We start from the raw sequence: 111,081 nt of genomic DNA on the forward strand, positions 1-111,081 counted from the left end.
CGCCACGTCCACGCGGCTGGACGCGACCAGCACGGCGCGCCCAATGGCGACGCCGCGAGAAACAGGAATGCCAAAGACCTGAAAGCTCATGCGTTGAATGTAGCAGCGTGCCGTCGCACCCGACCCCAGGAACACCCGCGCGCGTGGGCGTGCGGGCGGGTCACGATTTCGTCACCGCTTGGTCACGCCCGCGTCACCGCCGCAGCCGAGCATCACGTTCGTCCAACAACGACAAGGCCGATCATGAGGGATCTCCCTTTGCCGACATTGCCCTTCTCCGAACTGCATGCGCCCCAGGCGCCTCGGAGGTCACTTCCAGCGGGCTCCGCGATGGAATCCCAGGGGCTGGCCCGCACTCGCCTGGACGTGGTCTGGGCGCGCACTGAAGAGGAAGTTCGCCAAGCCCAGCGTCTGAGATACCGGGTCTTCGTGAAGGAGATGGGCGCGCGCCTGAGCGTCCCGCAGGGTGCGCCCGCGGGCCACGACATCGACAGCTTCGACCCCTTCTGCGAGCACCTGCTGGTGCGCACCCTGGACGAGCATGGCCGCCCCGACGAAGTGATTGGCACCTACCGCGTGCTGACCCCGGCCGCCGCACTGCGCGCCGGCGGGCTCTACAGCGAAACCGAGTTCGATCTCACGCGACTGCGCAGCCTGCGTCCGCAGATGGTGGAACTGGGGCGCTCCTGCGTGCACCCCGAGCACCGCTCGGGCGGGGCCATCATGGCCCTGTGGGGCGCGCTGGCCGAATTCATGCTGCGCAACGGGCTCGACACCATGATCGGTTGCGCCAGCGTCAGCATGCGCGACGGCGGCCACTACGCCGCCAGCCTCTGGAAGCAGTTGGAGAAGACCCATCTGGCCGGCATCGAATGGCAGGTGCGCCCGCGCCTGCCCTTGCCGGTGGATGAGTTGCGCCACGACATGAGCGTCGAGGCCCCGCCGCTGATCAAGGGCTATCTGCGCTGCGGCGCGCGCATCCTCGGCCGCCCAGCCTGGGACCCCGACTTCAACACCGCCGACCTGCCCATGATGATGCGCATCGCCGACCTGCCGGCACGCTATCGCCGGCACTTCCTCAACGAGGCCTGAGCCTACTGACCCTCACCGAACTTGTCGTTGACAAGCGCGGTGATGGCGTCCTGGGCCGCCTGCTCGTCCGGGCCCTCGGTCTCCAACTCCACCTGGGCGCCCATGCCGGCGGCCAGCATCATCACGCCCATGATGCTCTTGGCATTCACGCGGCGGCCGTTGCGGCTCATGAAGATCTCGCACTGGAAGGAGCCGGCGAGCTTGGTGAGCTTGGCCGAGGCACGGGCATGCAAGCCCAGCTTGTTGCTGATGGTCAGATTGGACTTGATCATGGACAGGTCAGGAGGACACGTTGGAGACGGTTTGGGCTGACTCGCCCTGCAAGATCCCCTGCTTGCCGCCGTCGGCGGCGCGCTGCAGCAGGGCATCCAGGGGTTCGTGGGCATAGCACAGCGAACGCCACAACATCGGCACGTTCACCCCGCTGAGCACCCGCACATGCCCGCTGGCGTCGAGCAGGCGCTGGGCGCCATTGCAGGGCGTGGCGCCAAACACGTCGGTGAGCACCAGGGCCTCGGCATGACCGCCCGCGGCCAGCAGCGCGCGCGCGCGCGACTCCACCAGCTCGGCCGTCATATCGGGCGTGACGTCGAGCACCGACAGCTGCGGCGCGCAGTTCGGGAAGGTGTGCTCGGCCACCGCCTTGAGGGCGGAGGCCAGCGGGGCATGGGCAATCACGAGCAGACCGGGCATGGCAGGATTATCGGTCCTGCAACTTCACCGAGTTCAGAAAGCTCTCCCAGGCCGGCCCGCCGGCCTGCGGCCCCAGGCGCACCAGCTGGTACACGCGCAGGCCGCGCGCGAACACCGCCACCTCGGCCTGCACGTTCCGCCCCTCAGCCTGGCCGCCACGCAAGGCCTGCGTCAATGCCTCGGAGTTGGGCGTCATGCCCGCCAGAGCGAGCGGCTGCGCCGGCTCCGCCCGCGCATGCAGCTTGGCCGCCAGCGATGCACGCATCTGCGCCAACGCCGGCGTCAACTTTGCGGGCTCGTCCACGTCGGCCCAGGCGAGCGAAAAGCGCGCGCCCTCGGCCATGCAGACGGCCAGCCCCATCTCCAGCGCCGGCTGCCCGGCCGATGCGGCGCGCAAGGGGCGGCTCTCCACCTCGGGCTTGCAGGGAAACAGCAGGCTCAGGCCGGCATGCTCGGGGCGCACCTCGCGCCAGTTGAGTCCGGGGGAGCAGGCCAGCAACGCGCCGGCCAGTGCGAGCAGGGCACAACGGCCCGGCGTCTGGGTAGAGAACGACATGACCGCATTATCCCGGGGCAGGCCGCCAGCGGCCGTACCGCAAAATGCCCCCCATGCAGACACCCGCATCCAATACCGCACTGGCCGGCATACGCGTCCTCGATCTCTCCCGCGTCCTGGCCGGCCCCTGGTGCACCCAGACGCTGGCCGACCTGGGCGCAGACGTTCTCAAGGTCGAACGCCCCGGCACAGGCGACGATACGCGCGCCTGGGGCCCACCCTATCTGAAAACCCGCGAGGGGCAGGACAGCAGCGAGGCCGCCTATTTCCTGGGCGTGAACCGCAACAAGCGCTCGATCGCGATCGACATTGCAAGCCCGCGCGGCCAGGCCCTGATACGCGAAATGGCCGGCAAGGCCGACGTGCTGGTGGAAAACTTCAAGGTCGGCGACCTGGCCCGCTACGGCCTGGATGCCCAGAGCCTGCTGGCCGAGTTTCCCGGCCTGGTGATCTGCTCGGTGACCGGCTTCGGCCAGACCGGCCCCTACAAGGACCGCGCCGGCTACGACTATGCGGTGCAGGGCCTGGGCGGCCTGATGAGCGTGACCGGCGAGCGCGACGGCCTGCCCGGCGGCGGGCCGCAGAAGGTGGGCGTGGCGGTGGCCGATCTGTTCACCGGCATGTATGCCACCGTGGCGGTGCTGGCGGCCTTGCGCCACCGCGATGCCACGGGGCAGGGCCAGATCGTCGACATGGCCCTGCTGGACACCCAGGTGGCGATGCTGGCCAATCTGGGCGCCAACTACCTCTGCACCGGCGTGCCGCCGCGGCGCATGGGCAACGCGCACCAGAACATCGTGCCCTACCAGGTGTTCGAGGCCAGCGATGGCCATGTGATCGTGGCGGTGGGCAACGACAAGCAGTTCGCCAAGTTCGCCGAACTGGCAGGCCACCCCGCATGGGCGGCCGACGCACGCTTTGCCAGCAACGCCGACCGGGTGCGCCACCGCGAGCTGCTGGTGCCCATGATTGCCGACGCGCTCAAGACACGCCCGCGGCAGCATTGGCTGGATGCCATGGAAGCCGCCAAGGTGCCCTGCGGTGCCATCAACGACCTGGGTGAGGTGTTCGCCGATCCCCAGGTCCAGGCCCGCGAGATGACGGTGCCCATGCCCCACCCGCTCAGCGACGGGCTGACGCTGGTGGCCAGCCCGATGAAGCTCTCGGCCACGCCGGTCAGCTACCGGCTGGCCCCGCCGCTGCTGGGCCAGCACACCGAGGAGGTGCTGGCCGAATTCGGCTACGCGCCCGCCGAGATCGCGACCCTGCGCGAACAGGGGGTGATCGCATGAGCAGCAGCATCGTGCTGGTGCATGGCGCCTGGCACGGTGCCTGGTGCTGGCGGCGCGTGCTGGCGCCGCTCTGGGCGGCCGGGCATCGCGTCTTCCCGGTCACGCTGACGGGCGTTGGCGAACGCGCCCATCAGCTCAGCCGGGAGATCACGCTGCATACCCATATCGAGGACGTGGCGCGCGTGATCGAGGCCGAGGAGCTCGACCAGGTGCTGCTGGTGGGCCACAGCTACGCCGGCATGGTGATCACCGGCGTAGCCGACCGCATGGCCGCGCGCATCCGGCGCCTGGTCTATCTGGATGCGGTGGTGCCGCTACCGGGCGAAAGCTGGTCCAGCCGCCACAGCGAGACCACCCAGGCCGAGCGCCGCGCGGCGATTGCCGCCCATGGCCATATCCCCGCGGCAGCCCCCTCGGCCTTCGGCCTGCAGGCCGAGGATGCCGACTGGGTGGCGCGCCGCCAGACCCCGCAGCCCGGCGGCGTGTACGACAGCCCGCTGCACTTCGACGCCCAGCGCCTGGCCGCCCTGCCGCGCAGCTTCATCGACTGCACGGCGCCGGCGCTGGCCACCATCGCCATCGCGCGCCAGCGCGTGCGCGAGCAGCCCGGCTGGGACCTGCACGAGATCGCCACCGGCCACGACGCGATGATTTCCGCGCCGGACGCGCTGCTGGCCATCCTGCTGAAGTTGGCCTGCGCGTGAGGGAGTTCACGAAACCGGGGCCGCATCCCCTGCCCTGAGGAAGTTTCCCCCGAGACGGGGGATGGACGCCCCCAGGCCCCGCCCGGACCATGGCGACCGACCCCGCCGCTCGCCATCGCGGGCGGTCGCTCAACAAGAACAATCCATGCCCACCCCGCCCGCCACCCCGCTTGCTCCGCCCGCTGCCGCCGCCAATGACGTGGCGCAGGGGCCGAGCCAATCTCAATGGGCGGAGATCGTGCAGCAGCTGGGCGCCGAGATCGCCGGGCCGCTGAGCGCAGCGCTGGAGCGGGTGCACAACCTCGTCGTGACCGGCCAGATCGACCGGCAGAGCCTGCGCGCCCTGCGCGACAACGTGGCGCTGGCGCGCGAGACCGGCATGATGGGCCAGCAACTGGCACGGCTGGCCTCGGGCCGGCTGCGGCTCTCGCGCGAACGCGTGCACCTGACCCAGGTGTTGCGCGGCGTGCTGGCGCATCGCAGCCGCGAGACCCAGGCACGCGGCATCCAGGTGCGCCAGGTGCTCAAGCCGGTGGAGATCGTGGCGGATGGCTCGCTGCTGTTCTCGCTGCTGAATGCCCTGCTGGACTGGGCCCTCGCCAGCACGCACTCGTCGATCGACCTGCGCCTGGACCTGACGCCCTGGCCCGCCAAGGCGCGCCTGATGTGCCGCTTCGCGCATCGCTCGCTGGACCTGATCGACGACCCGCGCAAGCAGGAGCTGCCGCCGGCCTTGAATTCGCTGGCCTGGCGCCTGGTGGAGCAGACCGCGCTGACCATGGGCGTGCTGCCGCTGCGCGAGGATGAGGCCGGCATCACGGTGCTGACGCTGGAGTTTCCGCACACCATCAGCGACGAACCTGGCGCCACCCCGCCGGTGCTGGAGAAGGAGCCCGAGCACCAGCCCTCCACCAATTCCAAGCCGCTGGCCGGCAGCCATCTGCTGATCGTCACGCCGCGGCGCGAGCTGCGCGCGCAGATCCAGGACTCGGTGCGACACATGGGCCTGATCATCGACGTGGTCAACAACATGGACGAGGCCACCCAGTTCTGCCTGGAAGGCCTACCGCATGGCATCGTGTTCGAGTCGGCCCAACGCGGCGCAGCCTTCGAGCTGCTGCGCGCCGACGTGCTGCGCGAGGTGCCGGAGTTCAGCTTCGTCGAGGTGCTGGACGAGGACCATGTGACCCAGCTCTCCACCGCCACCAGCGACGGCATGGCACGCATCGCCCGCAAGCACCTCACCGACGCGCTGCCGTCCATCCTGCTGTTCGAACTCTCAAAGTCCCTCTGACGCAGCGGGCCGGCGGCGCTGGCCTACACTGGCGGGGCTATGAAAACCTCTCGCATGCTTGCTTCCGTGGTGATGGTGGCCGCCCTCGGCGGCGCTGCCTGGCTGGGCTACCAGAGTCTGGCCAAGAAGGAGCAGGCCCCCGCGGTGCACTATGTGCTGCTGGACGGCAGCAAGGTCGACTCCAGCGCCTGGGCCGGCAAGGTCGTGCTGGTGAACTTCTGGGCCACCAGTTGCACCACCTGCGTGCACGAGATGCCGCAAATCATCGCCACGCACGAGAAGTTCAAGGCCCGTGGCTTTGACACCGTGGCGGTGGCGATGAGCTACGACCCGCCCGCCTTTGTCGCCAACTTTGCCGAGAGCCGCAAGCTCCCCTTCGGCGTGGCGATCGACAACACCGGCGAGATTGCCAAGCAGTTCGGCCGCGTGCAGCTGACGCCCACCACCGTGCTCATCAACAAGCGCGGCGAGATCGTCAAACGCTATGTGGGCGAGCCCGACTTCGCCGCCCTGCACGGGCTGGTGGAGCAGCTGCTGGCCGAGACCTGATAGCTCAGGCGCCGCTGGCGCCCTGCAGGGCCTGTGCGGCCTGCTTGTCGGCGTGGTAGCTGCTGCGCACCATGGCACCCACGGCGGCGTGGGTGAAGCCCATCTTGTAAGCCTCGGCCTCGAACATCTTGAAGGTGTCCGGGTGCACATAGCGGCGCACCGGCAGGTGGTGCCCGGAGGGCGCCAGGTACTGGCCGATGGTGAGCATGTCGATGTTGTGGGCGCGCATGTCGCGCATCACCTGCAGGATCTCTTCGTCGGTCTCGCCCAGGCCCACCATGATGCCGCTCTTGGTCGGCACGCCCGGCACTTCCTCCTTGAAGCGCTTGAGCAGGTTCAGGCTGAACTCGTAGTCCGAACCCGGGCGCGCTTCCTTGTACAGGCGCGGCGCGGTCTCGAGGTTGTGGTTCATGACGTCGGGCGGCGCGGCCTTGAGGATCTCCAGCGCGCGGTCCATGCGGCCGCGGAAATCGGGCACCAGCACCTCGATCTGCGTGCTGGGGCTTTGCGCGCGCACCTGGCGGATGCACTCGGCGAAATGGCCGGCACCGCCATCGCGCAGGTCGTCGCGGTCCACGCTGGTGATCACCACGTACTTGAGCTTGAGCGCGGCAATCGTCTTGGCCAGGTTCTCGGGCTCGCTGGCATCCAGCGGGTCGGGGCGGCCATGGCCGACGTCGCAGAAGGGGCAGCGGCGCGTGCACTTGTCGCCCATGATCATGAAGGTGGCCGTGCCATGGCCGAAGCATTCACCGATATTTGGGCAGGAGGCTTCCTCGCAGACGGTGTGCAGCTTGTGCTCGCGCAGGATCTGCTTGATCTCGTAGAAGCGCGTGCTGGGCGAACCGGCCTTGACGCGGATCCAGTCGGGCTTCTTCAGCGTCTCCGCCGGCACGATCTTGATCGGGATGCGCGCCGTCTTGGCCTGGGCCTTTTGTTTGGCGCTGGCGTCATAGGCCTCGCCGCTCTTCGCTTCGTGGGTGATGTTCTCGGTCGCCATGACGCCTTGTACTCGTTCCTTCAGCGCACCAGCTGGGCGGCAAGCCGCTCGCCAAAACGCTGGGCCACAGTGGGCCAATCGGTGAAAACGCCAAGTGTAGCGAGGTCCACCGTCCGCAAGCCGGCATAGCCACATGGGTTGATGCCGGTAAAGGGCTGCAGATCCATGGCGACGTTCAGCGCCACGCCGTGGTAGGTGCATTGCCGGCTGACCTTGATGCCCAGCGCCGCCACCTTGCCCAGGCCGCGGAAGGGATCGTCCGGATGGGCCGGCCCGGTGAGCGCGGCATGGGCGCCGGGATCGTCCAGTCGCACATAGATGCCGGGGGCGCCGCTGACGCGATGACCGGTGATGCCAAAGCCCTCCAGGGTCTGGATCACGGCGGCCTCGAGCCGGAACACATACTCGCGCACGAAATAGCCCTGGCGCTGCAGATTGATGAGCGGATAGGCCACCACCTGGCCGGGGCCGTGATAGGTCACCTGGCCGCCACGGTTGGTCTGCACCACCGGAATCTGGCCGGGGTTGAGCAGGTGGGCAGCCTGGCCGGCCAGGCCCTGGGTGTAGACCGGGTCGAATTCGCACAGCCAGATCTCGTCGGGCGTGTCGGGGCCGCGCGTCTCGGTAAAGGCGCGCATCGCCTCCAGAGTGGCCACATAGTCCACGCGGCCCAGGGTTTTCACAATCATGCCGCCATCCTAGCTGGTGCGCTGTAAGGCCCCGGGCCCACCAGGCGACCGAGTTTGAGTTAGCGTTCACCCAGCCACAAAGGATGCCCGATGCGTTTTGCTTTCGCCCTGCTCGCCCTGCTGCTCAACTCCAGCTTGAGCTGGGCCGCACCCGACATCGACGCCGTCATTGCCGCCTACGCGCAGGGCGATCTGAAAGCGGCCGCGCGCGGTTTCGGCGAGCTCTCCAGGCGCGCCGTGCCGCTGGCCGACTACAACCTGGCGATGATGCACATCCGCGGTGAGTTGCCGGCGCCGAGCCTGCGCGAGGCGCGCCGGCTGCTGGAACGCGCCGCCGCCGGCGGCCTGATCCGCGCCGAACTGAGCCTGGGCCAGTTCCACGAGCAGGGCCTGCTGGGCAAGCCGGACCTGCGGCAGGCCAATAGCTGGTACGCGCGCGCCGCCGAGCATGGCAGCGTGGATGGTCAGGTCGCCATCGCCACCGCGCTCTATCTGGGCCGGGGCATTGCCCAGGACCTGGCGGGCGCCGCGCATTGGTATCGCGAGGCGGCCAAGGGCGGCGATGTGGGCGCGCAATACCTGCTCGCCTCGATGTATGAGGCCGGACTGGGCGTGGATCAGGACCTGCGCCTGGCGCGCTACTGGTACGACATCGCCGCGCGCAATGGCGACGATGCGGCACCCTACAAGCTCAAGGAAATCGACGCCAAGCTGGCGCCCGCAAACGAGGCCTGACTTGGGCGCGCGTGGCGCTCAGAGCACCACCTTCACCATCGGATGGGTGGTGAGGGTGCGGTAGAGCTCGTCGAGCTGCTCACGGCTGGTGGCCGTGACGGTGATGGTCAGCCCCAGGTACTTGCCACCCGAGCTGGGGCGGCGCTCCACGGTGGTGCCATCGAACTCGGGGTCGAACTGCTGCGCCACCATCACGATGGCCTCGACAAAACCCTCCACATGCGCGCCCATCACCTTGATGGGAAAGCGCGAGGGATATTCGATCAGCGATTCTTCGGGGGGAATGGGTCGGTTGAAATCCATATTGACCTCAGATGGATTGCATCAGCTTGGCACGCTGATAGGCCTCGTACAGGCGGCCATACACGGGCCCGGGCTTGCCATGCAGGGCGCCATGGCCCACCGGCTCGCGATCCAGCGTGGTGACGGCCAGCACCTCCTTGGTGGCCGAGCTGAGCAGGATCTCGTCGGCGGCAAACACCTCGGCCTCGGAGATCGGGCGCAGGTTGTAGGCGATGCCCACCTCCTCGCACAGCTCGCGCAACAGGTCCACGCGAATGCCTTCCAGCACATGCTCGCTCTTGGGCGGGCCCAGCAGGGCGCCTTCCTTGACGATCCAGACATTGGACGCCGAGGCCTCGGTGAGGAAGCCGTCGCGGAACATGATGGTCTCCAGCGCGCCCTGGTCGGCCGAAATCTGCCGCGCCAGCACATTGCCCAGCAGCGACACGCTCTTGATATCGCCGCGCTCCCAGCGGAAATCGCGCGCCGATACGCAGGCCACGCCATGGTGGCGCTGCTCGGCCGACACTGGCTTCTGCGGGCTGCTGTACGAGAACACGGTGGGCGCAATGTCCTTGGGCATCACATGGTCGCGCGGCGCCACGCCGCGCGTCACCTGGATGTACCACCACTGATCGGGCACGCCCACCTCGGCCACCAGCCGGCGCCCGAGCGCCAGCCATTGCTCGCGGCTGAGCGGGTTGGCGATGCGCAGCTTGGCCAGGCTGCGCTCCAGGCGCGCCAGGTGCTCGTCGAAACGGAACAGCAGGCCGCCATAGACCGGCACCATCTCGTAGGCGCCATCGCCGAAGATGAAGCCGCGATCCATCACCGAGATCTTGGCCTCGGCCAGCGGCGAGTACGCGCCATTCAGGTAGCAGGGGACGTCGGGCAATGCACTCATGAACCACTCCTCTTCGATGCGCCTAGCTTACGCCCGGCACCCGCGGCCAGGCATGCCAAATGCGGCATTACTTGATCCACAGCCTGATCGCATCCCAGGCACGGCCGAAGATGCCGGCCAGCGGCACGGCTTCCTGCACCACCAGGGGCACCTCGGCCACCGCCACGCCGGCGGTGGTGCTGACCTTCAGGGTGCCGACGCGCTGGCCCTTGACCAGCGGCGCCACCAGCGGGTCGGTGCGCTCGACCTGGGTCTGCAGCTTGCCACCCTCGCCGCGCGGCACCGCCACGAACACCGGGCCTTCGGCGCCCAGCTTGGCCTCGGGCACGGCGCCCTTCCAGACCTTGGCGGTGGAGACGGCCTGATCCTTGTCGAACAGGCGCACCGCGTCAAAGGCGGAGTAGCCCCAGTTCAACAGCTTCTGGCTCTCGTTGGCGCGCGCCTCCTTGGAGGCCGTGCCCATCACCACGCTGAGCAGGCGGCGCTTGCCGTTCGGGAAGTCGCGCTGTGCGCTGGAGACCAGGCAGTAGCCGGCGGCCTCGGTATAGCCGGTCTTCATGCCGTCGACGCTGGGGTCGCGCGTCAGCAGCAGATTGCGGTTGTGCTGGCGGATCTTGTTGAAGCTGTATTCGCGCTGCGAGTAATAGGGGTAGTACTCGGGGAAGTCCTTGATGATGTGGCCGGCAATCACCGCCAGGTCACGCGCACTGCTCTTGTGGCCGGGCTCGGTCAGGCCGGTCACATTGGTGAAGCTGGTGTTCTTCAGGCCCCAGGCCTGGGCCTGGCGATTCATCATCGCGACGAACTGCTCCACCGTGCCACCCACGCCCTCGGCCAGCGCCACCGAGGCGTCGTTGCCCGACAGGATGATCATGCCGCGCAGCAGCTCATCGACCTTGGGGCGCATGGTGGTGTCGATGAACATCAGCGAAGGGTCGCCCTTGCGCTCGTCCCAAGCGCGCTTGGAGATGCTCAGCTCCTGCTCCAGCGTGAGGCGCTTCTCCTTCAGCGCATTGAAGACGATGTAGGCCGTCATCAACTTGGTCAGCGAGGCCGGGTCATTGGGCGTGTCGGCATCGCGCTCGGCCAGCACCTTGTGGTTGGCGCTCAGGTCCACCAGCACATAGTTGCGTGCGGCGATCTCGGGCGGCTGCGGTGCTTGTGCATGAACAGCCAGGCTGCCGGCCGCGGCCAGCACAAAGGCGATCAGGGATTTCACTCGGTATCGGAACTACGGGAAAAGCAGGGATGGACGCGGCGCTCAGGCGGGATGCCAGCTGCGCAGCACGATGTTCTTGAGCAGCGGCAGCTGCCCGTGGAAAAAATGCCCCACGCCAGGCACCACGGTGACGGGCAGGCTTTGCGGCCGCGCCCAGTCCAGCACCGCCTGCAACGGCACCACATCATCCACCTCGCCGTGGATCACCAGGGTATCGGCGGGCACGGCAGCGGTATCAAAACGTGAAGTCGCGGGGCCGACCAGGGCGAGGCGCTCGGCGGGCGCGTCAGCGGGCAGGCGCAGGGCCGCCTGCGAGGCCACATAGCCACCGAAGGAGAAACCGGCCAGCGCCAGCGGCAAGCCGGGCTCGCGCAGCGCTGCGATCACCGCCAGCGCATCGTCGACCTCGCCGCGCCCTTCATCCCAGGCGCCTTGCGAGCGGCCGATGCCGCGGAAATTGAAGCGCACCGCGCGATAGCCCAGCTGCACAAAGGCGCGCGCCAGCGTCTGCACCACCTTGTTGTCCAGCGTGCCGCCCTGGGTGGGGTTGGGGTGACAGATCACCACCGTGCCCCGCAAGACCTGCCCCTCGGCCGGCGCGTCGATGGCGCACTCCAGCTCGCCCGCGGGGCCGGCGATCTGCCGGCGTTGAGTGTGCAGATTCACGGCGGCCTCAGCGTCCGACGTGCTCGGGCAGCAGCAGGCGTTCCACCACCTTGCCGTCCTTCAGATGGCTGTCGACGATCTCGTCGATGTCGCTCTGGTCCACATAGGTGTACCAGACCGCCTCGGGATAGACCACCGCCACCGGGCCGCCGGCGCAGCGGTCCATGCAGCCCGCCTTGTTGACGCGCACCCCGCCTGGGCCCGCCAGCCCGGCCGCCTTAACGCGCGCCTTGCAATGGTCGAAACCGGCCTGCGCGCCATGCTGGGCGCAGGCGTTCTCGCCGTTGTCGCGCTGGTTGAGGCAGAAGAAGATGTGGCGCTGGAAATAGCTCATGCGCCGATTGTAGGCAGTGCCTGGGGTCAACCCTGGTTGGCGGGGCTTCCGGGCTCGCGCTGCACCACGCACCACAGCAGCCAGGCCAGCGCCGCGAAGGGCCAGACCCAGCCTATCCACTGCGCCAAGCCGTAGAGGTTGATGAAGCGGCCCTGCTCCCAGGTCTGCAGGCTTTGCAGCAGATAGGGGTCGGAGGGCGCCTCGCTGATGAGGGCGATCAGCGCCGTCAGCACCACCAGGGCAAAGGCCGCATTGGCGCGGCGCGGCGCCAGGCAGGCCAGCAGGCTCAGCAGCACGCCGGTGGCAAGACCTGGCATGGTGGGCGCGGTCAGCCAGGCCCAGGCATGCTGCGGGCCGAAGTTCAGCGCGGTGGACCAGGCCGTCACCAGCACCCCCAGCGCCAGCGCCCCCAGGATCAGCAGGGCGCGGCGCTTGCCCGGTCGCGCCACCGAGAGCGCCAGCAGGCAGGGGCCCAGCAGGCCCAGCGCGATGGCGATCGCCTCGAGCCCCGGCGGCAGGGGCAGCGGCTGCGCGGCCTGCTCCACCGTGATGGCCCAGGGCGTGCCGTCCAGCGCGCTCTCGCTCAATTCGCGCAGGCGCGGCAGCCATTGCCCCAGGCCCAGCGGCACCGGGGCGGGAAACAGCAGGCCCACGGGCCACAGCGCCAGCAAGGCGAGCGCGCCGGCGCTGTGCGGCACGAACCAGCGCTCGCGCCAGCCATGCCAGCGCTGCAGGCCGCCGTGCCGGTGCAACAACCAGCCGCCCAGGCCGCCGATGGCGCCGCCCAGGCTGTTGAGCAGCCAGTCCGCCCGCGAGGGCGCACGGCCCGGCAGGAAGAACTGCAGGCTCTCCATCAGGTAGGACAGCGCCGACAGGCCCAGCACCGCCAGCATGAAGCCCGCGCGCTGCCGCCCGCCACTGCGCACCACCGCCGCAAAGCCGAGCAGGCCCAGCGGCAGGTAGCCCATCACGTTGACCCAGTTGTCGAAGCTGCTCCAGTAGCGCGGCCAGGGCAGGCCGTTCAGCAGGCTCGGCGACCAGCGCCAGGGCCAGAAGGGGTAGAGGCTGGCATAGACGACCAGCAGGGCATAGATCAGCGCCAGCCAGCTGGCCGAGCTGCGTCTGCCCATCTCAGAACGGCTTCACGACCACCAGGATCACCATGGCCATGAACATCAGCACGGTGATTTCGTTGAAGACGCGGAACCAGCGATGGCTGCGGCGATTCGCCATCTGCTCGAACTGCCGCAGGATGCTCCGGCACCAATGGTGATAGCCCACCGCGGCGATCACGCAGGCGAGCTTGGCATGCATCCAGTAGGCATCGGCGCCGCGGCCGATGCCGTAGTACAGCCACAGCACCAGACCCAGCACCAGCGCCGGCACCATCAACAAGGTCATGAAGCTGTAGAGCTTGCGCCCCATCAGCAGCAGGCGTTCGCGCTCGGCATGGCTGTCGGCGGGCACCATGGCCAGATTCACAAAAATGCGCGGCATGTAGAACAGGCCGGCAAACCAGGACGCCACGAAGACGATGTGGAAGGCTTTGATCCAGAGCATGGGCCCATTATGGGCTGCCGCCGCGCCCATCGCCTTGATCCGTACGGACGAAAAAAAGCCCCGGCTATGAAGCCGGGGCGGCAAAGCCTTATCGCTGTCATCACGCTAAGGCTCCTGCTCAGGGAGGAAAAGCAGGGAACGACGCCTTGCGGCTATCATTCGCTGCCAAGTTTAACAGAGCTGTCGCAATCCAGTCTCTACGGGATGTCGCGTAGATCAGCGCAGGATTGCACGCTTGCCCTTCTCAGCCCCCGCTTTTGAGGGGTCAGCCCGCTGGCCCCGTCTGGAGACTCGCTTGTCCCGCCGCCTGCCTAGCCAACTCCCTGCCCCTTATCCCGCCAGCCGCCCGCGCCGCCTGCGCCGCGACGCCTACACGCGCGCCCTGGTGCGTGAACACGCCTTGACGGCCAGCGACCTGATCCTGCCGGTGTTTGTCCATGAGGGCGAGAACCACGCCGAGCCGGTGGCCTCGATGCCGGGCGTGTCGCGCTTGACATTGGACAAGCTGCTGCTCGTGGCCGAGGAATGCGTGCAGCTGGGCATCCCGGTGCTGGCGCTGTTTCCTGTGATCGATGCCAAGCTGAAGGATCCGGAAGGTCTGGAGGCCACCAACCCCGATGGCTTGATACCGCGCGTGGTGCGTGCCCTCAAGGACAAGGTGCCGGGCCTGGGCATCCTCACCGATGTGGCGCTGGACCCCTTCACCAGCCACGGCCAGGACGGCGTGCTGGACGAGCATGGCTACATCATCAACGACCGTACCGTCGAGATCCTGACCCGGCAGGCGCTGGTGCAGGCCGCCGCCGGCGTGGACATCGTGGCGCCCAGCGACATGATGGACGGCCGCATTGGCGCGATCCGCCAGGCGCTGGAAGCGCAGGGCCACATCCACACGCGCATCATGGCCTACAGCGCCAAGTACGCGAGCGCCTTCTACGGCCCCTTCCGCGACGCCGTGGGCTCGAAGGGCAATCTGGGCAAGGCCGACAAGAAGACCTACCAGATGGACCCGGGCAACAGCAACGAGGCGCTGCGCGAGGTCGCGCTGGACCTGGCCGAAGGCGCCGACATGGTGATGGTGAAGCCCGGCATGCCCTATCTGGACATCGTGCGCCGCGTCAAGGATGAGTTCGCGGTGCCCACCTTCGCCTATCAGGTGAGCGGCGAGTACGCCATGATCAAGGCCGCGGCGGCGAATGGCTGGCTGGACCACGATGCGGTGATGATGGAAGCGCTGCTGGCCTTCAAGCGCGCCGGCGCCGACGGCATCCTGAGCTACTTCGCCCTCGAGGCCGCGCGCCTGCTGAAGGCCGGAGCCTGAAGGCCTTGCGGCGCTTCCACCTCAGCGGCGAGCATTTCACCGAGCTCGCCGAGCTGCCCGCCGATCTGCCCGCCGAGGGCTTTGTATGGATAGGCATGGCGCGCGCCGAGTTCGAACGCGAGGTCGGCCGCCTGCAACAGCAGCTGCAGCACTGGACCGGCGCGCAGCTGGTGGACCTGCATGTCTCCGACCTGCTGAACGACCAGCTGCCCTCGCATTTCGACTACACCTCCTGGTACGACCTGATGGTGTTCCGGCGCCTCGCGGCGGTGGCGGGCAGCGAGGAGGCGTTGCAGGCCATCGACACCAGCCCGGTCGGCTTCGCGGTGTTCGACCGCGTGCTGCTGACCGTGCATCCGGACGATTGCCAGGTGCGCGACTTCTTCGCCGAGCGCCTGGGCAAGCTGCAGGAGGGGCGCGACTTCCGCGGCAGCGCCCGCCTGCCCACCAGCCCGGCCGAGTTGATGCTGCGCATGGTCAACCACATGGTGGACAGCTATCTGGAGCTGCGCCGCCTGCTGACGCGCCAGCTCGGCGCGCTGCAGCGGTCGCTGATGGACACGCACGGCCACTTTGACGACTGGCCGACCCTGCTGGCCTCGCGCGATGCCCTGCATCTGCTGGAGGACACCTGCGAGGATCAACGCAGCGCGGTCCAGGAGTGGATCGACTCGCTGGCCGACTGGCCGGTCAACGGCAGCCTGCTGGCCGAGCGCGAACGCGAGCTTCTGCGCGTGCGCTCACGCGATGTGCTGGAGCATGTGGAACGCGTGCTCAGCCATGTGCGGCGCTTGGAGAGTTCGGCGGAGAGCGCGGTGCAGATGCACTTCTCGGCGCTGGGCCACCGCACCAACAGCATCATGCGCACGCTCACCGTGCTGACCGCGATCTTCCTGCCGCTGAACCTGATCACCGGCATCTTCGGCATGAACTTCGACACCCTGCCGCTGATCCACAAGGCCACCGGCTTCTGGATTGCGTTCGGCCTGATGGCGGCGCTGGGCCTGGGCCTGGGCGCCTTCTTCTGGCGCAAGCGCTACCTGGGCACGCAGCGCTGATCAGCGCTTCTGGTAGGGGTCGGCAAAGCCCAGCGCCAGCATGATCTCGGTCTCGCGCGCCTCCATGGCCTCGGCCTCGTCGTCCTCTTCATGGTCGTAACCCTGCGCATGCAGGGTGCCGTGCACCAGCATATGGGCGTAGTGGGCCAGCAGTTCTATGCCCAGCTCGCGCGCCTCGCGTTCCACCACCTCGGCGCAGACCACCAGGTCGGCACCCACCACCGGCTCATGGCTGTAGTCGAAGGTCAGCACATTGGTGGCGTAGTCCTTGGCGCGGTAGTCATGGTTGAGGGCGCGGCCCTCCTCGGCGTCGACGATGCGCACGGCGATCTCGCCGGGCAGTTCCAGCGCCGCGCGTATCCAGCGCATCACCTTGTGGCGCGGCAGCTGCGCGCGATGGCGCGCATCGGCGAACTGCAGCGACAGGCTCAACTCCGGCCGGCTCATCGCTGCCCTCCTGCTTGTACGGCCTCATAGGCTTCGACGATGCGCGCCACCAGCGGATGGCGCACCACATCGGCCGAGGTGAAGCGCGTCATCGCAATGCCCTGCACGCGCGCCAGCACGCGCTCGGCATCGATCAACCCGCTCTGCATGCCCTTGGGCAGGTCGACCTGGCTGGTATCGCCGGTGACCACGCATTTGCTGCCGAAGCCGATGCGGGTGAGGAACATCTTCATCTGCTCGGGCGTGGTGTTCTGTGCCTCGTCCAGGATCACGAAGGCATGGTTGAGCGTGCGGCCGCGCATGAAGGCCAGCGGCGCGATCTCCAGCTGACCCTTCTCGAAGGCCTTGGTAACGCGGTCGAACCCCATCAGGTCGTAGAGGGCGTCGTACAGCGGACGCAGATAGGGATCGACCTTCTGCGTCAGGTCGCCGGGCAGGAAGCCCAGGCGCTCGCCCGCCTCCACCGCCGGGCGCGTCAGGATGATGCGCTGCACCGAGGAGCGCTCCAGCGCATCGACGGCGCAGGCCACCGCCAGAAAGGTTTTGCCGGTGCCGGCCGGGCCGATGCCGAAGCTGATGTCGTGCGCCATGATGTGGCGCAGGTACTGGTGCTGGTTGGGCGTGCGGCCCGCCAGGTCGGCGCGGCGCGTACGCAGCACGATGGCGTCGCCGGCCGGCTTGGCTTCCAGCACGCGCTTGCCGCGCAGCTTCTCACCCAGCTCGCCGGCCGCCTCGACGATGGCGAGCTGCAGGTGCTCGGCCGGGATGGCCTTGCGGGCGCGCTCGTAAAGCGACTCCAGCAAGACCAGGCTGCGCTCGGCCGCGGCCTTGGGGCCTTCGATGCGGAAGGCCTCGCCGCGCCGGCTGATGCGCACATCCATGGCCTGTTCGATCTGGCGCAGATGCTCGTCGAGCATGCCGCATAGATGGGACAGACGGCGGTTGTCTATCGGAGTAAAAACGTGACGGAGAATCAAGGCGGCACTTTCTGGGTGGGTCTGCTCGGTGCAAGCGCTTATTGTCGCCCGAGCCCGCCCGCTCCTCCCGACGCGCTCCGTCCTGCACAATCGCCGCCCATGCACAGTCAGAGAATTCGACGATTTGCCGCCAGCCAGGGCGGCTGGCGCCTGCTCATCAGCGCGCTGCTGCTGCCGCTGCTCCTGCTGGGCCTGCGGCCGGCCCATGCGCAGGAACTGGTGCTGAGGCAGGCCCTGGCCGTGGCCAGCGATGCCGCTGAATTCCCCGCCCATGCTGATGCCGCCGCGGTGCAACTGCCCGACCACTGGGCCAGCAGCCGGCCCGGCTTCAGCGGCGCGGTCTGGTATCGATTCAAGCTGGAAGGCGGGAGCAGCCAGCTGTTGCGCCAGGCGCTCTATATCGAGCAGGTCTGCAGCAACTACCAGCTCTGGGTCAATGGCGTCAGCCTGGTGGCGCGCGGGCGCATGCTCGACCCGATTTCCGAGCGCTGCTTCGAACCGCAGCTGATCGAGCTGCCGCCGGGTCTGCTGCGCGCTGCCGGCAACGTCATCGACATCAAGGTCGCCGGCTATGCCAAGCAGGTGCTGGGCAGCAGCAATCGGGCCGCCAGCCTCTCGGCCGTCGAACTCGGCGAGCTGGAAACGCTGGCCAAGCGGCAGGCGCGGGCCTGGTTCTGGCAACAGACCCTGCCGCTGCAGCTGTCGGCCATGCTGGTGCTGATGGCGCTGACGCTGACCCTGCTGGCGCTGCGCCATGCGCGCGACCAGCACCTGCTGTTCCTGGCCGGGCTGATGGCCTGCTGGGTGCTGTTCTCCAACCGCCTGTGGATCGGCGACATCCCCTGGCCGCGCGCCCTGGTCGAGGTGCTGATCGCCTCGCTGCTGCCGCTGCTGACCCTGTGCGCCGTGCAATACCTGCTGCGCGCCCTGGGCCGCCAGGACAAGCGCATCGACCAGGTCCTGCTGCTGCAGGCCCTCATCGCGCCGACCAGCCTGGCGCTCACGCCGCTGAAGTTCCAGTTCGTCGCGGTGAGCCTCTGGAGCCTGCTGCTGGCGGCGCAGATCCTGGGCGCGCTGGGCTGGCATCTGCGCCAGCAATGGCAGCGCGCGCAGGGGCCGCACAGCCTGCCCAGGCAGGGCAAGCAGCAGCGCCGGCAATGGTGGATCACCACGACCCTGCTCGGGCTGGCGGCGCTCAGCGTGCTGCTGGAGCTGGCCGCCCAGCAATTCCGCGCCCCCGCCGGCGCCAGCCTGACGGCCGTGGTGGTGCCGCTGGTGATGCTGGGCATGGGTCTGCAGGCCGTGCTGGCGCTGGCGCGCGCGCGCCAGGAGGCCGAGGCCATGCAGCACCAGCTGGAGCAGCATGTGCAGGAGCGCGTGGCCGATATCGAGCGGCACTACAACCAGATGGCCGAGCTCAAGCTGGAGCAGGTCACCGAGCGCGAGCGCAAGCGCATCGCCGCCGACCTGCACGACGACCTTGGCGCCAAGCTGCTGACCATCGTGCACACCAGCGAGTCGGACCGCATCTCCACGCTGGCGCGCGAGGCGCTGGAAGAGATGCGGCTGTCGGTGCGCGGCCTCACCGGCAAGCCCGTGCAGCTGCTGGATGCGCTGGGCGACTGGCGTGCCGAGGTGGTGTCGCGGCTGGCGCAGGCCAACATCCTGGCGGAATGGAAGGCCCCGGCCGAGGACATCGTCCACACCCTGCCGGCGCGCGCCTATGTGCAGACCACGCGCATCTTCCGCGAGGCGGTCAGCAATATCATCAAGCACAGCGGCGGCACGCATTGCGTGGTGAGCTGCAGCGTCGAGGACGGCTATTTCATCGTCGTCATCCAGGACAACGGCCAGGGCATCCCGATGGAGCTTGACGGCCGCCTGGACCGCGGCCACGGCATGGCCAGCATGAAGGCGCGCGCCAAGCAGATGCATGGGCAATGCCTGGTGGAATCCGGCCCGGGCTGGGGAACCGTGATCCGCCTCACGATTCCCCTCTGATCAGCGCAGGCGTAAGCTTCATTGCCTAGGCGAAGCTCCGATAAACGACTACCGTAGGCCTCCAGCGTGCTGATCGCGCGGCCTAACCATTGCCAGAGAAGAACGCCATGAACCACATCCTCCTGCTCGAAGACATCCCGGAAATCCGCGCCTGGCTGAAGGCCCTGGTCAAACAGGTGTTCGCCAATGCCGTGATCACCGAATGCTCGCGCGTGCAGGATGCGCTGGCCCAGGTCAACAGCCAACGCTTCACCCTGGCGCTGCTCGATCTGGGCCTGCCCGACGGCTCGGGCGTGGACGTGATCGCGGCGCTGCGCGAGAAGCAGCCCGAGGTGCAGTCGGTGATCGTGACCATCCACGACGACGACGAGCATCTGTTCCCGGCCCTGCAGGCGGGCGCCTTCGGCTATCTGCTGAAGGAACAATCACGCGAGTTGCTGGTCGAGCAGCTGCAGCGCATCAGCCAGGGCGAGCCACCGCTGTCGCCCTCGATCGCGCGCAAGGTGATCGCTTATTTCGCGGCGCAGCGACGGCCGCAGGCGGCGGCGCAATTGCACGAGGTCTCGCTCACCGATCGCGAGACCGAGGTGCTGCTGCGCGTGGCCAAGGGTTACACACTGCCGGAGATCGGCGTGCAGCTGGGCCTGTCGCGCCACACCATTGCCGACTACGTGAAGCAGATCTACCGCAAGCTGAACGTCTCTTCGCGCGCCGAGGCCGCCCTGGAGGCGCAGCGCCTGGGCTTGTTCGGCAGAAACTAGCCGCGGCCCTGCCGCCCCTGATAATGGGGCGATGATTGGCAGACTCAGCGGCGTCATCGCGGAAAAATCGCCCCCGCTCGTACTCGTGGATGTGCAAGGCGTCGGCTACGAGGTCGACGTGCCCATGAGCACCTATTACAACCTGCCAGGCATCGGTGAGCGCACCACCTTGCTGACGCATTTCGTGGTGCGCGAGGACGCGCAGGTGCTGTTCGGCTTTGCCAGCAGCGAGGAGCGCGCCACCTTCCGCCAGCTCATCAAGATCAGCGGCATCGGGCCGCGCATGGCGCTCTCGCTGCTGTCGGGCCTGAGCGTGGCCGAACTGGCCCAGGCGGTCGCGCAGCAGGAGGCCGGCCGGCTGGTGAAGGTGCCCGGCATCGGCAAGAAGACGGCCGAACGCCTGCTGCTGGAGCTCAAGGGCAAGCTGGCGCCGGACCTGAGTGGCGGCAGCGCCATGCGCGCCGAGAACGACAACCAGGCCGACATCCTGCAAGCCCTGGTGGCCCTCGGTTACAGCGAGAAGGAAGCCGGCAGCGCCCTCAAGGCCCTGCCCAAGGAGGTGGGCGTGAGCGAGGGCATCAAGCTCGCATTGAAATCACTGTCGCGCTAAGCCATGAGTATCCAGACCGACGATTTCGGCAGCATCCCGGCGCAGCGCGTGGTGAGCGCTGCCCCGACCTCCCCCAACGAGGAGGCCATCGAACGCGCCCTGCGTCCCAAGTGGCTGGACGAGTATGTGGGCCAGAGCAAGGCGCGCGAACAGCTGGAGATCTTCATCAGCGCGGCCAAGAAGCGCAGCGAGGCGCTCGACCATGTGCTGCTGTTCGGGCCGCCCGGCCTGGGCAAGACCACACTGAGCCACATCATCGCCGCCGAGCTGGGCGTGAACCTGCGCCAGACCTCGGGTCCGGTGCTCGAAAAGCCCAAGGACCTGGCCGCCATCCTCACCAATCTTGAGAAGAACGATGTGCTCTTCATCGACGAGATCCACCGGCTTTCACCGGTGGTGGAGGAGATCCTGTACCCCGCGTTGGAGGACTACCAGATCGACATCATGATCGGCGAAGGCCCGGCGGCACGCTCGATCAAGCTGGATCTGCAGCCCTTCACCCTGGTGGGCGCCACCACGCGCGCCGGCATGCTCACCAACCCGCTGCGCGATCGCTTCGGCATCGTGGCGCGGCTGGAGTTCTACACCCCTGCCGAGTTGCAACGCATCGTGACGCGCTCGGCCAGCCTGTTGAACGCGCCCATGGATCCGGACGGCGCGCTGGAAATCGCGCGCCGCTCGCGCGGCACCCCGCGTATCGCGAACCGGCTGCTGCGCCGCGTGCGCGACTATGCCGATGTGAAGGGCAACGGCCAGATCAGCAAGGGCATTGCCGACAAGGCGCTGGCCATGCTGGACGTGGACCCGCAAGGTTTCGATCTGATGGACCGCAAGCTGTTGGAGGCGGTGGTGCACCGCTTCGATGGCGGGCCGGTCGGTCTGGACAATGTGGCCGCGGCCATCGGCGAAGAGCGCGACACCATCGAGGACGTCATCGAGCCCTACCTGATACAGCAGGGCTTCCTGCAGCGCACGCCGCGCGGCCGCATCGCCACGCTGGCGGCCTTTCGCCACCTGGGCGTGGCGCCGCCCAAGTCCATGGGAGATCTGTTCGAGTAGCCCGCCGCTGCCGCCTCGGCAATAAAAAAAGGCGCCCCGAGGGGCGCCTTTCTCACATCCGATCCGGAGATCAGAAGTTGTGGCGGATACCAGCAGCGAACGACGAGAAGTCGCCAGCGTTGTTCAGCGTGTTCTTGGTGTCGATGGCCGTGTAGTAGCCATACACCTTGGTGCGCTTGCTCAGGTTGTAGTTGTAGCCCAGGGTCCACTGGTTGGCCTTGTTGGCTTGGTTGGCACCGGCTTGCGTGCCGCCGAAGTTCGCGTGGAACTCCGAAGCACCCAGGGTGTACATACCGGCCAGACGCCAGATGTTGCGCGACTTCTTGACAGCAGCGTCGTTGGTTTCACGTTGGACGTAGCCGCCCAGGGTGATGGCGCCCAGCTCATACAGAGCGCGAGCAGCGTACTGGCTCTGCTTGTCTTGCTTGGTGTAGCCAGCGCCCAGGTGCAGAGGGCCTTGGTCGTAGTTGACCGAACCGTCGAATGCACGCTTCACGCCAGGAGCGCCTTCGCCAGCAGCCACAGCCAACTCGGTCGAGAAGCCGCCGGCGCTGTAGAAGTAGCCCACCTTGTTGGCGGTCGGGAAGGGGCCGCCGTACAGCGCGTCGCTGGACGAACCGGTGTCGTGGTTGTGCATGCTGACGTAGTCAGCAGTGGCGTAGTACGAACCCGGGGTCCAACGGCCCAGACGCACGGCGCCGAAGGCACCAGCGATCTGCACCGAAGCCTCACGGCCCCAGAAAGCAGCAGTGCCACCGGTGGCAGCGCCGTTGTCGGAGTTGAAGCCGTGCTCCAGATCGAACGAAGCCTTCAGGCCGCCGCCCAGATCTTCCACGCCCTTGAAGCCGATGCGCGAGGAGTTGTTGGCAACCACAACCTTGCGGCCTTGGTTGTCGACCTTCTGGCTTTCAACGGTGGTGTTGACGCGGCCATACAGGGTGACCGAGCTTTGTGCGAATGCGGGTGCGGCGATGGCTGCGAGTGCAGCGACGAGAGCAATCTTCTTCATCATTTGCCTTTAAGAGTTGAGGGTGGGCCGGGTTTGAAGTACCCGGTCTTTGCGCGAAATGTGGCCGCAGTATAGGAGGGCCAGGGTTTCACCGGGTTCGTTCCGACGCGAAATTGCAACACTCCCCCGCTATAGCTAGGGATGTGCCAAATGACACTTGAAGACCCTCCGGGCGACACCATCTGGCCCGCCCCCTCGGGCTAGGCCTGCGCCAGATCGTCCAGGCCAAGGTCCTGAAGATGCTGATCGTCGTTCCAGCCCACCAGGCCAAAGCCCTCGGGAGAGTAGATCAGCCGGTTGATGCTGGCGTTGCCCAGCGTCCAGCTGCGCGCGGCATGGAGCTCCAGGCGCGCCGCCAGGCGGTACAGACAGTCCATCACGCCACCATGGGCGACGATAGCAATGGTCTGGCCGGGGTGGGCCTGGGCCAGCTCCCGCACCGCGTCGGTACAGCGCGCATAGAAGCGGCTCAGGCTTTCGCCCCCTTCGGCGGCGAAGTCGGGGTCGCGGCGCCGCCAGCGCAGGCTCTGTTCGGGCCAGCGCCTGGCAATCTCGTCCCAGGTCTGGCCCTCGAAATGTCCGAATGAGCGCTCGCGCAGCCGCGCGTCGGCGTGGATCGGCGCGCCCAGCCCCTGCAGCGCGGCGGCGGTCTCCCAGGCGCGCGCCAGATCGCTCGCATACACGGCGGCCAGCGGCTCGCCCGCCAGCGCGGCGGCCAGCCGGCGCGCCTGGGCGCGACCGCGCTGATTCAGCGGGATGTCCAGCTGACCCTGGATGCGCGTGTCGCGATTCCAGTCGGTCTCGCCATGGCGGATCGCCAGGACCTGGGTCGCGTTTTCCAAACTCATACGCCCCAGACGATATCGACGGCAGCGCGCTGGCTGTGCCGCATCAGCTCCAGCAGCGGCCAGACGCGCTGCCGCAGGCTCACCCCTTCGCGGCGCGGCGCCTCCTGCCCGGCCGCCTCGGCCTCGGCCTGCAGGCGTGCGAACTCGGCCTCGTCGTCGGCCACCGCGGCCTCCAATGCGGCCATTGCAGGGCCCAGCTCGGCCTGCGCCAGCAGGCCCTGCCTGGCGGGTTCGCGGCCCAGCAGCCGCAGCACGCGCTCGCCCTGCGGGCCCAGCATCAGCACATCGGCCCCGGCCTTGGATTTGAATTTGTAGATCACCTGAAACTCCGCGTTGCTGCGGAGGATTGTCACCGCTCAGGCGGCGCCACGGATCAGATGCACGGGCGCGCGCGGCGCCGACGGGCCGGGGCGCCACACCCGCTCCTCGAAGGCGCGCGGGTCGAGCGCCGGGGCATAGAGGAAGCCCTGGAACTCATGGCAGCCGGCGCGGCTCAGGAACTCGCGCTGGGCGTCGTTCTCCACGCCCTCGGCGATCACATGCAGTTGCAGCGCTCGCCCCATCTGCACGATGGCATTGACGATGCCGGCGTCACTGGCGTCGCCCGGCAGTCCGTTCACGAAACTCTTGTCGATCTTGAGGCGCTGGATCGGGAAGCGCTTCAGATAGCCCAGCGATGAATAGCCGGTGCCGAAGTCGTCGATCGACATGCACACACCCAGCTCGGCCAGTGCCTCCAGGCGCAGCAAGGCCTCCTGCGCATCGCGCAGCAGGATCGATTCGGTCAGCTCCAGCTCCAGCAGCGAGGGCGGCAGATCGGCCGCCTTGAGCGCCTGCGCCACCGAATCGACGAACTGGGTCTGCTGGAACTGCAGCGCCGACACGTTCACCGCCACCGGCATGCGCCAGCCCTGCTTGAGCCATTGCGCCGCCTGGTTGACGGCCTGCTGCAACACCCAGTCACCGATCGCGACGATGAAGCCGCTCTCCTCGGCCACCGGAATGAATTCGGCGGGCGAGACCTCGCCACGCAAGGGGTCGCGCCAGCGTATCAAGGCCTCGGCACCGATCACCTGGCCGGTGCTGAGCGAGATCTGCGGCTGGTAGTGCAGCCGGAATTCGCGCTCCTGCAACGCCTGGCGCATCGCGTGGTCCAGCCGCATGCGCGAAAGCAGGTCCACGTCCTTGCGCGGCTGGTGGAAGCGGAAGGTGGCGCGGCCACTCTCCTTCACCCAGTGCATGGCGCGCTCGGCGCTGGCCATCAGCTCTTCGGCGTTCGCGCCATCGCCGGGGAACAGCGCGATACCGATGCTGGCGGTCACCGTGAAGCTGAGGGTGTCGAAGCAGAAGGGGCGCGACATCGCCTCCTGCACGCGCCGGGCCGCATGCTCGGCACCGCGCGCATCGGCCTGATGAATCAGCAGGGCGAACTCGTCGCCGCCCAGGCGCGCCACGGTATCCACCTCGCGCAGGCTTTCCTTCAGGCGCAGCGCCACTTCCTTGAGCACGCGATCGCCATAGGAATGGCCCAGGGTGTCGTTGATCTGCTTGAAGCGGTCCAGGTCGACGTTCAGCAGGCCGAAGGGCGTGGCCTCGCGACGCGCCATCGCCTGCGCGTAATCCACGCGCTCGCACAGGGCGCGCCGATTCGGCAGGCCGGTCAGCATGTCGGTATGCGAGAGCTCCTCGATGCGCTGACTGGCGGCCAGCTTCTCGCTCAGGTCGCGGAAGGAGTAGACCCGGCCGATCGGACGGCCGCGGCTCCACTGCGGCAGCGAGACGCGCTCCAGCACCCGGCCGTCGATGAGCTTGATGTTGTCGCTGGTCTGCAGCAGCGGCGTGTCCTGGATCGAGGCCAGTCGCATCGCATAGGCCGGGCCGTCGACCACGCTGCGCCGCATCCAGGCTTGCACGGCCTCGTCGTTGCGCTCGTTCAGCAGGTCCTCGGGAATGCCCCACAGCGAAGCAAAGCGCTGATTGAAGCTGCGCATGCGGCCGGCCAAGTCGGCCACCAGGATGCCGTCGGCGGTGGACTCCAGCGTGGCGCGCAACTCGGCCAGCAGGGCCTCGCGCTCGTCGTCGTGCTGGCGCTGCGAGGTCTGGTCGCGCATCGAGATGAGCCAGAGCCCGCCGCCCTCCAACTGTTCCACATAGCTGATGCGGCGCGCCACCCAGAGCATGCGCCCATCGGCATGGCGCATCATGGTGTCGGTGTGCAGCGGATCAAAGCTGCCGGCCGCCACGTCCATCCAGAACATCGCGTCCTCGGGCGTGGTCGCCAGCGACTCCATCGCGCAACCAAGCAATTGTTCGGCCTCCATGCCCAGCAGCTGGGTCGAGGCCTGGTTCACTGCGACGATACAGCGCGTTTCGGCCTCCACCAGCCACACCGCTTCCTGCAGCCCGTCGATCAGGGCCGTGTAGCGTTCGCAGAGCTGGAGGGCCGAAGGCGATGTCTTCGGTCGCAGGAGTCTCACGCGGCCATCTCCCCGACCGGTGCCGTGGGCACGGCCTCGAAGAAATAAGCCACCCGGGTGCGCGGGCTCAGGTACTCGAGCGAGGCGCGCGGCAGTTGCTGGGGCTTGAGGCTGCGCCGGATACCCAGGTCGGGCAGCTCTTCCAGATTCATCACCAGGGCCTCGTCCTTGGGCACCTTGGGGTCGTGCACCATCACGCGCGGCTTGAGCGGGCGCGAGGAGTTGACAGCCACCACCAACGCATAGCGGTCATCGGTGAGTTGCACCGTGGAGCCGGGCGGGTAGACGCCCATCATGCGGATGAAGGCGTTCAGCATGGTGGCGTCGAAGCGGTTGCGCCCCTGGGCGAACATCAGCGAGAGCGCCTCGTGCGGCGTCATCGCCTTGGATGCCAGCAGCGGATTGCACAGGCCGTCGAAGCGATTCACCAGCGCGACGATGCGCGCGCCGGCGCTCATGCGGTCCACATTGATGCGCTGCGGGAAGCCGGAACCGTCGGCATTCTCATGGTGCTGGGCCACGATCAGCAGCGGCCCGGGCTGCAGCCCCATCTGCTGGGCCAGGGCCACGCCCTTCACCACATGCTGCTGATACAGATGCGTCTCGGCAGCGGTGAAGCTGTCGTCGCGGTTGCGCACGCGCGGCGGCAATTCGATCTTGCCGACATCGTGCAGCAGGGCGCCGACGCCCAGATCCAGCATTTCGTCGCGTCCCAGGCCGAAGGCACGGCCCAGCAACAGCGAGACGATGGAGACGTTGAGCGCATGGGCGGTGCCGCGATCACCGGCGCCTTCGTTCAGCAGGCGGATATTCAGGTCACCCTCGACCAGCATCTTGTCCAGCAGGGCGGTGGTCAGGGCCACCGACTGGTCGCGCGCATTGCGCGGCTCGCGCGGCACCAGATCAATCACCTGGCGATAGGCGGCGGCCGCCTCACCGTATTGCTTCTCGCAAAGATGCAGGGCCTCGCGCTGGGCGGCCAGCGCCTGGCGGTGGCGCTCGCGGGCCAACTCCTCCGCGGAGATCGTCTGCACGGCCTCGACGACCGCCTCGGGTTGAGGCGCCGGCGTGGCATCGGTCTGCAGATCGCTCTTGCCCGGGCTCCAGCGCACCTGCTTGAGACCCAGGCGGCGCAAGATCAGCAGCTGTTCTTCCGAGCTCAGCTTGAAGCTCGAAAGCGGAAAGGGATGGGACATCCAGCCCAGGTCCAGGTGGATGAACATCCCCACCCGAAGCTGAGTCACATCTATCAAAGGATCTGCTGATCTGTCCTTCATTCGATTCTCTACGCCCATTTTTTGAGGCGCCCTCGTCAGGGGCATCGGCAATAGGGCGAGACTACTTAAGTGATTTGCGACCTCAAATGTAAACGGCCTGCAGCCGCAGCCGAACGCGTGCAAATTCTCACAACTTGTGACGATGCCGCCGTATCATCGCCGGCGCGAACGTTCTTTAATTGAACGTGAGTTCTAATTACGAACCATTGCCGCTGAAAGCCTTGCCGTGATCGACAAATTGCAGCCCTCGCCGGCCGCCGCCTTGGCCGACGTGCCGGACGGCGCCACCGTGATGATTGGCGGCTTTGGCGAAGCCGGCCTGCCACAGGAACTGGTGAGCGCCCTGCTGGACCAGGGCGCGCGCGAGTTGACGGTGGTGAACAACAACGCCGGCAATGGCGACCGCGGGCTGGCGGCCATGATCGCCGCCGGGCGGGTGCGCAAGATCATCTGCTCCTTCCCGCGCCAGGCCGACTCGCATCACTTCGATCGCGCCTATCGCGCCGGGCAGATCGAGCTCGAACTGGTGCCGCAGGGCAATCTGGCCGAGCGCATCCGTGCCGCCGGCGCCGGCATCGGCGCCTTCTACACGCCCACCAGCTTTGGCACCGAACTCGCGCATGGCAAGGAGCAGCGCCAGATCGGCGGGCGCGGTCACGTCCTTGAATATGCGCTGCATGCCGACTACGCCCTCATCCAGGCCGAGCGCGGCGACCGCTGGGGCAATCTGGTCTATCGCAAGACCGCACGCAACTTCGGCCCGGTAATGGCGACGGCGGCGCGCATCACCGTGGCCGCGGTGCGCGAGGTGGTAGCGCTGGGCGCGCTGGACCCCGAGGCCGTGGTGACGCCCGGCATCTTTGTGCAGAGGCTGGTGTGCTGCCCACGCCCGGCAGCCACCACGGAGGCCCGCTCATGAGCTGGCAGGCCTGGACGCGTACGCAGATGGCCGCCCTGGTAGCCCAGGACATTCCCGAGGGCGCGGTGGTGAACCTGGGCATCGGCCTGCCCACCCTGGTGGCCAGCCAGCTGCCGCCGGGGCGGGAGATCATCCTGCACAGCGAGAACGGGGTGCTGGGCATGGGGCCACCGCCCAGCCCCGAGGCCGCCGACCCCGACCTGATCAATGCCGGCAAGCAGGCCGTCACCCTGCTGCCCGGCGGCTGCTTCTTTCATCATGCCGACAGCTTCGCGATGATGCGCGGCGGGCATCTGGACATCTGCGTGCTGGGCGCCTTCCAGGTCTCGGCCCGGGGCGATCTGGCCAACTGGCATACCGGCGCCACCGACGCCATCCCGGCCGTGGGCGGGGCCATGGATCTGGCGATCGGAGCCAAGCAGACCTTTGTGATGATGGAGCACCTCAGCAAGAGCGGGGACAGCAAGATCGTCGCCGCATGCAGCTATCCGCTCACGGCGGCGGCCTGCGTCAGCCGCATCTACACCGATCTCGCCGTGCTGGCCGTCGAAGCCGCGGGCTTGCGCGTGCTGGCGCGCTGCCCGGGCCTGGAGCACCGCCAACTCGAATCCCTCACCGGCCTGCCATTGCGGGCCTGATGCATCCCTTCCTCAGCTTTGGAGATCCCATGACTCAAGCCTTTATTTGCGACGCGCAACGCACGCCCTTCGGCCGCTATGGCGGTGCCCTCTCCTCGGTGCGCGCCGATGACCTGGGCGCCATCCCCATCAAGGCGCTGATGGCGCGCAACCCGCAGGTCGATTGGGCCGCGCTCACCGACGTGCTCTACGGCTGCGCCAACCAGGCCGGCGAAGACAACCGCAATGTGGCGCGCATGTCCGCATTGCTGGCCGGCCTGCCGCTGGAGGTGCCGGGCGCCACGCTGAACCGGCTGTGCGGCTCGGGCATGGACGCGGTGGGCTCTGCCGCTCGCGCCATCCGCGCCGGTGAGGCCGAGCTGATGCTGGCCGGCGGGGTCGAGAGCATGAGCCGCGCGCCCTTCGTGATGCCCAAGGCCGAAAGCGCCTTTTCACGCAGCAACGCGGTGTACGACACCACCATCGGCTGGCGCTTCGTCAACAAGCTGATGAAGGAACGCTACGGCGTCGACTCCATGCCCGAAACGGCCGAGAACGTCGCCACCGACTTCGGCATCGAGCGCGAGGCGCAGGACCGCATGGCGCTGGCCAGCCAGCTCAAGGCCGTGGCGGCCCAGCAGGCGGGCTTTTTCGACGCCGAGATCACCCCGGTCAGCATTGCCCAGAAAAAGGGCGATCCCATCGTCGTCAGCAAGGACGAGCATCCGCGCGAAACCAGCCTGGAGGCGCTCGCCAAGCTCAAGGGCGTGGTGCGGCCGGACGGCAGCGTCACCGCCGGCAATGCTTCGGGCGTGAACGACGGCGCCTGCGCCCTGCTGCTGGCCAGCGAGGCGGGCGCGGCCCGCCATGGCCTGACGCCGCGCGCCCGCGTGGTGGGCATGGCCACCGCCGGCGTGGCGCCGCGCATCATGGGCATCGGCCCGGCGCCGGCCAGCCAGCGCGTGCTGGCGCTCACCGGCCTGAGCCTGGCGCAAATGGACGTGATCGAACTCAACGAGGCCTTTGCGGCCCAGGGCCTGGCGGTGCTGCGCGCACTCAGCCTGCGCGACGACGACCCGCGCGTCAATCCGAATGGCGGTGCGATCGCCCTGGGTCACCCACTGGGCGCCAGCGGTGCCCGCCTGGTCACCACGGCGGTGAACCAGCTGCATCGCAGCGGCGGCCGCTACGCCCTGTGCACCATGTGCATCGGCGTGGGCCAGGGCATTGCCCTGATCGTCGAGCGCGTCTGAGCGCCGGACCGCGGGCAAGACCTGGGTCTTGCCTGGCTGCGCCGAGGCTGAGCCAAGCCATGAGAAAAGCGCAGGGGTGCTTGAACTTTTGTCATGACCTGACAAGCCATGACCGGCGGTTTGCGACGAGGCCCCATGGGATACTCGCCGCGGATTGAGGCGCATACCGCACATATACCAATGCAGTAGCGCCGCTTCGCCCTGGCACACCCGCCCTTTCAGGCCGTGGGATAGCGCTCACCCAGACTTCACCAATTTGGTGCGCACGGGTGCGCAGATCGCCCAATATGCCGCCTGAAATAGGGACAAGCTCGGGTCCAATCCCTATAGTCGGCTCATCGCATGCTCGCGCCCAGCGGATTTGGGCGCTTTACGCTCAAAACTGGCACCCATGTCCGCTGAACGTGATTTCGAAGATTTGCCCTCGACCAACCAGGTGGTCTACACCGAGGCGCCCGCCGCCGAGGCCAGCGGCCCCCTCAAGCGCGACCTCGTTGCCGGCCTGGAAAAGGGCCTGGCGGTGATCGAGGCCTTCGACCAGGAGCGCCCGCGACTGACCATCAGCGAGGTGGCCGCGCGCACGGGTCTGACCCGCGCCGCCGCCCGCCGCTATCTGCTGACCCTCACCCATCTCGGTTTCGTGTCGCAGGACCGCAAGATGTTCGCGCTGACCCCCAAGGTGCTGCGCCTGGGGCAGAGCTATATGCATTCGGCCCGGTTGCCGCGCATCGTCGAGCCGGAACTGCACAAGCTGGCCTATGCCCTCAAGGAAGCCAGCTCCGCCGGCGTGCTGGATGGCAGCGACGTGATCTGCATTGCCGCCACCAGCGCCGGCCGCGTGGTCTCGCCGACGCTGCAGCCCGGCACCCGCGTGCCCGCCTACTGCGCCGGCAACGGCCGCGTGCTGCTTGCCGCCCTGCCCCAGCCCGAGGTGGACGCCTGGATCGCCCGGCAGGAGCTCGCGGCCCTGACGCCGCACACCATCACCCATCCCGAGCGCCTGCGCATCGAGATCGCACGCGCGCGCTCGCTGGGCTATGCCTGCATCGACCAGGAGTTGGAGCTGGGCCTGCGCACCGTGGCCGTGCCTTTGAAGAATTACCGCGGCGATACCGTGGCGGCGATGAACATCAGCGTGCATGCCTCGCGCATGAGCATGGATCAGCTGGTTGAACATTGCTTGCCGCCCCTATTGCAAGCCCAGGCACATTTGCGCATGCTGCTGTAACCCAGCGCCAGCGCGCCTTGCGGCTGGGGCCTTCACAGGAGACCTCAGCATGCAGCGTACCCAGGTGGCCATCATCGGGGCGGGCCCGTCCGGACTGCTGCTCGGTGTCTTGCTGCATCAGGCCGGCATCGCCAATGTGATTCTGGAGCAACGCAGCGGCGACTATGTGCTCTCGCGCATCCGCGCCGGCATCCTGGAACAGACCCTGACCGAGCTGCTGGACGAAGCCGGCGTGGGCGCTCGCATGCGCCGCGAGGGCCTGGTGCACCATGGCATCTATCTCAGCACCCAGGGCCAGCGCCACCGCATCGACCTGAGCGCGCTCACCGGCGACAAGTCGGTGCTGGTCTATGGCCAGACCGAGGTCACGCGCGATCTGATGGAGGCGCGCATGGCCGCCGGCCTGCAGACGCTTTACGAGGTGGACCATGTGAGCGTGCACGGCATCGAGTCCAGCCCCAGCGTGCGCTACCAGCGCGGTGGCCAGAGCCATGAGCTGCACTGCGACTTCATCGCCGGTTGCGATGGCTTCCACGGCATCTCGCGCACCAGCGTGCCGCGCGACGCGATCCGCACCTACGAGCGCATCTACCCCTTTGGTTGGCTGGGCGTGCTGGCTGATGCGCCGCCGCCGGCCGAAGAGCTGGTCTATGCCCAGCACCAGCGCGGCTTTGCGCTTTGCAGCATGCGCAGCCGCACGCGCGTGCGCTGCTACGTGCAATGCAATCTGAGCGACAAGGTCGAGCAGTGGAGCGATGAGCGTTTCTGGGCCGAGCTGCGCTGCCGCCTGGATGGCGAGACCGCGGCCGCCCTGCAGCCAGCGCCCGCGCTGGAGAAAAGCATTGCCCCCCTGCGCAGCTTCGTGGCCGAGCCGCTGCGCTTCGGCCGGCTCTTCCTGGCGGGCGACGCGGGCCACATCGTGCCGCCCACCGGCGCCAAGGGGCTCAACCTGGCCGCCTCCGATGTGCGCTACCTCTCGCGCGGCCTGATCGAGCATTACCGCGATCACAGCGACGCCGGCCTCGACAGCTATTCCGAGAAGGCCTTGCGCCGCATCTGGCGCGCCGAGCGTTTCTCCTGGTCCATGACCAAGCTGATGCACTGCTTCCCCGACATCGCCGGTTTCGACCACAAGCTGCAGCAGGCCGAGCTCGAATACCTGCTCAGCTCGCGCGCGGCGCAGGCGGTGCTGGCCGAGAACTATGTGGGCCTGCCCTTCGAGGACTGATTAAGTTTCACCTCACTCAGCAGCCGCATCATGGGCACTCCCAACGAGAGGAGATGCATATGCGCGGCTGGTTCAAGAACAACAAGGGCTTTCTGGTCTTCCTGATCTGCTTTGGCTTTTTCCGCACCGCCATCGCCGACTGGAACCCCATCCCCTCGGGTTCGATGCGCCCCAATCTGCTGGAAGGCGATGTGGTGTTCGTGAACCGCCTGGCCTACGACCTCAAGCTGCCGCTCAGCAACCATGTGCTCGTGCACCTTGGCGAGCCGCAGCGCGGCGACGTGGTCACCTTCTCCTCGCCCAAGGACGGCACGCGGCTGATCAAGCGCCTGATCGCCCTGCCCGGCGACCGGGTGGAAATGCGGCAGGGCCGGCTGCGCATCAATGGCGAAGAGGCGGCCTATGAGGAGATCGAGTCGCTGCCCGAGCCGGTCGAGCCCTGGGGCCTGGTGCCGGCCCTGCGCATGACCGAGAAGGTCGCCGATGGCCAGCGCCGCGTCCAGCATCTGCAGGGCGTGCTGGCGCGCGACCTGCCCGCCACCGTGATCCCGCCCGGCCAGTACCTGATGCTGGGCGACAACCGCGACAACAGCGCCGACTCGCGCTTCATCGGCACCGTGCCGCGCGAGCTGCTGATCGGCCGCGCGGTGCGCATCCTCGCCTCGGCCGATATCAAGGGCAGCTGGCTGCCGCGCTTCGAGCGCTTCGGCCAGCGGCTGTAAATGAGCGTTGCAGGGCTCAGAGGTACAAGCGCTGGCGCAGCAAGGGGCTGACGCGGTAACGCTCGCTGCGGTAGTCATGGAAGAGCTGGTCGAGCAGATCGGCCACCGCGGCGGCGCCCACCAGCGCGAGCCACTCGAACGGCCCGGTCGGGTAGTTGACGCCCAGCTTCATCGCCAGATCGGCGGCCTGCTCCTCGCAGACGCCCTGCCACACCGCGTCGGCGCCCTCGTTGACCAGCATGGCCACGGTGCGCGCCACCGCCAGGCCCGGCACGTCGCGCAGCACCAGCGGCTCCCAGCCGAGCGCGCGCAGGAAGTTCTGCGCCTGCAGCTGCTGCAGCGCGCCGGCATGCGGCGCAAAGGCCAGCGCCAGGGCATCGGCCTTGTCGGGCGCCACCGGCCAGTCCATCACCGCCAGGCTGGCATGGCCGCGCTCATGCGCCAGCTGCGCGGCGCTGCGGCCGCTGCTGAGGTGCAGCTGCATATCGCCCAGCTGCACGCCGCACCAGTCGGCCGATTCGCCGCGCGTGTAGTCCAGCCCCTTGTGCGTGAGCCAGTCGGCCAGGCGCTCCACCAGCGCGCCACGCCCCACCACGCTGATCGCGGGCAGCGCGCCCTCGGGCGCCGCCACCGCCGGCACGGTCGCCGGCAGGCCCTCGTAAAAGCCCTTGCCGACCTTGCGCCCCAGCCGCCCGCCATCGACCAGCGCCTTCTGCACCAGCGAGGGCACATAGCGCTTGTCGCCGAAGTTGGCGTCATAGACCGACTGCGTCACCAGATAGTTGGTGTCATGCCCGATCAGGTCCATCAGCTCGCAAGGCCCCATGCGGAAGCCGGCACCGCGCAGCGCGCGATCCAGCTGCGCCGGCGTGCCCGCCTGCTCCTGCAGCAGCGCCAGGGTCTCGGCGTAATAGGGCCGGGCGATGCGGTTGACAATGAAGCCGGGCGTGCTCTTGGCATGCACCGGCGTCTTGCCCCATTGCCTGGCCAGCGCCTCGATCACCCGCGCCACGCCGGCATCGGTCTCGGCGCCCGACACCACCTCCACCAGCTTCATCAGCGGCACCGGGTTGAAGAAATGCATGCCCACCAGACGGGCGGGATGCTGCATGCCGTTGGCCAGCGCGGTGACGCTGATCGACGAGGTGTTGGAGGCGATGATGGCCCCGGCCGGCAGCAGCGCGTCCAGCTCGCGCAGCAGCGCCTGCTTGGGCTCCAGCTTCTCGATGATGACCTCCACCACCAGGGCGCAATCGGCCAGCTCGGCGATTTGCGCCGCCGGGCTGATGCGCGCCATCACCGCGTCGCGCTCGCCCTGCACCATGCGGCCCTTGGCCACCAGGCCGTCGAGCGCCTTGGCGGTCTGCGCGATCGCATGCGCGCTGGCGCCCTCGCGCACATCCAGCAGGCGCACCGCATGGCCGGCCTGCGCGGCCACCTGGGCAATGCCGGCGCCCATCACGCCGGCGCCCACCACGCCGATCACCGCGCTCGCGGCCGGCTCGCTGGCGACGCGCCAGCCCTGCATTTGCATCTCGTCGCTCATGTCTCAGTCTTCCTTGTCGTTCGTCGCCGGCGGCACCCAGGCCGCCGGACGCTTGGCCAGAAAGGCCGCAAAGCCCTCGCGCGCCTCGGCGCCCATGCGCACGCGCGCGATGGTCTGTGCCGTCAGCTCGCGCACCTCGGCCGTCACCGGCCCCACTTCCAGCTGCGCGAACAGCTGCTTGATCTCGCCCTGCGCTTGCGGGCCGTTGGCCAGCAGCTCGGCGATCCAGCGCGCCAGCGCGGCATCCAGCTCGGCGGCCTCCACCACCTCGTGCACCATGCCCATCGCCAGCGCCTCGGCGGCCGCGATGCGGCTGGCGGTGAGGGCCAGGCGCCGGGCCTGGCGCGGCCCCACGGCATTCATCACATAGGGGCCGATCACCGAGGGCAGGATGCCGAAGCGCGCTTCGCTGACGGCGAACTTGGCATCGCTGCTGGCCACCGCGATATCGCAGGCCACGGTCAGGCCCACGCCACCGCCCAGCGCCAGCCCCTGCACGCGCGCGATGGTGGGCTTGGGGCAGGCGGCGATCTTGTGCAGCATCGCGGCGAAGCGCCTGGCATCCACCAGATTGACCTCCTGCGTGGCCTCCGAGGCGCGCTTCATCCACTGGATGTCGGCGCCGGCACTGAAGGCCTTGCCGGCGCCGGCCAGCACGATCAGGCGCACCCGCGGGTCGGCCGTCAGCTGGTCCATGGCCTGGCCCAGCTCGGCAATCATGGCCTCGTTGAAGGCGTTGAACACCTCGGGCCGGTTCATGGTCAGATGCGCCACGCCGCGCGCATCCACCTCGATATGCAGTGTCTCCACGTCTTGTCACTCCTGCGTCAAGGCCAGCAGTATCGCCGCCAACGCACAATGCAGCCTTCCCGCACCGAGCCTCACGATGAATCTGTTTGTCTCGCTGAAATACCTGGTGGCCCTGGACGACCACAAGCACTTCGGCCGCGCCGCGCTGGCCTGCCATGTGACCCAGCCCGCGCTGTCCAACGCGCTGCGCGCGCTCGAGGAGCATTACGCCTGCTCCATCGTCAAGCGGGGCCGCGCCTTCGCCGGCTTCACCGAGGAGGGCGAGCGCGTGCTGGCCACCGCGCGCCAGCTGCTGCACGAGCAGGAGCTGCTGCAGCAGGAGCTGCAGAGCCGCGTCGAGGCGCCGCGCGGCCATCTGCTGATCGGCGCGGTGCCCACCGCCATGCCGGTGGCGGCGCGCTTTGTCGCGATGCTGCAGGACCGCCATCCCGGCATCGTGCCAACGCTGCGCTCGATGAGCTCGATCGAGCTGGAGACCGGTCTGGAAAGCCTGGCCCTGGACCTGGGCCTGGGCTACAACGAGCGCATGCACGAGGGCCGCACCCAGCTGCGCGTGCTGCCGCAATACACCGAGCACTACTTCCTGCTGCAGCGCGCCGCTGCTGCGGGCCCTGCAGGCAGTACCGGCCGCCTGCACATGGGCGCACCGATAGGCTGGGCCGAGGCCGCCGCGCTGCCGCTGTGCCTGCTGAGTGCCGAGATGCACAACCGCAGCATCGTCGACCGCGCCTTCGCTGCGGCCGGGGCGCGCGTGCAGCCGGCGATCGAATCCAACTCCACCGTGACCCTGGTGACCAGCGTGCTGGCCGGGCGCGTCTGCTCCATCCTGCCCGGCGCCCTGCTCGACACCGTGCAGGGCCATCCCGGCCTCGAGGCCCGGCCGCTGATCGCGCCGCAGATACGCGTGCCGATTGCGCTGATGGTGCACAACACCAACCGGCCCTCGCGCACGCTGGCGGCCGCGCTGGACTTTGCCCAGCAGGCCGACTGGCTCGCCAGCGCGGCCCGGCATGCCGGCCTGCTAGGTGGCTAGGGCAATCCCTGATTTTTCGTAGCTATCGCCCCATCACCCGAAAGAATTGGACGTCTCCGGCGCGCTTGCCAACACTCGCGTCCGCAAGCCCATCGCTTGCCCAGGCACCGCATGAGTGCCCTGACCCTATAAGGAGACGAGACGATGTCCACTGTTCTTGCAGGCGGCGCGCGGCCGTTGGGTGATAGCAGCGAGCAAGCGCCAGGCTTTCTCGCCAAGGAACGCATCATTGCGGCGCCGGGTTTCAATCGCTGGCTGGTACCGCCGGCCGCCCTGGCCATCCATCTGTGCATCGGCATGGCCTATGGTTTCTCGGTGTTCTGGCTGCCGCTGTCCAAGGCGCTGGGTATCAAGGAGGCCATCAAGTGCGGCCCCGAGATCGGCTTCCTGCAGGAGCTCTTCGTCAGCAGCTGCGACTGGAAGATCTCCACCCTGGGCTGGATGTACACCCTGTTCTTCGTGCTGCTGGGCAGCTCGGCCGCCATCTGGGGCGGCTGGCTGGAGCGCGCCGGCCCGCGCAAGGCCGGCGTGGTGAGCGCGCTGTGCTGGTGCGGCGGCATGCTGATCTCGGCACTGGGCGTGCACCTGCACCAGTTCTGGATGATGCTGCTGGGCTCGGGCGTGATCGGCGGCGTCGGCCTGGGGCTGGGCTATATCTCGCCGGTCTCCACCCTCATCAAATGGTTCCCGGACCGCCGCGGCATGGCCACCGGCATGGCCATCATGGGCTTTGGCGGTGGCGCCATGATCGGCTCGCCGCTGGCGGCCGAGCTGATGAAGCAGTTCGCCACCCCCACCGATGTGGGCGTGATGCAGACCTTTGTGGTGATGGCGCTGATCTACTTCGTCTTCATGATGGGCGGGGCGCTGGCCTACCGCGTGCCCGCCTCGGGCTGGAAGCCCGAGGGCTGGACGCCGCCGGCCGCGCAGACCAGCAACGCCATGATCACGCAGCGCCATGTGCACGTGAAAAAGGTCTGGGGCATCCCGCAGTTCTGGCTGATCTGGATGGTGCTGTGCATGAACGTCTCGGCCGGCATCGGCGTGATCGGCATGGCCAGCCCGATGCTGCAGGAAGTGTTCGGCGGCAGCCTGATCGGCGTGGCCAAGAAATTCGGCGAGCTCGACAAGGCCCAGCTCACCGCCATCGCCGGCGTGGCCGCGGGCTTTGCAGCCCTCATCAGCCTGTTCAATATCGGTGGCCGCTTCTTCTGGGCCAGCCTGTCGGACAAGCTCGGCCGCAAGCTCACCTATGTGGTGTTCTTCGTGCTGGGCGGCCTGATGTATGCCAGCATCCCGGGCAGCGCCATGGCCGGCAGCAAGCTGCTGTTCGTGGGCGCGGTGTGCATCATCCTGAGCATGTATGGCGGCGGCTTTGCCACCGTGCCGGCCTATCTGGCCGATCTGTTCGGCACCCAGATGGTGGGCGCCATCCACGGCCGCCTGCTCACCGCCTGGGCCACCGCCGGCATCCTCGGCCCGGTGGTGGTGAACTACATGCGCGACTACCAGCTGGGCCTGGGCCTGCCGCGCGAGCAGGTCTACAACCAGACCATGTACATCCTGGTGGGCATGCTGGTGATCGGCCTGATCTGCAATCTGCTGGTGCGCCCGCTGGATGCCAAGCATTTCATGAGCGACGCCGAGCTGGCCGAGGAGAAGCGCCTGGCGCATGACCGCGCCGTCGCCACCGAGGTGGGCCAGGGCACCATGACCTACCACGGCAGCAGCCCGCTGCTGGTGGTGCTGGCCTGGGCCGCGGTGGGCATCCCGCTGGCCTGGGGCATCTACCGCACCGCGCTGAGCGTGGCCAAGTTCTTCAACTGAAAGACCGTGCGTAGCGCGTAACGATAGGCCGTCCGCGCGCGGACGGCCTATCCTCTCGATTGGCAACCGCTTATTTCCCCATGGACGATCTCATCCGCGAACTGCTCGCCGCGCATCCCGCGCAAGACGGCGCCCTGCTGCCCATCCTGCATGCCGTGCAGGAGCGGCTCGGCCATGTGCCACCCGCCGCCGTGCCCCTGATCGCCGAGCATCTGAACCTCTCGCGCGCCGAGGTCCATGGCGTGTTGAGCTACTACCATTTCTTCCGCAGCACGCCGCCCGGGCGGCAGGTGCTGCAGGTCTGCCGTGCCGAGGCCTGCCAGTCGCGCGGCGCCGAGGCCCTGCTGGCCCATGCCGAGCAGCGCCTCTCCTGCGCCTCGCACAGCACGCGCGCGGATGGCGCGGTGACGCTGGAGCCGGTCTACTGCCTGGGCCTGTGCGCGCTGTCGCCGGCCCTGCAGCTGAACGACCGGCTGCATGCGCGCATGACGCCGGCCAAGCTCGATGCCCTGCTCGCCAAGGAGGGCTTGTGATGAGTGCCGCCGTGACCAAGATCTTCGTGCCGCGCGACTCCGCCGCGCTGGCGGTGGGTGCCGACGACGTGGCCGCCGCCCTGCAGCGCGAGGCCGCGCAGCGCGGTCTGGCCATCGAGCTGGTGCGCAATGGTTCGCGCGGCCTGTTCTGGCTGGAGCCGCTGGTGGAAGTGGCCACGCCCGCCGGCCGCATCGCCTATGGCCCGGTGGCGCCCGAGGACGTGCCGGCCCTGCTGGACGCCGGCCTGCTGGCCGGTGGCGCGCATGCGCTCAGGCAGGGCGCGACCGACGACATCCCCTATCTCGCCAGGCAGGAGCGCCTGACCTTCGCCCGCATGGGCATCACCGACCCGCTCTCGCTGGCCGACTATGAGGCCCATCAGGGCTGGGCCGGGCTGAGGCGCGCGCTGGCGCTGGACGGCGCCGCCATCGTGCAGGAAGTGACGCAGTCGGGCCTGCGCGGCCGTGGCGGCGCGGCCTTCCCGGCCGGCATCAAGTGGCGGACGGTGCAGCAGACCGCGGCGGAGCAGAAATACATCGTCTGCAATGCCGACGAGGGCGACTCCGGCACCTACTCCGACCGCATGACGCTGGAAGGCGACCCCTTCATGCTGATCGAGGGCATGGCCATCGCCGCGCTGGCGGTGGGCGCCACGCGCGGCTATATCTACATCCGCTCCGAATACCCGCATGCCATCGCCACCATGCAGGAGGCGATCCGGCGCGCCAGTGCGGCCGGCTTCCTGGGCGCCAGCATCTGCGGCTCCGGCCATGCCTTCGAGCTGGAAGTGCGCAAGGGCGCGGGCTCCTATGTCTGCGGCGAGGAGACCGCGATGCTGGAAAGCATCGAGGGCAAGCGTGGCGTGGTGCGCGCCAAGCCGCCGCTGCCGGCCATCGAGGGCCTGTTCGGCCAGCCCACCGTCATCAACAACGTCATCACCTTCGCCACGGCGCCCCTCATCCTGGCGCGCGGGGCCCAGTTCTATCGAGACTACGGCATGGGCCGCTCGCATGGAACCTTGCCCTTCCAGCTGGCCGGCAATATCAAGCATGGCGGCCTGGTGGAGAAGGCCTTCGGCCTCACGCTGCGCGAGCTGCTGATCGATTTCGGCGGCGGCAGCGCCAGCGGTCGGCCCATCAAGGCGGTGCAGGTGGGTGGCCCGCTGGGCGCCTACATCCCGGCGTCGCAATGGGATGTGCCGCTGGACTACGAGGCCTATGCCGCGATGGGCGCGGTGCTGGGCCACGGCGGCATCGTCGTACACGACGACACGGCCGACATGGCCCAGCTGGCCCGCTACGCGATGGAGTTCTGCGCCATCGAGTCCTGCGGCAAATGCACGCCCTGCCGCATCGGCTCGACGCGCGGCGTCGAGGTGATAGACCGCATCAAGGCGGATCAGCAGCGCGAGCAGCAGGTCGTGCTGCTGCGCGATCTCTGCGACACCATGCTGCACGGTTCGCTGTGTGCCATGGGCGGCATGACGCCCTACCCGGTGCTCTCGGCACTGAACCATTACCCGCAGGACTTCGGCCTGGCCGCCGTGCAGGAGGCATCAGCATCATGAAAAACCAAGAAATGGACTACGGCACACCCCGGCGCGAATCCAAGCAGGAAGTCACGCTGGAGATCGACGGTTTTGCCGTCACCGTACCGGCCGGCACCTCGCTGATGCGCGCCGCGGCGGACGCCGGCATCCAGGTGCCCAAGCTCTGCGCCACCGACAGCCTCGAACCCTTCGGCTCCTGCCGGCTCTGCCTGGTCGAGATCGAGGGCCGCAAGGGTTATCCGGCCAGCTGCACCACGCCGGCCGAGGCCGGCATGAAGGTCAGGACCCAGAGCCCCAAGCTGCAGGACCTGCGCAAGGGCGTGATGGAACTCTACATCTCCGACCATCCGCTGGACTGCCTGACCTGCGCCGCCAACGGCGATTGCGAGCTGCAGGACATGGCCGGCGTGACCGGACTGCGCAATGTGCGCTACGGCGTCGGTGCGGCAGCAGGGGCGCATCATTGCGACGCCCAGAAGGACGAGTCCAACCCCTACTTCACCTACGACCCCGCCAAGTGCATCGTCTGCAACCGCTGCGTGCGCGCCTGCGAGGAGACCCAGGGCACGTTTGCGCTCACCATCTCGGCCCGCGGCTTCGAGTCGCGCGTGGCCGCCGGGCAGGACCAGCCCTTCATGGCCTCCGACTGCGTCAGCTGCGGCGCCTGCGTGCAGGCCTGCCCCACCGCCACGCTGCAGGAGAAGAGCGTCATTCAGCTGGGCCAGCCCGAGCACAGCGTCATCACCACCTGCGCCTATTGCGGCGTGGGCTGCGGCTTCAAGGCCGAGATGAAGGGCACGCAGGTGGTGCGCATGGTGCCCTGGAAGGACGGCAAGGCCAACGAGGGCCACAGCTGCGTGAAGGGCCGCTTCGCCTGGGGCTATGCCACCCATGCCGACCGCATCACCAAGCCGATGATCCGCGCTTCCATCCAGGACCCCTGGCAGGAGGTCAGCTGGGAGGTGGCGCTGGCCCATGCGGCGAGCGAGTTCCGCCGCATCCAGGCCAAGCATGGCAAGGATTCGATCGGCGGCATCACCTCCTCGCGCTGCACCAACGAGGAAACCTATCTGGTGCAGAAGCTGGTGCGCGCCGCCTTTGGCAACAACAACGTCGACACCTGCGCGCGCGTCTGCCACTCGCCCACCGGCTATGGCCTGGGCCAGACCCTGGGCACCTCGGCCGGCACCCAGACCTTCAAGTCGGTGGAGCATGCCGATGTGGTGATGGTGATCGGCGCCAACCCCAGCGATGCCCACCCGGTGTTCGCCTCGCGCCTGAAGAAGCGCCTGCGGGGTGATGGAAAAAGACCGGGTGCCCGGCTGATCGTGGTCGATCCGCGCCGCATCGACCTGGTGAAGACTCCCCATGTCCAGGCCGCCCACCATCTGCAGCTCAAGCCCGGCACCAATGTGGCGGTGATCAGCGCGCTGGCCCATGTGATCGTCACCGAGGGCCTGGTGAACGAGGCCTATGTGGCCGAACGCTGCGACACCAAGAGCTTCAACGAGTGGCGCGCGTTCGTGGCCCGGCCCGAGAACTCGCCCGAGGCGCTGGAGGCCGCCAGCGGCGTGCCGGCGGCCGAGGTGCGCGCGGCCGCGCGCCTGTACGCCACGGGTGGCAATGCCGCGATCTATTACGGCCTGGGCGTGACCGAGCACAGCCAGGGCTCCACCATGGTGATGGGCATTGCCAACCTGGCCATGGCCACCGGCAATGTCGGCCGCGAGGGCGTGGGCGTGAATCCGCTGCGTGGCCAGAACAATGTGCAGGGTTCCTGCGATATGGGCAGCTTCCCGCATGAGCTGCCGGGCTACCGCCATGTCTCCGACAGCACGGTGCGCGCGCAGTTCGAGGCCGCCTGGGGTGTAGCGATCGACCCCGAGCCGGGCCTGCGCATCCCGAACATGTTCGACGCCGCGCTCACCGGCAGCTTCAAGGGCCTGTACTGCGAGGGCGAGGACATCGTGCAGTCCGACCCCAACACCCAGCATGTGGCCGCCGCGCTGATGGCGATGGAATGCGTGGTGGTGCAGGACATCTTCCTCAACGAGACCGCCAAGTACGCCCATGTGTTCCTGCCGGGCTCCAGCTTCCTGGAAAAGGACGGCACCTTCACGAATGCGGAGCGCCGCATCTCGCGCGTACGCAAGGTGATGCCGCCGCTGGCCGGCTATGCCGACTGGGAGGTCACCGTCAAGCTCTCCGAGGCGCTCGGCTATCCCATGCCCTACAGCATGCCCGAGGAGATCATGGCCGAGATCGCGGCGCTCACGCCCACCTTCGCGGGCGTCAGCTACGCCAAGATCGAACGCCTGGGCAGCGTGCAATGGCCTTGCAACGAAACCACCGACGAGGCCGGCACCGCCATCATGCACGTCGACAAGTTCGTGCGCGGCAAGGGGCGCTTCATCATCACCCAGTACCTGCCCACCGACGAGAAGGTGACGCGCCGCTTCCCGCTGCTGCTCACCACCGGCCGCATCCTCAGCCAGTACAACGTCGGCGCGCAGACGCGCCGCACGCCCAACAACGAGTGGCACAGCGAGGACCGGCTGGAGATCCACCCGCACGACGCCGAGGAGCGCGGCATCCGGCAGAACGATTGGGTCGGCATCCAGAGCCGCGCCGGCGAGACCGTGCTGCGCGCCACGCTCACCGAGCGGGTGCAGCCGGGCGTGGTCTACACCACCTTCCACTTCCCCGAGTCGGGCGCCAACGTCATCACCACCGACAACTCCGACTGGGCCACCAACTGCCCCGAGTACAAGGTCACGGCGGTGCAGGTGATGCCGGTGCAGCAGCCCTCGCACCAGTCGAGTTGGCAGCAGGAGTACAACCGCTTCAACCAGGTGCAGCAGCAGCTGCTGCAGCAGGCGCATGAGGTGGTGCATGGCAAGTAACAGCAGCAAGCCGGGCTTTTGCGAGGGCGCGCGCACCCTGCCGGTGAAACGCGTGCGCGCCGGCCAGGGCCTGGAGCTCATGCAGGACTGGGTGGCCGACGAGGTGCCGGTGGCGCTGGAATACAACGGCATCTCGCATGCGGTGATGCTGGCCACGCCGCTGGACCTGGAAGACTTCGCGCTCGGCTTCTCGCTCAGCGAGGGCATCCTGAGCGCCGCGCACGAGCTCTACGGCGTCGAGGAGGAAGCCTCCGAGCTGGGCATCACCCTGCACCTGCGCGTCGCCGGCGAGGCCTTTGCGCGCCTCAAGGAACGGCGCCGCTCGATGGCCGGCCGCACCGGTTGCGGCCTCTGCGGCACCGAAAGCCTGGGCCAGGTGGCCCGCAACCTGCCCGTGCTGCCCGGGGGTCAGGTCTTGCAGCGCGAGGCCATCAGCCATGCGATGGCGCAGTTCGTCGATCTGCAGACCCTGCAGCAGGCCACCGGCGCGGTGCATGCCGCCGCCTGGTGCTCGGCCGATGGCGAGGTGCAATGGCTGCGCGAGGACGTGGGCCGCCACAACGCGCTGGACAAGCTGATCGGCGCACTGGCCCGCCACACGGTGGATGCCTCGCAGGGTTTCATTGCCGTCACCAGCCGCGCCAGTTTCGAGATGGTGCAGAAGACCGCCGCCGCCGGCGTGCCCCTGCTGGCGGCCGTCTCGGCGCCCACCTCCTTCGCGGTGGCCACCGCCACGCGTGCCAACATGACCCTGGTGGGCTTCGCGCGCCAGCAGGACCTGGTGGTCTACTGTCATCCCGAGCGGCTCGCGCTTGAACATCTTTCCTCTGCGCATCATGCACATTGACACCCTGGTCCGCATGGCCAACCAGATCGGCGCCTTCTTCGAGGCCATGCCCGATCATCAGGAGGCGGTGGAAGGCATCGCCCAGCACCTCAAGAAGTTCTGGGAGCCGCGCATGCGGCGCGAGCTGCTGGCCCAGCTCGACGGCGGCCACAACCCGGGCCTGCACGCCATGGTGCTGGAGGCGATCCAGCGGCATCGCAGCCTGCTGGCCTGAGCCAGATGACGGCAAGCTGGCTGCAGCCGCTGCACCTCGAGGGCCGGCAGCTGCAGATCGAATCGCAATGGCTGAGCGCCGAACGGCGCGCCCGGCCCCTGGTGGTGTTCCTGCACGAGGGCCTGGGTTCGCTGTCGCAATGGCGCGATTTCCCGCAGCGCCTGTGCGATGCGCTGCAGTGCCGCGGCCTGCTGTTCTCGCGCCCCGGCTATGGCAACAGCACGCCGCGCACCGAGCCCTGGCCGCAGGACTATCTGCAGCGCCAGACGCGCACGCTGCTGCCGGCCTATTTCGACGCGCTCGGCCTGCAGCACGAGCGCCTGTTCCTGTTCGGCCACAGCGACGGCGCCAGCCTGGCCCTGCTGTTCGCCGCCGCCTATCCGGCGCGCGTGCGCGGCCTGGCAGCGCTGGCGCCGCATCTGTTCGTCGAGCCGATGACGCTCGCGGGCCTGCGCCAGGCCAAGCAGGCGTTCGAGTCCGGCCGCTCGCTGCGCGCCGCGCTGGCACGCCACCATGCCGACGTCGACTCGGCCTTCTATGGCTGGAACGACGCCTGGCTGCGCCCGGGCTTCGAGCAATGGAATATCGAGGCCGATCTGCGCGGCCTGGCCTGCCCGGTGCTGGCCCTGCAGGGCGAGGGCGATGAATACGGCAGCCTGGCGCAGATCGAGGCGGTGGGGCGCATCCATGCGGACACGCGCGTGGTGGCGCTGGCGCAATGCGGCCACGCACCGCAAAAGGACCAGCCCGAGGCCGTCATCGCCCACACCAGGGCGCTGCTGCCCGAGTTCAGCTGATCAGCGCGCCTATGCCCGGCCCCACCACCAGATTGCGCCCGCCCTGCTTGGCGCGGTAGAGCGCGGCATCGGCGGCGGCCACCAGGCGTTCGGCCACCGCCGGCAGGGTGGCGTCGGCGGCCGAGCCGTCCACCTCCTCCAGCATCGCCAGCCCGATCGAGGCGGTGATGTTGAGCACCTGGCCGGCGGCCGCCGGCACTTGCTGGACGGCGATGCGCTGGCGGATGCGCTCGGCGATGTCGCGCGCCGCGGCCGCCGCCGCGCGCGGCAGCAGCACCACGAATTCCTCGCCGCCCCAGCGCGCCACCGTGTCGCCGGCGCGCAGCTGCGCCTGGATCAGCAGGCCCACGGTGCGCAGCACCAGGTCGCCGCGCGCATGGCCATGGCTGTCGTTGATGCGCTTGAAGAAGTCCACGTCCAGGAACAGGCAGGCCAGCGCATGGTGGTGGCGGCGCGCCTGCGCGATCTCGATCTGGCAGCGGTGCTCGAAGTAGCGGCGGTTGTGCACGCCGGTGAGCATGTCGGTGAGGCCGGCGAGCTTGAGCCGCTCCTGGTTCAGCACGCTCTCCAGGCATACCGCGACGATGGCCGCCAGGCGCTCGAGGAACTGGGTGCCCGCCTGCGCGTCGTAGCGCTGCGCATCCAGGCTGCCGAAATGCAGGCTGCCGATCAGCTCGCCGCGGCGCAGCAGCGGCAGCAGCGCCACCGAGCGCGGCCGGACCGCACCGAACAGGTCGCCATGGCGGCGCGCATCGAAGGGCCCCAGCCAGGGCCGCGGCGTCATGCCGTAGAGGGCCTCGAGCTCGTCACCCAGCGGCAGCAGGCGCAGCGCCTCCAGCTCCGGCTCGCCCTGGGTCTTGAGCAGGCGGCTCAGCTCCAGCTCGCGGTCCAGCAGGCTCAGGGTCACGCTGTCGATGCCGAAGGCCGGCTTGTAGTCGCACAGCAGCAGCTTCACCAGCTCGACCACCGAGCCCGCGCCGATCAGGCGATGCTCCAGACCCTCGAAGCGGCGCAGCTTGTCTTCGTTGGCACGCGCCTCGCGCAGCAGTGCGTCGAGTTGGCCCCGCAAGGCCAGGTTCTCTGCCGCCAATCCCTCGAGTTCTGTTCGCACGCCGCGCTCCTCCACGCCTCAGGCGAGAATGTAGCCGCAAGCTGGCGGCGTGCCAGCAGGGGAGACACCATGATTCTGGAACTTGCCGATATCCGCATCCAGCCCGGCCAGCAGGCCGCTTTCGAGGAAGCCCTGCATCGCGGCGTGCAGAGCGTGATCTCGCGTGCCCAGGGCTTTGTGGGCTACCGCCTGCGCAAGGGCCTGGAGTCGCCCGAGCGCTATCTGCTGCTGATCGAATGGGCCACGCTGGAAGACCATACGGTGCATTTCCGCGGCGGGCCGCTGTTCGCCGAATGGCGTGCCATCGTCGGCGGCTTCTTCGCTAGCCCCCCGCAAGTGGAACATTTCTGCCAGGTATGAACGCAAGGCTGCTGCCGCTGGTGCTGACGCTGGCCCTGCTCGGCTGCGCCGGCCCGCGCGGCCATCAGCGCAGCCAGGCGCCCGCGCCGCAGGCGCAGCACCTGGCGAACGCCCAGGCGCTGGCGGCCAGCGGCTACCGTGCGCCCATCCAGGAGGGCGCAAGCTTCAGCCCGCAGCATTGGCTGGTGCAGGGCGAGAAGCTGCCGCTGGCGCTGACCCTGCCGAGCCAGGGTCAGGCCTTGCCCCTGGTGGTCTATCTGCCCGGCCTGGGCGAGTCCGAACAGGCCGGTGCGCTGTGGCGCCAGGCCTGGGCGCGCGCCGGCTACGCGGTGCTGTCGGTGCAGCCGCTGGACGAGGACGCGCTGGCCTGGGGCTCGGAGCTGGCGCGTGCCGCCGAGTTCAGGACCCTGGCACGCGAGCGCCATGCCGCCAGCGCGGCGCGCCTGGCCAGGTTGGACGCGCTGCTGCAGGAGGCGCGCCGCCGCGCCGCCGCCGGCGACCCCGATTGCGCAAGGCTGGACTTCGGCCGCATGGCCATCGCCGGCTACGACCTGGGCGCCCAGAGCGCCCTGCTGCTGGCGTCGCAGTTCCGCGCCAGCATCCTGCTCAGCCCGCTGGTGGCGCCGGGCGAGGAAGGCGCCGCGCGCTATGCCGGCATCCAGGTGCCGGTGCTGAGCATCACCGCCAGGCAAGACCTGGACCCGAGCGGCTTCGTCGCCTCCGCCGAGGCGCGCCAGCTGCCCTTCCGCCTGATGCCCGCCGGCGCCAAATACCTCTTGCTGCTGGACGGCGCCAACCATGCGCGCCTGGCCGGCCACAGCGAGGAGGAGCTGGACGCGCTGGCGCAGGACCGCAGCGCCGCGCGCGCCGGCAGCAACACCGGCAACGGCCGGCGTGGGCGTGGCGGCAGCGGCAACCTGCCGCGCGGCGCCGAGCCGACCCCCATGCTGCCCAGCGCGCGCGGCCTGCCGCTGCGCGAGTCGCATGGCAAGGCGGAGTTCGACGTGCTGATCGCCGGCACCACGGTAGCCTTTCTGGACGCCCATCTGCGCGAGCGCCCGGCCGCGCGGCAGTGGCTGCAGGCGCAGGCGCAGGCCTGGCTGGGCGAGCTGGGGCAGTGGCAGCAGCGCTAAGGATGCGGCTAGCCGGCGTGGCGCCGGATGCCGCCGCGGCCGCCGGTCTTGACGCGGTACATGGTCTGGTCGGCCAGGCGCAGCAGCTCGGTGGCGCCGCTGCCGTCCTGCGGGTAGAGGGCATAGCCCAGGCTGGCTGAGAGCTGCACCGAGCCCCACTGCGCGCCCAGGTCGATGGGTTGGCGGATGCTGGCCAGCACGCGCTGCAGGATCTCCTCGCCGTCCTTCGCCACGCCCGGCAGCACCAGCACGAACTCGTCGCCGCCGACGCGGCAGACCGTGTCCACCGCGCGCAGGCATTGCTGGATGCGCCTGGCGATCTGCACCAGCACCTGGTCGCCGGCGGCATGGCCCAGGCGGTCGTTCACCGGCTTGAAGCCGTCCAGATCCAACATCGCCACCGCCAGCGTGCGGCCATCGCGCTGGCTCTGCGCCAACGCCTGGCGCAGGCGGTCGTCCAGCAGGCGCCGGTTCGGCAGGCCGGTGAGCGCGTCGTGGCCGGCCAGATGCTCGATCTGGGCCTGCTGCTGCTTGAGGGCGCTGATGTCCACGAGGATCCACAGGCTCTCGCCGCTCTGCGGGCTGAGCAGCGCGCCGTGCACCGCCAGCCACAGCGTGGCGCCGTCCTTGCGCCGCACCTGCAGCTCGCTGCGGTAGGCATGCCCCGCCTGCAGCGCCGCGCGCGCCTGCGCCACCTGGTGGCCGAAGCTGTCGGCATCGGCGAAGGCCAGCTGGCCGTCCTGGCCCAGGATCTGCTGCTCGTCATAACCCAGCATGTGCTGCACCGCGCGGTTGAGCCACACCACGCGTCCACCCTTGAACTTGACGATGCCGACCAGCTCGTTGTCCAGCATCACGCTCTGCTCGCTGCTGAGCGCGCGCAGCGCCTGGCGCGCCTGGTTCAGCTCGGTGATGTCGAACAGCACCGAGCGGCTGCTCAGGATGCGCCCCTGCTCGTCGCGCAGCGCGGTGGCGCTGATGCTGACCCGGCGGCGCGTGCCATCGCGGCTCAGCAGTTCGACCTCGACGTCGTGGATCTCGCCCTCGGCCAGGAAGCGCGGGAACTGCGCCTTGAACAGCGCCTGCCCCTCCGGCGTGAAGAAGTCCGCCGGGCCGAGGCGGCCGATCAGCTCCTCGCGCCGGCAGCCCAGCCAGCCCAGCTCGGTGTTGTTGACGAACAGGTAGCGCCCCTCGGGGTCGAGCGAGTGGTACCCGCAGGGCGCGTTGTCGTAGAGATCCTGGTAGGTGGCCTTGGCCTCGTCCAGGCGCCGCGCCAGGCCGGCCTCGTTGCGCCAGGCGCGCACACCCGCCACGCCGCTGGCACCCAGCGCCAGCAGCGCCATCGCGGCCAGCCCCAGGGTCAGCCAGGCCTGCTCGCGCCAGGGCGCCAGATAGCCCTCGCTCGCCAGGCCCACCACCATGTACTGGCCCGACAGCGGGATGCGCCGGTAGCCAAAGAAGCGGTCGATACCGTCGGAGACCGTGTGCACCCGGTACTGCCCCTCGTCGGGCTGGGCCGCCAGCGAGCGCCGCAGCTCGTCCGACACCTGGTTGTCGCCCAGCGGCGCCGGCGGGCCGCCGTTGCGCACATGGCGGGCGATCAGCCTGACGCTGGCGGAGCGCAGCGCGATGGAGTCCTGCGGCTCCAGGCGCACGGCCGCAAACAGGCGCTCGAAATGCGCGCTCTGCAGGGTCGCAAACACCACGCCGGCAAAGCTGCCGTCGCGGCGCTCGAGGCGGCGCGCCAGCGTGAAGCCCCATTGCCCGCTGATGCGCGAGAGCTTGGGCTCGGACACCGCCAGGCGCGCCGGCAGGTCGCGCGCCTGCTGGAAATAGTCGCGGTCGGCATTGCTGACGCCGGCCCCCGCCTGCGATGCGCCGGGGCCGTGCACGCGCCCGTCGGCATCCGCCACGCGCAGGCTGTCCAGCTCGGGCAGCAGGGCGCGCTGGCGGTTCAGCAGGGCGTCGAGCGCCGGCTCGTCGAGCGGCTCGCGCAGGCGCTCCTGCAAGGTCTGCAGGGCCAGATCGACGCGCCTGAGCTCGGCGGACACCAGCAGGCTCAGCTCGGAGGCACGGCTGGCTGCCGCGGCCTGCGCCCGCTGCTCGTAGCTGCGGCGGCTGTCCACCAGGCTGCTGAAGGCCAGCGCAGCGATCAGCAACACCACCACCCCATGCGCCAGCAACAGGGGCAGCAGCAGGCGGCGCGGCATCGCGGAAAGGCGCAGGGTCGGGGCGAGCCCGCCGACGGGTTGGTTGGCCATGTCATCCAGATTGTTCGTCACCCAGCATAGGCCGCCGCCCATCGCGCGGCTTGACCTGCGTCATGGGCGCGACGTGCCGCTGCGGAGACGCCGCGGACGTACGCCGGACTGTCCGCGGCACTGTCCGCGGACACTTTCCGCCCCCGGGAGCCAGCGCCAAGTGCTTGATTCATATGGCCGCGGGCGCGGCGCCGGGGCTGGCACGTGGCTTGCGATAAGGGCCGCATACCCACGCCACAAGCGCCCAGATGATCCGAGACACCTCCGCCCAAGACAAGCTCCTGCCGCAGGGCCCGCGCCGCGGCCGCCGCTTCGCGATCGCCGCCGCCGGCCTGGCCGGCCTGGGCCTGCTGGCCTGGGCCGTGCCCGGGCTGAAACGCCAGCTCTCGGCCGACCAGTCGATCAGCGCCGGGCGCCTGGCCATCGCCACCGTGGAGCTGGGCCAGCTGACGCGCGACGTGGCCGGCGACGGCAAGGTGGTGGCGGCCGTCAGCCCCACCCTCTATGCCGGCAATGCCGGCAGCGTCAGCCTGCTGGTGCAGGCCGGCGATGCGGTCAAGCGCGATCAGCTGCTGGCACGCCTGGCCAGCCCCGAGCTGACGGCCCGGCTGGCGCAGGAGCGCTCCAACGCCGATGCGCTGAAGAGCGACATGCTGCGTGCCGAGGCGGACGCGCGCCAGCAGATCGCCCAGGCACAGAGCAATCTGGAAACCAGCAGCATCGCCCACCAGACCGCGCAGAACGACCTCAAGCGCCAGACCCAGGCCTTCGAGGCCGGCGCCACCGCCGGCATGCAGGTGGACCTGGCACGCGACGCGGTGGCGCGCGCCCAGGTCGCGCTCAAGCAGGCCCAGGGCCTGGTGGGGCTGAAGGACGACGCGCTCAAGTTCGAGCTGCTCGCCAAGCGCCAGGCCTACGAGCGCCAGCTGATGCAGGTGAAGGAGCTGGAGCGCCAGGTCGAGGAGCTGAACGTGCGCTCGCCGGTGGACGGCCAGGTGGGCCAGCTCTTCGTCACCGAGCGCAGCACCGTGGCCAAGGATGCCAAGCTGCTGTCGGTGATCGACCTCAGCGCGCTGGAGGTGCAGATGCAGGTGGCCGAGAGCTTTGCGCGCGAGCTGGCGCCCGGCATGCCCGGCGAGATCCGCGGCAACGGCCAGAGCTGGAAGGGCGTGGTCAGCTCGATCTCGCCCGAGGTGGTCAACAACGAGGTGGCGGCGCGCCTGCGCTTCGAGGGCCAGCGCCCGGAGCAGCTGCGCCAGAACCAGCGCCTCAGCGTGCGCGTGCTGCTGGACCAGCGCGAGCAGGTGCTGAGCGTGGCGCGCGGCAGCTTCATCGAGGAGAGCGGCGGCCGCTACGTCTACGTGCTGCAGGACGGCCAGGCGCTCAAGCGCGCGATCCGGCTGGGCGCGCAAAGCCTGGCCAAGGTCGAGGTGCTGGAGGGGCTCAAGCCGGGCGAGCGCGTCGTCATCTCCGGCAGCGATGCCTTCAAGGGCGCCGAGCGCGTCAACGTCAGTCAATGAACAGCGAGAGGAACAACACCATGCTGAAGATGAAGAACCTGTCCAAGGTCTACCGCACCGAGATGGTCGAGACCTATGCGCTGCGCGACTTCAACCTCGAGGTCAAGGAGGGTGAGTTCGTCGCCGTCACCGGCCCCTCGGGCTCGGGCAAGACCACCTTCCTCACCATCGCCGGCCTGCTGGAGGCCTTCAGCGGCGGCCATTACGAGCTCGACGGCGTGGACGTCAGCGCGATGAACGACGACCAGCGCTCGCGCCTGCGCAACCAGAAGATCGGTTTCATCTTCCAGGCCTACAACCTGATCCCCGACCTCAATGTGCTGGACAACATCGAGGTGCCGCTGCGCTACCGCGGCATGAAGGCCGAGGAGCGCCGCCGCCGCGCGCGCGAGGCGCTGGCGCGCGTGGGCCTGTCGGCGCGCGAGAAGCATTACCCGGCCGAGCTCTCGGGCGGCCAGCAGCAGCGCGTGGCGATCGCGCGCGCGCTGGCCGGCGAGCCGCGCCTGCTGCTGGCCGACGAGCCCACCGGCAACCTCGACAGCCAGATGGCGCGCAGCGTGATGGACCTGCTGGAGGAGCTGCACCGCGAGGGCGCCACCATCGTGATGGTGACGCACGACCCGCAGCTGGCCGCGCGTGCGCAGCGCAATGTGCATGTGATCGACGGCCAGGTGGTGGACATCGCCGCCGAGCTGGGCCTCAGCCCCGACCTGTTGTCGCCGCGCCGCCCGGCGGAGATGGCATGAAGCTGCACGCCCTCGTGCTGAGCCTGGCCGCGACCCTGGTCGGCGCCGGCCCGGCGCATGCCGAAGACCTGCTGCAGGTCTATGCCCAGGCGCGTGCGGCCGACCCGCTGCTGGCCGGCGCCGATGCCCAGCGCGGCGTGCAGCGCGAGCTGGCCACGCAGGCGCGTGCGGCCCTGCTGCCGCAATGGTCGCTGGGCTATAGCGAGACGCGCTACCAGGCCGATGGCGCGCGCGAACAGCGCAGCACCAGCAGCCTCAGCCAGGTGCTGCTCGACCTCGGCCAGCTGCGGCGCTGGCAGGCCGAGACCAGCCTGGTCTCGGCCCAGGACGCGCGCGTGCTGGCGGCCGAACAGGACCTCTGCGCACGCGTGGCGAGCGCCTATTTCGGCGTGCTCTCGGCCCAGGCGGCGCTGAAGAATGCCGAGGCCAACGAGGCCGCCTTCGCCCAGCAGGTGCAACAGGCGCAAGAGCGCTTCAAGGCCGGGCTGTCGGCGGCGGTGGACGTGGAACAGGCGCGCACCTACTACCAGCTCTCGCGCGGCGCCAGCATCCAGGCACAGGAAAGCCTGGCCGATGCGCGCCAGGCCCTGGCCCAGATCACCGGCCAGCAGCCCGGCGCGCTGCAGGCCCTGGCCGCCGATCTGCAGGCGCAGGAACCGCAGCCTCAGGACCGCCAAGCCTGGGTCGAGCAGGCCCTGCAGGCCAACCCGGCACTGCAGGCGCAGCGCCTCGCCCTGCAGGCCAGCGAGCAGCGCATCGGCGCCGCCGGCGCTGTGCATCTGCCCACCGTGAGCGTCGGCCTCGACAGCACGCGCCGCCAGGGCTCCGCCGTCAGCGAGCCGGACAGCGGCCGCAGCCTGACCCAGCTGGCGCTGCGCCTCAACATCCCGCTGTTCGCCGGCGGCGCCACCGAATCGGCCAAGCGCCAGGCCGTGCACCAGCGCGACGCCGTGCGCGAGCAGCTGGAGGCCGCGCGCCGCGCCCTGGTGCGCGAGACCGAGGCCCAGTACCAGGCGGTGCGCGCCAGCCTGGCGCTGCTGCAGAGCAGCGCCGCGGCGGTGCAGGCGGCCAACCAGGCGCTCGCCTCCACGCGCGCCGGCCAGGCCCTGGGCACGCGCAGCATGACCGATCTGCTGCTGGCGATCCAGAGCCAGACCGCCGCCCAGGGCGCGCATGAGAACGCGCGCCACCGCTATGTGCTGGCCACCCTGCTGCTGCAGCAGGCCGCCGGCCAACTGGGCGAGCCCACGCTTGCCAAGCTGAATCTGCTGTTGCAATCCAAAGGGGAATCCTGATGCTCGGCCACTACTTCGAACTGGCGCTGCGCAGCTTCAAAAGCAGCCGCGGCCTCACCATCCTGATGCTGCTGACCATTGCCATCGGCGTGGCCGCCTGCATGACCACGCTGACGGTGTTCTACGTGCTGTCGCGCGACCCCATCCCGGCCAAGAGCGCACAGCTCTACAACATCCAGCTCGACGCCGAGCGCCTGGGCAACGGCTTCCAGCCCGGCGGCGAGCCGACCCAGCAGCTCACGCGCCTGGATGCCGAGGCGCTGCTGCGCGAGGCACGCGCCGACAAGCAGGTGATGATGACCGGCGGCGGCGTGGCCCTGACGCCCGAGCAGTCGGGCGAGCGCCCCTTCAATGTGCGCGCGCGCTATCCCAGCGCCGACTTCTTCGCCATGTTCGACGCGCCCTTCCTCTACGGCGGCGGCTGGAGCAAGGCCGACGAGCAGGCCGAGGCGCGCGTGGTGGTGATCTCGCGCGAGCTCAACGAGCGCCTGTTCGGCGGCGCCGACAGCCGCGGCAAGATGCTGCGCCTGCGCGACAAGGACATGCGCATCATCGGCGTGCTGGACCATTGGCGCCCGGTGCCGCATTACTTCGACCTCACGCTCGGCAGCTTTGCCGACACCGCCGAGGTGTTCGTGCCCTTCGCCACCGCCATCACGCTGAAGTTCTCCAGCTGGGGCAATTTCAACTGCTGGGCCAATGTGGCGCCCTCCGAGGCGCGCAACGTCGGCGCGCCCTGCGCCTGGCTGCAGTACTGGGTGCAGCTGGACACGCCCGCCAAGGCCAGCGCCTATCTGGACTACCTGAAGCGCTACTCCGATGCCCAGCGCAGCGCCGGCCGCTTTGAGCGCCCCACCAATGTGCGCATGCGCCCGGTGATGGCATGGCTGGACGCCAACCGCGTGGTGCCGCATGACATCAGCCTGCAGCTCTGGCTGGCCTTCGGCTTCCTGGCCGTCTGCCTCACCAACACGGTGGGCCTGCAGCTGGCCAAGGCGCTGCGCCGCTCGGGCGAGATCGGCGTGCGGCGCGCGCTCGGCGCGCCGCGCCGGCAGATCTTTCTGCAGTTCCTGGTCGAGGCCGGCAGCCTCGGCCTGGTGGGCGGCGTGCTGGGCCTGGCCCTCACCTGGGCCGGCATCTGGGCGGTGCGCCAGGGCAGCAGCGATTACGGCGCCCTGGTGCACATGGACCTGACCATGCTTGCCACCACCCTGGGCCTGGCCCTGCTGGCCAGCCTCACCGCCGGCCTGCTGCCGGCCTGGCGCGCTGCCCAAGTCCAGCCCGCCCTGCAACTCAAGTCCCAATGAGAGGCCTCACCATGGATCTGCTGCCCATCCTCGCGACGCTCAAGCGTCACAAGACCGCCGCCGGCCTGATCGTGCTGCAGGTGGCCCTGACCTGCGCGATCGTCTGCAACGCGCTGTTCCTGATCAGCCAGCGCCTGGAGCGCATCAACGAGCCCAGCGGCCTGGTGGACGATGAGCTGGTGGTGGTGTCGGTCGTCGGCGTCGGGCCGAGCCAGAACGCTGATGCGCAGACCCGCACCGACCTGCAGGCGCTGCGCGCCGTGCCCGGCGTGCAGCAGCTCAGCGTGATCAACCAGCTGCCCTTCGGCCGCAGCTTCAGCATGAGCACCATGCGCACCCAGGCGGACCGCAATGCGCCGGGCGTGGGCGTGGCGTCCTACAACGCCTCCGAGGGCTGGCTGCAGGCGCTGGGCCTGCGCCTGGTGGCGGGGCGCGACTTCGAGGCCTCCGAATACCTGGACAACAGCACGCTGGAGCAGAGCGAGACCGGCAAGGTGACGGCGCTGGTGATCAACAAGGCGCTGGCCGAGCGCCTCTTCCCCGGCGCCGACGCGGTCGGCCAGACGCTCTATGGCATCAGCGACGAACCCACCCGCATCGTCGGCGTGGTGGAGCGCCTAGTCACGCCCCATCCCGGCGGCAGCGACGACATGAACGTCTACAGCATGCTGCTGCCGGTGCGCGAGAGCTTCCGCGGCGGCGCCTATGTGCTGCGCACCGAGCCCGGCCGCCGCGAGGCCGTGCTGAAGGCCGCCATCGCCGCGCTCGACCAGACCGGCCCCGGCCGCATCCTGCGCCAGCAGCAGCTGTTCAGCGAGATGCGCAGCGCCTACTACGCGCAGGACCGCAATATGGTGCACCTGCTGGTGGGCGTGTGCCTGGCCCTGATGGTGGTCACCGCCTTTGGCATCGTCGGCCTGGCGAGCTTCTGGGTGCAGCAGCGCACCCGCATGATCGGCACGCGGCGCGCGCTCGGCGCCACCCGGGGTCAGATCTTGCGCTACTTCCAGGCCGAGAACTTGCTGCTCTCGGGCCTGGGCATCGTGATCGGCATGGCGGCCGCCTATGGCATCAGCCTGCTGCTGATGCAGAACTACGAGATGCCGCGCCTGCCCTGGAGCTATCTGCCGGTCGGCGCGCTGGTGCTGTGCGCGCTGGGCCAGCTCGCCGTGCTGGCACCGGCGCGCCGCGCCGCCGCGCTGCCGCCGGTGGCAGCCTTGCGCGGCTGAGGCACCCGCATGTTCGCCTACTACCTGGACCTGGCGCTGCGCAGCTGCCGCGCCAATCCGGTGCTCACCGGCCTGATGGTGCTGGCCCTGGGCCTGGGCATAGGCGCCAGCATGACCACGCTGACGGTCTACCACGTGCTCTCGGCCGACCCGCTGCCGGGCCGCAGCGACCGGCTGCACCTGGTGCAGCTGGATGCCGGCCAGCTGCAGGGCTGGCGCGCCGGCGAGGAGCCCGACGAGCAGCTCACCCGGCTCGACGCGCAGAACCTGCTGGCCGAGGCGCGCGCACCGCGCCAGGCCCTCATGAGCGGCGGCACCGCGATCGTGCAGGACCAGGCCGAGCAGGCCGAGGCGCGCAGCGTCAGCGCGCGCTATGCCTCGGCGGACTTCTTCGCCATGATGGGCGCGCCGCTGCGCTTCGGCAGCGGCTGGAGCGCCGCCGACGACGCCGCCCATGCCCGCGTGGTGGTGATCTCGCACGAACTCAATGAGCGCCTGTTCGGCGGCGCCGACAGCAGCGGCCGCAGCCTGCGCGTGCAGGACACTGAGATGCGCATCATCGGCGTGCTCGCGCCCTGGCGCCTGACGCCGCATTTCTACGACCTCAATATGGGCAGCTATGCGCGCGTGGAGGAACTCTTCGTGCCCTTTGCCACCGCCATGGAGATCGGCCTGAACCGCGCCGGCAGCATGAACTGCTGGGGCAACGAGCGCGTCAACGACCCGCTGGCGGCGGGCGCGAACTGCGCCTGGATGCAGTACTGGGTGGAGCTGCCCGATGCGCAAGCGCGGCAGGACTACCGCGCCTATCTGGTGGCCTATGCCGAGCGCCAGCGCCAGGCGGGCCGCTTCGAGCGCCCGCCCAACGAGCGCCTGCGCAGCGTGCGCGCATGGCTGGTGCACAAGCAGGTGGTGCCCGGCGACGTCCGGCTGCAGCTCTGGCTGGCGCTGGGCTTCCTGCTCGTCTGCCTGACCAACACGGTGGGCCTGCTGCTGGCCAAATGCCTGCGCGGCACGCCGCAGATCGGGGTGCGGCGCGCGCTCGGCGCCTCGCGCAAGGCCATCTTTGCCCAGCATCTGGTGGAGGCGCTGGTGATCGGCGGCGCGGGCGGGCTGCTGGGCCTGCTGCTGGCCTGGATCGGCCTGCTGGGCGTGCGCATGAACCCGGCCTCCTATGCCGAGCTGGCGCGGCTCGATGGCCCGATGCTGGCCGCCTGCATCGCCGTCTCGCTGCTGGCCAGTGTGGCCGCCGGCCTGCTGCCGGCCTGGCGCGCCGCCCAGGTGGCGCCGGCGCTGCAACTCAAATCACAGTAAGGCCGGATCGCCATGTCTTTGCATTTGGGCCCCATCTTCAAGACCCTGCGCCGCCACAAGATCGCGGCCGGCCTGATCGTGCTGGAGGTGGGCCTGAGCTGCGCCATCATCTGCAACGCGGTGTTCCTGATCGGCCACCGCCTGGCCGCCATGCAGCTGCCGAGCGGCTTTGCCGAGCAGGAATCGGTGGTGCTGCAGCTGGCGCCGATACGCAAGGAGGCCAACGTCGATGCCGCCACCCAGCGCGACCTGGCCCTGCTGCGCGGCCTGCCCGGCGTGCAGCAGGCCAGCGTGCTCAACCAGGTGCCCTTCGGCGACAGCTCCAACAACGGCGGCATCTCGCGCAGCGCCGATGCCGCGCGCCCCGATGCCAACGCCTCCTGGTACCTGGCCGGCGAGGGCTGGCTGGCCAGCTCGGGCCTGCGCCTGCTCGCCGGGCGCGACTTCCACCCCGAGGAATACCAGAGCCTGGCGCTGCTGCGCGGCCAGCCGGACGCCAGCATCCCCGGCGTGCTGATCAGCCGCACGCTGGCCGAGCATTTCTTTCCCGGCGAGTCGGCGCTCGGCAAGGAGGTCTACCCGGGCGGCAACAAGCCGGTCAAGGTGCTGGGCGTGATCGAGACCCTCGGCCGCGTGCGCCCCGGCGATGTGCAGAGCCAGGGCGACTACGCCGTGGTGCTGCCGGTGCGGGTGGGCTACGACGCCGGCGTCTACCTGCTGCGCGCCCAGGCGGGCCAGCGCGAGGCCGTCATCAAGGCCGCGCGGGCGGCCCTGCTGCAGGCCGACCGCCGGCGCGTGTTCGAGCCGGCCCTGGGCATCGACGAGCTGCGCCAGCGCCATTTCCAGCAGGACCGCTACATGGCCTGGACCCTCGCCCTGGTATGCCTGGTGCTGCTGGTGGTGACCGCGCTGGGCATCATCGGCCTGGCCAATTTCTGGGTGCGCCAGCGCAGCCGCATGATAGGCACGCGCCGCGCCCTGGGCGCCACGCGCGGCCAGATCCTGCGCTACTTCCAGCTCGAGAACCTGCTGCTCTCGGCGCTGGGCATCGCGCTGGGCATGGTGGCGGCCTATGCCATCAACCTGGCGCTGATGCTCAACTACCAGCTGCCGCGCCTGCCGCTGGCCTATCTGCCGGTGGGCGCGCTGGCCCTGCTGGCGCTGGGCCAGCTGGCGGTGCTGGGGCCGGCGCGCCGCGCCGCCGCGCTGCCGCCGGTGCAGGTCTTGCGCGGATGAGGCTTGTTGCTATGCTGCGCCCCGCATGCGCACCGTTCTGATCATCGACGACAACCCCGGCGTGGGCGAGGCGCTCTCGCTCTCGCTCTCGCTCAACGACATCCGTGCCCTCTATGCCAGCGAGCCCGAGCAAGGCCTGGCCCTGCTGGCGCGCGAGCCGGTGGACCTGGTGATCCAGGACATGAACTTCAGCGCCGACACCACCTCGGGCGAGGAGGGCCGCGCGCTGTTCCAGCGCATCCGCGCCCTGCATCCCGACCTGCCGGTGATCCTGCTCACCGCCTGGACCCAGCTGGAGCAGGCGGTGGCGCTGGTGAAGGCCGGCGCGGCCGACTACCTGGCCAAGCCCTGGGACGATGCGCGCCTGCTGGCCACGGTGGAGAACCTGCTGGAGCTGGCCGAATCCACGCGCGAGCTGCAGCGCCGGCGCCAAGCCAGCCGCCAGCGCCATGCCGCCCTGCGCGCGCGCTACCAGCTGGGCGAGCTGGTGTTCGCCTCCGACGCCATGCTGGCCACGCTGGAGACCGCCTGCCAGGTGGCGCGCGCGCCGCTGCCGGTGCTGATCAGCGGGCCCAATGGCAGCGGCAAGGAGCGCATCGCCGCCATCGTGCATGCCAACTCGGCGGTGGCCGGCGGCCCCTTCGTGGCGCTGAACTGCGGCGCCCTGCCGGGCGAGCTGATCGAGGCCGAGCTGTTCGGCGCCGAGAGCGGCGCGTACACCGGCGCCAACCGGGCGCGCGAGGGCCGCTTCGAGGCCGCCGACGGCGGCACCCTGTTCCTGGACGAGATCGGCAACTTGCCGCTGGCCGGCCAGGTCAAGCTGCTGCGCGTGCTGGAGACCGGCCGCTTCGAGCGCCTGGGCTCCAACCGCACGCGCGAGACCAAGGTGCGCGTGCTCTCCGCCACCAATGCCGACCTCAAGGCCATGGTGGCGGCGGGCAGCTTCCGCGAAGACCTCTACTACCGCCTCAACGTGATCGAGCTGCGGCTAGCGCCGCTGGCCGAGCGGCGCGAGGACGTGCTGCCGCTGGCCGAGCATTTCCTGGCCGAGCATGGGCGCCAGAACGGCGAGTCCGTGCAGCTCAGCGAGGCCGCGCGCGAGGGCCTGCTGGCCCATGCCTGGCCGGGCAATGTGCGCGAGCTCAAGAACGTGATGGCGCGCGCCGCCCTGCTGTGCCAGACCGGCCAGATCCAGCTCGCCGACCTGGCGCTGGCGCCGGCCAGCACCGCACCCGCCGCGCTGCGCAATCTGGACGAGCCCAGCCGCGAGGTCGTGCTGGCCGCGCTGGCCGCCGCCGGCGGCGTGGTGGCGCGCGCGGCCCAGGGCCTGGGCCTGTCGCGCCAGGCCCTGTACCGGCGCATGGAGCGCTACGGGCTTCCCAGGGACTGACGCGATGAGCCTGCAGTGGCGCTTCGTTCTGCTGCTCTGGGGCGCCGCGCTGCTGAGCTGGCTGCTGCACGCCGCCCTGGTCTACTGGCCGCTGCCGCAGCTGCTGGCCTGGGCCGACGCCGGTGCGGCGCCGGCGCCCTGGGGCTGGCAGGCCCTGCTGCTGACGCTGGGCCTGATGCTGCCGATCGGCCTGCTCGCGGCCAGCGCCGCGCTGGCGCCGCTGAAGCGCCTGCTGCGCGCGCTGGAGGGCGCGGTGCTGAGCTACCGCGACGGCGATTTCAGCAGCGCCATCAGCGCCGATGGCGGCGGCGAACTGGCCGAGCTGCTGCGCCTGCACAAGCAGCTGGGCCTGGCGCTGCGCGAGCAGCGCCAGCATCTGGCGCAGCGCGAGCTGCTGCTGGACAGCGTGGTGCAGAACACGCCGGTGGCCCTGCTGCTGGTGGATGCCGGGGGCCGCATCGCCTATGCCAACATCGCCGCGCGCCAGCTGCTGGGCCAGGGCCGCAGCCTGCAGACGCGCATGCTGGACGTGCTGCTGGCGCAGGCCCCCGCCGGCCTGGCCGAGGCCCTGCACAGCGGCCGCGACCAGCTCTTCACCATCAACGAGGCGGGCGGCGCGGAAGAGGAGAGCTTCCATGTCTCGCAGCGCCAGCTGAGCCTGCAGGGCCTGCCGCACCGGCTGATCCTGCTGCGGCGCATGACGCGCGAGCTCTCGCGCCAGGAGGTGGCGAGCTGGAAGCGCGTGATCCGCGTCATCAGCCACGAGCTCAACAACTCGCTGGCGCCGATCTCCTCGCTGGCGCACAGCGGCGCCGAGCTGGCGCGGCGCGGCGATCTTGAGCGCATCCCCGGCGTGTTCGCCAGCATCGGCGAGCGCGCCCGCCATCTGCACAGCTTTCTGGCCGGCTACGCCAGCTTTGCCAAGCTGCCGACACCGCGCCTTGAGCCGGTGGAATGGGCCGGCTTCGTCGACGGCCTGGCGGCCCATTGCGAATTCCGGCTGGAGGGCGAGCTGCCGCTGGCGCCGGCGCGCTTCGACGGCGCGCAGGTCGAGCAGGCCCTCATCAATCTGATCAAGAACGCGCATGAGGCCGGCAGTGCCAAGGCGGATGAGGCCGGGCAGGTGAGCCTTGGCATCCAGGCCCAGGGCCCCGACTGGCGCCTCACCGTGGCCGACCGCGGCCCCGGCATGAGCGAGGCCGTGCTGGCACAGGCCCTGCTGCCCTTCTACTCCACCAAGCGCAGCGGCACCGGCCTGGGCCTGGCGCTGGCGCGCGAGATCGCCGAGGCGCATGGCGGGCGCATCGCGCTGGCGAACCGCGAGGGCGGCGGGCTGCAGGTCAGCCTGTGGTTGCCGCGATGAAGAACAAGTTCAAAGCACTGCAGGCCCACGCGGCGTCACTGCCCGGCGCCACCGTTGATATCAAATGGGGCAACAGCTGGGTGGCCAGCGTGGGTGGAAAAATGTTTCTGTGCGGCGGGCCCGAGCCGGGCCTCTGGACCGGCTGCTCCTTCAAGGTCGACGACCACGCTTTCTCGAGCTCACCGGCCTGCCCGGGCTGCGCCCCGCGCCCTACGCGGCGCGCTACCGCTGGGTGCAGCTGCAAGACCCCAAGGCCCTGCCCCTGGCGGACCTGCTCGCGCTGGTGAGCCGCTCGCATGCGCTGGTGTTCAGCAAGCTGACGAAGAAGCTGCAGCGGGAGTTGGGCCCGGCCATCGGGGAAAGTCCCAGGCCGAAACTTTCGGCGTGAGGGCCGATGGCCGCTAGCCTCCCGGCTTTGCACCCAACACGCTGCACCATGACGAAACAATCCCTCAAGCTCACGACCCTGGCCCTGCTGCTGCAGCTGGCCGGCGCGGCCTTTGCTGCCCCCCTGAGTTCCGGCCTCGACATGCCCGGCTTCGACCCAGCCGTGCGCGCCCAGGACGATCTGTTCCGCGCCGCCAATGGCGGCTGGATGAAGGCCACCGAGATCCCGGCCGACAAGTCCGAGTACGGCGCCTTCATCCAGCTGCGCGACCTCAGCGACAAGCGCGTGCGCGCCATCGTCGACGAGCTGGCCACGCAGCAGCACCCGAGCGGCAGCGTGGCGCAGAAGGTCGGCGCCTTCTATGCCAGCTTCATGAACACCGAGGCGATCGACAAGGCCGGGCTGGCACCGGTCAAGCCGCTGCTGGCCGAGATCGATGCGATCAAGTCGCTCAAGGAGCTGGCCGCCTGGCAGGGCCGCATGCAGGGCCGGCTGGAGACGCCGGTGCAGCTGTGGGTGATGGGCGACTTCAAGGAGCCCACCGTGAATCGCGCCCTCACCTGGCAGGGCGGCCTGGGCCTGCCGGACCGCGACTACTACCTGAAGAAGGACGACGAGCGCATGGGCAAGGCGCGCGCCGCCTACGCGCAATACCTGACCCTGCTGGCCACGCAGGCCGGCGAGGCCAAGCCCGCCGAGGCCGCGGACCGCGTGATGGCGCTGGAGCAGCGCATCGCCGAGGCGCATTGGGACAAGGTCGACAACCGCAATATGGTGAAGATCTACAACCCGATGACGCCGGCCGAGCTGGCCAAGGCGGCGCCGGGCTTCGACTGGGCCGGCTTCATGGCCGCCGCCCGCCTGGCCGGGCAGGACCGTCTCTCGATCTCGCAGCCCAGCGCCGTCAGCGCGATCGCCAAGCTCTATGGCGAGCTGCCGCTGGCCGACTGGAAGCTCTACTTCAAGCTGCACCTGCTGGACGCCACCGCCGACCTGCTGCCCAAGCCGCTGCGCGAGGCGCGCTTCGCCTTCCGCGGCACCGCGCTGACCGGCGCCACCGAGGAGAAGCCGCGCTGGCAGAAGGCCATCGCCGACCTCAACGGCGCGCTCGGCGAGGCGGTGGGCCAGCTCTATGTGGCCAAGCATTTCCCGCCCGCCTACAAGGCGCGCATGCAGGAGCTGGTGGGCAATCTGCTGGCCTCCTACAAGGAATCGATCGACGGCCTCGCCTGGATGACCCCCGCCACCAAGGCGCAGGCGCAGGACAAGCTGGCCAAGTACATGGTGAAGATCGGCTATCCGGACGTCTGGCGCGATTACAGCAAGCTCGACGTGCGCGCCGGCGACGCGCTGGGCAATGCGCTGCGCTCGGGCCGCTTCGAATGGGAGCGCGTGGCCGCCAAGGCCGGCAAGAAGGTGGATCGCGCCGAATGGGGCATGACGCCGCAGACCGTGAACGCCTACTACAACCCGACGCTCAACGAGATCGTGTTCCCGGCCGCCATCCTGCAGCCGCCCTTCTTCGACATGGGCGCCGACGATGCGGTGAACTACGGCGCCATCGGCGCGGTGATCGGCCACGAGATCAGCCATGGCTTCGACGACCAGGGCAGCCAGTTCGACGGCGACGGCGTGCTGCGCAACTGGTGGACCGAAGCCGACCGCAAGGCCTTCGAGGCGGTGGGCGCCAAGCTGGTGGAACAGTACGCGGCCTACGAGCCGATCGCCGGCAAGAAGCTCAACGGCAAGCTGACCCTGGGCGAGAACATCGCCGACCTCTCGGGCCTGCAGATCGCCTACAAGGCCTATCTGCGCTCGCTGGGTGGCAAGCCTGCCGCGACCATCGACGGTTTCAGCGGCCAGCAGCGCTTCTTCATGGGCTGGTCGCAGGCCTGGCGCGAGAAGGTGCGCGAGCAACGCTCGCTGCAGCTGCTCACCACCGATCCGCATTCGCCGCCCGAGTTCCGTGCCAATGGCGCCGCCATCAACCACGATGGTTTCCATGAGGCCTTCGGCACCAAGGAGGGCGACAAGATGTTCAAGCCCACGGGCGAGCGCATCCGCATCTGGTAAGCGGCTAGCAGCTGGACAAGGAGGCCGCGTCCAGTGCCCGGCTCGCGCCGAGCAGGGCGGCCTCCTCGCCGCTGCGCACCACCAGGGTCGGGATCGCCTGCAGATAGCTGGTGAAACGGCCCTTGGCCTCGAAGCGGGCGCGGAAGGGCGAGCGCCCGAACCAATCGCCCAGGCGCGGCACGATGCCGCCACCGATATAGAGCCCGCCGCGCGCGCCCAGCGTCAGCGCCAGGTTGCCGGCCACCTCGCCCAGCAGGCCGCAGAACAGCGCCAACGCCGCTTCGCTCAGCGCGTCGCTGCCGGCCAGGGCGGCGGCGCTGATGGCGGCCGCCTCCTGCGCGCGCCGCCCCAGGCCGCGCACCTCGGCGAGCGCGCGGTAGAGGTTCTCCAGGCCCGGCCCCGAGAGCGCGCGCTCGGCCGAGACATGGCCGAACTCGCGCCGCAGCAGCTGCAGCACCGCCGCCTCCTCGGGCTCGAAGGAGGCCAGGCTGACATGGCCGCCCTCGCCTCCGATGGGGACGAGGCCGGCGCCGCACACCGCCGGCACCAGGCCCGACACGCCCAGCCCCGTGCCCGGGCCCAGCAGCGCGATCGGCGCGCCGGCCACCGCAGCGCCGCCGCCGACGCGCCAGCAATCGGCCTCGGTGAGCGCCGGCAAGGCCAGCGCCAGCGCCGAGAAGTCGTTCAGCACCAGCAGGCGCTCCAGCTTCAGCGCCTGCTTCAGCCCCCTGATGGAGAAGGACCAATGGTGGTTGGTCATGCGCACATGGTCGCCGGTGATGGCGGTGGCAATGCCGATCGCGCAGGCCTGCGGCGCCGCCAGGCCCAGGCGCCACTGGTGGTGGCAGATTGCGTCCCAGAACGTCTCGAAGTCGGCGCAGGCGTAGCCGGCGCGATGCAGCAGGGGGCCCTGCGGCCGCAGCTGGGTGGCGAAGCGCACATTCGTGCCCCCGACATCGGCCAGCAGGCGCGGAAAAGCGCCGCCCTCCACCGGCTGGCGCGCGTTCACAGCGTGCGCCCCTGGGCATCAAAGGCCAGCAGATGCCGCGGCTCGGCCTGCAGGCACAGGGCCTCGGTGGGCCGCAAGACCTGACCCTGGGCCGCCTCCAGCTTCACGGCCAGCGGCTCGGTCGCGCCGGCCAGGCGCAGATAGGCGATGCTGGTGTCGCCCAGATGCTCGATCAGGGCCAGCTCGCCGCGCAGGCCCCAGCCTGCCTCCGGCGCCACCAGGCGCAGGTGCTCCGGCCGCAGGCCGACGCTGTGCACCGGGCCGGCCTGCGCCAGCATCAGGCTGCCGGCCTGGGCGGTGTGGAACATGCCGTCCGCGGCGTGCCCCTCGAGAAAGTTGATGCGCGGCGAGCCCAGAAAGCCGGCCACGAAGCGGTTCACCGGCCTCGCATAGACGTCCATGGGCGCGCCCACCTGCTCGATGCGGCCGGCGTTGAAGACGGCCATGCGATCGCCCAGCGTCATGGCCTCCACCTGGTCATGCGTCACATAGACGATGGTGGCGCCCAGGCGCTTGTGCAGCTGGGCCAGCTCCAGGCGCATCTGGTGGCGCAGCGCGGCGTCGAGATTGGAGAGCGGCTCGTCGAACAGGAACACCTCGGGCTCGCGCACGATGGCGCGGCCGATCGCGACGCGCTGGCGCTGGCCGCCCGAGAGCTCCCTGGGCCGGCGCGCCAGCAGCGCCTCCAGCTGCAGGCTCTGCGCCGCCCTGCCCACGCGCGCCGCCACCTCGGCCTTGGGCAGGCCCATCATGCGCAGGCCGAAGCCCATGTTCTCGGCCACCGTCATGTGCGGGTAGAGGGCATAGCTCTGGAACACCATGGCCACACCGCGCTCGGCCGGCGCCACCCGGCTGACCTCGCGCTGGCCGATGAAGATCTGGCCCTCGCTCAGTTCTTCCAGCCCGGCCAGCATGCGCAGCGTAGTGCTCTTGCCGCAGCCGCTGGCGCCCACCAGCACCATGAATTCGCCCGGCTCGACCTTCAGGTCCAGGCCCTTCACCACCGCGTCGTTGGCGCCGTAGCGCTTCACCACGCCGCGGAACTCCAGCCCCGCCGTCATGGCCGGTGCGCCTGCTTGAAGGCCTCGATGAAGCCGCGGTACCAATGCGCGCTGTCCTTGGCCAGGCGCGCCTGGCTCGCGTAGTCCACATGGAAGAGGCCGAAGCGCTTGGTGTAGCCGGAGTTCCACTCGAAGTTGTCGAGCAGGCTCCAGTAGAAATAGCCGCGCACATCCACGCCCAGCTCGGCGGCGCGCGCCAGCGCCTGCAGGTGCGAGCGCAGGTAGGCGACGCGCTCGACATCGGCCACGCGCCCGTCCACCACCTGGTCGGCATTGGCCATGCCGTTCTCGGTGATGTAGATCGGCGGCGGCGCGTACTCGCGCGTGATGCGCACCAGGTGCTGGGTCAGCGCCTTGGGGTAGATCTCCCAGCCCATGTCGGTGAAGCCCTGCTTGCCGGGCGCCGGCACGGCCGGCTGCTGGGTGCTGATGAAGCTGCGCGTGTAGAAGTTGACGCCCAAAAAGTCCAGCGGCTGCTGGATCAGGGCCAGGTCTTGCGGCTCGATGCGCGGCGCATCGGCGCCCAGGTACTCGATCACGTCGGCCGGGTAGCTGCCGCGGAAGATCGGGTCCATGTACCAGCGCACGTTCAGGCCGTCGTCGATGCGGGCGGCGCGGCGGTCGGCCTCCAGCGCGCTGGCCGGGAAGGCCGGCGTGTGGTTGAGCACCACGCCCAGCGGCGCCCGGGTGAGCGGCCGCATCGCCCGGATGGCCGCGCCATGCGCCAGCATCAGGTGGTGCGAGACCTGCATGGCGGTGGCGCGGCTGGTCAGGCCGGGCGCGAACTGCGCGGTCTCATAGCCCAGCGTGGCCACGCACCAGGGCTCGTTGAGGGTGGCGATGCTGGCCAGGCGGTCGCCCAGGCGGCGCGCCACCTCGGCCGCATAGTCGGCGAAGCGCGGCACGATCTCGCGCGCGGTCCAGCCGCCCATGCTCTCATGCAGGGCCTGGGGCAGATCCCAGTGATAGAGCGTGGCATGGGGCTGGATGCCGGCCTCCAGCAGGGCGTCGACGAGGCGGTCGTAGAAGGCGAAGCCGGCCTCGTTCCAGGCGCCCGCGCCGTCGGGCTGCACGCGCGGCCAGGCGATCGAGAAGCGGTAGGCGTCCAGGCCCAGCCATTTCAGCAGCGCCACGTCCTCACGGAAGCGATGGTAGTGATCGCAGGCCACATCGATGTTGGAGCCGTCGTTGATGCGACCGGGCTGGCGGCAATAGGCGTCCCAGATCGAGGCGCCCTTGCCCTCGCCGAAGGCGGCGCCCTCGATCTGCGCGGCGCTGGTGGCGGCCCCCCAGAGGAAGTCGGGCCGCAGCGCATGGTGCAACTCGGCCAGGGCGGAGGGATTCAGGTCAAGGGCGTTCATAGGTTTGCGAGAGGAGAAATTCAGCGGTGTTCAGCCACGTACAGCGCCGGCGGTGAGGCCGGCCACCAGGCGCTTGGCAAAGAAGACGAAGGCCAGCAGCAGCGGCAGCATGGCGATGGCACTGCCCGCCATCAGCGCACCCCATTCGGTGTTGTTGGGGCTTTGCATCGAGCGCAGCGCCAGCGGCAGGGTGTATTGCTCCACCGAGCGCAGCACCACCAGCGGGCCGACGAAGTTGTTCCAGGAGGCGATGAAGGTGATCAGCCCCAGCGTGCCCAGCGCCGGGCCCAGCAGCGGCAGCACCACGCTGCGGAAGATGCGCAGCTCGCTGCAGCCGTCCATGCGCGCCGCGTCCAGCAGCTCGAAGGGGATGGCCGAGGCGATGTACTGGCGCATCATGAAGATGCCCAGGGCGCCGGCCGCGGCCGGGATGTAGAGGGCGCGCGGCTGGTCGATCCAGCCCAGCGCGTCCACCACCAGATAGCCCGGGATCATGTTGAGAAAGCTGGGCAGCATCATCGAGCCCACCACGCAGGCGAACAGGCCGCGCTTGAAGCGGAACTCGTAGACCGCGAAGGCGAAGCCGGCCAGGCTGCACAGCAGCAGGTTGAGCGCCGTGGTCATCAGGCCCACGTAGATGCTCATGCCGACATTGCGCCAGAAGGGCAGGCGTTCGGTGAGCAACTCCAGATTGCCGAGGAACTGCGCGCCGAACCAGAGCGGCGGCGGCGCGCTGAAGATCTGCGCGCGCTCGTGGGTGGCGAACACGAAGGTGAAATAGAAGGGCGCCACCAGGATCAGCAGGCCGGCGCCCAGCAGCAGCGCGGCGATCCAGCGCCCATGGGGTTTAGCGGCCATGCTCGCCTCCGGCCTGGCCGAACAGGCGGTGGTTGCCCCAGCTCAGCGCCGCGATGACCAGGAACAGCAGCCAGGAGATCGCCGAGGCGGTGCCGAAGTCGCCATAGCTGAAGGCCATGCGGTACATGAACATCGCGGTGGTCATCACCGCCGGCGCCACGCCGCTTTCCGAGTCGACCAGGATGAAGGGCTCGTCGAAGAGCTGCAGGCTGCCGATGATGGTCATGGTGACGGCGAAGTAAATCATCGGCCGCAGCAGCGGCAGGGTGATGTGGCGGAACTGCTGCCAGGGGCCGGCGCCGTCCAGGGTGGCGGCCTCGTAGAGCGACTCGTCGATCACCTGCAGGGCCGAGAGGTAGAGCACCAGGTTCCAGCCCAGGTAGCGCCAGAACACCACGAAGGCGATCGCGGGCATGGCGTAGTCGGCATCGCCCAGCCAGTCGCGCGGCGTGCCGGGCAGGATCAGATTGATGAAGCCGAAGTCCTTGGACAGCAGGGTGCTGAAGATCAGCGCGATCGCCACGCTGGAGGTGATGTAGGGCAGGAAGTAGCTGCCCACCACGAAGTTGCGGCTGCGCTTGAGGCGGCGGTGGATGTAATAGGCCAGCGGCAGGGCCAGCAGATGCTGGGGCAGGCCCGCAGCCAAGCCGTACCAGAAGGTGTGGCCCAGCGAGCTGCGGAACCAGGGGTCGGTGAGCGCATACCAGTAGTTCTGCAGGCCCACCCACTGCATCGCGCCGAGGCCGGCCGAGGCGTCCCATTGGTGCAGCGAGAGCACGATGGAGAACAGCAGCGGGAACAGGCCGAAGGCGGCGAACAGCAGGAAGAAGGGGGCGACGAAGAGATAGGGGGCGGCGGCGCGGCCGCCGAGCTGGCGCAACAGGCTCTTCATGGCCGCCTCACCCGGTGCTCGATCATGGCGCGCGCATCGGCCAGCGCGCTGGGGATGTCCTTGCCCTTGCTCACCACCAGCTCGTACTCGGCGCGCACCACGTCGGTGGCCAGGGCGTCCAGGCGATGCACCGGCACGGCCTGCACCTGGCTGGCGATCTCGCGCCACAGCCGGCGCGCGCGCTGGCCGCCCAGATAGGGCATGGGCTCGTCGAAGAGCGCATCCTGCTGCGCGGCCTTCAGGGCCGGGAAGCTGTCCAGCGTGCGCAGCGACTGCAGCTGGGTCTCGGCATCCGCGCACATGAAGCGGATGAAGTCCCAGGCCGCCTGCTTGTGCTCGGACTTGGCCGGGATCGCGTAGAAGGAGCCGCCATAGGAGGCGAACACGCCGTTGGGCAGCTGGGTGGAACGCCACTGGCCGGCGCTGGCCGGTGCCAGCCAGTTCTTCAGATGGCCGGCCAGCCAGGCGCCCATCATCTGGCTGGCGATCTTGTCGCGCCGAAAACCGGCCACCCAATCGTTCGTCCAGGCGGGGGCATGGGCGTCGATGCCGGCGCGGCGCGCCGCGCGGCCGAGCTCGAAGGCGCGCACGAAGCGCGGGCTGTCCACCAGCACCCTGCCCTGGCTGTCGAAGTACAGGCCCTCGCCCGGCGCCAGGCCGGTGCGCAGCACGATGTCGCGGATGTCGGTGCTGTCGGCCAGCAGGTAGGCGCCGGTGGCGGCCTTGAGTTTGATGCCGGCGGCGATGAACTGCTCCCAGCTGCCGGTGAGTTCGGCCTCGCTGATGCCGGCGCGCGCCATCAGGTCCTGGCGGTAGAGCAGAGTGCCGGGGCCGATGTCGGTGGGCATGGCGACGAACTCGCCGCGCGGGCTCGTGCCCTGCGGCCAGCTGTAGGCCACGAACTGCGCGCGCAGCTGCTGCGCTTGGAAGGGCGGCGCGCCCAGGTCGCTGAGGCCGCGGCCGGCGGCGAACTTGCCGATGAAGCGCAGGTCCAGCGCCATCACGTCGGGCAGGCCCGAGCCGGTGGCGAGCGCCGCCGTCATGGCGGTGTGGTGGTCGGCGTACTGGCGCGAGACGATCTTCACCTCGATGTCGGGGTGCAGGGCGCGCCAGCGCGGCAGGGCCGCGCGCGCGGCGCGGTCCAGGTCCGGGAAGCTGGCCACCGTGATGGTGAGCGCCTGCGCCAGCGGGCTCCACAGCCCCAGCAGAAGCAGGGTGCCGGCCAGCACGGTGTGGAAGGGTTTGGGCATGTGGGGAGCAGCGGGTGCCGCCGGCTCGGCGGCACCCGGCGGGAGGGTCAGGGTCAGAAGCTGTAGCCGGCGTTGATCTGGTAGCTGCGCGGCGCCTGGTACTGCGCCGTCCAGATCGGGTTGGCGAAGGAGCCGCTGCTGCCCGCGCTGGTCTTGACTTTCTGGTCGGTGGCATTGCGCACGAAGGCGTCCACATACCAGTTCTTCTTGGCCGCATAGCGCAGGCCCAGGTCCAGCGTGGTGTAGGCCTTCTGCCGGTCGCCATCGCCCAGATTGAAGACCGAGAGCCAGTTGGACGACTGGTAATGCGCGCCGATGCGCGGCGTCAGGCTGTCGCCGCCGCCCAGGTGGAACTGGTATTCGTACTGCAGCTGCACCGAGATCTTGGGCGCATGCGGCAGCTCGTTGCCGGTCACCTTCAGGCAGTTGCCGCCCAGCTGCGGATCGAAACAGGGCGGCAGCTGGTAGTCGTTGGAGGCCGCCACCAGCTCGCCCAGGCGGGTCTTGGTGTAGGAGACGGTGAGGCCCAGCTTGCCCTCGGCACCCACGCGCGCGGCCAGCTCGGCTTCCAGGCCCGAGACCTTGGCGCCCTCGGCATTGCTGTAGGCGAACTGGCGGTTGCCGTTCACGATCACCGGCGCGCTGAACTGGAAGTCCTTGAAGTTCATGTGATAGGCGCTGAGGTTGAAGGTGGCGCGCCCATCCAGCAGCGTGCTCTTCAGACCGGCCTCGACATTGGTGAGCGTCTCGGGGCCGTAGTGCAGGCCGCCGTCGCCCGAGCCGCCCGACTTGTAGCCGGTGGAGACGCTGCCATAGACCATCATGTCCTTGCTCAGCTCGTAACTGGCGCGCGCCAGATAGGTGGCCTTGCTGCCGGTGTAATGGGCGTCGTTGACATTGCCGGCGTTGTAGCCCGAGCCCGGCTTGCTGGGGTCCAGGCCCGGATCCAGCGGCACCTGCGGCACGCTGGCGTCATAGCCCCAGAACCAGCCGCGGCCGCCGATGTTCTTGCGGTCGTCATGGGTGTAGCGCACGCCGCCGGTGAGGTGCAGCTTGTCGCCCACATTGAAGGTGGCCTGGCCGAACACCGCCTGCGTGTCCACCGTCTCCTTGGGCTGGATGAAGGAACCCTGCCAGCCCACGCTGCCCTGCTGGGTGCCGTTCATGATCGGAATGTCGAAGCGGATGCCGTTGTCCTCGGCGGCGTAGTACAGGCCCAGGATCCAGTCCAGCTCCTGCTTGCCGTTCGACGCCAGCGTGAGCTCGTGGCTGTGGTTGTTGTACTTGGACCAGACGGTGTTGTCCTCCTGGTGGCTGGCGCCGGTGCTGAAGCTGGTGGGGGCCTGCACGCCCAGGTCCTGGTCGTAGGTGCCCGAGCCGCTGAAGCGGCCGATGCCGGCCACATAGGCAAGGCTCATGCCGCCCAGGTCGTATTCCAGCCGGCTGCGCAGCGCGGTGGAGTCGCGCTTCAGCGAGGGCGCGGTGTCGATCAGCGCCGACCAGAATTTCTCGCCCGCGCGCGGCGTCTGCATCAGGCTCATCGAGGGCGTGCCGCGATCCTGGAACTTCTCCAGCGAGACATCCCAGCGCAGCTGGGCCGAGGGCTTCCACAACAGGCTGACGCGCGCGGCGGTCTGGTTCTGCGCGTTGTACTTGGGGCCGCCCTGCACGAACAGATTCGGGTTGAGGGCCTGGAAGCCGGTGAGGCTGCCGTTGTTGGCGGCGGCATAGGCGGCCTGCTGGCTGGCCAGGCTGGGATGCGGGGCGCGCTGGTAGTCGACATAACCGTCATGCTGCTCGTGCACGAAGGCAAAGCGCATCGCCAGGGTGTCGCTCACCGGCACGTTCAGCGCACCGCGCGTGCCCAGCCGCGAGAAGCTGCCAATGCCGCCCTCGACATAGCCCGACTGGTCGCGCAGCACCGGTTTGGCGGTCTTCAGATTGATGGTGCCCACGGTGGAGTTGCGCCCCCACAGCGTGCCCTGCGGGCCGCGCAGCACTTCCAGGCCGTCGAGGTCGAACATCAGCGTGGAGGCACCCTCGGGTCGCGGCGAGAACACGCCGTCGACGAACAGCGCCACCTCGGGATCGGCGTACTCGGTCTTGGCGCTGTCGTTGCCAATGCCGCGCAGCGTGATGCTGACGATGCCATGGTCGCCCTGCCCCGTGCCCTGCAGGCTGGGCACCAGATTGAACACGTCCAGCAAGGTGTTGGCGCGCGTGTCCTCCAGCGCCGTGGCGGTGACGGCGGTGACGGCCACCGGCGTCTGCTGCAGCGAGGTCAGCTTCTTGGTGGCCGTGATGGTCACGATCGGCAGCTTGTCGGGCTCGGTCTTGGCGGCGGGCTCGGCCGTCTGGGCCCAGCTGGAGCAAGAGGCACCGGCGATCAGGCTGATGACCGCGAGTTGGACGGGGGTGCCCAGGAATTTCCGGGCCGGCAGGGCGGGGCTAGTCATGTTGTCTCCTGTGGTGGGTGGGCATCGAGGCCCTCTTTTTGCATGATCCGATGTCATCGTAGTCAGCGACTGACAACGTTGTCAATTAGAAAATGACAACGCTGTCGTTTTCCCTAGGTGACGTGGATTTGGCGGCCCGCCCGTCCTACATTGCCGGCATGCAAGCGATCCAGCACATCCTCATCGTCGGCGGTGGCACGGCCGGTTGGCTCACGGCCGCCTTCCTCGCCAAGACGCTCGGCCCGGCCATGCGCATCACCCTGGTGGAGTCCAGCGAGATCGGCATCATCGGCGTCGGCGAGGGCAGCTTTCCCTCGATACGCGGCACGCTGGCGGCCATCGGCATCGGCGAGGCGCGCTTTCTGCGCGAGTGCCATGCCAGCTTCAAGCAGGGCATCCGCTTCGACCACTGGGTCAGGCCGCCCGACGCGCCTCGCACGGCCGGCCACAGCCACTACTTCCATCCCTTCAGCCAGCCCAGCCAGCGCCCGCACCGGCCCGAGTTGCTGCCCTACTGGCTGCTGGGCGCGGCCGCCGAGGGCAGCGCCTTCGCGGAAGCCGCCACCATGCAGAAGCGCGTGGCCGATGCCGCGCGCGCGCCCAAGCGCGCCAGCGACGGCGACTTCCTCGGCCCGCTCAACTACGCCTACCACTTCGACGCCGGCAAGCTCGCAGCCCTGCTGGCCACGCATGCGCGCGAGGCACTCGGCGTGGGCCATCTGCTGGCCACCGTCGAGCGCGTGGAACTGGACGCCGCGGGGGCGATCGCCGCGGTGCACACGCGCGAGCAGGGCCGGCTCACGGCGGACCTCTATGTGGACTGCACCGGCTTTCGCGCCGCACTCATCGGCGAGGCACTGGGCTCGCCCTTCAAGGACCTCAACAGCAGCCTGTTCGTGGACCGCGCCATCGCCATGCAAGTGCCTTATGCGCGCGCCGACCAGCCGATCCCCTCCTACACCATCTCCACCGCGCACGAGGCCGGCTGGACCTGGGACATCGGCCTGCAGCAGCGCCGCGGCATCGGCTATGTTTACTCCAGCAACCACAGCGACGAGGCCGCGGCCGAAGCGGTGCTGCGCCGCTACATCGGCCCCGCCAGCGAGGCCCTCAGCCCGCGCCTGCTGAAGCTGCGCGTCGGCTATCGCGAGACGCAATGGGTGAAGAACTGCGTCGCCATCGGGCTCTCGGGCGGCTTTCTCGAGCCGCTGGAGTCATCCGGCATCGGCTTGATCGAGACCGCCGCCTACCTGCTGGGCTTTGCCTTCCCGCGCGACGGCAACACCGAGCCGGCGGCGCGCCAGTTCAACGCCCACATGAAGGCGCGCTACGAGCGCATCGTCGATTTCGTCAAGCTGCATTACTGCCTGACGCAGCGCCAGGACAGCGCCTTCTGGCGCGACAACCAGCGCCCCGAATCCATCCCCGCCAGCCTGCAGGAGCGTCTGGCCCAGTGGCGCTGCCGCCCGCCCCACCGCATGGACTTCATCACCGACCTGGAGATGTACCCGCCCTCCAGCTGGCAGTACGTGCTGCACGGCATGGAATATGACTGCGACCTGAGCGCCAGCCGCGCCGCCTACCCGCAATTCGCCGAGGCCCAGCAGGAGTTCCGCATGATCCAGCAGCTCAGCGAGCATGCGCTGCGCGACCTGCCGGATCATCGGGCGCTGCTGGAGCAGCTGACTGCCAGGGGCTAGGGTCAGGTCTTGCGCTTGCCCTTGCCATGCAGGGCGCTGGTGGAATTGCGCACCAGCAGCTCGTGCGGCAGCACCCGGTTGACGGACGGCGGCGGCGCGCCCTCGGCCGGCTCGCGCGGCGGCGCGATCAGCATCTCCACCGCCGCGCGCGCCATCTCCTCCATCGGCTGGCGCACCGTGGTGAGCGGCGGCCACACCAGGCTGGCGGCGGGCGAATCGTCGAAGCCGGCGATGGAGAGATCGGCCGGCACCGCCAGGCCGAGGCGCTGCGCCGCGGCCAGCACGCCCAGCGCCATGTCGTCGTTGCCGGCGAATACCGCGGTGGGGCGCACGCGCCGGCTCAGCAGCTGGTGCGCGGCCTCCACGCCCGAGGGGAAGGTGAAGTCGCCGCCCCACACCAGCTCGGCGTCCACCGCCAGCCCATGCGAGAGCATGGCGCGCTCGAAGCCCTGGTAGCGCATGCCCGAGGCGGCCTGGTCGTCCGGGCCCTTGATGAAGGCGATGCGCTGATGGCCCAGGCTGATGAGCAGGTTGGTGACCTCCTCGGCCGCACGCACATCGTCGATGCGCACGCTGGGCTGCGCCGCCGAAACCTCGCGCGGCGACATCAGCACGCAGGGCGTGTTGGAATCCAGCAGGGCCTTGAGCACGCGCGCGTTGTCGCACAGCGGCGGGGTCAGGATCATGCCGTCGGGGCGCAGGGCCGCCACCATGCGCTCGACCTGGCTGTCGATGTCGGGCGCGTCGTTGTGCAGCGACTCCACCACCAGGTGATAGCCCGATTCGCGGCAGCGCAGCGTGGCGCCCTTCTGCACCCCGGCCACAAAGGCCGCGCTGGGGTCGTAATAGAGCAGACCGATCAGAAAGCTGCGCGCACCGGCGAGGCTGCGCGCCGACAGCTTGGGCCGGTACTTCAGCTCGGCCACCACCTTGAGCACCTGGGCGCGCGTCTGCTCGTGCACACCGGGCTCCTGGTTGAGCACGCGCGACACGGTCTTGATCGACACACCGGCCTGGGCGGCCACGTCGATGATGGTGGGGGCTGAACCTGCTTTGGCGCTCAATGCACTGTCCTCGTGCCATTTCTGGGAGTCGAGGCCGCACTGTGCCACAGGCCCATGCACGCATGCCGGCCCAAGCCGTGTACTTTTGCCACAGAGCCGCACGGCCGGCGCCCGAGTTTGCGCGCAAGCCGCGCAAGCTGGCTAAAGTAGCCCGCAATCTTCCAACGCCTTGAATCGACACCACGGGATGAGTTCCGCCCCCCTGCCAGATCCCCCGCACAGCGACCGGCGCAAGGCCGAGGCCGCGCTGCGCGAGGCCGACGAGATCTGGAAGCTGGCGCTCGAAGCCACCGGCGATGGCGTCTGGGACTGGTGGGTGCAGGAGGGGCGCGAGACCTTCTCGCCCGGCTACCTGGCCATCTATGGCTATACGCAGGCCGAGATCGAGGAGAGCCCGGAGAGCTTCGACACGCGCACCCACCCCGACGACATCGCCCAGATGGAGCTGGACCGGCAGGCCCATTTCGAAGGCCTGACGCCCAGCTATGTGAACGAGCACCGGGTGCGCTGCAAGGACGGCAGCTGGAAATGGATTCTGACGCGCGGCATGGTGATCGCCCGCGACGAGGAAGGCCGGCCGCTGCGCATGGTGGGCACGCATACCGACATCACGCACCGCAAGGAAAGCGAGGCGCTGATCTGGCAGCAGGCGCATCTGGACAGCCTCACCGGCCTGCCGAATCGCCGCATGCTGCGCGAGCGCCTGGAGCGCCAGCTCGAGCTCTGCGGCGGGGCGGGCCAGCAGCTGGCGGTGCTGTTCGTCGACCTGGACCATTTCAAGGAGGTCAACGACACGCTGGGCCATGGCAAGGGAGACGCGCTGCTGCTGCAGGCGGCCCAGCGCATCCGCGCCGTGCTGCGGCCACAGGACACGGTGGCGCGCATGGGCGGCGACGAGTTCACCGTGCTGATGCCCGATGTGGGCGGGCGGGCCGAGGTGAATGCGGTGGTCGAGGCGCTGATCGCGGGCATGGCCGCCGTCTACCTGCTGGACGGCGAGCGGGCGTTCGTCTCGGCCAGCGTGGGCATTGCGCTGTTCCCCGAGCATGGCCGCGAGATCGAGGCGCTCTTCAAGCATGCCGACCAGGCGCTCTACGTGGCCAAGGACAGCGGCCGCAACCGTTATCACTACTTCACGCCCGAGCTGCAGGCGCAGGCCCGCATGCGCGTGCGCCTCACCAACGATCTGCGCGGTGCGGTCGAGCGCGGCGAGTTCAGGCTGGTCTACCAGCCCATCGTCGAACTGGCCAGCGGCCGCATCCTCAAGGCCGAGGCCCTGCTGCGCTGGCAGCATCCGCAGCTGGGCCTGATCACGCCGGGCGAGTTCATTGCGCTGGCCGAGAACAGCGGCCAGATCGTCGAGATCGGCGAATGGGTGTTCCGCGAAAGCGCGGCGCAGGTGCAGGCCTGGCGGCGCACGCTGGCGCCGCAGTTCCAGCTCAGCATCAACAAGTCGCCGCTGCAGTTCCGCGCCGAGACCGGCGTGCACTCGCTGTGGGTCGCGCAGCTCGAGGCGCTGGGCCTGCCCGGTTCGGCGCTCGCCGTCGAGATCACCGAGGGCCTGCTGCTGGAGCGCCACAGCCCCGCGGGCGAGCAGCTGGCGCATCTGCGCCGCGCCGGCATCAGCATCGCGCTGGACGATTTCGGCACCGGCTATTCATCGCTTTCCTATCTGCAGCGCTACGAGCTCGACGAGCTCAAGATCGACCGCAGCTTCGTCAGCAATCTGCAGCCGGGCTCCAAGGATCTGGCGCTGTGCAAGGCCATCATCACCATGGCCCATGAGTTGGGCATGCGGGTGGTGGCCGAGGGCGTGGAGACGGCCGCGCAGCGCGATCTGTTGCTGGAGGCGGGCTGCGACCTGGGCCAGGGCTACTGGTTCGCGCGCCCGATGGCCGCACCGGCGCTGGAGCGCCTGCTGGAAAACAGCATCGGCTAGGGCGAGGCGGACCATGGCTTGCACCGTCACCACCTTCGCCCGCCGGCTCGCCCTGCTGGCCGGCCTGCTGCTCGTCGCGCCAGCGGCGCTGGCCGAGCCGCCGGACGAGCCCCAGACGGTGTGGGTGGGCGGCTATGTCTTCCCGCCCTTCGTCGACAAGTCCGCCGGCGTCACGCATGAGCTGATCGGCGCGATGAACCGCTTCCAGCAGGACTATCGCTTCCGCTTCATTCCCACCTCATCCAAGCGCCGCTATGCCGACCTCGCGCGTGGCGCCTTCAGCGTAATCCTGTTCGAGAACATCGAGTGGGGCTGGGACCGCCAGCAGGTGGAGGCCAGCAAGGTCTATCTGCAGGGCGATGGCGAGGTCTATGTGGCGCTGAACAAGCCCGGGCGCGACCAGCACTTCTTCGATGACCTGAGCCAGCGCAGCCTGATCGCCGTGACCGGCTATCACTACGGCTTTGCCAATTTCAACGCGGATGCCGCCGAACTCAGGAAGCGCTACCGCATCACCTTCAGCGACGACAACGAAGCCAGCCTGCGCATGCTGCAGCTGGAGCGCGGCGAGGTCGCCATCATCACCCGCTCCTATCTGCAGCACTATCTGCAGGCCCGGCCGGCCCTGAGGGAGCGCCTGCTGGTCTCGGAGCGGCTGGACCAGGCCTATGCGCACACCGCCCTGGTCAGAAAGGGCAGCCGCCCCAGCGCCGAGGAGATCGACGCCCTGCTCGGCCGCATGGCGGCCAGCGGCGCGCTGGCCGAGGTCTGGCGCAAATACGGCCTCGACGCGCGCTGAACGAGAACCCAAAAACGCAAAAGGCCAGCACTTGCGTGCTGGCCTTTCTTGTTTGGTGCCCAGGAGAGGACTCGAACCTCCACGGAGTTACCCGCTAGTACCTGAAACTAGTGCGTCTACCAATTCCGCCACCTGGGCTTGCTTTTCTTCGCCGTTCTTGCTGCTGCTTGTTCAGCGAAGAGGCCGGACTATAGCATGGGATTTGAGGATTTCAAGAAATTCCTTTCAGGGCCTCGAATATTCGCGTCACGTCGTCCATGCGGGTGCGCCAGTTGCTGAAGGCCGCGCGCACCGCCCAGCGGCCCTGGAACAGGGTCGGCGTGAGGAAGGCCTCGCCGCTGTCGCGCAGGCGTTCCAGCCGGGCCTGCACGCTGGCCGCATCGGTGCAGCCGCGCAGCGCGAAGCAGACGATGTTGAGCCGCACCGGCGCCAGCAGTTCCAGGCCGGGCTGCTGCGCGATCAGCTCGCCCAGCCGGCGCGCGCCATCGATATTGCGCGCCACGATCTCGGCATGGCCGGCGCGGCCATAGGCCTGCACGGCGAACCAGGCCGGCAAGGCGCGCCAGCGGCGCGAGTTCTCGGGCGTGAGGTGCACGAAGTCCGCGCCCCCGGCCTTCTCGTCGGGCTCGCCCAGATAGGCGGCCGCGTTCTGGAACACGCGCAGCTGCAAGGCGCGGTGGCGCGTGAACTGCAGGGCGCTGTCATAGGGCACGTTCAGCCACTTGTGGCAGTCCACGCAGACCGAATCGGCCGCGTCCAGGCCCGCCACCCGATCCGCCACCCGCGCGTCCAGCGCGGCAAAGGCGCCGAAGGCCGCGTCCACATGCAGCCAGAAGGGGTAGCGTTCGCGCAGCGCGGCGATGGCGCGCAGCTCGTCGAAGTCACCGCTGTTGACGGTGCCGGCATTCGCCACCACGATCACCGGCCGGCCCTGCTGGGCCTGCAGCGCCAGCTCCAGCGCCCGCGGGTCGACGGCATCGCGCCCCGCCAGTGTGGCCACCGGCTGCAGCGCCTGGCGCCCCAGGCCCAGCATGGACAGCGCCTTGTGGATGCTGGAATGCGCCGCGCCGGAGAGCACCGTCACTGGCCCCAGCGCGCTCACGCCGACCTCGCTGACGCGCACGCCGCGCTGCTCGCCCAGCCATTCGCGCGCCAGCGCCAGGCCGACGAAGTTGGACATGGTGGCGCCGGACACGAAGGCCCCCTGGTGCGCGGCGCCGAGGCCGAACCAGCCGGCCAGCTCGCGCACCGTCTGGCGCTCGAGCTCGGGCGCCTCGGAGTCCCAGCCGGCCGTGGGGTTCTGGTCCAGCGCGGCGGTCAGCCAATCGCCCACCAGGCTGGCCGGCGTGGCGCCACCGGTCACGAAGCCCAGGTAGCGCGGCCCGGCACTGCCGGCCAGGCGCGGCAGCCAGCGCTGCTCGAACAGGCGCAGCGCCGCCGCGGCACCGGGCTCGGCGCTGCGCAGCAGGGCCGCTTCGGGCGCCTGCGGGCGCACCGCCGCCGGCCGCTCGTCCAACCCCGTCAGGCTGGTCAGCGCGGTCGCGCGCGCCGCCGCCAGCAGCGCGGGCAGATCCAGCAGATCACGTTGCAACAGCTCATGCATGATGAAAAAGCTCCTGTCTCGATGCCCCATGCTAGAGTCAATTGGACCGACTCGAGCAATCCAATTCATCCGCCATGGACTGGCACCATCCATCCGCCCTGCACCCTGCCCTGCAAGAGGCGCTGACGCGCTCGCCGCGCTACGCGGCCCTGGCCACCGCCCTGCAGGGCCTGATACTGCGCGGCGAGTTGCTGCCCGGCGATCGCCTGCCGCCCGAGCGGCGCCTGGCCGAGCTACTGGGCCTGAGCCGCAGCACCGTGGTGGCCGCCTATGCGCGCCTGGCCGAGGGCGGCTGGGTGAGCGCGCGCCAGGGTCAGGGCACCACGGTCGCGGCCGGGCCACCCGGCCATGTGGCGGCGGGCAAACGCCATGTGCGCCTGGGCAATCCAGCGCTGCGTTATGCGCCGGCGCAGGCCACCGAGCCCTGGATCGACTTCGCCCTGGCCACCGCCGTGCCCGAGCTGGCCTGGCTGCAACCCAGTGCCGCGGCCGCCAGCCTGGTGCTGCGCGAGCATGCCTACCAGCCCGAGGGCATGCTGGCGCTGCGCGAGCGCATCGCGGCGCGCTACACGCGCCAGGGCCTGCCCACCACGCCCGAGCAGCTGCTGGTGTGCGCCGGTGCGCAGCAGGCCATCAGCCTGCTCGCCCAGCAATACCTGACGCCCGGCGACCGGGTGCTGCTGGAGTCGCCCAACTACTTCGGCGCCATCGATGCCTTCCGCAGCTGCGGCGCGACGCTGGACGAACTGCCGGTGTTGCCGCGCGCCGGCCATGCGGCGGCCTTCTGCGCCGCGCTCGCCACGCGGCGCCACAAGCTCGCCTATGTGTGCCCGACGGTGCACAACCCCAGCGGCATGAGCTGGCCGCGCAGCGCCTGCGAACGGCTGGCGCGCACGGCCGCGCAGGGCAGCAGCCTGCTGTTGGTGGACGACTCGCTCGCCGAGCTGCATTTCGAGGCGGATGCCAGGCCCTTGTCGGCACCGCGCGGCGCGCCCATCGTGCACATCGGCAGTCTTTCCAAGACCTTGTGGGCGGGCCTGCGCATCGGCTGGCTGCGCGCGCCCACGCCCATCATCGAGACCCTGCGCCGCGCCAAGGCCAACGCCGACATCAGCTGCAGCATGCTCGGCAGCGCCCTCGCCTGCGAGCTGCTGGACCGCTACGACGGCCTGCTGGCGCCACGCCGCCGCCAGCTGCAGTCACAGGCCCGGCAGCTGCTGGCGGAGCTGCAGCGGCTGCTGCCCGACTGGCACGCGCGCCTGCCCGAGGGCGGCCTGTTCCTGTGGGCGCAGCTGCCGGCACGCGGGCGCAATGCCGAGGCCTGGGTGGAGGCCGCCGCCGCGGCCCGGGTCAGGCTGACCCCCGGCACGGCAATGACGGCGGGGCCCGGCTACCAGCACCATCTGCGCCTGACCTTCACCCAGCCGCCCGCGCTGGCCCTGGCGGGCCTGCAAAGGCTGGCCGCGCTGGCCGCCGCTCACTGAGCGGCGGGGCCCCAGTCCGTCAGACCCAGGCGGGCCGCCGGATCGAACAGGCGCTGCAGCCGGCCCGACCAGTCCAGCAGCGCGGCCTCGCTGAGCTGGCGGTAGCTGGCCTGCAACTGCGGGCCGATGCCATGCTCGGCGCTGAAGCTGCCCTCGAAGCGCCGCACCAGGGCATAGACGCCGGCGCGCAGGCGCGCCTCGTCCAGCGGCGGCGCCCCCTTGGGCCAGACCAGATTGAAGTGCATGCCGCCATCGCCGAGATGGCCGAAGTCGGCCAGCTCAGCGGGCGCGAACTCCTCGGCCAGCCAGGCGCGGCCGGCCGCACGGAAGGCCATGAAATGGCGGCGTGGCAGCGCGACATCGAAGCCCACGACCTTGCCACGCGCGCGCAGGCCCTCGCTGATGTGATGGCGCAGCGCCCAGCAGGCGGCGTCGGCGCCCAGCACCGCATCGGCCACGCGCTCACCGAACTCGGCCTCCAGCCAGCGCTGCAGCAGGGCCTGCAGATCCAGCTGCTCAGCGGGCAGCTCGGAGGAGAGTTCGATCAGCAGCGCGTACTCGGGCAGCTCGCCGCCGAACCAGCGTGCGCGCTCACCGCCGCCGCAGGCCAGCGCCGCCTCGAAGGCCGGGCGCGAGATGCCCTCGCAGGCGCTCACCAGGCTGCCCAGCTCGTCCATCAGGCGCTGGTAGAGCGGCATCACCGCGGCCACACTGCTGGGCGCCACCAGGGCCACGGCCTGCTGGCGCGGGCAGCGCGCGAGTTTGAAGGTCGCCTCGGCGATCACCCCCAGGCTGCCCGATGAGCCGATAAAGAGCTGCTGCAGCGGCAGCGCCGCGTTGCCCTTCTGCAGGCCGCGCCCCAGGCGCAAGACCTGACCCTCGGCCAGCACCACGGTCAGCGCCAGGGTGTTGGCGCGCACATCGCCGTAACGCAGCATGCGCGTGCCGCCGGTGTTGTGCGCCAGCATGCCGCCCACGCTGGGGTCGGCGCTGAGGTCGATCGGCAGCATCAGGCCATGCGGGGCCAGGCGCTCGTTGATCTCGGCGAGCCGGTAGCCGGCCGAGACGCGCAGCGTGCGGTCCAGCGGGTCCAGCTCGAAGACCTCGCGCAGGCGCTCGGTGGCCAGCAGCACGTCGCGTGCGGCATCCTCCGGCGTGGCCGCGCGCACCAGGCCGGTGTGGGCGCCCTGCGGCACCAGGCGCAGGCCATGGCGGCCGGCCAGCGGCAGCAGCTGCGCCAGCTCGGCCGTGCTGGCCGGGCGCAGCAGGGCAGCGGCCCGGCCCGGCGCATAGCGGGCCGGCTCCAGATAGCGCGGCTCGATGGCCGCGCCGGCGACGACATGGGCGCCGCCGCAGATGCGGGCCGCTTCGCGCAGAAAGGCCTCGATCATCGTGCTCAGCAGGCCTCGGCGGCCTGGGCCGTCATCTTGAAGATGCCGGTGGCATTGCCGGCATCGAAGCCCAGGTCCAGCTCGCCGCCCACGCGCTCGCGCTGGATGAACTCGTAGAAGGAACCCGGCACCTCCATGCTCAAGACCTGACCCTGATGCAGAAACTGGCGCTGCACCTGGGCGGCGCGGAAGGCGGTCTGCCTGACGCGCCCCGAGGCCGAGACCTCGATGCGCGCCTTGAGCGGGCGCGCCAGCGCGCGCTGCGCGCTGGCCAGGGCCTCGATGTCGGCGACGCGGTCGGTGGCATGGTTGAAGGCCGTGCCCTCGGTGGCGATCCAGGCCATCTCGGCGGATTCCAGCAGCAGGGCCTGGTAGTCCTCCAGCGCGATCAGACCATGCTGGCGATCGAAGCAGGCGATCAGATGCGGCAGCAGGGCCAGGGCGGCCGCCCAGGGCAGGGCCTGGTCGCGCGCCAGCTGCTCCAGCCAGGCCATGTCCTGCGGGCTCAACGGGTCGCGCGAGCTGGAGAGCACGCGCGTCACCGCGGCCTGGAAGCCGCTCGAGAAGCGCTCGGGGTGCAGCTCGGAAACGAAGAACTGCGCGATGTCCTCCGGCAGGTCTTCATGGCACCAGGCGCGGCCGGTCATCTTCAGCGCCGGCAGCGGATAGGTCTCGGCCAGGGCAAAGCCCAGGGGGCGCAGCACGCGGGTGATGGCGGCCTCGCCGGGCGGCAGCGCGCCGCTGGCCCAGGCCACCGTGCGCAGCGCGCCATGGTCGAAGCTGAGGCGCTGGCCGGCGCGCCGCTGCTCGGCCACATAGGCCGCGGCGGCGGGCACGCGCAGCGTGACGTCGCGGAACAGCGCCATGTTGAGCGACTGCGCCAGCTCGGCGCGCGAGACGGTGTCGGTGACGGGCCGATGCAGGGCGGGCGCGACCTGCAGTTGGGCAAAGGTGTCGGACGCGGCGGCCACGCCGATGGCGCTGCCGAGCAAGCGGTAGAGGCCGGATTCCAGCATAGGGTTTTCAAACTCCAGGCAGGGCAAAGCAAAGCCCGGGCATGCCGGGCTTTGTGCCATCGAGAAACGAGGGGGCTTAGATGTCGAACTTCACGCCCTGTGCCAGCGGCAGCTCGCGCGAATAGTTCACCGTGTTGGTGGTGCGGCGCATATAGGCCTTCCAGGCGTCGGAGCCGGACTCGCGGCCACCGCCGGTTTCCTTCTCACCGCCGAAGGCGCCACCGATCTCGGCGCCCGAGGTGCCGATATTGACGTTGGCAATGCCGCAGTCCGAACCGCTGGCCGACATGAAGGCCTCGGCCTCGCGCACGTCATTGGTGAAGATGGCCGAGGACAGGCCTTGCGGCACCTCGTTCTGCAGCGCGATGGCCTGCTCCAGGCTCTCGTACTTCAGGGTGTAGAGGATGGGCGCAAAGGTCTCGTGCTTGACGATCTCGGTCTGCGCCGGCATGCGCACCAGGGCCGGCACGGCATACCAGGCTTGCGGGCAGGCATCCGCCAGCGCACGCTCGCCACCGCTCACCGCTCCGCCCTGCGCGCGTGCCGCGGCCAGGGCCTGTTGCATCGCGTCGAAGGCCGCCTGGTCGATCAGCGGGCCGATCAGATTGCCGGCTTCCATCGGGTTGCCGATCTTGAGCTGGGCGCGCGCCTTGTCGAGGCGGTTCACCAGTTCATCGTGGATGCTGCTGTGCGCGATCACGCGGCGCGTGGTGGTGCAGCGCTGGCCGGCCGTGCCATAGGCACCGAACAGGATGCCGCGCACCGCCAGGTCGAGGTCGGCGCTGGGGGTCACGATGATGGCGTTGTTGCCGCCCAGCTCGAGCAGGCAGCGGCCGAAGCGCGCGGCCACGCGCGGGCCCACGGCACGGCCCATGCGGGTCGAGCCGGTGGCCGAGATCAGGGCCACTTGCGGATGGTCCACCATCGCCTCGCCCACCGCCGCGCCGCCATTCAGCAGCTGCGAGAGGTGCGCAGGCGCGCCTGCATAGCGCGCCACGGCCTTCTCGAAAAGGGCCTGTGTGGCAAGTGCCGTCAGCGGCGTCTTTTCGGACGGCTTCCAGATGCAGGTATCGCCGCAGACCAGGGCCAGGGCCGAGTTCCAGGCCCACACGGCCACCGGGAAGTTGAAGGCCGAGATGATGCCCACCACGCCCAGCGGCAGGTACTGCTCCATCATGCGGTGGCCGGGGCGCTCGCTGGCGATGGTCAGGCCATGCAACTGGCGGCTCAGACCGACGGCGAAGTCGCAGATGTCGATCATCTCCTGCACCTCACCCTCGCCTTCGCTGGTGACCTTGCCGGCCTCCAGCGAGACCAGGCGGGCCAGGTCGGCCTTGTGGGCGCGCAGCTCTTCGCCGAACAGGCGCACCAGCTCGCCGCGCTTGGGCGCCGGCACGTTGCGCCATTGCAGGAAGGCCGCATGGGCGCGCGCCACGGCGGCGCGCATGTCCTCGGCCGAGGCCTCGTGCACGGCGCCGAGGGCGGCGCCGTCGATGGGCGAGCGCACCTGCAGCGTGCCGCCGGTATAGGCCGAGGAGGGAACGCCCAGGGCGTTCAGAAGATCAGTGGTGTGCGTGTTCATGCCGGGATTCTCGCTCTCTCAGCTCAACCGATGGACTCGACCTGGCGCGATTGCTGATAGGCCTTGCCGAACTCGTTGGCCAGGAACTCGGGCAGCGAGACCTGCTCCTGCGCCACGAAGCCGGACTGCGGCAGCTTGCCCTGGCGGAACAGATCGACCGCGGCGCACATGCCGGCGGCGGTGGTGATCTGGATGGCCGAGAGCGGGCGGGCGCCGTCGCGTTCGGCAAAGATCTTGCGGGCGAACACCTCCTGCACCAGGCGGCCGTTCTTCATGCCCGAGACGGTCACGAACACCAGCACCACGTCCTGCATGGTGGCGGGCATGCTCTTGCGCATGATGTCCTTGAGCAGCTCCTGGTCGTTCTTGAGCATCAGGTCGCCCAGCAGGAACTGCATCAGGTCGCGGTGGCCGGGGTAGCGCACCGTCTTGTAGTCGAGGTTCTTGACCTTGCCTTCCAGGGTTTCGCACAGGGTGCCCAGGCCGCCCGAGGTGTTGAAAGCCTCGTACTCGGTGCCGTCCAGCGAGAAATGCTCCAGGCCTTCCAGCGGCAGCGCGTCGATCTTCTCGCCGTCGTGGATGCATTCGCAGGGGTGGCAGTACTCGTTGATGAGGCCGTCCACGCTCCAGGTCAGGTTGTACTTGAGCGCATTGGTGGGGAAGGCGGGCAGCGCGCCGACGCGCATCTTCACGTCGTTGAGGCTGTCGAAGCTCTTCGCCAGGTGGGCGGCGACGATGCCGATGAAGCCGGGCGCCAGACCGCATTGCGGCATGAAGGCGGTCTTGGCGCCCTCGGCAATGCGCATGATCTCCTTGGTGGCGGCCACGTCCTCGGTGAGGTCGAAGTAATGGCAGCCGGCCTCCAGCGCCATATGGGCGGCGGGAATCGCGAGTTGGTAGGGCAGTGCATTCACGATGGCGGCAAAGCCGCGCACCAGCGCCGCCGAGCCGGGGCCCACGTTCTCGATCGTCTGCACCTTGATGCCCTCGGCCGCCAGCGGCTGCAGCGAGGCGGCGTTCTTGTCGAACACCGTGACGTCGTAGTGACCCGAGCCATGCAGCAGACGTGCGATGGTTTCACCGATATGGCCTGCGCCCAGCAATGCGATCTTCATTTCTTGATGCTCCACAAATGGATTGGATGAGCAGCAGTCTAGGAAGGCAGGCAGACGAATGAAAGCGCGAGTTCGTCGAAACTCCTTGTTGTTCTGACGATTCGTCGGACAATCCTGCCGATTGGCATCAAACAAGGGTTATCCATGAGCACCCCCAAGGACCAGGTCGACCGCCAGCTGATCGCCCTGCTGCAGGCGAACGCGCGCGAAAGCACGGCCAACCTCGCACGCAAACTGGGCGTGGCGCGCACCACCGTGGTGGCCAGGCTGGCCCGCCTGGAGGCGGAGGCGGTGATCGTGGGCTACACGGCGCGCCTGGGCAGCGAGGCCATGGACCGCGGCGTGCAGGCCTATGTGGGCATCAGCCTCAGCCCCAAGGCGCAGCGCGAGGTGATCAAGAAGCTCTCGCGCCTGCCCGAGCTGCGCCAGCTCGCCTCGGTGAGCGGCGAGTTCGATTACATGGCGCTGCTGCGCGCCGAGACCACCATGCGGCTGGATGCGCTGCTGGACGAGATTGGCGAGATGGAGGGGGTGATCAAGACCACCACCTCGGTGGTGCTGGCGCTGCGCGTCGACCGTTCGGCCTGAAACAAAGTGTCCGGGCTGTCAGCCTGGCACGCCACTTGCTCGTTGAGTGCGTATCTCGCAAAGGAGTGCACCATGAAGCAACAGCATCTGATGGTCGGCCGTGGCCAGAAGTTCATCACCGCGATGAAGGCCCTGGTCCTGGTGGCCGCCGTCTGGGGCGTAATGTATCCCGCCCTGCTCTGGAGCCTCGAGCGTGCGCTCGCGCCGCTCTGATTGATCAATCAGCACAGGGAGGCTTTATGAACACCCTCACCATGCACCCGCCCTCGGCCTTCTGGCGCATCGTCAGGGCCCTGCTGCTCTGGGCCGTGCTGTTCCCGCTGCTGCTGTGGCTGGGCTTTGCCCTGCTGAGCGAGCTGGAGGGCGATGTGCGCGAGGCGCAGCTGGCGCCCGCGCCCCACGCCGCCCTGGCCACGGCTTACGCCTGAGCCAGGCCGAAGGGATCGTCGACCGAATGGGCCGGCTGGCTGAACCAGCGCGGGCCCTCGGCCGTCATATAGACATGGTCCTCATGGCGCACGCCGAACTCGCCCGGGCAGACGATCATCGGTTCGTTGCTGAAGCACATGCCGGGCTCCAGCAGCGTCTGGTCGTTGTCCACCAGATAGGGCCACTCGTGGATGTCCAGGCCGCAGCCGTGGCCGGTGCGGTGCGGCAGGCCGGGTAGCGCATAGCCAGGCCCCAGGCCGGCGGCCTGCAGCACGCGGCGCGCGGCGCGGTCCACCTCGCAGCAGGGCGTGCCCAGCTGTGCCGCCGCGAAGGCCGCCGCCTGCGCCGCCTGCTCCAGATTCCAGATCTCGCGCTGGCGTGCGCTCGGCGCGCCGAACACATAGCTGCGCGTGATGTCGGACATATAGCCATGCACCAGGCAGCCGGTGTCGATCAGCACCATGTCGCCGTCCTGCAGGATCTGCGGCTCCTTCACGCCATGCGGGAAGGCGCTGGCACCGCCGAACAACACGATGCAGAAGTAGGAGCCGCTCGCGCCGACGCGCTTGTGCGCCTGGGCGATGAAGGCCTCCACCTCCACGGTGCTGATGCCGGGGCGCAGCATGCTGGCGGCCGCGCGGTGCACCGCCATCGTCATGTCATGCGCGCGCTGCATCAGCGCCAGCTCATGGGCGGACTTGCGCATGCGGCCATGCGCCGTCACCGGCTTGGCGTTCAGCCACTGGTGGCCCGAAGCCTGTTGCTGCAGGCCGTCCACCACGAAGAAGGGGCAGTCCTCGCTCAGGCCGACCTTGGCGCCGCCCGCCACGCCCAGGCCCTGCAACACCTGGACCAGCAGCGCATAGGGGCTCTCGTGCTCGTGCCACAGATGCAGCGCGCCCGGCACCTGCATGTATTCGCGCAGCGTGCCCTCCTCGAAGGCCGGCGCCAGGTACTGCGGCTCGCCCTCGGCCGGGATGACGGCGCCCACCAGGCGCTCGCTGGGGTACCAGATGGTGCCCGTGAAGTAGCGCAGATTGGTGCCGGCATGCACATAGATGGCCGACCAGCCGAGCTCGCGCATGCGCGCCTGCGCCCTGGCCACGCGCCCGCGGTATTCCTCCAGGGCGATGGGCTGCGCGCCGGCCATCATGTTGCCCAGGCCCATCAGGGCCTCTTCGGCGCTCTTGCCGCCCACACCCAGGGTCATGTCCTGCTCCTTGAATAGATATATTTAGAGAATACATCATTCACGAAAGCCCGCGCGGCGCAAGCCGCGAAGTTCGCGTACAAATCTCGCGTACAAAGGCGCCCTACAAGGAGAGCTTCTCAATATGGCTTATCTGATTCTCGGACTGCTGCTGTTCCTGGGCGTGCACTCGCTGCGCATCGTGGCCGAAGACTGGCGCAACAGCACGCGCGCGCGCCTCGGCGAGCAACCTTACAAGGGCCTCTACAGCCTGGTCTCGATCGCCGGCTTCGCGCTGCTGATCTGGGGCTATGGCCAGGCCCGCCTCGCGCCGCAGCCGCTGTGGGCCACGCCCAAGGGCATGGCGCATCTGGCCGCCCTCCTGACCCTGATCGCCTTCGTGCTGCTGGCGGCCGCCTATGTGCCGCGCAACCATCTGAAGGCGCGGCTGCGCCACCCCATGGTGCTGGGCATCAAGACCTGGGCGCTGGCGCATCTGCTGGCCAACAACACCCTGGCCGATGTGCTGCTGTTCGGCAGCTTCCTGATCTGGGCCGCCTTGAGCTTCCGCGCCGCGCGTCAGCGCGATCGCGCCAATCCGCCCGCCCCCATCCAGGCCACCGCCGCCGGCACGCTGCTGACGCTGGCGATCGGCATCGCCGCCTGGGCCGGCTTCGCCTTCTGGGCGCATGGCGCGTGGATTGGCGTGCGCCCCTTCGGCTGAACGCCCATGCCTACAGCAGCCCGCGCGTCTGCGCCATCAGGCGCGTCAGGCCCAGCATCGCATCGGTATAGGGCGTGGCGATGCCGCAATGCTGGCCGATCTCGCGCACCGAGGCCACCAGGGCATTGAGCTCCAGCGTGCGGCCGGCCTCGGCGTCCTGCAGCATCGAGGTCTTGAAGGCCCCCAGCTTGCGCGTCACCTCGTGGCGCTGCTCGGGCGTCTGGCCCACCGCGCAGCCGATGTGCTCGCCAATCGCGGCAGCCTCGCGCATCACCGCGGTGACGAAACCGCGCACCAGCTCGTCATCCAGGATGCGATCGCAGGTGGCCCCGGTCAGCGCCGAGATCGGGTTCATGGTCATATTGCCCCAGAGCTTGAACCAGATGTCCTTCTGGATGCGCTCGGAGACCGTGGCGTTGAAACCGGCCCGCGTCAGCAGCTCGGCCAGCGCGGTGATATGCGGCGGGCGGCCGCCGGCCGGGTCGCCGATGATCAGGCCCATGCCCATCGCATGCCTGACCAGGCCGGGCTCGGGCGTCGAGCAGCTGGCGTGCACCACGCTGCCGATCACGCGCTCGGCCGGAATCGCCTGGGCGATCAGGCCGCCCGGGTCCACCGACTGCAGCTGCAGCCCCTGGCAAGGGCCCTCGAAGCCCTTGAAGAACCACCAGGGCACGCCGTTCATCGCCACCAGCACGCGCGTCTCGGGGCCCATCAGGGCACGCACCAGCGGCGCCACGGCGGCCAGCGCCGGGCCCTTCACGGCCAGCACGACGAGGTCCTGCGGGCCCAGGTCGGCGGGCAGATCGCTGGCGCGTATCGGCACCGTGATGAGCTGGCCACCGCTGTCCATGCGCAGGCCATGCTCGCGCAGGGCCGCCAGGGTGGCGCCGCGCGCCAGCGCGCTGAGCTCCACCTCCGCGCCCAGCCGGTGTCCGACATGGGCCGCGAACCAGCCCCCGATGGCGCCCGCGCCGACGATGCAAATCTTCATGTGCTGCTCTATCTAGCTGCTTCGTGATGCCGGAAGTCTAGGCCCTGTGGCGAGCCGGCACAGGGCCGGGGCAAAGCGGCCGGCCGCGCGCGCCACAGCTGCTATGGTTTGGCCCCTATGGCTTCTTCGTCCACCGACACGCGCCGCCTCTGGGGCCTCTACGCCGGCCTGGTGCTGGCCATCGGCCTGCTGCTCAGCGTGGCCGAGCTGCAGCATTACCTGGCGCGCGGCGGCAGCCACCCCTGGGAGCCCTTTCTCTGGGAGCTGAGCTCGGTGCTCTGCGGCGGCTTGCTGGGGGTGGCCGTCTACCGCTGGCATGTGGCCGGCCTGGCGCTGCATTCGCGCTGGCGGCAGCTGGGGCGTCACTTGCTGGGGGCCGCGGCCTACATCCTGGCCCATGTGTCCGGCATGTTCGCGATCCGCTTCGGGGTCTACGCCTTGATGCAAGTGGACTACTACACCGACAGCCCGATCCAGGTGCTGGCCTACGAGGCCGGCAAGGACCTGGTGTCCTATGGCTTCGCCGTCGCCATCTGCCATGGCCTTTACCTCAGCCTGCAGGCGCAGCGCCTGCGCGGCGAACTGGCCGAGGCGCGGCTGGCGCGCCTGGCCGAGCAGGTGCAGCCGCACTTCCTCTTCAACAGCCTGAACCTGATCTCGGCCACCATGTACGAGGACGTCGCCAAGGCCGACCGCCTGCTGTGCCAGCTCAGCGATCTGCTGCGCCAGACCCTCAAGGCCCAGCAGGCCGGCTGGCACAGCCTGGACGAGGAGCTGCGCCTGGTGCAGCCCTTTCTGGATCTGATGCAGGCACGCTTTGGCGGCCGGCTGCGCGTGCGCGTCGAGGCCAGCGCGGCGGCGCGCGCCTGCCAGCTGCCGGCCCTGCTGCTGATCTCGCCGGTGGAGAACGCCGTCAAGCACGATGTGGCGGCCAGTTCGGCCGAGGTCGAGTTGCTGGTGGCCGCGCAGCTGCAGGGTCAGCTCTTGCTGATACGGGTGGAGAACAGCGGCATCGCTCCGCAGCGCACCGAACGCGAGGGCGCCTTCGGCCTGGCCAATCTGCGTGAACGCGTGCTGGCCAGCTTCGGCAGCGGCGCCGAGGTGCTGCTGGCGCCGCGCGCCGGCGGCGGGGCGGTGCTGAGCCTCAGCCTGCCACTGACGGGGCGGCTCGCATGAGGTTGCTGATCGTCGACGACGAACCGCCGGCGCTGGCCAAGCTGCGCCACCTGCTGCAGCGCGATGCCGGCATCAGCTGGCTGGGCGAGGCCGGCGATGCCGCGCAGGCGCTGCGGATGCTGGCCGAGCAGCCGGTGGACGCGGTGTTGCTGGACATCCAGATGCCCGGCCAGAGCGGGCTGGAGCTGGCCCTGCAGCTGCCGCCCGGCGTGGTCTGCGCCTTCTCCACCGCCTATGACGAATACGCCGTGCAGGCCTTCGAGCTCAACGCGGTGGACTATCTGCTCAAGCCCTACACGCCCGAGCGGCTGGCGGAATGCCTGCGCCGCCTGCGCGCGCGCCTGGGTCAGCGCCAGCAGGCGCGCGGCTCGCTCTTGAGCGCCCTGCAGCAGCTGCAACCGGTGGCCGCGCATTGGCTGGTGGAGAACCGGCGCGGCGCCCTGGTGAAGCTGCCGATGAGCGAGCTGCAATGGGTGGCGGCGGCCGACAACTACATCGAGCTGCACGCGCCGCCCGAGTGCTTTCTGGAGCGCCGCAGCCTCGCCGACTTCCTCGCCCACCCGGCCGCCCAGGGCTTGTTCGTGCGCGTGCACCGCAGCCATGCGGTGAACGCCGCCCACATCAGGGCGATCGCCCCGCTGCCGCATGGCGAGGCGCAGCTGACGCTCAGCTGCGGCGCACAGCTGCGCGTCTCGCGCAGCTACCGCAGCCAGCTCGCCCCAGCCGGCTAGCAACTCGCCACAGCCCGCTTGTGCCGGCGCCGCCCCGCCGCGATGCTGGCGCCCATGAACAGCCACCCCCTGCCCCAAGGCCGCCAGTACTTCCTCGACTGGCTGCGCATCCTCGCCTTCGCCCTGCTGGTGCCCTATCACGTGGGCATGTACTACGTCAGCTGGGGCTGGCATGTGAAGAGCGCCACCCTCTATCCCGGCCTGGAGCCCTTCATGATGCTGAGCTCGCCCTGGCGCCTGGGCCTGCTGTTCCTGATCGCCGGCGCGGCCAGCCAGGGCCTGCTGCAGCGCGGGCCGGGCTTTGTGCGCTCGCGCAGCAAGCGCCTGCTCTGGCCGCTGCTGTTCGGCATGCTGGTGATCGTGCCGCCACAGGCCTATTTCGAGGTCGTCACCAAGGTCCAGCACGGTGGCAGCTACGGCGACTTCATGCGCCTCTATCTGCAGGCCTATCAAGGCTTCTGCGATAAGGACGGCTGCCTGACCCTGCCGACCTGGAACCATCTCTGGTTCCTGCCCTATCTGTGGGTCTACAGCCTGCTGGGCTATGCCCTGCTCAAGACCTGGCCCCGCCTCAGCGCCGCCGCTGGCGCCTGGATGTCCGGGCCCGGCGGTGGCTGGCGCCTGCTGGGCCTGCTGGCGCTGCCGCTGATGGCGGCGCGCAGCCTGGTGGGCCTGTTCCCGTCCACGCACAACCTCAGCTGGGATTGGTACAACCATGTGCAGTACGGCTGGCTGTTCCTGCTGGGCCTGCTGGCGGCGCGCAGCGAGCTCTGGGAGCTGGCACGCCGCCACCGCAACCTGGCCCTGGGCCTGGCCGCCGCGTCCTGGACGCTGGTGCAGCTCTACTTCCAGCACTATCAAGACCTGGCCCCGCCCGACGCGCTGCGCTGGGCCCAGCGCGGCCTCTATGGCGCCATGCAATGGTGGTGCCTGGTGGCGATCTGCGGCCTTGCCAAGCAGCATCTGGACTTCGACCACCGCTGGCGCGCCGCGCTCAACAGCGCCATCTTCTGCGTCTACATCCTGCACCAGACCCTGATCGTGCTGCTGAGCCGCGCCCTGCTGCCGCTGCAGCTGCCGGCCGCCGTGGAAGGGCCGCTGCTGATCGCGCTGACCCTGGGCTCAAGCCTGCTGGGCTATCTGGCGCTGCGGCGCGTGCCGGTGCTGAATCTGCTGATGGGCGTGCCGGGCGGCAAGACCCCGAGCCAGCAGCGGCCGGGCCGGGCAAGCACAATGGCGCCATCCTCCGCACCGATGAGCAGCCGATGAAATACCTTCACACCATGGTCCGCGTGGCCGATCTGGACCAGAGCCTGGCCTTCTACCGCGACGCCCTGGGCCTTGAAGAGGTGCGCCGCAGCGAGCATGCCGCCGGCCGCTTCACCCTGGTCTACCTGGCCGCCCCGGGCGACCACGATGCACAGGTCGAGCTGACCTACAACTGGGACAGCGAAGACTATGGCGGCGCACGCAACTTCGGCCATATCGCCTATGCGGTGGACGACATCTACGCGAGCTGCCGGCGCCTGATGGAGCATGGCGTGACCATCGTGCGGCCGCCGCGCGATGGCCGCATGGCTTTTGTGCGCTCGCCCGACAACATCTCGATCGAGCTGCTGCAGGCCGGCCCCGCGCTGGCGCCGGCCGAGCCCTGGACCGGCATGCCCAATATCGGCGGCTGGTGAGCTAGCTGCGCGCCGACCACAGCGCATCCCAATGCGCCGCCGGCATGGGGCGGCCCAGCAGATAGCCCTGCATCATGTCGCAGCCATGGCGGCGTAGGAACTCCTGCTGCGCCGCGGTCTCGACGCCCTCGCCCACCACGGCGTAACCCAGGGTATGCGCCAGCGCCAGGGTGGCGGCGCAGATGGCGGCGCTGTTGTCATTGGTCTCGAGGTCGTGCACGAAGCTGCGATCGAGCTTGAGCGTCTGGATAGGCAGCAGCTTCAGATAGGTCAGCGATGAGTAGCCCGTGCCGAAGTCGTCCAGCGCCAGGCGCAGACCCAGCGCGCGCAAGGCCCGCAGCCGTTCGATCGCCTCCTCGGGCTTGCTCATCGCGGCCGACTCGGTCACCTCCAGTTCCAGCGCCTCGCCCTCCAGGCCATGGCGCTGCAGGGCGGCGCGCACATGCTCCAGCAGCTTGTCCGAGCGCAGCTGCTGCACCGACACATTGACCGCCACGCATGGCGGCCCCTGGCCGCAGGCGCGCCAGGCCGCCAGCTGACGGCAGGCCTCTTCGATCACCCATCCACCCAGCGACTCGATCAGGCCGGACTCCTCGGCCACGCCGATGAAGGCCAGCGGCGGCACCAGGCCGCGCACCGGATGGCGCCAGCGCAGCAAGGCCTCCATGCCACACAAGCTGCCATCGGCCAGCCGATATTGGGGCTGGTAGTGCAGTTCGAACTGGCTGAGCCTCAGGGCATGGCGCAGATCGTGCTCCAGCTCCAGCCTCTCGGTGGCGCGCAAGGTCATCGCCGCGGTGAAGAACTGGTAGTTGTTGCGCCCCATCTCCTTGGCGTGATAGAGGGCCACATCGGCCTGCTTCATGAGCGCCTGGACGTCCTGGCCGTCGTCCGGAAACAGGCTCACGCCCAGGCTGGCGGTCACGCCCAGCACCCGCTCGGCCAGGTGGTAGGGCTCGCTCAGCAGCAGATGCAGCTTCTGCACCACCGGCACCGCATCCGCGCTGCGGCTCAAGCCGGTCAGGGCGATCACGAATTCATCGCCGCCCAGGCGCGCCACCACGTCGCTCTCGCGCAGGGTTGAGCTCAGGCGCCTGGCCACCTCGCTCAGCAGCAGATCGCCGACCAGGTGGCCCAGCGTGTCGTTCACCAGCTTGAAGCGGTCGATGTCCAGAAAGACCGTCGCCACCGCCGTGGCGTCGCGCCTGGCCGTATGCAGCGCCTGCTCGAGCCGGTGTTCGAGGCTGTGGCGGTTGAACAGGCCGGTGAGCGGGTCGTGATGCGCGAGATAGTCGATGCGCGCCTCGGCTTCGCGGCGCTGGCTCATGTCCGTGTAGGAGGCGATGTAGTTGCGCACCCGCCCTTGCGGATCGCGCACCGCGGTGATGACGGCCCATTTGGCGAACACGCTGCCGTTCTTGCGCTTGTCCCACAGCTCGCCCTGCCAGTAGCCCTGCTCGGCCAGCGCCTGCCACAGTTCCGCATAGTTCTCGCGCGGCGTCAGGCCGGAGGCAAACAGACTCGGATTGCGGCCGCGGATCTCGTCCAGCGTGTAGCCGCTGTCGCGCGTGAGCGCGGCATTGGCGGTGACGATGCGGTTGTCGGCGTCGGTGATCAGCAGCGCCTCGCCGCTGTGCTGGAACACGGTGGCATACAGGCGCAGCGCGTCCTCGGCCCGCTTGCGGTCGGAGATGTCGCGCCAGGTGCAGTAGATCGCCGCCTGGCCCTCCAGCTCGATGCGCGCCAGCGTCACCTCGGCATCGAAGGGCGTGCCGTCGGCGCGCTGGTGCACCCAGTGGAAGCGGTGCAAGCCCTGCTCCACGGCGATCGCCATCATGCGCTCGGCCTTCTCGAACGAGCCCTCGCCATCGGGCTGGTGGCTGGGCGAGAGCTGCGAGGGATGGGTGTTGAGCAACTCGTGGCGGCTGCGGTAGCCCAGCATCGCGACCGCCGCGTCGTTGCAGTCCACGAAGCGATTGCCTTCGATGATCCAGACCGGATCGGGCGAGGATTCGAACAGGCGCCGGAAGCGCGCATTGGCGCGCTCGTGCTCGGTCGTGTCGTGCAGGGACTCCAGCACCGCCAACAGCTGCCCCGCCGGGTCACGCAAGGGGCTGGCGTCGATGGCCAGATAGCGCTCCATGCCGCGCAAGGGCATTTCCATCCAGCATTCGGCATGCACGCCAGCGCTGGGCCCGGGCAGCTCGCGATGGCGCGGGAACAGCCGCGCGATCTCGGCGCTGCGCCCCTGCGCCAGCAGCTCCGCCAGGCAGGGCCGATCCACGCCGAAGAAGGCTTGTCGATACGCGCCGCCCATGGCCTGGGCCGCCGGCATGCCGGTGAGGATCTCGCAGGCCCGGTTCCAGGCCAGCAGGCGCCCGTCGATGCCCACCATGAAGGTGGGCACCACCCATTGCTCGACGATGTGGGTCGTCAGTTGCAGCAGGTCTGGCGCATCGAGTCGATCTGGCATGACCGAGAGGCTGGCAATAGGGCGGTGGCCGCAGCGATGAGGCCTCCACAAATGTAGCAGTGAGCACACGCGGCGTGGCCGCACAAGCCCGAGGCTTCACGACACAATGGCGCACTGCTTGAGCCGGATCCAACCCCATGTGCCTGCCCTCCCGCCCGCGCCGCGCCATCGCCAGCCTCTTGCTGGCCCTGCCCCTGCTCTGCGCCGCCCAGGGCAAGCTGCTGCTGACCGGCGGCGTCTCCACCATCGAGGGCGCGGCCGGCGGCGGGCTCACGCCCTGGGCCGTCACCGGCAGCTATGCCAGCGGCGGCGAGGTGGGCGGCAGCGCCTACCTGAGCCGCGTGAGCAGCCAGGACTACAGCCTCAACAGCTTCGGTGTGCTCGTGAGCCTGCATGACCGCGCCGAGTTCTCGCTGGCGCGCCAGGATTTCAACACCGGCCCCGCCGGCACCGCCCTGGGCCTGCCCGGCCTGCACCTGAAGCAGACCATCGCCGGCGCCAAGCTGCGCGTGGCCGGCGATGCGGTGCTGGACAGCGACCGGGCCATGCCGCAAATCGCCCTGGGTCTGCAGGCCAAGCGCCTGGATGCCGGCGGCCTGGAGGCCACGCTCAAGAGCCTGGGCGCCAAGACCCATGGTCTGGATCTCTATGTCAGTGCCACCAAGCTCTTGCTGGCGCAGAGCACGCTGGTGAACCTGACCCTGCGCGCCAGCAAGGCCAACCAGACGGGCCTGCTGGGCTTCGGCGGCACGGCCAGTTCCAGCCTCAGCCTCTGCCCCGAGGTCTCGGTGGCCTATCTCATCAGCAAGCATTTGGCGCTGGGCGCCGAGTACCGCGTCAAGCCCGACAAGCTCAACCCTTCGGCCCTGGGCGCGGCGCTGAAGGAAGACGACTGGTGGGACCTGTTCGTGGCCTGGGCGCCGAACAAGCGGGTCTCGATCACCGCCGCCTATGTCGACCTGGGCCGCATCGTGCCCGGCATCGTCTCGCGCCGTCAGAACGGCGCCTACCTCTCGGCCCAACTGGCGTTCTGACGACCATGAAGCATCACCTCAGCATCGCCGCCCTGGCCCTCGCCCTCCACTGCCTGCAGGCCGGCGCACAAGCCCCCAGGGACGAGCTCTACCAGGCGCTGGGCGGCAAGGCCGGCATCACGCGCCTGAACGCCGACTTCGTGCCGCGCCTGTTCAATGACGCGCGCATCAAGCACATCTTCAAGGACGCCAATCCCAACAACCTGGTCGAACAGCTCACCGACCAGATCTGCGCCGCCAGCGGCGGCCCGTGCAAATACGAGGGCGGCGCGATGAAGGCCGTGCATGCGGACCTGGGCATCACGCACGCCCATTTCAATGCCCTGGTGGAGGATCTGCAGGCGGCGATGGACGCGGCCGGCATTCCCTTCGCCACGCAGAACCGCCTGCTGGCCCTGCTGGCGCCGATGCACCGCGACATCGTCACGCGCTGATCCGGGTCCTCACTCGCTGCCAAGCTCGCGCGCCTTCAGCGCGCCCATCAGGCCCAGCAGGGTCGAGAAGGCATTCGCGTCGGCGCCGCCACCCAGCTGGATCTGCGGCACCAGCGGTACCTTCGCGGTCTCGAAGGCCTCGGCCAGGCGCAGCATCACCGTCTGCATCAGCTGCTTGTCGGCGCCCTCGCCCTGCAGGGCATCCGATTTGGCCTGGATGGCCGCGCCCTCGGCCTCACCCACGCTGCGGATCGCGGCGGCGCGGCCCTGGCCCTCGGCCTCCTGGCGGAAGCGGTCGGCCTGCGCCAGCGCCTCGATCTCCTGACGCTTCTTTTCCGCGGCCTTGACGTTGGCCGAGCCGTGGTTCTCCTTGATCGAGATGTCCACCAGCGAGGCGGTCAGCTCGGCCTGCTTCTCGGCGCGCTTCTCGGCCTCGTTGAGCTCGCGCTGCTTGTTGGCGGCGATCTCCTTTTGCGCGAAGGTCTCGACCTGCTCGCGCGCGATCTGGCGGTCGCGCAGCTGGGCCATGATGCTCTCGATCTTGTGGTCGCCCGCCTGCGGCTTGGGCGTGCCGATCAGCACCTCCTGGAACTCCAGCGAGTAGGCCAGGAAGCGCTCGCGCATATCGTGCGAGGCATTCGTCTGCAGCTCGCTGCGCGACTGGATCAGCTCGATGAAGGTGCGCGTCTGCGAGACGTTCTTGAAGTAGCTCGACACCATCGGGTCCAGCGTCTGCTCCACCAGCTGCTTCACATTGCCGAAGCGCTGCACCACCATGGGCGCCTTGCGGTAGTCGATATGCACCACCACCGAGAGCGGCAGCTGGGGCTCGAAGGCGTCCTTGGTGATGAGGGTGATCTCGCGCAGATTCGAGTCGAAGCTGGAGCCGCTCTCGCCCGATTGCCACATCAGCACGAAGTTGGTGGTGGGCACCAGCTCGATCTTGCCGGCATAGGTGTTGAAGGCGTACTTGCCCGGCATCAGCGGGTCGCGCCAGACACCGCGGCAGCCGCCCTCCACCAGCTCGCCATGGCTGTACTCGCTGCCCGAGGTGTCCTCGCCCTTGCGGCCGGTGTAGGACACCACCACGCCCACAAAGCCAACCGGAATGATGGTCTTGGCGATGAACTCCACCGTCGCGAACAAGCGGTTGATGTAGTAGGTGCCTTCCACCAGCACGCGCTCCTGGCGGCCGCGCCGGCCGCCTGCCTCGAGAAAGCGCTCGGGCTCCTGGAAGCTGTTGTGGGCGTCGCCCACATCGGGGGCCAGCAGTTCGTCGCGCGCCAGCGCCGGGCCGTCCTGCACGGTCACGATGGCGAGCTGGTCGCTCTCATGCGCGCCGCGGCTTTCCTTGATCACCACCGGGCTGAAGCCGGCGCGTTCGTCCAGCAGCTCGCGCATGCGCTCGTAATAGGCGCGCTCCTGCGCGTCCATGTTCAGCGCGTAAGTGCTTTCCTCCGTCATCACCACGAACAGGGCCGGGTTGATGATGTGGGTGCCCTCGCGCAGGATCTTGCGCTGCGGGCCCTTCTGGCCGCCACCGGCGAGGAAGCCGCGCACATCGAGGAAGTCGCTCACCTGGGCATTGCTGGCCAGGGTCTGGCCGGCCGGCAGGTCGATGCCGTCGCGCGCAAACACATAGCCCAGCTTGCCCTGGGTCACCGACACCATGGGGTGGATGTGCACACGGTATTGCAGCGGCGGGAAGAAGTGGAAGCCGCCGCGGCGCAGCGCCGGCTGGAAGCCGGCCTCGCCCTGCATGGCCAAGAGGCCGGCCTGCACCGAGCCGCGCAGGCTCCAGAGTTTTTCAACCACGCCGATGCGTTCATTGGGGATGTAGCGCACCATGCCCAGGGCAAAGGCCAGCAGCGCCAGCGCGCCCAGGCCGGCCAGGCCAAGCAGGGTGTAGTAAAGCGGGCCGGAGCCCAGCCATTCGATGATGAACATTCAAGTCCTCCTGATGCATTCATGTCGCCGGGCCTTGTGAAAGGGCTGGCCCGGTGACGCGTTTGTCGCGCCGAGCGCATCAGGAAGGCATAAGGATCACATCGCTAGGTCTTGCCTCCGTTGGCCACCGGCGCCAGTGAGCGTAGGTAGCTGATCAGCGCCGCCATGTCGGCATCGTTGATGTTCTTGTAGAAGGGGTACGCCATCGGCGGCTTGTAGGGCTGGCCCTGGCGGTCCACGCCCTCGCGTATCGCCCTGGCGATCTGCGCGTCGCTCCAGCTCTTGAGGCCGCTCTCATGCGAGGTCAGGTTGCGTGACACGCTGATGCCCCAGGGCCCCTTGAACTCCATGCCGCCGGCACCGACTCTGCCTGGCACCGGCATGCCGCGCTCGTCGCGCGCGGTGTGGCAGTCCATGCAATGGCCGATATTGGCCAGGTACTCGCCGTACTTGAGCTGCTCGCTCCTGGGCGGCGCCTGCACGCTCTGCAGCGGCGGGCCATAGTTGGGCGGCAACGGCATCTTGTAGCTGGACTTGGGCACCGCATTGCGCACCGCCGGCTGCGCACGCAGATAGGCAATGATGGCGGCGAGGTCGGCATCCGAGAGATGGCGGTAGTACTCGATCGGCATCGGCGGGCCGATCAGGCGGCCGTCCGGGCGCATGCCCTCGCGTATCGCCTTGCCGAGCTGGGCATCGGTCCAGTTGCCGATGCCGGTGACCTTGTCGGGCGTGATGTTGGCGGCATAGGCCATGAACACCGGCTCGTCGAAGGGCAGGCCACCCGAGAGCCCCTTCTCGAACAGCGGCTGGCCCTGCGGCCCGCGTGCGAGGTGGCAGTTGCCACAGGCGACGATGCCCTCCATCAGGTATTTGCCGCGCTCCAGCGCGGGCTGGGCCTGGGCGGCCAGGGTCAAGAGCGCGAGCGCGCTGAAGGTCATGGCTGGGCGCATGGGAACCTCCTGAGCCAGCGCCGCACCTGGAAACAGGCGGCTGACGCCGATCAAGCGCGCATTGTCCGGCCGCGCCGGCCACGAGCAAGCGCCCGGCGTCGCTCTTGCAGGTGACGGGCGGGCGCGTGCCCCCATCCCTAATGCGTAGGGCCCGGACGCTTGTCCGGGTCAGGTTTTGCCCCCATGCTGCCGTGAGCGCCCGCGCGCCTCGAGCAAGACCGCACAGTTCCTCTCGACAAGGACCGCAGCCATGGCCAGCACCCCCACCCCGCCCCCCGCCACCATCGCCCTGCGCGTGGCCAGCGACGGCCTGACTCCCACCACCCTGGCCACCAGCCAGGTCAGGATCAGCGGCACGCCGCGGCGGGTGCGGCCGCTCAGCGCCGCGCGCGACGCCGGCCAGGCGGCCGGCACGCTGAACGTGCAGGCCGACGAGGTGGTGCGCGTCGAGTACGAGAACGGCCTGGTGATGTGGGTGCGCGCCGACGACCTGCTGCGCGACCGCGGCCGCAAGGGTGCACAGCGCGGCGATGGCGAAGCCAGCTGGGAGATCGACGCCAGCGCGCGCATCGGCGCCTACCGCGACGACATCCAGCCCAGCAGCGAGCGCGGCCTGCTGAGCCTGGGCATCAAGGCGCTGGACTTCATCGGCATCGACCTGGCCGGCGCCACCGCGCGCAGCATCGGCCTCACTTTCGAACGCAAGCAGCTCGGCAACGAACCCGGCCTCTACCGCGTGGCGCTGCAGCCGCAGCTGGGCATGAGCGCGGTGGCCGACGGGCCCGCCAGCATGAAGAGCGATGCGCCGGTGCTGCTGTTCCTGCACGGCACCATGTCCAGCTTTGCCGGCAGCTATGCGGCACTGGCCTCCACTGCGGCAGACGAGGGCGGCCGCGCCGCCGCGGCGCTGCGCCAGCAGATCGCGCAGCGCTATGGCGCCGAGGTCTATGCCTGGGAGCACCGCACGCTCAGCGAGAGCCCGATACGCAATGCGCTGGAACTGGTGAAGCAGCTGCCGGTGGGGGCGCAGCTGCACCTGGTCTCGCATTCGCGCGGCGGCCTGGTGGGCGAGTTGTTGACCCTGGGCCAGCGCGCGCGCAGCGGCGACGACCCGCTCAATGCCGCGCTGCTGGACCAGCTGTTCGCGCAGGACGGCACCGCGGCCGAGCAGCTGGGCCTGGGCGCCCTGATCGGCGAGGCCGCCAAGCTGCGCAGCGGCGGCTACCAGGAAGACCGCCGGCTGCTCGGCGAGCTGCTGACCCAGCTGGATGAGCGCCGCATCCGCGTGCTGCGCTTCGCGCGCGTGGCCTGCCCGGCGCGCGGCACCACCCTGGCCTCCGGCCGCCTGGATCGCTGGTTGAGCGTCCTCGACACGGTGCTGGGCAAGCTCGTGCCCGGCGGCCTGTTCGGCGACGCGATGGATTTCCTGCTGGCGGTGGTGAAGGAGCGCACCGACCCGCGCACCCTGCCCGGCCTGGAGGCGATGATGCCGGGCTCGGCGCTCACGCGCCTGCTGCAGACACCCGGGCTCACGACCAGCGCCGACCTCAGCGTGATCGCCGGCGACATCGAGGGCAAGGGCCTGCTGGGCCAGCTCAAGCTGCTGGCGATCGACTGGTTCTACGCCGCCGACCACGACCTGGTGGTCAACACCGCCTCGATGCTGGGCGGCATCGCGCGGCCGGCGGGCGGCGCGCGCTACCGCCGCGACCAGGGCGAGCAGGTCTCGCACTTCAACTACTTCCGCAACAAGCTCTCGATCGACTGGCTGGCTGCCGCGCTGGCGCGCAAGGACGGCAGCGACGCCGGCTTCCTGCCCATCGCCGAGGCGATGGAAAAGCCCGAGGCGCCGAGCTGGTGGAAGGCGGTCAGCGCCAGCCGCGCGGCCAGCACGCCACGGCCGATTGCCATCGTCGTGCCCGGCACCATGGGCAGCGCGCTCAAGGCCAGGGGCGATCCGATCTGGCTGGAATACTGGCCACTGCTGAAGGGCGGGCTGGGCGAGATCGGCATCGAGGCCGGCGATATCGAGGCGGTGGACCTGCTGGGCGATTTCTACGGCCCGCTGCTGGAGCATCTGACGCGCACCCACCGCGTCGAGATCCTGCCCTATGACTGGCGGCTCTCGGTGCGCGAGGCCGCCCAGCGCCTCACCGCCAAGCTCGAGGCGGTGCTGCCCGATGCCGAGCGCAGCCACCAGCCGGTGCATATCGTCGCGCATTCGATGGGCGGCCTGGTGGCGCGCGCCATGATCGCCGATGGCGGCGCCGGCGCGCAGGCCTGGCGGCGCCTGTGCGCGCTGCCGGCCAGCCGGCTGCTGATGCTGGGCACGCCCAACCGCGGCTCGCACGAGGCGGTGCGATGGCTCACCGGCAACAACCCCACCCAGGCCAAGCTGATCCTGCTGGACCTGACGCGCGGCGCCGACGGCGTGATCGACATCGTGCGGCGCTTCCCAGGCCTGGCCGAGCTGCTGCCCTGGGACCAGGAGCCCAACCCCTGGGCCCAGTCCGCCACCTGGAAGGCGCTGAAGAAGGAGATCAACGCCAGCTGGACGCCGATCGAGGACGCGGTGCTGCGCCAGGCCGCCGCCACCTGGAAGCTGCTACGCGACGCCGCCATCGACCCCGAGCACATGATTTACGTGGCGGGCTGCCAGAGTGCCACCGTGGTGGACCATGAGGTGGTGGACGAGGGCTGGGGCCTGGCGCGCAAGAAGCTGCGCTGGATTGCCAGCAGCGAGGGCGATGGCACGGTGCCCTGGGCCTCGGGGCGGCTCAAGGATGTGCGCACCTTCTACGCGCCCGACACCGGCCACGACCAGCTCTGCAGCAATGCCGACGACCGCAGCATCTTCCGCGGCTATGTGGACCTGCTGCTGAGCGGCAACACCGATCAGCTCTCCAGCACGCCGCCGACGCGCGCGCGCGCCGGCGGCGCGGCCGAGCGCTTCGTGCTGCCCGAGCTGCCGGTGTTCGACGAGCTGCCCGATGCGGCGGCGCTGCGCGGGCTGGGCTTCGGCGGCACGCGCGCACGCCGGCGCGGCGCCGGGGCCAGGCCGCAGAGCGCGCGCCTGCGCGTCAGCCTGCGCCATGGCGATCTGCGCTACGCGCGCCACCCGGTGCTGGTGGGCCATTACCAGGACGACACCATCGTCAGCGCCGAGGCCTCGCTGGACCAGCGCCTGCGCGGCCGGCAGGCGCAGGGCCCGCTCACGCGCAAGCGCGAGCTGGGCCTCTACCCGGGCGCGGCGGGCAGCCATGCGGTGTTCTTCAACGAGATCGCCGAGCGCTCGCCCAGCGGCGCCCTGGTGGTGGGCCTGGGCCAGGTGGGCGAGCTCTCGCCCGGCCGCCTCGAGGCCGGGGTACGCGACCTGCTGCTGGACTATGCGCTGCAGTTGCTGCAGCGCGATGCCCTGGCCCGAAAGGGTGCGCCGCGCGACCAGGACAAGGACGGCCGCATCAGCGCCAGCCTCAGCAGCCTGCTGGTGGGCACCGGCGCCAGCAGCCTGTCGCCGCAGGAATCGATGGAAGCGGTGCTGCGCGGCGCGCTGGCCGCGAACCGCAAGCTCGAGGACGCGCAACTGGACCAGCAGGTGCTGATCGATGGCGTGGAATTCGTCGAGCTGTTCCAGGATCTCGCCATCGGTGCTGCCAAGGACCTGACACGCCTGCTGGCCAGCGCCGAGCTCGGGCCCAAGCTGCACTGGCCCTGCCCGGTGGTCGAGGAGGGCGAGGGCCGGCTGCAGCGCAGCCGCTTCGACGCCGATCAGAGCTGGTGGCAGCGCATCGAGATCACCGAGGACCGCAAGGCCGACCGGCTGCGCTTCGTCGTCACCGGCGACCGCGCGCGCGCCGAGGCCATCCTGGCCTTCGGCCAGCTGCGCCTGGCGGACGGCTTCATCGCCCAGGCCTGCGGCAGCGCCGGCAACAACAGCGAGGTCTCCAAGACCCTGTTCGAGATGCTGCTGCCAAACCGCCTGAAGGAGAGCGCACCCGACCAGCGCGCCATGGTGCTGCTGCTCGACGAGGCCTCGGCGCGCTTCCCCTGGGAGCTGCTGGAAGACCGCTGGAGCCATCTGGGCCGGCCGCCGGCGGTGGTCAGCGGCATGGTGCGCCAGCTCAAGACCGAGCTGTTCCGCGCCCAGCCCAACTACGCCTACCAGAACAGCGTCTACGTGGTGGGCAACCCCGACCTGGACGGCTGGGACGGCTTCGTCGACCTGCCGGGCGCGCGCCAGGAGGCCGAGCAGGTGCGCCAGCTGTTTGCCCAGGGCGGCTACGACGTCACGGCCAGCATCGACGCCAATGCCTCCAGCATCCTCACCGGCCTGCACGGCCGGCCGCTGCGGGTGCTGCATCTGGCCGGCCATGGCGAGCATGAGTTCGAGGTCGCGCAGGAGGCCGCGCCCGCCGAGCTCAGCATCACCCTGCCCGATGGCAGCAGCGCCCAGCGCCTGCCGGAGCGCCGGAAGTACTCCGGCATGGTGATCGGCAAGGGCGTCTTCCTGACACCCGGTGACGTGGAGCAGATGCGTTATGTGCCCGAGCTGGTGTTCGTCAACTGCTGCAAGCTGGGCAAGACCGGCGGCAGCCTGGGCGGGCAGAACCTGCTGGCCGCCAACCTCGGCGTGGGCTTCATCCGCATGGGGGTGCGTGCGGTGATCTGCGCCGGCTGGGCGGTGGACGATGCCGCCGCCCTCACCTTTGCGCAGTCCTTCTACGGCGCCATGCTGGACGGCAAGACCTTTGGCCAGGCCGTGCTGGAGGCGCGCCGCGCCGCCTGGGAGCGCCACCCCGGCGCCAACACCTGGGGCGCCTACCAATGCTATGGCGACCCGGGCTACCGCCTGGTGCGCGAGGATGGCGAGGCCGAGCGCGCCGCCAGACCGCCCTTCTGCTCGGCCGCCGAGCTGGTGGTGGAGCTGCGCAACCGCGCCGAGGACACGCGCATGCAGTCCAAGGAAAAGGACTGCGACGAACCCGCGCTGCAGGCCCAGCTGCGCGCCCGCATCGACGCCCTGCTCAAGCGCATTCCCGCGCAGGACCGCGCCGACTGCCGCACCGGCGACTGGCTGGCGCGCGCGGACGTCTGCGCGGCGCTGGGCTTTGCCTATGGCGAGGGCAATATGTTCGAGGACGCACTCGTCTGGCTGGACAAGGCGCTCGCCTCCGACCAGGGCGAATGCCCGGTGCGCGCGGCCGAACAGGCGGCCAACTACCGCGTGCGCCTGGCCGCACTCGAATGGGTGGCGCTGCGCCAGCGCGCGGGCGCCGGGGCGGGGCCCGGCCTGCAGCTACAGCGCCGCGCCATCGCCGAGCGCATCGAGCAGGCGCTGCGCGAGCTCGACGTCATCAATGCGCGCGCCAGCAGCGGCGAGCGCCTCAAGCTGATGGGCAGCGCCTGCAAGCGCCTGGCCTGGGTGCAGATCGAGCATGGCCGCAGCGAGGCCCTGCTCAATATGGCCGCCTACTACCGCCAGGCCTTCGACGCCCGGCCCGACGCCTACGCCTTCAGCAACTGGGCCCTGGCCTGCCTGCTGCTGGAGGCCTACGACCCGGCCTATGCGCGCGGCGACTGGCATGCCGCGCTCGACACCCAGTGCGAGCAGCAGGCCAGCGCGGCCGGCGCCGAGCTGGAGGCCTCGCCCAGCTTCTGGGGCGAATGCGCGCTGGGCGACCTGGCGGTGGTGCAGCTGCTGCTGGCGGCGCGCGACAGCGAGCGCTGCGCGGCGCTGGCACAGGCCGCCACGGCGCGCTACGAGGCTGCGCTGGCGCGCGGCGCCAGCCTGCGCGAGGCCGCCACGATCCAGGAGCATCTGGACTTCCTGATCGAGCTCACCGGCGAGCGGCGCGCGCCCTGGGACCTGGCCGTGCATGAAGCGCTGCAGACGATGCGGCGCGCCGTTTGACCGCAGGGAGGTTCACCCATCATGGCAGGACAAGATCTCAGCAAGGCCGCGCTGGCCAGCCTAAGTACCGCCACGGTGCGGCCCGAGGACCTGATCGCGCCCAACTTCCAGCTCTACGAGCTCACCGTCTCGGAGCTGGCAGCGCGGCGCGGCATCGACAACGCCCTGCACGACGACGCGGCCCTGCGCAGCGCCGTGCACCTGGCGCGCGCGGTGCTGCAGCCGATACGCGATCGCTTCGGCCGCTTCACGCCCAACAGCGTGTACCGCAGCCAGGCGCTGGAGCGCCTGCTGAAGGACCGCCCGGCCAGCTGGATCTCGACCAGCCAGCACACCGAGGGCCGCGCCTGCGACGTCGAGATCGCCGGCATGGCCACGCTGGAGCTGGCGCACTGGGCGAGCGCAAACCTGCCCAACTACGACCAGATCATCTGCGAGTGCTACGACCCGCGCAAAGGGCCCAACTCGGGCTGGGTGCACATCTCGCTGCTGCCGCCCGGCATGGGCAAGAACCGGCGCCAGCTGCTCAGCTATGTGGTCGATGCGGCGAGCGACAAGCTGGTCTACGTGGAGGGCCTGCAAGCACAGGCTTGATGCTTGTTGCGCCTGCTCAAACAGCGGCGTTTGAGGCTTTGACGCCGGGCTCCCTGGCGCCAAATATTTGCATGTAGCCAGCCGGCTGCGGTCGCAGCGCGGGGGCTGCCGCGAATATCCAGCGTTGAAGGAGGACCATCATGAGCTCCCTGATCACTCGCAGCCATTTGTTCGACGACCTGCTGCGCGATTTCAACACCGGCTTCTACGTCCGGCCCCTGCACGGCGACCCGCTGCCCTCGCCCGACAAGATCAAGATCGACGTGAAGGAATCGGCCGAGCTCTTCACCGTGCATGCCGAACTGCCCGGCGTGAACAAGAACGACATCAAGGTTGCCGTGGACGGCAATATGGTGACCGTCAGCGCCGAGGTGAAGCAGTTCGACGCGCGCGGCCGCGATGAGAAGTCGCTGCGCGAAGAGCGCTATTTCGGCACCGTGTCGCGCAGCTTCCAGCTCGGCACCGAGGTCGATGAAGGCCATGCCAGCGCCAAGTACGAGAACGGCATCCTGACGCTCACCCTGCCGAAGAAGCAGGGCACGGGCAGCCGCCAGCTGAAGATCGACTGAGCGCGCTCAGCCCAGCGCTGCGGCCAGCTGCTCGGCCACGTCGTTGTCGAAGCTCATCAGCAGCTCGGGATCCTGAGCGCTGGCGGCGGCGTGCAGCACCTCGGCAATGCAGCGCTGTTGCGCGGCGCTGGCCGGCTGCTTGAGCCTGGCCTCCAGCCGCGCCACGGTGGCCTCGCGCAGGCGCGCCGAGCCGAGCACATGCCAGGCGTAATCGATCTCGTAGCGTTCCACCGCCTGCTGCAGGCTCTCGCCGTCCAGCCGCGCCTCGGCTGCGAAATGGTTCAGGCTGCGCGTGCTCAGCGCAGCGATCACGGTGGCGAGCAGGGCGGCGTGGTCTTGCGGGGCGATGGCTTCGGCTGGCGTGGGTGGGTTCATGTCGATGGATCTTGAGCCCACGAAAGAGGAATCAGAGCAAGCCGGTCCATGGGCGGACCGGCCGGGCAAGAGGCGGATTGTGCCTGTTCGGCCCGCGCCGGCCTTGCAGCCATGTATCGCTAGCCCGCCAAGCCCCAGACCTGCAGCACCGACTCCCGCACCGCCGTGAGCGCCGGCAGCTCGGCTGCCGCCTGCGGGCCGACCCAGCACAGCCAGGTTTGCCCGCGCCAGCCCGGCCAGACCCGGCCCTGCCCCTGGCGCTCGAGTTCCTCGGCCTGATCGCGCCGCATCAGCCCCGCGCCCAGGCCACTCGCCACCATGGCGCGCATCGCCGCTTCGGTATCGGCCATGGGGCCGACCGGCAACTCCCTGCCCACGCTGCGAAACAGCGTCTCCAGCTGCAGACGCAGGCCGCATTCGGTCGGCGTCGCCACCCAGGGCAGCTCGGTCAGGGCGCTGAGCGAGCCGGGCAGGTTGTCGGCCCGCCACTGCGGCGGCAGCATCGCGACGATGTCGACCGGCGTCAGGCGCAGCACCTCCAGGCCATCCAGCTGCGCCTGCTCGTTGAGCACATAGGCACAGTCCAGCTCGCCGCGCCGCACCGCCTGCATGGTGCGCAGCGACAGGCCCTGTTGCAGCTGCAGCGCCACCTGCGGATGCCGTTCGGCCAGCTGCACGAACACCTCGCCCAGGCGCAGCGAGACCGGATCGCTCACCGTGCCCATGCGCACCGCGCCGCGCGCCTGCCCGCGGATCTGCGCCGCAGCCGCCTGCAGGGCCTGCGAGGCGGCGATGGTGCGCTGCGCCTCGGCCAGCAGGCGCTGGCCCGCGACGGTGAGCGACATGCCGCGTGCGGTGCGGTCGAACAGCCGCACGCCCAGCTCGTCTTCCAGCGCCTTGAGCTGGGCGCTCACGGCCGGCGGGCTGGTGAACACCCGCTCGGCCGCACGCGTGAGATTGCCCTCCGCCGCCACGGCGATGAATGTCTTCAGCTGGTAGATCTCCATGCCGCCATTCTGCCCAGGCGGGTCGTGGCCGCATGTCGAAATTCCGAACGGCGCGTGCCGCCGAAGCAAATGGACCGGCGCGGCCGGCATCGCCAGACTGCAGCCATCCACCACTCCGCATCGCGCCACGCGCGCCTGCCGTCCTCACCACCATGCCTACCGCGCTCGCTCCCGTCGTCGCCCTGCTCTGCGCCACCAGCGCCTGGGGCAGCCTGTTTCTTGTCGGCAAGCCGCTGCTGAGCGTGCTGGACCCGCTGTGGTTCACCGTCATTCGCTATCTGCTGGCCGCCCTCCTGCTCGGCGCGCTGGCCCAGCTCTTCGGCTCGACGCCCTGGCGCAAGCTGCGCGCCCGGCTCGGCCGCCTCACGCTGCTGGGGCTGGCCGGCTACGGCTTCTTCAGCGTGCTGGTGTTCTACGGCCTGGCGCGCTCGCTGCCCTCGCATGGCGCGGTCATCATGGCCAGCATGCCCTTCACCACCCTGCTGCTGCGCTGGGCGCTGGACGGGCAGCGCCCCTCGGCCGTGTCGCTGGTTGGCGCCGCCATGGCATTAGCCGGCGTGGCCACCGTGGCCAATGTCTTCAGCCCGGCGCAGGCGGCCGACGCGCCCATGCTGCTGGGCGATCTGCTCAGCCTGGCCGGCACGCTGGGCTGGGTGCTGTACACGCGCGGCGCCGCCGCCATGCCCGAGCTGAGCCCGCTTGAATACACGGCACTCACGGCCGTGGCGGCCTGGCCCTGGATGCTGCTGGCCGCGCTCGTGGCCACGCTGCTGGGCCTGGCGCAGGCCCCGACCATCGGCGTGCTGGCAAGCCAGTTGCCAGCGCTGCTCTACATCGCCGTGCTGCCCACCGTGCTGGCGGCCATGGCCTTCAACTTCGGCGTCCGCCGCCTGGGCGCCGTGGCCGGCACGCTGTTCATCAATATGGTGCCGGTCTCGGTGCTGGGCGTGCATGCGCTGCTGGGGCAGGCGCCGAGCGGCGCGGAACTGGCTGGGGCGGGCTTGGTGGCGCTGGCGCTGGGGGTGAATGCGTGGGCGGGGAGGAAGCTGACGGCTGGTGTGGGCGGCCATGCAGCAAGGCGGCCGCAAACGGGCGCTGCGGATTGTGCCTGCTCGGCTTAGGCCGATCAGTCATCCTCCGTGCCCTGCCGGGCACTCCGGACCGTTGCTGCGCAACGTCCTATGGCAGCCACTGGCTGCCATAGAGCGAACGTGGTTCTCATCCGCTCCGCGAACCGCCAAACGAAAATGGCTCCCACGAGGGGAGCCATTTGCGTTTGGTGGCCTGGGGCGGAATCGAACCACCGACACGCGGATTTTCAAAACAGTGCACAGGTGGGGTCAGGTCTTGCCTAAGTCGAAGAGAACTAACAACTTTTTGGCTCAGACCGGGGCGCCCCAACCTACTTACCGAACCGGGTACCGAACGACGCCGACCATCCCGCATGCATCGCCATAAGATTTCTCGAATGCAATCAACGGCATAGCGCCACCGACCGCCGAACGCGGCCTACCGAACGCA

101 protein-coding genes and 1 tRNA gene (1 of these 102 running past the window's edge) are annotated in these 111,081 nt (G+C 69.4%); 57 read left to right on the top strand and 45 right to left on the bottom strand.

Annotation, left to right across the window (positions count from 1 at the left end; translation table 11 throughout):
* Positions 1-90, bottom strand: partial view of a phosphoenolpyruvate--protein phosphotransferase gene (gene ptsP, locus PFX98_RS04160; protein ID WP_285233909.1) — the start only. Its footprint begins 1,692 nt before the window's first position; 90 of the gene's 1,782 nt are visible here — the first part of the coding sequence; it begins with the start codon at positions 88-90; its stop codon lies beyond the left edge, outside the window.
* Positions 91-243: 153 nt separating this feature from the next.
* On the opposite strand from ptsP, the gene PFX98_RS04165 reads away from it, so the two are divergent.
* A complete protein-coding gene (locus PFX98_RS04165; protein WP_285233910.1) occupies positions 244-1,092 on the top strand; it encodes a GNAT family N-acetyltransferase in 849 nt (282 codons plus the stop codon).
* Positions 1,093-1,094: 2 nt separating this feature from the next.
* Here the strand turns inward: PFX98_RS04165 and PFX98_RS04170 are convergent, their stop codons facing one another.
* From PFX98_RS04170 to PFX98_RS04180, 3 genes are read right to left on the bottom strand one after another with little or no spacing between them, the layout of a single operon-like run.
* Positions 1,095-1,364 (bottom strand): HPr family phosphocarrier protein, encoded by a 270-nt coding sequence (locus PFX98_RS04170; protein ID WP_285233911.1) that lies wholly within the window; start codon positions 1,362-1,364, stop codon positions 1,095-1,097.
* 7 nt (positions 1,365-1,371) lie between these two features.
* On the bottom strand, positions 1,372-1,785 hold the full coding sequence (locus tag PFX98_RS04175) for a PTS sugar transporter subunit IIA (RefSeq protein WP_285233912.1): 414 nt from the start codon (positions 1,783-1,785) through the stop codon (positions 1,372-1,374).
* A gap of 7 nt (positions 1,786-1,792) precedes the next feature.
* Positions 1,793-2,341, bottom strand: coding sequence for a hypothetical protein (locus PFX98_RS04180; protein ID WP_285233913.1), 549 nt, complete (start codon positions 2,339-2,341; stop codon positions 1,793-1,795).
* A gap of 53 nt (positions 2,342-2,394) precedes the next feature.
* On the opposite strand from PFX98_RS04180, the gene PFX98_RS04185 reads away from it, so the two are divergent.
* The 4 genes from PFX98_RS04185 (at position 2,395) to PFX98_RS04200 (ending at position 6,180) form a co-directional block, all read left to right on the top strand.
* A complete protein-coding gene (locus tag PFX98_RS04185) occupies positions 2,395-3,633 on the top strand; it encodes a CaiB/BaiF CoA transferase family protein (protein WP_285233914.1) in 1,239 nt (412 codons plus the stop codon).
* Positions 3,630-4,337, top strand: coding sequence for an alpha/beta fold hydrolase (locus PFX98_RS04190; protein ID WP_285233915.1), 708 nt, complete (start codon positions 3,630-3,632; stop codon positions 4,335-4,337). The genes PFX98_RS04185 and PFX98_RS04190 overlap by 4 nt, the downstream gene beginning before the upstream one ends.
* Positions 4,338-4,482: 145 nt before the next feature.
* The gene (locus PFX98_RS04195; RefSeq protein ID WP_285233916.1) at positions 4,483-5,631 is read left to right on the top strand and encodes a hypothetical protein; all 1,149 of its coding nucleotides are present in this window, start codon (positions 4,483-4,485) and stop codon (positions 5,629-5,631) included.
* Positions 5,632-5,670: 39 nt separating this feature from the next.
* The gene (locus tag PFX98_RS04200) at positions 5,671-6,180 is read left to right on the top strand and encodes a TlpA family protein disulfide reductase (RefSeq protein WP_285233917.1); all 510 of its coding nucleotides are present in this window, start codon (positions 5,671-5,673) and stop codon (positions 6,178-6,180) included.
* A 4-nt stretch (positions 6,181-6,184) separates the two neighbouring features.
* Here the strand turns inward: PFX98_RS04200 and lipA are convergent, their stop codons facing one another.
* Together lipA and lipB are read right to left on the bottom strand one after the other, a co-directional pair.
* The gene (gene lipA, locus PFX98_RS04205; RefSeq protein ID WP_285233918.1) at positions 6,185-7,180 is read right to left on the bottom strand and encodes a lipoyl synthase; all 996 of its coding nucleotides are present in this window, start codon (positions 7,178-7,180) and stop codon (positions 6,185-6,187) included.
* A 20-nt stretch (positions 7,181-7,200) separates the two neighbouring features.
* The gene (lipB, locus tag PFX98_RS04210) at positions 7,201-7,869 is read right to left on the bottom strand and encodes a lipoyl(octanoyl) transferase LipB (RefSeq protein ID WP_285233919.1); all 669 of its coding nucleotides are present in this window, start codon (positions 7,867-7,869) and stop codon (positions 7,201-7,203) included.
* 90 nt (positions 7,870-7,959) lie between these two features.
* Between lipB and PFX98_RS04215 the strand changes: the two genes are divergently transcribed.
* Positions 7,960-8,604, top strand: coding sequence for a tetratricopeptide repeat protein (locus PFX98_RS04215; protein WP_285233920.1), 645 nt, complete (start codon positions 7,960-7,962; stop codon positions 8,602-8,604).
* Between the two features lie 18 nt (positions 8,605-8,622).
* On the opposite strand, the gene PFX98_RS04220 is transcribed toward PFX98_RS04215, so the two are convergent.
* From PFX98_RS04220 to PFX98_RS04250, 7 genes are all read right to left on the bottom strand, one after another.
* Positions 8,623-8,907, bottom strand: a complete 285-nt coding sequence (locus PFX98_RS04220) for a DUF493 family protein (RefSeq protein WP_285233921.1) — start codon at positions 8,905-8,907, stop codon at positions 8,623-8,625.
* 7 nt (positions 8,908-8,914) lie between these two features.
* Positions 8,915-9,790 carry a D-amino acid aminotransferase gene (locus PFX98_RS04225; RefSeq protein WP_285233922.1) on the bottom strand — a complete coding sequence of 292 codons (876 nt, stop codon included), beginning with the start codon at positions 9,788-9,790 and terminating at the stop codon, positions 8,915-8,917.
* A 67-nt stretch (positions 9,791-9,857) separates the two neighbouring features.
* Positions 9,858-11,009, bottom strand: a complete 1,152-nt coding sequence (locus PFX98_RS04230) for a D-alanyl-D-alanine carboxypeptidase family protein (protein ID WP_425334662.1) — start codon at positions 11,007-11,009, stop codon at positions 9,858-9,860.
* Between the two features lie 42 nt (positions 11,010-11,051).
* The gene (locus tag PFX98_RS04235) at positions 11,052-11,675 is read right to left on the bottom strand and encodes an alpha/beta hydrolase (RefSeq protein WP_285233923.1); all 624 of its coding nucleotides are present in this window, start codon (positions 11,673-11,675) and stop codon (positions 11,052-11,054) included.
* 7 nt (positions 11,676-11,682) lie between these two features.
* A complete protein-coding gene (locus PFX98_RS04240) occupies positions 11,683-12,009 on the bottom strand; it encodes a (2Fe-2S) ferredoxin domain-containing protein (RefSeq protein ID WP_285233924.1) in 327 nt (108 codons plus the stop codon).
* A 26-nt stretch (positions 12,010-12,035) separates the two neighbouring features.
* Positions 12,036-13,139: a VanZ family protein gene (locus tag PFX98_RS04245; protein ID WP_285233925.1), complete on the bottom strand. Its 1,104-nt coding sequence runs from the start codon at positions 13,137-13,139 to the stop codon at positions 12,036-12,038.
* Between the two features lies 1 nt (position 13,140).
* Positions 13,141-13,569, bottom strand: a complete 429-nt coding sequence (locus PFX98_RS04250) for a CopD family protein (protein WP_285233926.1) — start codon at positions 13,567-13,569, stop codon at positions 13,141-13,143.
* A 307-nt stretch (positions 13,570-13,876) separates the two neighbouring features.
* Here PFX98_RS04250 and hemB point away from each other — a divergent pair, with 307 nt between their 5' ends.
* Positions 13,877-14,890 (top strand): porphobilinogen synthase, encoded by a 1,014-nt coding sequence (gene hemB / locus PFX98_RS04255; RefSeq protein WP_285235533.1) that lies wholly within the window; start codon positions 13,877-13,879, stop codon positions 14,888-14,890.
* Positions 14,891-14,895: 5 nt separating this feature from the next.
* The gene (locus tag PFX98_RS04260; protein WP_285233927.1) at positions 14,896-15,948 is read left to right on the top strand and encodes a magnesium transporter CorA family protein; all 1,053 of its coding nucleotides are present in this window, start codon (positions 14,896-14,898) and stop codon (positions 15,946-15,948) included.
* Here the strand turns inward: PFX98_RS04260 and ybeY are convergent, their stop codons facing one another.
* Positions 15,949-16,395, bottom strand: coding sequence for an rRNA maturation RNase YbeY (ybeY, locus tag PFX98_RS04265; protein WP_285233928.1), 447 nt, complete (start codon positions 16,393-16,395; stop codon positions 15,949-15,951).
* Positions 16,392-17,372, bottom strand: coding sequence for a PhoH family protein (locus PFX98_RS04270; RefSeq protein ID WP_285233929.1), 981 nt, complete (start codon positions 17,370-17,372; stop codon positions 16,392-16,394). The genes ybeY and PFX98_RS04270 overlap by 4 nt, the downstream gene beginning before the upstream one ends.
* Positions 17,373-17,471: 99 nt before the next feature.
* Here PFX98_RS04270 and PFX98_RS04275 point away from each other — a divergent pair, with 99 nt between their 5' ends.
* From PFX98_RS04275 to ruvB, 4 genes are all read left to right on the top strand, one after another.
* On the top strand, positions 17,472-19,373 hold the full coding sequence (locus PFX98_RS04275) for a sensor histidine kinase (protein WP_285233930.1): 1,902 nt from the start codon (positions 17,472-17,474) through the stop codon (positions 19,371-19,373).
* 107 nt (positions 19,374-19,480) lie between these two features.
* Positions 19,481-20,134 carry a response regulator gene (locus PFX98_RS04280; RefSeq protein ID WP_285233931.1) on the top strand — a complete coding sequence of 218 codons (654 nt, stop codon included), beginning with the start codon at positions 19,481-19,483 and terminating at the stop codon, positions 20,132-20,134.
* 31 nt (positions 20,135-20,165) lie between these two features.
* A complete protein-coding gene (gene ruvA / locus PFX98_RS04285; RefSeq protein ID WP_285233932.1) occupies positions 20,166-20,744 on the top strand; it encodes a Holliday junction branch migration protein RuvA in 579 nt (192 codons plus the stop codon).
* A gap of 3 nt (positions 20,745-20,747) precedes the next feature.
* The gene (ruvB, locus tag PFX98_RS04290; protein WP_285233933.1) at positions 20,748-21,803 is read left to right on the top strand and encodes a Holliday junction branch migration DNA helicase RuvB; all 1,056 of its coding nucleotides are present in this window, start codon (positions 20,748-20,750) and stop codon (positions 21,801-21,803) included.
* Positions 21,804-21,873: 70 nt separating this feature from the next.
* Here ruvB and PFX98_RS04295 read toward each other — a convergent pair whose 3' ends face one another.
* The 5 genes from PFX98_RS04295 to PFX98_RS04315 form a co-directional block, all read right to left on the bottom strand.
* A complete protein-coding gene (locus PFX98_RS04295; RefSeq protein ID WP_425334689.1) occupies positions 21,874-22,812 on the bottom strand; it encodes a porin in 939 nt (312 codons plus the stop codon).
* 200 nt (positions 22,813-23,012) lie between these two features.
* Positions 23,013-23,660 (bottom strand): histidine phosphatase family protein, encoded by a 648-nt coding sequence (locus PFX98_RS04300; protein ID WP_425334663.1) that lies wholly within the window; start codon positions 23,658-23,660, stop codon positions 23,013-23,015.
* Positions 23,657-23,980: a DUF1840 family protein gene (locus PFX98_RS04305; protein WP_285233935.1), complete on the bottom strand. Its 324-nt coding sequence runs from the start codon at positions 23,978-23,980 to the stop codon at positions 23,657-23,659. The genes PFX98_RS04300 and PFX98_RS04305 overlap by 4 nt, the downstream gene beginning before the upstream one ends.
* Before the next feature lie 36 nt (positions 23,981-24,016).
* Positions 24,017-26,137, bottom strand: a complete 2,121-nt coding sequence (locus tag PFX98_RS04310; RefSeq protein ID WP_285233936.1) for a putative bifunctional diguanylate cyclase/phosphodiesterase — start codon at positions 26,135-26,137, stop codon at positions 24,017-24,019.
* Entirely contained in the window at positions 26,134-27,333 is a 1,200-nt protein-coding gene (locus PFX98_RS04315) for a cyclic di-GMP phosphodiesterase (RefSeq protein ID WP_285233937.1), read from the bottom strand. Before PFX98_RS04315 ends, PFX98_RS04310 begins: the two co-directional genes overlap by 4 nt.
* A gap of 307 nt (positions 27,334-27,640) precedes the next feature.
* Here PFX98_RS04315 and PFX98_RS04320 point away from each other — a divergent pair, with 307 nt between their 5' ends.
* The 6 genes from PFX98_RS04320 (at position 27,641) to lepB (ending at position 33,381) form a co-directional block, all read left to right on the top strand.
* Positions 27,641-28,333 (top strand): 3-oxoacid CoA-transferase subunit A, encoded by a 693-nt coding sequence (locus tag PFX98_RS04320; RefSeq protein ID WP_285233938.1) that lies wholly within the window; start codon positions 27,641-27,643, stop codon positions 28,331-28,333.
* Positions 28,330-28,971, top strand: a complete 642-nt coding sequence (locus tag PFX98_RS04325) for a 3-oxoacid CoA-transferase subunit B (RefSeq protein WP_285233939.1) — start codon at positions 28,330-28,332, stop codon at positions 28,969-28,971. Before PFX98_RS04320 ends, PFX98_RS04325 begins: the two co-directional genes overlap by 4 nt.
* Positions 28,972-29,000: 29 nt before the next feature.
* Positions 29,001-30,203, top strand: coding sequence for a 3-oxoadipyl-CoA thiolase (gene pcaF / locus PFX98_RS04330; protein ID WP_285233940.1), 1,203 nt, complete (start codon positions 29,001-29,003; stop codon positions 30,201-30,203).
* A 391-nt stretch (positions 30,204-30,594) separates the two neighbouring features.
* Entirely contained in the window at positions 30,595-31,431 is an 837-nt protein-coding gene (locus PFX98_RS04335) for an IclR family transcriptional regulator domain-containing protein (RefSeq protein ID WP_285233941.1), read from the top strand.
* Positions 31,432-31,480: 49 nt separating this feature from the next.
* Complete coding sequence (pobA, locus tag PFX98_RS04340) at positions 31,481-32,659, top strand: 4-hydroxybenzoate 3-monooxygenase (protein WP_285233942.1); 1,179 nt, start codon at positions 31,481-31,483, stop codon at positions 32,657-32,659.
* Positions 32,660-32,718: 59 nt separating this feature from the next.
* On the top strand, positions 32,719-33,381 hold the full coding sequence (gene lepB, locus PFX98_RS04345) for a signal peptidase I (RefSeq protein ID WP_285233943.1): 663 nt from the start codon (positions 32,719-32,721) through the stop codon (positions 33,379-33,381).
* A 16-nt stretch (positions 33,382-33,397) separates the two neighbouring features.
* On the opposite strand, the gene PFX98_RS04350 is transcribed toward lepB, so the two are convergent.
* Positions 33,398-34,927, bottom strand: a complete 1,530-nt coding sequence (locus tag PFX98_RS04350) for a 3-hydroxyacyl-CoA dehydrogenase (protein WP_285233944.1) — start codon at positions 34,925-34,927, stop codon at positions 33,398-33,400.
* A gap of 3 nt (positions 34,928-34,930) precedes the next feature.
* Positions 34,931-35,686, bottom strand: coding sequence for an enoyl-CoA hydratase-related protein (locus PFX98_RS04355; protein WP_425334690.1), 756 nt, complete (start codon positions 35,684-35,686; stop codon positions 34,931-34,933).
* Positions 35,687-35,813: 127 nt separating this feature from the next.
* Here PFX98_RS04355 and PFX98_RS04360 point away from each other — a divergent pair, with 127 nt between their 5' ends.
* The 8 genes from PFX98_RS04360 to PFX98_RS04395 all read left to right on the top strand — a co-directional run bounded on the left by PFX98_RS04360 (position 35,814) and on the right by PFX98_RS04395 (position 45,441).
* On the top strand, positions 35,814-36,770 hold the full coding sequence (locus tag PFX98_RS04360; protein WP_285233946.1) for a LysR substrate-binding domain-containing protein: 957 nt from the start codon (positions 35,814-35,816) through the stop codon (positions 36,768-36,770).
* 144 nt (positions 36,771-36,914) lie between these two features.
* Positions 36,915-38,597: an OFA family MFS transporter gene (locus PFX98_RS04365; RefSeq protein WP_285233947.1), complete on the top strand. Its 1,683-nt coding sequence runs from the start codon at positions 36,915-36,917 to the stop codon at positions 38,595-38,597.
* A gap of 80 nt (positions 38,598-38,677) precedes the next feature.
* Positions 38,678-39,130 (top strand): formate dehydrogenase subunit gamma, encoded by a 453-nt coding sequence (locus PFX98_RS04370; RefSeq protein ID WP_285233948.1) that lies wholly within the window; start codon positions 38,678-38,680, stop codon positions 39,128-39,130.
* A complete protein-coding gene (locus tag PFX98_RS04375; protein ID WP_285233949.1) occupies positions 39,130-40,698 on the top strand; it encodes a formate dehydrogenase beta subunit in 1,569 nt (522 codons plus the stop codon). Before PFX98_RS04370 ends, PFX98_RS04375 begins: the two co-directional genes overlap by 1 nt.
* Positions 40,695-43,583, top strand: coding sequence for a formate dehydrogenase subunit alpha (gene fdhF, locus PFX98_RS04380; RefSeq protein ID WP_285233950.1), 2,889 nt, complete (start codon positions 40,695-40,697; stop codon positions 43,581-43,583). The genes PFX98_RS04375 and fdhF overlap by 4 nt, the downstream gene beginning before the upstream one ends.
* Positions 43,573-44,430, top strand: a complete 858-nt coding sequence (fdhD, locus tag PFX98_RS04385) for a formate dehydrogenase accessory sulfurtransferase FdhD (protein WP_285233951.1) — start codon at positions 43,573-43,575, stop codon at positions 44,428-44,430. Before fdhF ends, fdhD begins: the two co-directional genes overlap by 11 nt.
* Positions 44,420-44,644, top strand: a complete 225-nt coding sequence (locus tag PFX98_RS04390) for a formate dehydrogenase subunit delta (RefSeq protein ID WP_285233952.1) — start codon at positions 44,420-44,422, stop codon at positions 44,642-44,644. The genes fdhD and PFX98_RS04390 overlap by 11 nt, the downstream gene beginning before the upstream one ends.
* 5 nt (positions 44,645-44,649) lie before the next feature.
* Positions 44,650-45,441, top strand: a complete 792-nt coding sequence (locus tag PFX98_RS04395) for an alpha/beta fold hydrolase (RefSeq protein WP_285233953.1) — start codon at positions 44,650-44,652, stop codon at positions 45,439-45,441.
* Here the strand turns inward: PFX98_RS04395 and PFX98_RS04400 are convergent.
* The gene (locus PFX98_RS04400; protein WP_285233954.1) at positions 45,434-46,552 is read right to left on the bottom strand and encodes a GGDEF domain-containing protein; all 1,119 of its coding nucleotides are present in this window, start codon (positions 46,550-46,552) and stop codon (positions 45,434-45,436) included. The two genes, PFX98_RS04395 and PFX98_RS04400, sit on opposite strands and share 8 nt — an antisense overlap.
* Before the next feature lie 69 nt (positions 46,553-46,621).
* Here PFX98_RS04400 and PFX98_RS04405 point away from each other — a divergent pair, with 69 nt between their 5' ends.
* Positions 46,622-46,912 (top strand): antibiotic biosynthesis monooxygenase family protein, encoded by a 291-nt coding sequence (locus PFX98_RS04405; protein ID WP_285233955.1) that lies wholly within the window; start codon positions 46,622-46,624, stop codon positions 46,910-46,912.
* On the top strand, positions 46,909-48,045 hold the full coding sequence (locus PFX98_RS04410) for an alpha/beta hydrolase family protein (protein WP_285233956.1): 1,137 nt from the start codon (positions 46,909-46,911) through the stop codon (positions 48,043-48,045). The genes PFX98_RS04405 and PFX98_RS04410 overlap by 4 nt, the downstream gene beginning before the upstream one ends.
* A gap of 8 nt (positions 48,046-48,053) precedes the next feature.
* Here PFX98_RS04410 and PFX98_RS04415 read toward each other — a convergent pair whose 3' ends face one another.
* Positions 48,054-50,306, bottom strand: a complete 2,253-nt coding sequence (locus PFX98_RS04415; protein ID WP_285233957.1) for a bifunctional diguanylate cyclase/phosphodiesterase — start codon at positions 50,304-50,306, stop codon at positions 48,054-48,056.
* Positions 50,307-50,554: 248 nt separating this feature from the next.
* Here PFX98_RS04415 and PFX98_RS04420 point away from each other — a divergent pair, with 248 nt between their 5' ends.
* The 11 genes from PFX98_RS04420 (at position 50,555) to PFX98_RS04470 (ending at position 64,167) form a co-directional block, all read left to right on the top strand.
* Complete coding sequence (locus PFX98_RS04420) at positions 50,555-51,826, top strand: efflux RND transporter periplasmic adaptor subunit (RefSeq protein WP_285233958.1); 1,272 nt, start codon at positions 50,555-50,557, stop codon at positions 51,824-51,826.
* Positions 51,827-51,846: 20 nt separating this feature from the next.
* Complete coding sequence (locus tag PFX98_RS04425) at positions 51,847-52,572, top strand: ABC transporter ATP-binding protein (protein WP_285233959.1); 726 nt, start codon at positions 51,847-51,849, stop codon at positions 52,570-52,572.
* On the top strand, positions 52,569-53,867 hold the full coding sequence (locus PFX98_RS04430) for a TolC family outer membrane protein (RefSeq protein WP_285233960.1): 1,299 nt from the start codon (positions 52,569-52,571) through the stop codon (positions 53,865-53,867). Before PFX98_RS04425 ends, PFX98_RS04430 begins: the two co-directional genes overlap by 4 nt.
* Positions 53,867-55,174, top strand: coding sequence for an ABC transporter permease (locus tag PFX98_RS04435; protein ID WP_285233961.1), 1,308 nt, complete (start codon positions 53,867-53,869; stop codon positions 55,172-55,174). The genes PFX98_RS04430 and PFX98_RS04435 overlap by 1 nt, the downstream gene beginning before the upstream one ends.
* 11 nt (positions 55,175-55,185) lie before the next feature.
* Positions 55,186-56,403, top strand: coding sequence for an ABC transporter permease (locus PFX98_RS04440; RefSeq protein ID WP_285233962.1), 1,218 nt, complete (start codon positions 55,186-55,188; stop codon positions 56,401-56,403).
* Positions 56,404-56,412: 9 nt separating this feature from the next.
* On the top strand, positions 56,413-57,717 hold the full coding sequence (locus PFX98_RS04445) for an ABC transporter permease (protein WP_285233963.1): 1,305 nt from the start codon (positions 56,413-56,415) through the stop codon (positions 57,715-57,717).
* A 12-nt stretch (positions 57,718-57,729) separates the two neighbouring features.
* Positions 57,730-58,953 carry an FtsX-like permease family protein gene (locus tag PFX98_RS04450; RefSeq protein WP_285233964.1) on the top strand — a complete coding sequence of 408 codons (1,224 nt, stop codon included), beginning with the start codon at positions 57,730-57,732 and terminating at the stop codon, positions 58,951-58,953.
* Between the two features lie 25 nt (positions 58,954-58,978).
* Positions 58,979-60,343, top strand: a complete 1,365-nt coding sequence (locus tag PFX98_RS04455; RefSeq protein WP_285233965.1) for a sigma-54-dependent transcriptional regulator — start codon at positions 58,979-58,981, stop codon at positions 60,341-60,343.
* 4 nt (positions 60,344-60,347) lie between these two features.
* The gene (locus PFX98_RS04460) at positions 60,348-61,706 is read left to right on the top strand and encodes a sensor histidine kinase (RefSeq protein WP_285233966.1); all 1,359 of its coding nucleotides are present in this window, start codon (positions 60,348-60,350) and stop codon (positions 61,704-61,706) included.
* 64 nt (positions 61,707-61,770) lie between these two features.
* Positions 61,771-62,094 (top strand): MmcQ/YjbR family DNA-binding protein, encoded by a 324-nt coding sequence (locus tag PFX98_RS04465; protein ID WP_285233967.1) that lies wholly within the window; start codon positions 61,771-61,773, stop codon positions 62,092-62,094.
* Between the two features lie 48 nt (positions 62,095-62,142).
* Positions 62,143-64,167, top strand: a complete 2,025-nt coding sequence (locus tag PFX98_RS04470) for a M13 family metallopeptidase (protein WP_285233968.1) — start codon at positions 62,143-62,145, stop codon at positions 64,165-64,167.
* Positions 64,168-64,171: 4 nt separating this feature from the next.
* On the opposite strand, the gene glk is transcribed toward PFX98_RS04470, so the two are convergent.
* The 7 genes from glk to PFX98_RS04505 are packed head-to-tail and all read right to left on the bottom strand — an operon-like array spanning position 64,172 to position 73,054.
* A complete protein-coding gene (gene glk, locus PFX98_RS04475) occupies positions 64,172-65,176 on the bottom strand; it encodes a glucokinase (RefSeq protein WP_285233969.1) in 1,005 nt (334 codons plus the stop codon).
* The gene (locus tag PFX98_RS04480) at positions 65,173-66,237 is read right to left on the bottom strand and encodes an ABC transporter ATP-binding protein (protein ID WP_285233970.1); all 1,065 of its coding nucleotides are present in this window, start codon (positions 66,235-66,237) and stop codon (positions 65,173-65,175) included. The genes glk and PFX98_RS04480 overlap by 4 nt, the downstream gene beginning before the upstream one ends.
* Positions 66,234-67,598 (bottom strand): GH1 family beta-glucosidase, encoded by a 1,365-nt coding sequence (locus PFX98_RS04485; RefSeq protein ID WP_285233971.1) that lies wholly within the window; start codon positions 67,596-67,598, stop codon positions 66,234-66,236. Before PFX98_RS04485 ends, PFX98_RS04480 begins: the two co-directional genes overlap by 4 nt.
* A 30-nt stretch (positions 67,599-67,628) precedes the next feature.
* Entirely contained in the window at positions 67,629-68,456 is an 828-nt protein-coding gene (locus PFX98_RS04490) for a carbohydrate ABC transporter permease (RefSeq protein ID WP_285233972.1), read from the bottom strand.
* A complete protein-coding gene (locus PFX98_RS04495) occupies positions 68,446-69,348 on the bottom strand; it encodes a carbohydrate ABC transporter permease (RefSeq protein WP_285233973.1) in 903 nt (300 codons plus the stop codon). The genes PFX98_RS04490 and PFX98_RS04495 overlap by 11 nt, the downstream gene beginning before the upstream one ends.
* Positions 69,345-70,598 carry an ABC transporter substrate-binding protein gene (locus PFX98_RS04500; protein ID WP_285233974.1) on the bottom strand — a complete coding sequence of 418 codons (1,254 nt, stop codon included), beginning with the start codon at positions 70,596-70,598 and terminating at the stop codon, positions 69,345-69,347. Before PFX98_RS04500 ends, PFX98_RS04495 begins: the two co-directional genes overlap by 4 nt.
* Positions 70,599-70,651: 53 nt before the next feature.
* Positions 70,652-73,054, bottom strand: coding sequence for a TonB-dependent receptor (locus tag PFX98_RS04505; RefSeq protein ID WP_285233975.1), 2,403 nt, complete (start codon positions 73,052-73,054; stop codon positions 70,652-70,654).
* 158 nt (positions 73,055-73,212) lie between these two features.
* Between PFX98_RS04505 and PFX98_RS04510 the strand changes: the two genes are divergently transcribed.
* Positions 73,213-74,754, top strand: coding sequence for a tryptophan halogenase family protein (locus tag PFX98_RS04510; RefSeq protein WP_285233976.1), 1,542 nt, complete (start codon positions 73,213-73,215; stop codon positions 74,752-74,754).
* Between the two features lie 2 nt (positions 74,755-74,756).
* On the opposite strand, the gene PFX98_RS04515 is transcribed toward PFX98_RS04510, so the two are convergent.
* Positions 74,757-75,818: a LacI family DNA-binding transcriptional regulator gene (locus PFX98_RS04515; protein ID WP_285233977.1), complete on the bottom strand. Its 1,062-nt coding sequence runs from the start codon at positions 75,816-75,818 to the stop codon at positions 74,757-74,759.
* 187 nt (positions 75,819-76,005) lie between these two features.
* Between PFX98_RS04515 and PFX98_RS04520 the strand changes: the two genes are divergently transcribed.
* Both PFX98_RS04520 and PFX98_RS04525 read left to right on the top strand, forming a co-directional pair.
* Entirely contained in the window at positions 76,006-77,757 is a 1,752-nt protein-coding gene (locus PFX98_RS04520) for a putative bifunctional diguanylate cyclase/phosphodiesterase (RefSeq protein ID WP_285233978.1), read from the top strand.
* Between the two features lie 13 nt (positions 77,758-77,770).
* Entirely contained in the window at positions 77,771-78,556 is a 786-nt protein-coding gene (locus PFX98_RS04525; RefSeq protein WP_285233979.1) for a substrate-binding periplasmic protein, read from the top strand.
* A 53-nt stretch (positions 78,557-78,609) separates the two neighbouring features.
* Here the strand turns inward: PFX98_RS04525 and PFX98_RS04530 are convergent.
* Positions 78,610-78,694 (bottom strand) — tRNA-Leu (locus PFX98_RS04530).
* A 73-nt stretch (positions 78,695-78,767) separates the two neighbouring features.
* A complete protein-coding gene (locus PFX98_RS04535) occupies positions 78,768-80,159 on the bottom strand; it encodes a pyridoxal phosphate-dependent decarboxylase family protein (protein ID WP_285233980.1) in 1,392 nt (463 codons plus the stop codon).
* A gap of 74 nt (positions 80,160-80,233) precedes the next feature.
* Between PFX98_RS04535 and PFX98_RS04540 the strand changes: the two genes are divergently transcribed.
* Positions 80,234-81,643 carry an aminotransferase-like domain-containing protein gene (locus tag PFX98_RS04540; RefSeq protein WP_285233981.1) on the top strand — a complete coding sequence of 470 codons (1,410 nt, stop codon included), beginning with the start codon at positions 80,234-80,236 and terminating at the stop codon, positions 81,641-81,643.
* Here the strand turns inward: PFX98_RS04540 and PFX98_RS04545 are convergent.
* The 4 genes from PFX98_RS04545 to PFX98_RS04560 all read right to left on the bottom strand — a co-directional run bounded on the left by PFX98_RS04545 (position 81,637) and on the right by PFX98_RS04560 (position 86,747).
* Complete coding sequence (locus PFX98_RS04545) at positions 81,637-83,034, bottom strand: FAD-binding oxidoreductase (RefSeq protein ID WP_285233982.1); 1,398 nt, start codon at positions 83,032-83,034, stop codon at positions 81,637-81,639. The two genes, PFX98_RS04540 and PFX98_RS04545, sit on opposite strands and share 7 nt — an antisense overlap.
* 5 nt (positions 83,035-83,039) lie before the next feature.
* Complete coding sequence (locus tag PFX98_RS04550) at positions 83,040-84,047, bottom strand: 2-oxoadipate dioxygenase/decarboxylase family protein (RefSeq protein ID WP_425334691.1); 1,008 nt, start codon at positions 84,045-84,047, stop codon at positions 83,040-83,042.
* Between the two features lie 79 nt (positions 84,048-84,126).
* A complete protein-coding gene (amaB, locus tag PFX98_RS04555) occupies positions 84,127-85,632 on the bottom strand; it encodes an L-piperidine-6-carboxylate dehydrogenase (protein WP_285233984.1) in 1,506 nt (501 codons plus the stop codon).
* 23 nt (positions 85,633-85,655) lie between these two features.
* Positions 85,656-86,747, bottom strand: a complete 1,092-nt coding sequence (locus tag PFX98_RS04560) for a saccharopine dehydrogenase family protein (RefSeq protein ID WP_285233985.1) — start codon at positions 86,745-86,747, stop codon at positions 85,656-85,658.
* Between the two features lie 144 nt (positions 86,748-86,891).
* Here PFX98_RS04560 and PFX98_RS04565 point away from each other — a divergent pair, with 144 nt between their 5' ends.
* The 3 genes from PFX98_RS04565 to PFX98_RS04575 all read left to right on the top strand — a co-directional run bounded on the left by PFX98_RS04565 (position 86,892) and on the right by PFX98_RS04575 (position 87,763).
* Positions 86,892-87,335 (top strand): Lrp/AsnC family transcriptional regulator, encoded by a 444-nt coding sequence (locus PFX98_RS04565; RefSeq protein ID WP_285233986.1) that lies wholly within the window; start codon positions 86,892-86,894, stop codon positions 87,333-87,335.
* Between the two features lie 72 nt (positions 87,336-87,407).
* Entirely contained in the window at positions 87,408-87,548 is a 141-nt protein-coding gene (locus PFX98_RS04570; RefSeq protein WP_285233987.1) for a hypothetical protein, read from the top strand.
* A 26-nt stretch (positions 87,549-87,574) separates the two neighbouring features.
* Positions 87,575-87,763: a hypothetical protein gene (locus tag PFX98_RS04575; protein ID WP_285233988.1), complete on the top strand. Its 189-nt coding sequence runs from the start codon at positions 87,575-87,577 to the stop codon at positions 87,761-87,763.
* On the opposite strand, the gene PFX98_RS04580 is transcribed toward PFX98_RS04575, so the two are convergent.
* Positions 87,754-88,974 (bottom strand): M24 family metallopeptidase, encoded by a 1,221-nt coding sequence (locus PFX98_RS04580; protein ID WP_285233989.1) that lies wholly within the window; start codon positions 88,972-88,974, stop codon positions 87,754-87,756. The two genes, PFX98_RS04575 and PFX98_RS04580, sit on opposite strands and share 10 nt — an antisense overlap.
* A gap of 124 nt (positions 88,975-89,098) precedes the next feature.
* Between PFX98_RS04580 and PFX98_RS04585 the strand changes: the two genes are divergently transcribed.
* The gene (locus tag PFX98_RS04585) at positions 89,099-89,677 is read left to right on the top strand and encodes an NnrU family protein (RefSeq protein ID WP_285233990.1); all 579 of its coding nucleotides are present in this window, start codon (positions 89,099-89,101) and stop codon (positions 89,675-89,677) included.
* Positions 89,678-89,687: 10 nt separating this feature from the next.
* Here the strand turns inward: PFX98_RS04585 and PFX98_RS04590 are convergent, their stop codons facing one another.
* Positions 89,688-90,671, bottom strand: coding sequence for a 2-dehydropantoate 2-reductase (locus tag PFX98_RS04590; protein WP_285233991.1), 984 nt, complete (start codon positions 90,669-90,671; stop codon positions 89,688-89,690).
* Positions 90,672-90,788: 117 nt separating this feature from the next.
* On the opposite strand from PFX98_RS04590, the gene PFX98_RS04595 reads away from it, so the two are divergent.
* Genes PFX98_RS04595 through PFX98_RS04610 form a run of 4 tightly spaced genes read left to right on the top strand, consistent with a single transcriptional unit; the run spans position 90,789 to position 94,263 of the window.
* Positions 90,789-91,847 carry a sensor histidine kinase gene (locus tag PFX98_RS04595; RefSeq protein ID WP_285233992.1) on the top strand — a complete coding sequence of 353 codons (1,059 nt, stop codon included), beginning with the start codon at positions 90,789-90,791 and terminating at the stop codon, positions 91,845-91,847.
* Positions 91,844-92,578: a LytR/AlgR family response regulator transcription factor gene (locus PFX98_RS04600; RefSeq protein ID WP_285233993.1), complete on the top strand. Its 735-nt coding sequence runs from the start codon at positions 91,844-91,846 to the stop codon at positions 92,576-92,578. The genes PFX98_RS04595 and PFX98_RS04600 overlap by 4 nt, the downstream gene beginning before the upstream one ends.
* A gap of 54 nt (positions 92,579-92,632) precedes the next feature.
* Positions 92,633-93,847, top strand: coding sequence for an acyltransferase family protein (locus PFX98_RS04605; protein WP_285233994.1), 1,215 nt, complete (start codon positions 92,633-92,635; stop codon positions 93,845-93,847).
* Positions 93,844-94,263 carry a VOC family protein gene (locus tag PFX98_RS04610; RefSeq protein ID WP_285233995.1) on the top strand — a complete coding sequence of 140 codons (420 nt, stop codon included), beginning with the start codon at positions 93,844-93,846 and terminating at the stop codon, positions 94,261-94,263. Before PFX98_RS04605 ends, PFX98_RS04610 begins: the two co-directional genes overlap by 4 nt.
* Before the next feature lies 1 nt (position 94,264).
* Here the strand turns inward: PFX98_RS04610 and PFX98_RS04615 are convergent, their stop codons facing one another.
* Positions 94,265-96,736, bottom strand: a complete 2,472-nt coding sequence (locus tag PFX98_RS04615; RefSeq protein ID WP_285233996.1) for a sensor domain-containing protein — start codon at positions 96,734-96,736, stop codon at positions 94,265-94,267.
* A gap of 137 nt (positions 96,737-96,873) precedes the next feature.
* Here PFX98_RS04615 and PFX98_RS04620 point away from each other — a divergent pair, with 137 nt between their 5' ends.
* Positions 96,874-97,770, top strand: a complete 897-nt coding sequence (locus tag PFX98_RS04620) for a DUF3034 family protein (protein WP_285233997.1) — start codon at positions 96,874-96,876, stop codon at positions 97,768-97,770.
* 5 nt (positions 97,771-97,775) lie between these two features.
* Positions 97,776-98,204: a group I truncated hemoglobin gene (locus PFX98_RS04625; RefSeq protein ID WP_285233998.1), complete on the top strand. Its 429-nt coding sequence runs from the start codon at positions 97,776-97,778 to the stop codon at positions 98,202-98,204.
* Positions 98,205-98,213: 9 nt separating this feature from the next.
* Here PFX98_RS04625 and PFX98_RS04630 read toward each other — a convergent pair whose 3' ends face one another.
* The gene (locus tag PFX98_RS04630; protein WP_285233999.1) at positions 98,214-100,151 is read right to left on the bottom strand and encodes an SPFH domain-containing protein; all 1,938 of its coding nucleotides are present in this window, start codon (positions 100,149-100,151) and stop codon (positions 98,214-98,216) included.
* A gap of 104 nt (positions 100,152-100,255) precedes the next feature.
* Entirely contained in the window at positions 100,256-101,104 is an 849-nt protein-coding gene (locus tag PFX98_RS04635; RefSeq protein WP_285234000.1) for a cytochrome c, read from the bottom strand.
* A 250-nt stretch (positions 101,105-101,354) separates the two neighbouring features.
* Here PFX98_RS04635 and PFX98_RS04640 point away from each other — a divergent pair, with 250 nt between their 5' ends.
* From PFX98_RS04640 to PFX98_RS04650, 3 genes are all read left to right on the top strand, one after another.
* Positions 101,355-107,015 (top strand): DUF7379 domain-containing protein, encoded by a 5,661-nt coding sequence (locus tag PFX98_RS04640; RefSeq protein ID WP_285234001.1) that lies wholly within the window; start codon positions 101,355-101,357, stop codon positions 107,013-107,015.
* A 21-nt stretch (positions 107,016-107,036) separates the two neighbouring features.
* Positions 107,037-107,609 carry a D-Ala-D-Ala carboxypeptidase family metallohydrolase gene (locus PFX98_RS04645; RefSeq protein ID WP_285234002.1) on the top strand — a complete coding sequence of 191 codons (573 nt, stop codon included), beginning with the start codon at positions 107,037-107,039 and terminating at the stop codon, positions 107,607-107,609.
* Between the two features lie 140 nt (positions 107,610-107,749).
* On the top strand, positions 107,750-108,178 hold the full coding sequence (locus PFX98_RS04650; protein WP_285234003.1) for an Hsp20/alpha crystallin family protein: 429 nt from the start codon (positions 107,750-107,752) through the stop codon (positions 108,176-108,178).
* A 6-nt stretch (positions 108,179-108,184) separates the two neighbouring features.
* Here PFX98_RS04650 and PFX98_RS04655 read toward each other — a convergent pair whose 3' ends face one another.
* Positions 108,185-108,553 carry a hypothetical protein gene (locus PFX98_RS04655; protein ID WP_285234004.1) on the bottom strand — a complete coding sequence of 123 codons (369 nt, stop codon included), beginning with the start codon at positions 108,551-108,553 and terminating at the stop codon, positions 108,185-108,187.
* Positions 108,554-108,672: 119 nt separating this feature from the next.
* Positions 108,673-109,560: a LysR family transcriptional regulator gene (locus PFX98_RS04660; RefSeq protein ID WP_285234005.1), complete on the bottom strand. Its 888-nt coding sequence runs from the start codon at positions 109,558-109,560 to the stop codon at positions 108,673-108,675.
* Positions 109,561-109,712: 152 nt separating this feature from the next.
* On the opposite strand from PFX98_RS04660, the gene PFX98_RS04665 reads away from it, so the two are divergent.
* A complete protein-coding gene (locus PFX98_RS04665) occupies positions 109,713-110,681 on the top strand; it encodes a DMT family transporter (RefSeq protein ID WP_285234006.1) in 969 nt (322 codons plus the stop codon).
* Positions 110,682-111,081: the final 400 nt, after the last annotated feature.

The organism is Paucibacter sediminis, from assembly GCF_030254645.1.
GTDB classification, from domain to species: Bacteria; Pseudomonadota; Gammaproteobacteria; order Burkholderiales; family Burkholderiaceae_C; genus Paucibacter_B; species Paucibacter_B sediminis.

What these genes read in the sequence shown, in the direction of transcription:
- PFX98_RS04165 (WP_285233910.1), top strand. Translation starts at nt 244, where the DNA reads ATGAGGGATCTCCCTTTGCCGACATTGCCCTTCTCCGAACTGCATGCG.
- PFX98_RS04170 (WP_285233911.1), bottom strand. Translation starts at nt 1,364, where the DNA reads ATGATCAAGTCCAATCTGACCATCAGCAACAAGCTGGGCTTGCATGCC.
- PFX98_RS04175 (WP_285233912.1), bottom strand. Translation starts at nt 1,785, where the DNA reads ATGCCCGGTCTGCTCGTGATTGCCCATGCCCCGCTGGCCTCCGCCCTC.
- PFX98_RS04180 (WP_285233913.1), bottom strand. Translation starts at nt 2,341, where the DNA reads ATGTCGTTCTCTACCCAGACGCCGGGCCGTTGTGCCCTGCTCGCACTG.
- PFX98_RS04185 (WP_285233914.1), top strand. Translation starts at nt 2,395, where the DNA reads ATGCAGACACCCGCATCCAATACCGCACTGGCCGGCATACGCGTCCTC.
- PFX98_RS04190 (WP_285233915.1), top strand. Translation starts at nt 3,630, where the DNA reads ATGAGCAGCAGCATCGTGCTGGTGCATGGCGCCTGGCACGGTGCCTGG.
- PFX98_RS04195 (WP_285233916.1), top strand. Translation starts at nt 4,483, where the DNA reads ATGCCCACCCCGCCCGCCACCCCGCTTGCTCCGCCCGCTGCCGCCGCC.
- PFX98_RS04200 (WP_285233917.1), top strand. Translation starts at nt 5,671, where the DNA reads ATGAAAACCTCTCGCATGCTTGCTTCCGTGGTGATGGTGGCCGCCCTC.
- lipA (WP_285233918.1), bottom strand. Translation starts at nt 7,180, where the DNA reads ATGGCGACCGAGAACATCACCCACGAAGCGAAGAGCGGCGAGGCCTAT.
- lipB (WP_285233919.1), bottom strand. Translation starts at nt 7,869, where the DNA reads ATGATTGTGAAAACCCTGGGCCGCGTGGACTATGTGGCCACTCTGGAG.
- PFX98_RS04215 (WP_285233920.1), top strand. Translation starts at nt 7,960, where the DNA reads ATGCGTTTTGCTTTCGCCCTGCTCGCCCTGCTGCTCAACTCCAGCTTG.
- PFX98_RS04220 (WP_285233921.1), bottom strand. Translation starts at nt 8,907, where the DNA reads ATGGATTTCAACCGACCCATTCCCCCCGAAGAATCGCTGATCGAATAT.
- PFX98_RS04225 (WP_285233922.1), bottom strand. Translation starts at nt 9,790, where the DNA reads ATGAGTGCATTGCCCGACGTCCCCTGCTACCTGAATGGCGCGTACTCG.
- PFX98_RS04240 (WP_285233924.1), bottom strand. Translation starts at nt 12,009, where the DNA reads ATGAGCTATTTCCAGCGCCACATCTTCTTCTGCCTCAACCAGCGCGAC.
- PFX98_RS04245 (WP_285233925.1), bottom strand. Translation starts at nt 13,139, where the DNA reads ATGGGCAGACGCAGCTCGGCCAGCTGGCTGGCGCTGATCTATGCCCTG.
- PFX98_RS04250 (WP_285233926.1), bottom strand. Translation starts at nt 13,569, where the DNA reads ATGCTCTGGATCAAAGCCTTCCACATCGTCTTCGTGGCGTCCTGGTTT.
- ybeY (WP_285233928.1), bottom strand. Translation starts at nt 16,395, where the DNA reads ATGAGCCGGCCGGAGTTGAGCCTGTCGCTGCAGTTCGCCGATGCGCGC.
- PFX98_RS04275 (WP_285233930.1), top strand. Translation starts at nt 17,472, where the DNA reads ATGCACAGTCAGAGAATTCGACGATTTGCCGCCAGCCAGGGCGGCTGG.
- PFX98_RS04280 (WP_285233931.1), top strand. Translation starts at nt 19,481, where the DNA reads ATGAACCACATCCTCCTGCTCGAAGACATCCCGGAAATCCGCGCCTGG.
- ruvA (WP_285233932.1), top strand. Translation starts at nt 20,166, where the DNA reads ATGATTGGCAGACTCAGCGGCGTCATCGCGGAAAAATCGCCCCCGCTC.
- ruvB (WP_285233933.1), top strand. Translation starts at nt 20,748, where the DNA reads ATGAGTATCCAGACCGACGATTTCGGCAGCATCCCGGCGCAGCGCGTG.
- PFX98_RS04295 (WP_425334689.1), bottom strand. Translation starts at nt 22,812, where the DNA reads ATGAAGAAGATTGCTCTCGTCGCTGCACTCGCAGCCATCGCCGCACCC.
- PFX98_RS04300 (WP_425334663.1), bottom strand. Translation starts at nt 23,660, where the DNA reads ATGAGTTTGGAAAACGCGACCCAGGTCCTGGCGATCCGCCATGGCGAG.
- PFX98_RS04315 (WP_285233937.1), bottom strand. Translation starts at nt 27,333, where the DNA reads ATGTCCCATCCCTTTCCGCTTTCGAGCTTCAAGCTGAGCTCGGAAGAA.
- PFX98_RS04325 (WP_285233939.1), top strand. Translation starts at nt 28,330, where the DNA reads ATGAGCTGGCAGGCCTGGACGCGTACGCAGATGGCCGCCCTGGTAGCC.
- pcaF (WP_285233940.1), top strand. Translation starts at nt 29,001, where the DNA reads ATGACTCAAGCCTTTATTTGCGACGCGCAACGCACGCCCTTCGGCCGC.
- PFX98_RS04335 (WP_285233941.1), top strand. Translation starts at nt 30,595, where the DNA reads ATGTCCGCTGAACGTGATTTCGAAGATTTGCCCTCGACCAACCAGGTG.
- pobA (WP_285233942.1), top strand. Translation starts at nt 31,481, where the DNA reads ATGCAGCGTACCCAGGTGGCCATCATCGGGGCGGGCCCGTCCGGACTG.
- lepB (WP_285233943.1), top strand. Translation starts at nt 32,719, where the DNA reads ATGCGCGGCTGGTTCAAGAACAACAAGGGCTTTCTGGTCTTCCTGATC.
- PFX98_RS04350 (WP_285233944.1), bottom strand. Translation starts at nt 34,927, where the DNA reads ATGAGCGACGAGATGCAAATGCAGGGCTGGCGCGTCGCCAGCGAGCCG.
- PFX98_RS04355 (WP_425334690.1), bottom strand. Translation starts at nt 35,686, where the DNA reads ATGAACCGGCCCGAGGTGTTCAACGCCTTCAACGAGGCCATGATTGCC.
- PFX98_RS04360 (WP_285233946.1), top strand. Translation starts at nt 35,814, where the DNA reads ATGAATCTGTTTGTCTCGCTGAAATACCTGGTGGCCCTGGACGACCAC.
- PFX98_RS04365 (WP_285233947.1), top strand. Translation starts at nt 36,915, where the DNA reads ATGTCCACTGTTCTTGCAGGCGGCGCGCGGCCGTTGGGTGATAGCAGC.
- PFX98_RS04370 (WP_285233948.1), top strand. Translation starts at nt 38,678, where the DNA reads ATGGACGATCTCATCCGCGAACTGCTCGCCGCGCATCCCGCGCAAGAC.
- PFX98_RS04375 (WP_285233949.1), top strand. Translation starts at nt 39,130, where the DNA reads ATGAGTGCCGCCGTGACCAAGATCTTCGTGCCGCGCGACTCCGCCGCG.
- fdhF (WP_285233950.1), top strand. Translation starts at nt 40,695, where the DNA reads ATGAAAAACCAAGAAATGGACTACGGCACACCCCGGCGCGAATCCAAG.
- fdhD (WP_285233951.1), top strand. Translation starts at nt 43,573, where the DNA reads ATGGCAAGTAACAGCAGCAAGCCGGGCTTTTGCGAGGGCGCGCGCACC.
- PFX98_RS04390 (WP_285233952.1), top strand. Translation starts at nt 44,420, where the DNA reads ATGCACATTGACACCCTGGTCCGCATGGCCAACCAGATCGGCGCCTTC.
- PFX98_RS04395 (WP_285233953.1), top strand. Translation starts at nt 44,650, where the DNA reads ATGACGGCAAGCTGGCTGCAGCCGCTGCACCTCGAGGGCCGGCAGCTG.
- PFX98_RS04405 (WP_285233955.1), top strand. Translation starts at nt 46,622, where the DNA reads ATGATTCTGGAACTTGCCGATATCCGCATCCAGCCCGGCCAGCAGGCC.
- PFX98_RS04410 (WP_285233956.1), top strand. Translation starts at nt 46,909, where the DNA reads ATGAACGCAAGGCTGCTGCCGCTGGTGCTGACGCTGGCCCTGCTCGGC.
- PFX98_RS04415 (WP_285233957.1), bottom strand. Translation starts at nt 50,306, where the DNA reads ATGGCCAACCAACCCGTCGGCGGGCTCGCCCCGACCCTGCGCCTTTCC.
- PFX98_RS04420 (WP_285233958.1), top strand. Translation starts at nt 50,555, where the DNA reads ATGATCCGAGACACCTCCGCCCAAGACAAGCTCCTGCCGCAGGGCCCG.
- PFX98_RS04425 (WP_285233959.1), top strand. Translation starts at nt 51,847, where the DNA reads ATGCTGAAGATGAAGAACCTGTCCAAGGTCTACCGCACCGAGATGGTC.
- PFX98_RS04430 (WP_285233960.1), top strand. Translation starts at nt 52,569, where the DNA reads ATGAAGCTGCACGCCCTCGTGCTGAGCCTGGCCGCGACCCTGGTCGGC.
- PFX98_RS04435 (WP_285233961.1), top strand. Translation starts at nt 53,867, where the DNA reads ATGCTCGGCCACTACTTCGAACTGGCGCTGCGCAGCTTCAAAAGCAGC.
- PFX98_RS04440 (WP_285233962.1), top strand. Translation starts at nt 55,186, where the DNA reads ATGGATCTGCTGCCCATCCTCGCGACGCTCAAGCGTCACAAGACCGCC.
- PFX98_RS04445 (WP_285233963.1), top strand. Translation starts at nt 56,413, where the DNA reads ATGTTCGCCTACTACCTGGACCTGGCGCTGCGCAGCTGCCGCGCCAAT.
- PFX98_RS04450 (WP_285233964.1), top strand. Translation starts at nt 57,730, where the DNA reads ATGTCTTTGCATTTGGGCCCCATCTTCAAGACCCTGCGCCGCCACAAG.
- PFX98_RS04455 (WP_285233965.1), top strand. Translation starts at nt 58,979, where the DNA reads ATGCGCACCGTTCTGATCATCGACGACAACCCCGGCGTGGGCGAGGCG.
- PFX98_RS04460 (WP_285233966.1), top strand. Translation starts at nt 60,348, where the DNA reads ATGAGCCTGCAGTGGCGCTTCGTTCTGCTGCTCTGGGGCGCCGCGCTG.
- PFX98_RS04465 (WP_285233967.1), top strand. Translation starts at nt 61,771, where the DNA reads ATGGGGCAACAGCTGGGTGGCCAGCGTGGGTGGAAAAATGTTTCTGTG.
- PFX98_RS04470 (WP_285233968.1), top strand. Translation starts at nt 62,143, where the DNA reads ATGACGAAACAATCCCTCAAGCTCACGACCCTGGCCCTGCTGCTGCAG.
- PFX98_RS04480 (WP_285233970.1), bottom strand. Translation starts at nt 66,237, where the DNA reads ATGACGGCGGGGCTGGAGTTCCGCGGCGTGGTGAAGCGCTACGGCGCC.
- PFX98_RS04485 (WP_285233971.1), bottom strand. Translation starts at nt 67,598, where the DNA reads ATGAACGCCCTTGACCTGAATCCCTCCGCCCTGGCCGAGTTGCACCAT.
- PFX98_RS04490 (WP_285233972.1), bottom strand. Translation starts at nt 68,456, where the DNA reads ATGGCCGCTAAACCCCATGGGCGCTGGATCGCCGCGCTGCTGCTGGGC.
- PFX98_RS04495 (WP_285233973.1), bottom strand. Translation starts at nt 69,348, where the DNA reads ATGAAGAGCCTGTTGCGCCAGCTCGGCGGCCGCGCCGCCGCCCCCTAT.
- PFX98_RS04500 (WP_285233974.1), bottom strand. Translation starts at nt 70,598, where the DNA reads ATGCCCAAACCCTTCCACACCGTGCTGGCCGGCACCCTGCTTCTGCTG.
- PFX98_RS04505 (WP_285233975.1), bottom strand. Translation starts at nt 73,054, where the DNA reads ATGACTAGCCCCGCCCTGCCGGCCCGGAAATTCCTGGGCACCCCCGTC.
- PFX98_RS04510 (WP_285233976.1), top strand. Translation starts at nt 73,213, where the DNA reads ATGCAAGCGATCCAGCACATCCTCATCGTCGGCGGTGGCACGGCCGGT.
- PFX98_RS04520 (WP_285233978.1), top strand. Translation starts at nt 76,006, where the DNA reads ATGAGTTCCGCCCCCCTGCCAGATCCCCCGCACAGCGACCGGCGCAAG.
- PFX98_RS04525 (WP_285233979.1), top strand. Translation starts at nt 77,771, where the DNA reads ATGGCTTGCACCGTCACCACCTTCGCCCGCCGGCTCGCCCTGCTGGCC.
- PFX98_RS04535 (WP_285233980.1), bottom strand. Translation starts at nt 80,159, where the DNA reads ATGCATGAGCTGTTGCAACGTGATCTGCTGGATCTGCCCGCGCTGCTG.
- PFX98_RS04540 (WP_285233981.1), top strand. Translation starts at nt 80,234, where the DNA reads ATGGACTGGCACCATCCATCCGCCCTGCACCCTGCCCTGCAAGAGGCG.
- PFX98_RS04545 (WP_285233982.1), bottom strand. Translation starts at nt 83,034, where the DNA reads ATGATCGAGGCCTTTCTGCGCGAAGCGGCCCGCATCTGCGGCGGCGCC.
- amaB (WP_285233984.1), bottom strand. Translation starts at nt 85,632, where the DNA reads ATGAACACGCACACCACTGATCTTCTGAACGCCCTGGGCGTTCCCTCC.
- PFX98_RS04560 (WP_285233985.1), bottom strand. Translation starts at nt 86,747, where the DNA reads ATGAAGATCGCATTGCTGGGCGCAGGCCATATCGGTGAAACCATCGCA.
- PFX98_RS04565 (WP_285233986.1), top strand. Translation starts at nt 86,892, where the DNA reads ATGAGCACCCCCAAGGACCAGGTCGACCGCCAGCTGATCGCCCTGCTG.
- PFX98_RS04570 (WP_285233987.1), top strand. Translation starts at nt 87,408, where the DNA reads ATGAAGCAACAGCATCTGATGGTCGGCCGTGGCCAGAAGTTCATCACC.
- PFX98_RS04575 (WP_285233988.1), top strand. Translation starts at nt 87,575, where the DNA reads ATGAACACCCTCACCATGCACCCGCCCTCGGCCTTCTGGCGCATCGTC.
- PFX98_RS04580 (WP_285233989.1), bottom strand. Translation starts at nt 88,974, where the DNA reads ATGACCCTGGGTGTGGGCGGCAAGAGCGCCGAAGAGGCCCTGATGGGC.
- PFX98_RS04585 (WP_285233990.1), top strand. Translation starts at nt 89,099, where the DNA reads ATGGCTTATCTGATTCTCGGACTGCTGCTGTTCCTGGGCGTGCACTCG.
- PFX98_RS04590 (WP_285233991.1), bottom strand. Translation starts at nt 90,671, where the DNA reads ATGAAGATTTGCATCGTCGGCGCGGGCGCCATCGGGGGCTGGTTCGCG.
- PFX98_RS04595 (WP_285233992.1), top strand. Translation starts at nt 90,789, where the DNA reads ATGGCTTCTTCGTCCACCGACACGCGCCGCCTCTGGGGCCTCTACGCC.
- PFX98_RS04600 (WP_285233993.1), top strand. Translation starts at nt 91,844, where the DNA reads ATGAGGTTGCTGATCGTCGACGACGAACCGCCGGCGCTGGCCAAGCTG.
- PFX98_RS04605 (WP_285233994.1), top strand. Translation starts at nt 92,633, where the DNA reads ATGAACAGCCACCCCCTGCCCCAAGGCCGCCAGTACTTCCTCGACTGG.
- PFX98_RS04610 (WP_285233995.1), top strand. Translation starts at nt 93,844, where the DNA reads ATGAAATACCTTCACACCATGGTCCGCGTGGCCGATCTGGACCAGAGC.
- PFX98_RS04615 (WP_285233996.1), bottom strand. Translation starts at nt 96,736, where the DNA reads ATGCCAGATCGACTCGATGCGCCAGACCTGCTGCAACTGACGACCCAC.
- PFX98_RS04620 (WP_285233997.1), top strand. Translation starts at nt 96,874, where the DNA reads ATGTGCCTGCCCTCCCGCCCGCGCCGCGCCATCGCCAGCCTCTTGCTG.
- PFX98_RS04625 (WP_285233998.1), top strand. Translation starts at nt 97,776, where the DNA reads ATGAAGCATCACCTCAGCATCGCCGCCCTGGCCCTCGCCCTCCACTGC.
- PFX98_RS04630 (WP_285233999.1), bottom strand. Translation starts at nt 100,151, where the DNA reads ATGTTCATCATCGAATGGCTGGGCTCCGGCCCGCTTTACTACACCCTG.
- PFX98_RS04635 (WP_285234000.1), bottom strand. Translation starts at nt 101,104, where the DNA reads ATGCGCCCAGCCATGACCTTCAGCGCGCTCGCGCTCTTGACCCTGGCC.
- PFX98_RS04640 (WP_285234001.1), top strand. Translation starts at nt 101,355, where the DNA reads ATGGCCAGCACCCCCACCCCGCCCCCCGCCACCATCGCCCTGCGCGTG.
- PFX98_RS04645 (WP_285234002.1), top strand. Translation starts at nt 107,037, where the DNA reads ATGGCAGGACAAGATCTCAGCAAGGCCGCGCTGGCCAGCCTAAGTACC.
- PFX98_RS04650 (WP_285234003.1), top strand. Translation starts at nt 107,750, where the DNA reads ATGAGCTCCCTGATCACTCGCAGCCATTTGTTCGACGACCTGCTGCGC.
- PFX98_RS04655 (WP_285234004.1), bottom strand. Translation starts at nt 108,553, where the DNA reads ATGAACCCACCCACGCCAGCCGAAGCCATCGCCCCGCAAGACCACGCC.
- PFX98_RS04660 (WP_285234005.1), bottom strand. Translation starts at nt 109,560, where the DNA reads ATGGAGATCTACCAGCTGAAGACATTCATCGCCGTGGCGGCGGAGGGC.
- PFX98_RS04665 (WP_285234006.1), top strand. Translation starts at nt 109,713, where the DNA reads ATGCCTACCGCGCTCGCTCCCGTCGTCGCCCTGCTCTGCGCCACCAGC.